A 115,343-nucleotide genomic window follows, 5' to 3' on the forward strand; every position below is an offset into this window, starting at 1 on the left:
ATTATTAGTATTTTTTATTGTTTTTCTGGATACCGTGGTCAAGCCACGGGGTGACACCGAATGCGTTTTTCGATCCACGCAACAAAGCCCACCCGCAATGACAACTCGGTATCCATGCGGGTAATACTAAGACTTATTCTTAGAAAAAATATTATTAGCTTCTTCTAGCTCATTTTTAGTATTAACACCAACAATTAAATCATGATCAGTAGATAATAAATATGAAACTTTTTCACCATGATTTTTACATATTTTTACTATTTCAGTTAAATAAACTTCCTTATTACCGTTAGTATTAGTAGCAAATAAAGGTAAGTATTTATTTAAAATTCCGCTACTGAAAGCCATAATACCTGAATTACAAAGTTTTATGTTTTTCTCTTCTTCATTTGCATTTTTATATTCGATTATCTCTAAAAACTCACCATTTTTATCAGTAGCTATTCTTCCATATTGAGCCGGATTTGCTCTCTCAAAGCTTAAAGTCACTAATGCAGAATTAGTAAGGCTTAAGTAATCTATTAATTCATGCATAAGTTTTGGAGTAATAAGAGGATGATCGCTGTATAAAACTAATATTGTTTTATTTTTATCAATCAAATCTATTGCTGTATAAGTAGCATGAGCTGTACCTTTAGGTTCTTCTTGCAGTACAAAGCAACACATATTTTCATAGGGCGTTAAATGTTTTTTAAGTTCTTCTAAATAAACTATAATTACATCATTTGTGACGTTAAGCGAATTCTTTAATACCGTTTCAAGCATTGGAACTCCGCCGACTTTATGCATTACTTTCGGTAAATCGGACTCCATTCTAGTACCTTTACCGGCTGCTAAAATAATTATTTGATAATTTGTATCGTTATAAGTCATTGTTCTCCTTGTATTATTTCATAAATATCATCAGATAACTCATAATTCCCGAAAACTCTTTGTACATCGTCGCTTTCTTCTAAAACTTCCACAAGCTTTAGTAATTTTTCAGCTTTTTCCTTATCATCTATAATTATTGTATTTAATGGAATCCAGCCTATATAAGAGTCTTCAGGTATACCGTATTTGCCGGTTAAAAATTCTAGAACTTTAGAAAAATTTTCAATATCCGTATAGATTGTATGGGTGGTATCATCAGAGATAATATCATCTACATCTAACTCTATAACTGCTTCTAAAATATTTTCATTCGATGCTATATTGCTTAGATATTGAATAACGCCGCAATGTTTAAATAAATAATTGACACTACCGGTTTCGCCTAAACTTCCACCATATTTAGTAAAACTAGAGCGTACTTCTGCAGCAGTGCGGTTTTTATTATCGGTTAAAGCTTCAACTATTATAGCAATACCATTCGGGGCATAACCTTCATATCTAATTTCCGTATAATTTTCGGTATTAGAAGAATCATTAGCACTATTAATAGCTTTATCTATTCTTTCTTTAGGGAGATTTTGACTACGTGCGGCGGTTAAAGCATTTCTAAGACGTGGATTATTTTCAGGATTACTAGAAGAACCGGTTTTAGCTGCAGTAACTATTTCACGAATTAATTTAGTGAAAACTTTTGCTCTTTTTTTATCTTGAGCCCCTTTACGGTGCTGAATATTTTTGAACTTTGAGTGACCGGCCATATTTATTTCTTTTCTTTCAAAAGTAGTATTATATACTCCGAAGTAAAATGAAGAGTAATATACGAAGATCAACTTGGAAAAGAGCAAGGAGTCTGTAAGCCGAGGAGCAGAGCGTATATTAAACGTTCAGCATCCGAGAACTTACAAAGACGACATATACTCACATGCTTTCAAGTTCATCCGATTAATTAACCTTGTTTTGCTTTAAATCTTTTATTCTTTTTATTTATTATAAAAATTTTGCTTCTTCTTTTAACGATCTGACAATCTTTATCACGTTTTTTTAATGATTTTAATGAGCTAACAACTTTCATAAAATATACTTTTACATTTAATTTGGACTGATAATAAACATTTTTATTTATTCAGTCAATTACCAATTTAAAGCATTTTTAAATAAAAACCATGAAACATGGTATTTTATTGACAATATATTAATAAAATAATATATTATATGTTTATAAAAATTAAGAAATACCATATTTTATGGTTTTTAAATATAAATTTAACCAATAATTACAAAGGGATCAAATTATGAATAAATATTCATTATATAACTTTACTCAAGAAACTATAAATGAAACCAAACAAAATGGAAGAGAATGGAGTTTAGACAAACCATATTATGATGAATTCTTGTTGAATTACCAAAATTAGTTCAAAAATTTGATCTATTTGAAATAATTACAAAAGTAGATTATCCAGGTAAACACGTATCCATATTTATGCAGTAGGGGAGCTAGCATCATATGCTCAAATTGCTAAATGGGCTGAGAACGCTATTAAAGATGAGCAGCAAGGTGAAAATGAAAAAGCTAATAATCAATGGAAAACTATAAAAGCAGTATTAGAGCATGCTAGAACATCAGGTATAGATTATTGTAGTTTAATAAGAGGCTGGAAAAATAATAAAGGGGCAGCACAAGGTGATCAGATACTGAAACTTCTTTTAAACAAAATATTGACTTAAATATAGATGAACTGAAGATAGCTAAAATCATAATAGACGAAGTAGATAAAGGAGAATACGGTTTATACGCTATTCCAAATAATTATAAAAATAATGAAAATGCAAAACATGCAGCTAACGAACATAAAAAATGGTATGAAAGCGTAATTAAAGATGAGGATTTTTCAATGTTACAAGCTTTAAGCTATAGTGCGAATACAAGCTCTATATTGCAAGAAGAAGATCTAATTGATCTATCTGAGGATGATTCTACTTTATCTCCAGAAATGTCAAAGGAACAAAATAATCTTAACGATCAACAACTTGCAGCTTTGGTTCATCAAGCAACTGCTCATGCTAACAGAGAGGAAATACCACATGTACAACCTTCTACTAGTTCTAATAGAGGAGAGAGCGGTACAGAAGATACTATTTTTTTTTAGGTATGCAAGCTAAGGATTTAGTAACATTAATTAATGCCGGAGTGCAAGCTTTAGATGGGACTACTAATCCTCAAGATGCTCAAGGTAGAACTGCTGAAGACTTTGTAACGCAAGTAAGTAATCTTTTGCAAGCGACAGGGGGTGATATTAATAATTTGTTGGTATGGTACCCGATATACTAGGTAATCCTCAAAACACTAATGATGCAGCTTGGGATTTAGATTAAATCTTTACCCCTTAAATGTCATAACTTCTTTTGTTTCGCAAGAGAAGTTATGATAGATTATTTTTATTTCTTAAAAATAATTAATAATTTCTATACACAAACCTTATATTTTATTATATTGACAAAATTTTACAAATTCTATATATTTCCGTTTTCAAAAATTCAGAATCCATATTCCATGGTTTTTGAGATTTTAATTTAAATAAGGATATATTATTTGTGAAAGAGTCTTTAGATTGAAAATTAAAAAAAAGATGTAATGGGTAAACTAGAATCGACAGATTATTTAAGTATACTTACCGAAATCAAAAAGCTTATTGAAACTAATAATACTGACAGTGTAGAATTAAGACAAGGTTTATTGTCCTTAGAGCAGGTTTCAAAAGAAGCAAAAAATAATAATGAAGCTATAAAGGTAAGGACATATTAGAGTTGCTTGCTCAAAATTTACCGGCAACTAAAAGCGATACATTAAAAACAACAATATTTCACATACTACTAAATGATTGTAGTGATTATTATAGAAATAATGAAGATGTTAATAATACATATCAATGGCTTAAAGAAGTTGGCGTAAGATTTAATGCGGTTAGAGCTGCAAATTTAGATGAAGAAACATTAACCTCAGAAAATTTTAACTTTAATAAAAAGTCAGCTGAGTTAGAGCCTGTAGTAATGGAACTTGAACAAATATTAGAAACATTAGGTATTACTAAAGATAATTTTGATGCTAATGATTTATAAGTAATCTTGTTCGCTTCTTATACCATAACTTCCCTTGCTTCATAATATAAGTTATGATAGGCTAGTTTATCTTATTGTAACTCAAGTTTATTTTAGCGTTGCCGGTATGGTTTGGGAATTGTGCCAAATTTTCCTATGTCATTCCCGCGTAGGCGGGAATCCAGTTCTTAAAAAATACAAATATTATAAACGTAGATTATTTTATGTTTTTCTGGATTCCCGCTTTCGCGGGAATGACATAGGGGAGGCAAAGAATAACACAATGACCATACTACTCCTATTATTATCCTTTATCCTCTTCTCTAAGCCGGCTATTGCCGATCCTGAAATAGCTGAATCCTTTAAATGTTCAAAACTTTTTCCTTACTTTGAAAAAAAATTTAATATCCCATCTAATACGTTACATTCAATAGCTTTAAAAGAATCGGGAAAAAAACATACAACCCGTAAAATTAGAGTAGTATGGCCTTGGACGGTAAATGTTGAAGGAACAGGCTATTATTTTAACAGTAAAAGAGAAGCCGTAAGTTTTGTTAGAATAGAGCTTATAAAAGGGCGAGAGAGTATTGATGTCGGATGCATGCAGATTAACTTAAGGCATCATTTAGGGGCTTTTAATTCCCTTGAACAGGCATTTGATCCAAATAATAACATTCGTTACGGTGCAGAATTTTTACGTTCAAAATATGATCAGTTAGGGAGCTGGCACAAAGCGATAGCTCATTATCATTCGGCTACACATTCTTTAGGGTTTAAATATAAGCAAGATGTAGTTAAAATAGCAAGTAATATGGCTCTTTATAAAGCATCCTTACATAGTTATCTAAATAATAATGAAGGGGCTTTAGAAGATACAATTCCGGTAAATAATAACAAAGTTCAAAAAAAATCACTTTTTATTGGCAATAAAAGATACAGAAGTAGTATTATGATACCGGTTCCTGCTAAAATTAATTAATTCTATGAATATTAAATTAATTACATGTTTTTTAATATTAGTAAGTGCGGTAAAAGTAAATACCGATTTTAACAATATTCAAGATAATTTTGAATATCAGGAAGAGCAGCTAACAATAGAATTACCTTGGAGCGACTGCACCGAAATTCATAAATTATTAGAGGAAAAATTATCTTTTTCAGAACAACAAATAAAAAAAGAAAATAAAATTCATGAGAAATATAAGCAATTTTATTTAAAACATAATAATCCTACTAATTTTTCTATGCAATTTCTTGAGAAAAAATCTGAGACTAATGGAGTAGAAACTTTAATATCAGGTTTTTTAAAATTTTGTGAAGATAATTTCCAAACTAGTAAAAGTAAATCTAATTCCCTATATTATATTAAAAAACAACAAGACCAATGGTTTAATGATATAAGAAACGAGAATTACAAAATATATTATAGAAAAAAATACGAAGATAATATCTTTAGAAATAATTAATTTATTTCAATACTTGATTCATATATTGTTTAATTTATATTATTATTGTTGTGTATAAGTAGTTATAAATCTCTAGGAGAATCTAATAAGACAGAGAACAATGTTTCAGCGGTAGAAAGAAAAAAAGTTTCTAGTAATGATAAACAACTAAAACCTGTCTACTTAGAGTATTTGGATCTAACTTCAGATTTAAACCCTTCAGAAAAAAGCCTGTTGAGTTTAGAACCTTTATCGCCTAATAATAAAAATACGAAACCTATAGTTGTAGGTATTCAGGAGAATTTTGAAGGGCTAGATAGAGTTAAAGGGGATGATATTCGCACTGCAAGGCAGAGAGAACTTGTTCAAAATAGTTTGCTAGGAGATTTTTTAGGAGGTTTTATTTCTCGACCGCCACCAACAATTTTAGGAGAGAAAATTCAAGATAGGAGAGGATTATATATTCAACAGACTAAAGCTAAAAAATCACCGAAATAATGCAGTAGCGGGAATAAGTAACAGCTTATTTATCAAGCATGCAGCTAATGATATAATAAGTCGGTTAGAGATGATTGATAAGGATTTTTCGGATATTCTAGAAATATCGACTAAATGCGGTTATCTTACGAGTTTACTAAAAAATGCTTATCGAAGTGCCGATATTACCGTAACAGATATGTCGCCTTTATTGCTTGATTTTTTTGAGCATAATCACAAATTGTTAATCGATGATGAAGATTTAGAATTTCCTCCGAACTCTTTTGATTTAATTATTTATTCATTAGGATTACACTGGATAAACGATGTGCAAAGTTTTCTATCTAATATAAGAACATTTTTAAAGCCTGACGGTATTTTTATCGGTAATTTTGTCGGAGGAAATAGCTTAAAGAATTTACGTAAATCCTTAATAGATGCCGAAATAGCAAGTGGTTTTAAACATTTTCCTCATATTCCTCCTTTTATTCATTTTGATCATGTCCCAATGCTATTATCACAAGCAGGATTTGCTGAAGTAATTGTTGACTATGAAAATATAGAACTAAAATTTGATAATCCTTTAGCTTTAATGAGGGAAATAAAAAATATAGGTGAGTCAAATTCACTAAATGCTAGTCATAATTACGCTGTTTCTAAAAAGATGTTTTCTTTACTACAAAATTATACAAACGGCTTTGAAGATAATATTAATTTAATTAGTTTTATTGCTTCACCGAATAAGAATAGTATAAGATTAAAGTTGTTATAAAGGTGATAGTGGTGTATGGTTGGGTTGGAATGATGATAGAGGTATTGCCGTATGGCAGTCGATGTCATTCCCGCGAAAGTGGGAATCTAGGCTTTTTTGTTGTCACCCCGTAGCTTGACCACAGGGTCCAGTTAAAAATACTAAATTATTAGTATTTTAAGTTGTTTTCTGGATACCGTGGTCAAGCCACGGTATGACAAAGGGAGGATAATATAAGGTAAAAATATGCAAGAATTTGATTTAGTGGTAATAGGTAGCGGTCCGGCCGGTTATACAGGCAGTATTAGGGCTGCTCAGCTTGGTATGAAAGTAGCGTGTATTGAGAAAAACGATACTCTTGGCGGCACTTGTTTAAATATAGGATGCATACCGTCGAAAGCTTTACTTAATTCCTCTGAAAAATATGAAGAAGCTCTAAAGCATTTTGAGAGTATAGGTATTACTGCAGATGTAAAACTAGACTTACAAAAAATGCTAGCTAATAAAGATAAAGTAGTTCTTGATCTTACAAAAGGTATAGAAAGCTTATTTGCTAAGAATAAGGTTACTAGGATAAAAGGCGAAGCTAAAATTATCTCTAGTAATATCGTTGAAGTAAATAAAGAGCAAATTAAAGCCAAAAATATCCTAATTACTACAGGCTCCAGCGTCATAGAAATACCGAACATCAAAATAGACGAAGAATTTATTGTTTCATCTACCGGTGCTTTGAAACTTTCTAAAGTACCTGAGAACTTAATAGTTGTCGGGGGAGGGTATATAGGCTTAGAACTTGGTTCAGTTTGGCGTCGTTTGGGAGCTAAAGTAACAGTTATTGAGTATGCACCGAGCATTGTACCTATGCTTGATAAAGAAATTGCTACGCAATTTATGAAACTACAGCAAAAACAAGGTATAGAGTTTAAACTGAATACTAAAGTGCTATCTGCAGTAAAGTCAGGAAAAGTAAATCTGACAATAGAGGAGGGCGGTAAGAGTTCGGTAGTAACAAGCGATGTTGTGTTGATGGCGGTAGGCAGAAAAGCCTATACGCAAAATCTAGGACTTGAGTCTGTCGGTATTATTACGGATAAGCAAGGTAGAATTGAGATTAATGACCGGTTCCAAACAGCAATTTCAAATATTTACGCAGTCGGTGATGTGGTAAAAGGAGCTATGCTTGCTCATAAAGCCGAGGAAGAGGCTGTAGCTGCCGTGGAAATTATGGCAGGGCAGGCAGGACATGTTAACTATAATTTAATTCCAAGCATAATATATACTTATCCTGAAGTAGCAAGCGTCGGTGAAACGGAAGAACAACTAAAAGAAAAAGGCATTAATTATAAAGTCGGTAAGTTTCCGTTTTTAGCAAATAGTAGAGCAAGAGCAATCGGTAGTACGGAAGGTATGGTTAAGATTCTTGCCGATAGTAAAACCGATAGGGTTTTAGGAGCTCATATTATAGGAGCCGATGCAGGTACATTAATTGCCGAGCTTACCGCTTATATGGAATTCGGAGCAGCTTCAGAAGATATAGCACGAACCTGCCACGCCCATCCAACTTTAAGCGAAGCTATAAAAGAAGCAGCACTTAGTGTGGATAAAAGGACTATTAATATGTAAATGTTCAAATTATCATGCCGTGGCTTGACCACGGCATCCAATTAAAATTATTAGAATGGTAAGTTATTTTTATGGATACCGTGGTCAAGCCACGGTATGACAATGATATGAACAAGCAAGAACTGCGTCTTTATTTCAAAGAACTTTTAATAAAAAACCAAGAAAAAATTACTTCCAACTTAGTCAAAAACTCCCTAATCAATAAAATTAGCCGGTTATTACATGAGTTAAAAGTAAAGACAGTAGGACTTTACTTTCCTCTAAAATACGAAATTAACTTACTTGAAATAACAAACTTACATCCTAAAATAAAATTCTTCTTACCGAAAATTATAAAAAATGAGATAAAATATTGTCCTTATCATTATAACGATCAATTGGCTTTAGGGGCTTTTAAAACCTATGAACCTATAAATAATGATTTTTTTATTCCTGAGTTAGTTATTATCCCAGGACTTGCGTTTAGTAAAGAGGGTTATAGACTTGGATACGGCAAAGGACATTTTGACCGATATCTTAATAATAACCGAAATATATTAACCGCCGGAGTTTGTTTAAAAGAACAATTAATAGATAATTTTCTGGTTGAATCTCATGATCGTAAGCTTAAATTTGTGATTTCGGTATAATAACCTTAATTTTTTTAATTGTATAAAATATTATTACAAAAATCAACTTAGGGTAAAATGGTTGATATAATAAAAAAAATTGTCGTATTGATCGGTGTACCTTTTGCTTTTTTTTTGCACAAGCAGTTGGAGATTGGCTAGAAACAGGACAAGTATCCGGCGATACTCAGACTGGAGATATTTGCTTTCAATTAGCATTGGTAGGAGTAGGGACACTTATCATAGATCAGACATTTTGTAACTTGCCTGATGATGTATACAACGAATATGTCAAAGTAGTACAAGATAGTGAGATACAAGTTACATTAGTTGGCTAATTTTTTCTATTCATATATAGGCTACAAGTTATTTGATTTGTAGCCTTTTTTCTTATAAGTTATTACACAAACTTATTATTTCATCTTTATATTTTTGTTTGTGTAAATATTTGCTTTTTAAATTTAGATTTTTAAAATCCTTGTGATTCAATGGCGGGTATTTACTAAGCTTTATTAAATCTTCATCTAAAATAAAATGCTTACGAGGAATATTTATAGTTTGTGCATTCTCTTCACGATAAGCTGCAAGCATTTGAATTTTGTGGTTAAAACTCTCATCATCACTTCTATATTTTATTTTTTTCCAAGCATCTTTCGGCTCAACCTTATAATTTCTAACATCTAATAAAGAACTAAGAGTAGTTTGATATTTATTAGTTAAATTATTTCTAATAATTATATTATTTAACTCTTTATATATCTTATACAAATACTCCACGTCTAACATTGCATAATTTAACATATCACTAGTGATAGGGCGTTTTAGCCAGTTAGATTTTTGGTAGGTTTTATCGATAGTAATACCGATTAGCTTATAGCAAAGGTCATCATAGCTTAGCTGTTTACCGAATCCGCAAATATTTGCTGCAATTTGTATATCAAAAACATTAGAAGGTAGTATTTTAAATAAATTATAGAAAATCTCTAAATCTTCACGAGGAGCATGAAATATTTTAGTAATATTATTATCTGCAAGCAGCTTATTAAAAATATTCAGATCTAAATTGCTTAATGCATCAATTATTCCGCAATATTCTTCTGCTTTAACTTGAATTATACTAAGCTGAGCATAATAAGTATAGCGACGCTCAAATTCCGTATCTATGCTTAAGCATGCCTTATTTGCTAACCGGTTACAAAATTCTTCTAATGTTTTTTGATTATCGATAATTTGCATAGAAGCTATTTATAAAGCTCCGATAATTTTTAAGAAAAGATTAGTATGAGATAACGACAGGATAACTTCAAGACCGATTAAAATAATAATAATCCACTCAAGTTTGGTAGAATGTTTATAATTAAGGTCATTTGAAAGAATGTCTAAAAGTTCATGAATCATATTAAGACGATGATTCATTATATTTTGCCGTATTTCTATGTCTTGAAACTCTGCTGTCATGAGATATAGAGGCTCATAGCTCGGACGACGCCAAAAGAATTCCGGAGTATCGAATATATCGCTATACAAACTGATTGAATAACGCTCGTTAAATAATATACCTATTTGCTGTAATATCTCCTTTTTAGAAAGCGATACGCTACCGGTTCTAGCTAGTTCCTGTTGTATAGGGGTTGTCTGAACAATCAAGTTACTAACGGATTGCTCAAGAACGCTAAGTTTAACCGATTGTGCAAGAGCATGGGAAATAGAAAGTTTAACAAAAACTGATTTATCGGCTAAGATTATTTTATTCTTTTCTTCATCAATAAATGTTTTCTCGACTTCTGTATTATATTCAAAATAAATATAATCAGACACCGGCTCTTTAAGCTTGTTCACGGTTACTAAATCAGTATCGCTTAAAACTATTTTTTCTTGAATTTCATCGCCGCCCCAAATAGTTACACAGCCAAACGGAAAGAAAAATATCTCTATAAAATCAGAATCTTTATTTATCTCTTTCCGAATATATAAAACATCGTCAAAATGTTGAGGTTCAAGACCAATCTTTTTTAAATTAGTAACTAGATCACTCATCTTATATTCGGAAGAAGTACAGTAAGATGAACATCTCATGATTATTAAGTTTAATTTATATAAATTTAGAGTATAGTAGTTAGGAACCTATAAAGTCAATAATATTATAATTATGTATGAAATATTAAGTAATAGAGAAGTTATCAAAATAATAGGTTTAGATTCCGTAAAGTTCCTACAAAATCTCATTACTAACGACATAAAAAAGAATAATTACTGCTATACTTATTTGCTTAATAATCAAGGAAGATATTTATTTGATTTTTTTGTGTATGTTCCTAACCTTGAGGAAATTTACCTTGATATTGATAAAAGTAATAAAGCTGCTTTGATAGAGCATTTAAACTTTTATAAATTTCGCTCTAAAATACAAATAATAGATTGCAGCGAAGAATATAAAGTTATCTACTCACATCAAAAATTAGATATAGACACGCTAGTTACATCTCGTGATCCTCGCTATACTATGCTCGGTTTTCGTTCTATATATGAGTTCGGTGTCATACCGCAGCTTGACCGCGGTATCCAGAAAACAATTAAACAAGATTGGATCCCGCGATCAAGTCGCGGGATGACAAGAGTGGAATCGGTCCATGCAACAATACCTCCCCGCGAAAGCGGGAATCCAGCTTCTTTTAATGAAAAATTATACCTAGAAGATAAATATAATTTTGCAATAATAGACGGAGTAGAAGATTTAATCACAGATAAATCTATTCCAAATATGTATGGTGCTGAGGAGTTAAATGCAATTAGTTTTGACAAAGGCTGTTATGTTGGTCAGGAAGTTATTTCAAGAGCTAAATATCAAGGTGTTATAAGAAGAAAGATATATAAAATTACAGCAGATGAAGATTTATCCTCATTAGTTAAAGATGAAGAAATACTCGCAGATAACGATAAAATCGGCGTAATATGCTCAAGTTACCGTAATAAAGCAATCGCCTTAATCAGAGAAGAAAAATATCTTGCCGATAAAGAAGCTGATATTACCGTTAAAGGGATTAAAATAAACTTATCTCTCGCACCTTGGTATTAAATTAATTAACAAAATTTAAATTATTAGTAAATAATCCATTGACATTTATTAATACTTTATGTATTTTAATGACACAAGTAAAAACCATGTTTCATGGTAATTTATTACAAAATATAAATTTTGGTTTTTTTATAGAGAGTCTTTTTCAATTGCTAAATTCAAGAAATATACAACAAATACCGTCTATATTAAACGGAACTAATATTAATGAGCTTAATAATTCCAAGCTAAATATTTTTGAAGCTCTTTGCAGTTTAATGCCTCAACAGCAAAGTCAAACTGCTAAAAATGTATTAGAAAGTACTGCAGTACAAGTATTAAATAAAATGATTTCCAACCCAGAAACTGATTGAGATAAAAACGGTAATACCGTTTTTGAATGGGGACTATGGAGTAATAGCACTAAAGTGATAGAAGTATTTCATAATAATTCTCAAATAATGAATAAATTTGTTGCAGCTGAAAAAGCACAAATCCAAAATTTTTGGCGTGTTACTATGGAGACGCATATTTCCGATGAATTTCGTGTCGAGCAAATCGAAAAATTTAAGCTGTTAGGTTTAGATATTAATGATTTTGGTCAAGATAATAATCATGCTGCTTTAATATTCCGTAATAAAGACTTATTTAAATAAATATAAGCTTATTGCTAATAATCCAAATGATACAAATATAAGTGTATATCAAGCTCAAATAGATAAATATTATAAAATAGTTGAGAACTTACTTAAATTTGAAGCTAACCCTTCACTTGAGGCAAATAATATATTAAATTTAGTAGCTAACGGTACTTTACAACAAATACAAAATACAATATCTAAAATATCCGACAAAGGTCGTAAGCATATAGCTCAAGCAGATTTTAAGGCTTTAATAAGAAAAGTAGAAAAATTAGTAGAAAAAACATTAGAAAATTGTGACCTTGAAAATTCTACCGGCGGTAATAATATGATTGCTACACTTGGTAATATAATATGGTCTATTAAACAAAATATTTTCAAAGCCTCAGATCAAGAAAAAAAATTATTACTTATCAATTTGCATGATCTACAAAATTTAGCTAAGCTATAATAGAAAAAATAGTAAAACAAAAAGGCTTTAATGCTGAGATTATTGATCAATTTAAATTCCATGCTATAGCATGGCTTGGTGAATTTGGAACAGAATTCTTAAAAGAATGCATAGAAAATATGAAAACACAAAACCTGATATAAATTTCTGTGATGCCGGTGGTAGAACTACGCTTGATTGGTATAGTGATTATAATGCTAAGAAGGTAGTAGAAACTTTAATCGAAAAAGGTGCTGATGTAAATTCTCGATGTGAACAAGATGATAGTTTATCTTAATGTTATTCTCGCGTCGTCATTGCGAGCAGTCGTAGACTGCGTGGCAATCCAGAAAAATAATAAAAAAATTCTGTAAATCAGAATTTTTTACTGAATTGCTTCGTCAATTACTTACGTAATTTCCTCGCAATGACGGAAAAATAGATCCACACAACAATGCCAAAGCAGGAATGACATACTTTTTTAACTCCACAAAAATATTGTTTGTTTCTTTTTTTATCTTTATTATTATTTGCATAGAAAATCCCTATAACTTAACTCTATGCCAAATATAGATCTCCTCATTTTTACTAGCTTTTTAGCGATTAATTTGCTAGTTGGACTTCTAAATATCAAAAATATAAAAAATATTCGCGAATATGCGATAGGAAAAAGGAATTTTTCTACAGGTACGATAGTTGCAACTCTTATTGCTACTTGGATCGGTACTAGTACTTTTTTAATCGATAATTCAAGAATATATACGGATGGATTATTTTACTTATTACCTAGTATATTCGGTAGCATCGTTAGTTGGTTATTAATTAGTTACTTTATAGCTCCTTGTTTTGAGAATTTTTTGGGCAGCTTATCGGCAGCAGAAATAATAGGGGAGGCGTACGGTAACAAAGTTCGTATTCTTACGTCGATAGTTAGTATATTAATGTCTATAGGTAGAATTGCCATGCAATTCCACGTAGCAAGTTTAATATTACAGCTATTCTTTAATATTTCAAATTTTTATATAGATTTATGTATAGTCACCGTAATAATAAGTTATTCTGCTTTTGGCGGCGTAAAATCGGTTACTTTTACCGAAGCCGTACAGTTTTTTACCTATAGTGCAATTATTCCGGTAATAGGAATTGTCGTATGGAATGTTTTTAGCGATCCGCATATAGTTATAGACTCAAACGTACAAACTCGTCTGACTGATTTACAAGGATTGTTTCACTATACTAGTCCTAAATTTTGGATTTCTTTAAATATTTTTATATATTTTGCGATTCCGTCGCTTGGTCCTTCAATTTTTCAAAGAGTATTGATGGCAAAAGACACAAAGCAAATATCAAAAACTTTTTTTATTTCGACAATTATTTGTCTTTGTTTATCCGTTTTATTTATTTGGATTGTAATATTATTACTATCTCAAGAACCGAGTGTTGACACTAATGAACTGTTTTTACGGATTATTAAAAGTTATATAGGATTTAAGGGGTTAATCGTCGGCGTTATTATGGCAATGATAATCTCAAGTACTAACTCTTATATTAACGTTGCAGCGGTAACTTTTACTAATGACATCATTAAAAAAGCTTCATTAAATTATAATTATATAACCGCAATTACTATAGGATTAATAGGTTTTATTATATCACTCTATACGAAAGATTTAATAAATCTATTTCTATTGTTAACTAGTATCTATTTACCTCTAATCACTTTGCCGTTAATTTTGTTAATATACGGTTTTAAATCAAGTGCCAAAAGTTTTTTTATCGGTATGATTGCTGCAATATTAACTATTATATTGTGGCAAATATTTTCTTTAAGAGCAGTTCTAGGTATTTATCCGATACTACCCGCAACTATCGTAAATTTACTCTTTTTCCTTGGAAGCCATTATATTTTAAAGCAACCCGGAGGGTTTAGTTCTTTAAAAGAGCCGCTAGCCGTTAAAATAATCAGGCAAGAGAGAAAAAGAAAATTTTTGACTTTATTTCGTGATCTTAAGAATTTTAACATCTTTAAATATTGGGAAGGTACCCTACCAAATCAAGAAATTACCTATAGTTATGTCGGTATATTTATTTTAATATCGATGTTCTCATCTTTATATACCACACCGGGTAGCAGAATAATGAACCATTTGGATATATATAATATATATAATATTATTTACCATACCACACTTATAACTGCTGCAATATTAATCACTTATCCTTTATGGTCTTTAAAGTTTAAAAAGAATTATTATATTATATCTTTATCTTGGTTTGTTGCTACTTTTGTTATATTAATATTTTTCGGTAGTTTACTTGTTATATCAAGTAGTTTTGATCAGCTGCAATTAATGTGTTCGATAATTAACTTACTTATAATTGCAACGATATTCAGGTGGCAAGCTACTTTACTTATGACCGTTACGGGCGTGTTTGCTAGTATAGAGTTTTATAAATATTTTATGGATGAGGAGTTATTAATTAGCATAGATAGTTTTCAATTTAAAGTAGTATATTTCCTAACCTTATTTAGCAGCCTTTTAATAGTATTCTTAAAACCAAGGCAGGAGCAAGAGAGATTAGTTAACCTAAAAAATACCCATTTAGGTAATAGAGTTAATTATAGAGAGCAGGAATTAGAGAAGTTACTTGATTTGAAACATGAGTTCTTACGTAATATAAACCATGAAATCAATACGCCGCTAACCGGTATTATTAGCCTTGGTGAAACCTTATGGGCTAATTATGATAAATTTAATGAAGATCAGCGTCGTAATGCCGTAGAGATTATAGCTAAAAGCTCTACTAGATTAAATAGCTTGATAAATAATATTCTAGATTTTTCAAAATTATCTAGTCTTAATTATGAACTAAATAAAGAAGATATAAACTTAAGCGAATTGCTACATGAAAGGATTAAAATATGTAAGAAATTATATCTAAACGGCAAAACCTTAAATTTTATATCTGATATTGAAGAAAATATAATATTTAACTGTGATCCTCATTATATTAAACACACATTCGATAATCTAATAATTAATGCTATTAGCTATTGTAGTGAGGGAATAATAAAAATTGATCTACACATGCAAGAAAATAATATCTTGTTTAGTATAAAAGACGATGGAATAGGAGTACTGAAAGAGGAATTGCAAAGTATATTCGGCGTATTTGTCGTAAGCTCTAAAACACGTACACCGGCAGGAGGTAGAGGAGTAGGGCTTACTCTATGTAAGAAAGTAATAGAACTGCACGCCGGAAAAATTTGGGCAGAAAACGATAAACTGGGGAAGACTACTTTTATTTTTACGATGCCTTATACTCGATGAACTTCAAAAATTGACTACGTCGTCTTATAAGAGCTGCGGTGCTCACGTATTAAGTATACGCTCCGCTCCTCGCCTTATAGACTCTTTGCTCTTTTTGAAGTTGATCTTCGTATAACTATTATGATTTTAATGTCATTCCCGCAAAAGCGGGAATCCAGTACTTTTTGCTGTCATCCCGTGGCTTGGACCACGGCATCCAAAAAACAACTTATAACACGCACTTTTCAACATTTTTATCTAGATACCGTGGTCAAGCCACGGGATGACATTATTATGAAAAAGATTATTTTTAACAAACAACGAGATTTGATATCAATTATAGCACCGGCGTAAGGTTGTCCTGATGCACAGGATAAACTAAAGAAAGCTATTGAAATACTAACTCTACAAGGGTTTAAAACTTTAGTAGATGATAAGATTTTTTCAGGTGATGAATTGCCTTTTTTCGCTGCTCCTAAAGAGGAAAGGCTAAGAACATTTAAAGAAGCTATGGAAAACGAACAGGTTAAAATAATTTGGGCTTTTCGTGGCGGATATGGATGCGGTGAATTTGTGGAAGATTGTTTTAATATAAAGCAAAAAGGCGATAAAATTCTGATAGGCTATAGCGATATTACCGTTTTGCATTTATTACTAAATAACCATTATAATATCCCAACTATTCACGGTTCAGTACTAACCTCGTTACTACCGCCTACTAATCAGGATATTACATCTATAATAAATGTTCTTAAAGGAGAAAAGAGTGAAATACAACTTATACCTATAAAGAAAATTAGTGAGGAAAATATAACCGGTAAAATAACAGGCGGAAGTTTAACGGTTTTTAGCAAATTAATAGGAACTTCTATTAACCTAAAAAAGGTAATATATTACTGCTTGAAGACGTTAATGAAAAAGCCTATGCCGTGCATCGTAATCTAGTTCAATTAAAAAATGCCGGTATATTTGACGATATAGAGGCGATAATTTTCGGTGATTTTACTAAAGGGGATGAGTTTGTAGAACAAGCTATAAAAAGTTTTTGTTTAAATCATATTCCGCATATAGAAGCTTATAAAGCAGTAGGAATAGGGCATGGAGAGGTAAATCATCCGGTTATTATGAATCATGAAGTAATTATAAGCAGTAATGTTTTAAGTTTTACTAGCCCTTTTGAAATAGTAGAAAACAAATGACAAATTCTATCAGAATAGGTACAAGAAAAAGTCCGCTTGCTTTAATACAAACTAATTTAGTTATTCAGCAAATTAAACAATTTTTTCCTGATATTAATTGTGAAATAGTACCAATTATTACTAGCGGGGATTTAATCCAAAATAAACCATTATACGATGTAGGCGGCAAAGCTTTATTTTTAAAGGAAATAGAGCAAGCTTTGCTTGATAAAAAAATTGACTTAGCCGTTCATTCTTTAAAAGACGTACCTGGTAGAATACCCGAAGAGCTAGTAATTGCTGCCGTTTTAGAGCGTGAAGATCCTAGAGATGTTTTTGTATGTTTAAATTATAAATCCATAAAAGAACTGCCGCAAAATGCCGTAATAGGTAGCTCGGCAGTACGAAGAAAAGCATTCATCCAAAAAATAAGACCGGATTTAAAGGTAACGGTTTTTAGAGGGAATGTTGATTCAAGAATAAAAAAGTTAATGACCGGCGAAGTTGATGCGACAATTTTAGCATACGCAGGGCTGAAAAGGTTAGGGGCATTTAATCCAGAATACTGTCATTTGATAGAATATTCACAGATGTTACCGTGTATAGGGCAGGGAGTCATTGCAGTTGAAATACGACAAGATGATAATGCTATGCTTGAGATATGCAACCAAATTAATCATATTCCTACCTTTGAACTAATAAAACCTGAAAGAGCTTTTTTAGAATATCTAGATGCTAATTGCCGTACCCCGATTGCTGCTTACTCTAAATATTTAGATGCGGATCCTAGACATCTTCCCAAACTCGCTTATAGGGAAAAATTTGAAGAAAACACGGAACGCAGCACCGCAACGTACAAATTACCCCTAGAAGTAGAGTTTGGGAAGGTGTCTAATATACAAACCGATTTTATGCTCGGTAACCTTGACGGTAGTAAAATAACTTTCCATACTGAAACCACCAATATAAAAACTTCAAAAGAAGCAGGTATAAAAGCCGCTAAAATGATGTTGGAGCAACTGGATAAATAGATATTTAGGGAATATATTTAAGGATTTTTAACCAATAAAAAAATGACCAGGATTTTACTAGATAAATATACTAAGCACTATAAAGAAAATAAAAGGGCATGATACTATAAACTGAGCTGGCGGATAGGGTGGGATTCGAACCCACGGTACGGTTGCCCGTACGCCAGTTTTCAAGACTAGTGCCTTAAACCGCTCGGCCACCTATCCAAGAAGATTCATACCAAATAATCTTATATATTTCAAGGGAAATCTTGCAATATATAAATTTAAATTACAAATCCGAATTGTTCTTTCACTTCGTTAACCGTTTCAGAAGCTCTAATTATTGCTTTTTCTGCTCCTTTGTGTAGTATTTTTAATAAATATTCTTTATCATTCATTAATTCTAAATATTTATCACGTATCGGTTGTAGATTTGTAATAATAATTTCTGCCAAATCTTCTTTAAATTTTGCAAAACCTTGGTTTTGATAATTATCGATTATTTTTTCTAAGCTTTCTTCGGATAAACTTCTATAAATATCTAATAAATTACTAATTTCCGGTCTTGTTTCTTTATCATAGCTAACAAAGCTTAAATGATCGGTTTTAGCTTTTTTTATTTTTTGATGAATAAGATCGTTATCGTCTTTTAAATTGATACGGGAAAAATCCGAAATATCAGATTTACTCATTTTCTTTAATCCATCCCGTAAACTCATGATTCTTGTACCTGTTTCACTAATTAAAATATCCGGGACTTTTAGAATTTCTTTATCAAATCTCCTATTTATCACACCTGCAATATCTCTTGTTAGCTCTAAATGCTGCTTCTGATCCTCGCCTACAGGCACTATATCAGCTTTATATATTAAGATATCCGCTGCCATAAGTACCGGATAGGAAAATAGCCCAAGGCAAGCCTTTTCTTGATCGCTACCTGCTTTATCTTTAAATTGCGTCATTCGCTTTAACCATCCAAGCGGTGTAACACAATTTAGTAGCCAAGCAAGTTCAGTATGCTCTTTCACCATACTTTGGGCAAAAATCGTTACTTTGTCGGGGTTAAGCCCTGCTGCTAAATAAACAGCAAGCCCCCCCATAATTGAATTATTAAGTTCTGATGGCTTAATATCAACCGTGATAGCATGCAAATCTGCTAAGAAGAAAAAACAATTATATTCTTCCTGTATTTTAACCCAGTTTCTAATTGAACCTAAATAGTTACCGAGATGTAAAGAACCGGTTGCTTGCACACCGGAAAGAACAGTTTTTTTCATTTAATACCTTTTTATTTTACTCATTGTAAAATTATGTTATAAATACCATTTTAATTAATGTAATTATCTTAATAATTATGCTGTGGCGTTTAAGAATTTTATCATTTTACGTATTATTATCGTTATTTACATTTATTTTTTTTCTTATATGTTACATACCCGTAACATTTTTCAATGTCAACTATCAAATAAGATATAGAATTGCCATTATCTTTTCTTATGCTTTTGTATGGCTTGCAAAAATTTGTTGCGGTTTAAAATATGAAGTAGAGGGGCTTGAGAAATTACCGGAAACAATCTCAATAGTCGTATCTAATCACCAATCCTTTTGGGATCAAATGTTTATGCAGTTGATTATTCCTAAACATTCTTGGGTATTAAAGCGTGAATTATTTAATATCCCCTTGCTTGGTTGGGGACTTCGGATGGTTAAACCTATTGCGGTTGACCGTGGTACTAATAGCTCGGTTGCTCAGATTTTAAGAGAAGGTCAGGAAAAAATAAAAGAAGGATTATGGTTAATAATATTTCCGGAATCAACTAAAGTTCCGCCTGATAGAACGGTGAAATTTAAGCCAAGTGCCGTAAAGCTTGCTTCAATTACTAAAGTTCCAATTGTAATGATGGCTCATAATGCCGGTTTATTTTGGCCTAGAGGGTTTTGGTTTAAGCAGCCTGGAACTATAAAGGTAAAGATTATAGGTGTAATAGAAAAAGAAGAAATAGAGCAAACTGACGTACGTATACTTAATGACAAGGTTGAGCAAATTATTAACAGTGAAAAGCAAAAATTATTAAATTAATATTAGGTTTTAAAAATAATTGTATTATCATAAAATTGCAACTTAGTTCTTATGGAGGTATTTATGGTAAGTACAGCACCGTTAAAATTAATTGCAGTTATCGATAGTAAACAAATGATGCTTTATGACGCTCAAGGAGTTAAAATTACTACTAATAAACCTTTAAAATTATCTTTAGATTTAGAGGAACATCACCACCATAGAGAAAAAAGACAAAGCCCTTACCAAAATAAATCTACCCCAGGATCACTTTTTGAGCCGCATACTTCACTAAAAGATATAGAACATAAAGAAGCAGCAAGGAGCGTTATTAAACATTTAGAGAAAGTAACTACTGCTGATCAAGCTAAATATAAGGAGTTGATTATTGTAGCAGAACCGCAAATGCTTGGATGTGTTAGACAAAAACTTAAAAACGGTCTAAAAAAGATGATTACTAAAGAAATTGCTAAGGATTTAGTGCAACATAGCGTAGATGCAGTCGAACGAGCAGTATTTTCTTAGATCATCTTTATATGTCATTCCCGCGAAAGTGGGAATCCAGCAAAACCTATAAAAAACTTGTTTTTTTAGGTTTATTTTGTCAATTGATGCGTAATTTTTGTACTAGTATTAAGGTTATTTTTTTGGATTCCCGCTTTCGCAGGAATGACATAGAAGTCGTACAACAAGGTTTTTAGTCGCTTGCAATGATGATACAAATTAGATGCCTAACTTATTAAACATTTCTTTTGTATTATTTGAGATAGTTAAACCAATTTGCTTATTCTGTATCCTCAAAAGTTTTTATAGTCTTTTCATTAGGAATCTTAATATGTGGTTTGAAAGGCAAACCGCCGCTATTTATACATTGATTTAGGAATATCCTCATGGCTTCCGACATAGTCATCCCCATTTGCTTAAATATTTCTTCTGCTTTTGTCTTTGAAACACGTAATCTAATATCTACCGTATTCATAGCTCCATTCAGTTATTATTATCCGCTATAGTCAAATGATTTGACTACATTTTAGTATATATGGCGGCATGCGTCAATACAATCATATTTTAATTAAGAATAGTTGCACTAATAAGAAAAAGTGGTAAAATATCATATCGAACAAATTAAATATTATGAATAATTATGCCGCAAATTTATTTTAACGGTCCGGAAGGACGAATTGAAGGAAGATATGCAAAAGCTACCTCACCTAATGCTCCTATTGCATTAGTTCTTCATCCTCATCCTTTATATGAGGGTAATATGAATAATAAAGTAGTTTATAATGCCTATAAGATTTTAGCAGATAACGGTTATACCGTCTTACGTATTAATTTTAGAGGAGTAGGGGGATCGCAAGGTAAATTTGATAACGGAGTCGGTGAAGTTGTTGATGCGGGGGCAGCTCTCGACTGGTTACAGCAGAATAACCCAAATGCTCAGTCTAATCTGATATTAGGATTTTCGTTCGGAGCATGGATAGCTATGCAACTTGTAATGCGACGTCCGGAAATAAATCATTTTATTGCTATTTCGCCACCGGTTAATACAATTCATAAATATGATTTTTCATTCCTTTCACCTTGTCCTATCCCAGGATTTATATTACAGGGAGATAATGATAGTATAGTATCGGCAGATGATGTAAAAGACCTAGCAAATAAATTATCTAAGCAACAATCCTATATTAAAGTTGATTATAAAATTATCAATGGGGCTGACCATTTCTTTCGTTATAAAACTGAAGAATTTTCTAAAGCAATAAATGATTATTTAATAACAATCCAATCTAATTATCATCACCATAATAATAATGTAAATGAAGAAATTAGTAAGAGCCAAAAGAAACTATTTTTATATTAGTTTTTGTTGTGTGGTTCGGCTTATCTGTCATTGCGAGCAGCCGTAGGCTGCACGGCAATCTCATGAAATGATAACAAACTCCTGAAATTGCTTCATCAAAATTTTTAATTTTTCCTCGCAATGACGCTAAAACTGATCCATGTCACAACATCTACAATTCTAAATAAGCTTCCATTGCCAAAATTAATATTTCATCTTTTTTAGCATCTAACTCTTGAGTTAATTCTTCGTAAATTTGTCTATCTGATAGAGAAGTGAATTTTTTAAATAGCTGCACTAATTTTAAAGAGGGGATAATACAAAAAGCATCTTTTAATATTTTGATCTTTTTATTAACATTAAGCTTATCATTTAAATTAAAGTAAAATTCTAGTAATTCGTCGTTATAAAAATTTAAATCTACAGCCGTTTCCAAATAATCTATAGCATTAGCCGTATTATTACCTTCTACTTCCTGCTTCGCTGCTAATAAATAATACTCAGCAATTTCCGGCATAGAATCATGTTTATGAAATTTTGCAAGCTTGTTCGTTATAAAAATAAATTTCGTCCATAGAGAAAGTCTAGCATAACAACGCATTAAAGTAATTAAATTGTCACTATCAAGTTCATTGAAATTATAAGCCTTTGTTGCGTAATTTTCTGCTTTCTCATACAAAGATTTATCATAATAAAGTTTTGCTAGGTTTTTGCTACCGTAAAAAACAAATTCTTTAGATGTAATAAGTTTTTGAAAATAGGAAATTTTTCTATCTACATCCTCTTCAGTTACGGCTAAGATTAAATTATGGAATTCTTGTGAATCTTTTAGATCTTCAGAAGATAAATTTTTGCGGGCAATAGAAGCAGATTTAGCTTTATTATTCATAATATATTCGGCAAAAGCTAAAATTAAAGCATATCTATCATGATTAATTTTTCGTTTATTAAAAATATTATGTATTTTAGACGGTAAATCGATAATTAATATTAGAAACCTAATGACAATAAAACAAGAAATTAGTAATAATAATCCTAAAATAAGACTAAAGAACAAAGTAGTCTCAATATTATAATCGTATAAACTAATAAAAACTTTTGAATCAAAGCTCTCTATTAAAGTAAACCCGAAATAAAGCAGTAAAAAAGTAGCACATATTAATAATAACCTAAACATCTTTATTTACAAACTCCTGCATAAATTTTTCTGAATAAAGAAAATCGATTAAATAGTTTAATTTCTCTAAAATTAGAGCTTTATCTTGTTCTTTTACCATCATAGCGGAAGGTTTTTTCTCAATTTTGATAAACTTCTCCAGCCACTTATGGTTGGTAGGAAAAATTACTTCCGTACTACTTGATTTAGAAAAAAGATAATTATTATTATATGCTTCTAAGTTATTTAAAATATCCCTTATATCTTGAGGCAGCAGGCGGGATTTTACTAGTCTTAGTTCTTTACTATAATCCTTATCTTGCATGAAATTATATAATAATAGATTTACATTTAATAAGTAATTAATATAGTCAATTGATCCCCATCCGCCTACATCATCACTCGTCGCTCTCCTATTAGTTATAGGCTTCGCTCCTTGTTCCTTGTATCCGAATGAAGCTGAATTGACTACAGTTTCTAATTTTGGTTCTACTAAATTAGTCAGTGCTTCAGGAAACTTTAAAGAACTTACGTAATTTAAAAGCGACTTGGTAGATAATAGAGGGGCTGCTTCCTTTTCTTCCAGGGTAGTATTTTCTTTATTTTCTACTGCTTGATCAGAAATTTGGCTTAAATCTTTATTTTCACTTTTAAACAGTTTTAAAATATCGGATCTATTATAATAAAGAGTAAAAGAAGATAAGACAAATATTACTATTGCTATAAAAAAGATATTTTTGCTTTTAAATAAACTATCGAATTTTTGCATTTTCAGATAATAACTTGATTACATCGTTAGGGTTCTGATCATCACAATAAACCACATTTTTTATAAAAGGTCTAACTATATTTGCGACTTTCAAACTTATAGCTACAACTAAACTATCTTGTAAGTATTCTAGTAAATTATTTTGAAGTAATAATCTTACAAAAGTCTTAGCACTATTCTGAGAATAAAGAAGTATAAAGTCAATATTGCTTTTAAATTCTTTTATAATAGATAAGGGCAGCTCATTCAAATATTCTACATTATAAATGATATGTCTAGCTATTTTATTAGACAAATCTTTAGTAATTTCATTTGAAGATAAATATATAGTCTGCTCATATAAATCAGGAGGAAAATGCTTAATCAAATCTTCCACGTTTTTAGCAGTATAAATTACTTTCTTGCCTAATAATCGTTTTGACTTACTACCTACTACCCAAACATCTTGTTTTAAGTTATAACTGGCTAAGATATTTGCCGCATATTTACTAGTTATTATTATATTTGAGTAATTATCTAAAATATCGATATTAAAATCTAGAGTTTTATATTTAATTAAAGGACAATGAATATAAAGTAAATCTAAATTATATTTACTTATTTCCTTTATAGTTTCATTATTTTCTTCAATATTTCTAGTTAATAAAACCGATTTCATACAATATTTGTACTCCAATATAAAAAGCAATTGCCCAAATAATAATAGCAGCTATTTTATTAATTATGGTTAAAATCGTACTACTTTTATTTAGCTTTCTGATATTATAACCTGCAACTGCTAAAGAAAAAAACCATATCCAAGATATAAGTATGCAAGTTAAAGTAAATATAATTTTTGCAATACCGTTATACTTTAAAGCACTAGTACCTATTACTATAATCGTATCCATAATTGCATGCGGATTTAATATTGACACCGATATAGCAAATAAAATTTGTTTTTTAGCTGAAAAAGCCCCGGAATTCATCATTGTAAGATCAATAGGAGGCTGATTCCAAGTATTATATCCCATATAAATTAAGAACATAAATCCAATAATAAATATAGATAATTTTAACCAAGAAATTTCAAGAATTAATAAAGATATCCCAAGAACTGCCATACATATAAGAATAGTATCACATATTGAGGCTGCAATTATGCTAGGTAAAGCCTTGCTAAATTTTGGCTGTTTTGCTCCTTGATTAAATATAAAAATATTCTGTACTCCAAGCGGCACTATTAAACCGAGAGCTAAAACGATGCCATGTAAAAAAGCACTTAATATATCATTCATTATTGTAATTTAGTTTTTATTTTTAATAATATTAATAAAGACGGGATAGTTATAATAGTAGTAAATAAAAAGAAATTTTGCCAACCAAAATTTACTACCATATAGCCTGAAATTATAGGAAAAATTGAGCGTGAAATTCCCATCATCGATGAAAGAAAAGAATATTGAGTAGCTCGAAATTTACCTTGACAGAGTGAAGAAATAAAAGCGATATAAGCAGTCATCGTCATACCACCGACAATACTTTCTATTCCTATCGTAATAAATAATAATAAAGAATTTTTACCGTTTATTTCAAGAAAAATAAATAAAATATGTCCTAAAGCATGAATAATACCAAATAAAAATATACTATTTAATATATTTTTATGTTTCATAATAACACCGCCGACAAGTCCACCGATTATAGCTCCTACAACGCCCCAAAACTTTCCAACGCTTGCTATTTCAAAAGCATCATACTCAAGATGAAGCAAAAACGGATTAATCATAACATTAATTAAGTTATCCGGTAATCTATATAATACTAGGAAAATTAATATAAGAGTAATGAAATAAACAGAACCTATAGGTTTTAACGCATTATATATAAAATTTATTATGTTTTTTTTATTTTGATTATTTTTTATATCATTCTTGATTATCTGTATATGTATGTTCTCGTTTAAATAACAATACTTAATTCCTACTATCAATAAAATTAAATAAATAAATACTAAACCGGCAAAGATTTTATATATTTCATTAAATGTTAAATAAATAGATAAATAAATAGCTCCAGAACCGGCTAAAAGCATACCGGCTCGATAACCGAATATATATATTCCTGAAGTAAACCCAAGCGATTCTTTAGGTACTATTTCCATTCTTAAAGCACTTAATATAGTATCTTGGGCGGCACTAAAAAAAGAAATAATTAAAGCCGTGAAAGCAAATAATAATAGATTAGTACTAGGATCTAGAAAGCTGAAAATATATATAAGAAATATCAATGCACTACTAGTTAAGCAAATCCAAGATAATCTATGACCGAATATTTTGTTTAAATATTTAATTTGCACTGCATCAAAAATCGGTGCTAACAAGAAATTAATAGAGTAGGGAAGCGTTATGAATGATAATATACCGATTGTTTGCAATGCTATATCTTCTTTAGCAAGCCAATAATTTAAAGTATTACCGGTAATCATTAGATTGAAACCGCTAATAAGCCCAAACAACCAAATAATACATAAACGAGAGTTATTTAACATGAATTTATATACTTCGAGTAAATGAAGAATTGATAGACGAAGATCAACTTCAAAAAGAGCAAAGAGTCTATAATGCGAGGAGCGGAGCGTATACTTAATACGTGAGCACCGCAGAACTTATGAGACGACTTAGCCAATTTTTGAAGTTCATCGAGTATATATGCCTTTAGCTCTAAGTTCCTATAGGCTTAATATGCAAAAATGTGAGTATTCTGTTTATTTGCAGCATGTAATGTAATTATGTTATTTTAATTTCTCAATATCTTTCTTATCTAATTTTGTTATTTTCATAATAGCTTCTAAAGAAAGTCCTTCTTTTTTCATTTCTTTAGCCATAGTAATTTTCTCTTTTTTTCTACCTTCTTCAATACCTTCTTGTTTCCAGCTATGAGCTAAGCTATTCATAAGTTTTCCTCCTAATTCAGGGTTTAAATGCGATTTAAGCATTTTTTCTATTTCTATTTTATCATTTTCCTTAATCTTATTCAAGGTGTAGGACAAAATTAGCTCTATATAATCTATACCGATATTAACTTTAATAAATTCTGGTAAAAGATCAGCTACTTCTTGCCATCTCTTTAATAAATCTCGTTCGTGGATATGTTTTAAAAAAAACTGCAAGATTCCGGACCAAGCTTTTTCTTTTAATTTTTCATCAGAAATATTTTGAACATTAATTAACTGATAATCATTAATCCATGTATTTTTTACAAGTTCACTATTTTCAAATAACTCCCATAGATTAGTAGGTGCATTATAGTTTTGTATACCATTGTAGAACACACAAGGGTACACAAAAGGAAATTTTTTGTTTCCTGTCGCTTTCCTATGATATTCAGCAATTTTTAACATATATTTAAACAAACGAAAAGCCATATACGGATCAGGAGTGCTTTGGTTTTCCAAAAGTAAAAATAAATATCCATTTTCATTATCAAATTTAGCTGAAAATAAAATATCTACTATAGATTTCTTTAGGCTACGCTCTACAAAACTATCTTTTTCCATTCTAAGAGTTTCAAAGGAAAGTAAAGTTTTAATATGTGGCGGTAGGTAGGTTTCAAAGAACTCTTGAGTAACTATAGGGTTTTCAAATGCAGCTCTTATAACCTCGTCATGTTTTGGCTTGCTATTTTTCTTTTTAGACATAAATAGCAATTACAGAATGCATAAAAATACAAGTTGTATTATGGATATTGGAACTTATAGTTATAAAAAGTTCTATAGTACCATACGTGAAGATCAATTAAATTTTGATTTAGTACTTGAGCAATTAGAAGATAGCGAATCTTTAAGCTCAAAAGATAAAGCAAGGTTAGAAAAATTTTGCTCTTTTCAAGTAGAAGATGGAATGGTGCGTTTAGAGGTAGCAAAGGGTTATGATTGCTTACTACGTCTTTATCTAGACAAAAATGCTACTTTAGTTCAGCAATATAAAGCGATTAAAAACGGTAGTTACGGTTTAGATACTTTATATACTAAAAAAGCTGCAGTTAATTTAGCTAAACTTATTATTTTAGGTCACGAAGGGAAAGTAAAAGAAATATTAGAAAAAAAAATGATGATGATTTCCTAAAATATTATAGCGGTTATACAACGGATGAGGCTCCTTTTTTAAACAGTTTAATCTCTCTTAATATACCGGAACTTACTGCTAGATGTTTTATAGGCTTAGCTTAATTCATTTACTAGGCAGGTCATCTTTTAATGAAAAAACTATACAAACTGATTACAAGCTTGCCATAGAAGAAATACAAAATGTAATTAAACTAACCGGTATAAGGCAAAATAATATACTCGATATAGCATTAACTATTAATGATAAGTTTGCTATTCATGCTGGTGCAGTAATATCCTCTAGTTTACTAAATAGCGATTTAGATAGTTTCTATAGATTTCATATTGTTATGGATTCTAATGACCCTGTTAGTCAAGAATCAATGGGAAAATTAGCTTCCATGAAATATATCAGAGATTATTCTATAGATTTTACTACTTTTCCTGAAAATATATTAAATCAAGCTTTAACCGATAAGAAAATAAAATTTTCGGATAATTGGCCTAGTTTAGTATTGTAGTGCTGCATGATTTGAATTCTCTTAAAAAAATAGATATGAGTGATTATATTGCGGCGGGTAGCATAGATACAGGTATTACATATTGTAATCATAAAGTAACAGAAGAATGTAAAAGAAATATAGCTCATTCTTATTAAAAAATATGCGAGAAAAACAAGATAAAAATATGCTTTTAGAAACTTTACAAAATTCAAAATGTGATTTTTCTTTTCCTGACCAAGATTTATTAAATGTTGCATTTCAGCATTATATTTATCCCTTATCGATAAGATGGAACTTTTTTACATATTTTGAGACTCAAGGCCCTTATTTTTCTTACTTCATTTTACACTATGCAGGACCTAAGCCATGGACTACTGATAAGCAGGAATTATGGAAGACAAATCAGGACAAATTAGATAAGATCACAAAATATTACTGGCGATATGTAGTATAAATTAATTATTTTAATTGACTTTAGCACTTAAGAGATTTAAAAATTAACTTTAATATGTAAGGTTACAATAAAAATGTTACCGCCTAAAATTTTCTTTGAAAAAGTTAAAGAAATAATTTGGCCTATAGAAAGGAAAGAATTAAAGCTATTTATACCTATGGCTTTAATGATGTTATGTATCCTTTTTAATTTTGGGGCTTTAAGATCTATCAAAGATAGTTTAGTAGTACCCTCTATGGGGGCTGAAATTATTAGTTTCTTAAAATTATGGTTAGTATTACCCTCGTGCGTAATTTTTACCGTACTTTATGTTAAGCTTAGTAATAAATTAAATTTTGAATATATTTTCTACATTATAGTCGGCAGCTTTTTACTATTTTTCTTATTATTTGCCTATATTATTTATCCAAATCAAGATATTTATCATCCTAATGATGAAATGATAAATAATTTAATTGCTTCATACCCTAATTTTAAATGGTTCATTAAAATAGGTAGTAAATGGAGTTATGCGCTGATGTATATTTTCTCGGAATTATGGAGTGCAGTAGTCATAAACTTAATGTTTTGGCAGTTTGCCAATCACATTTTTGATACTTCTAAAGCTAAAAGATTCTATCCAGTTCTTGGAATGGTCGGCAATATCGGTCTTATAATAGCAGGCAGCGTACTTGTCTTTTTCTCAAGCGGGCAGAACGTCATTGGTTCAGAATTGTTACCGGATTCTTTTAATTCATCTGCCGGAAATGCTATAATGCTTCAGCCAATCATGTCAATTATTGTTACTGCAGGAATAATTGCTATGCTTCTATTTAGAATAATAAATAGATTTATTTTAACGGATTCCATAAATGTTTTAGGTACAAAAAAAGTTACGGCTAAAACAAAAACAAAACTTTCGGTAATTGAAAGTATCAAATTAGTAATTCACTCAAAATATATAGGTCGTATTGCTTTACTAATAATTTGTTATGGATTATTAATAAATATAGTCGAAGGACCTTGGAAAGCAAAAATAAAAGAATTACATCCGAACACTATAGACTATGTTAACTTTATGGGCAGGTTTAATATTTGGATGGGAATATCATGCGTTACTTTCATGGTAATAGGCAGCAATATTCTTAGAAGACTCGGTTGGCTCATTTCTGCATTATTAACTCCTATTATGTTGTCTATTACCGGCTTGGTGTTTTTTATCTTTATAATTTTTATTGAAGAAATAGGAGCATGTTTCGGTGATTTTAATCTTCTATATGTAGCGATTATTGTTGGAGCAATTCAGAACATACTTAGTAAATCGTCCAAATATTCATTATTCGATTCAACAAAAGAAATGGCGTATATTCCTTTATCTTTAGAGCTTAGAACTAAGGGAAAAGCTGCCGTAGAGGTAATAGGTACTAAATTCGGTAAATCGCTTGGAGCATTTATACAGTCTTTGATATTTATTATTATTCCGACTGCTACCTTTGATTCTATTATAATATATTTATTAGTAATTTTTATAGTTATGATGAGTTTATGGATTTGGAACGTTATAAAATTGAATAAGGAATATATAGAGCTATGTAAGTAGCTAAAGTGTCATACCGTGGCTTGACCACGGTATCTATAACAAATTAAAAACTGGATCCCGCGATCAAGTCGCGGGATGACACTGGAAAAACCGATCCACGCAACAAAGCCGATTTAAAGATGAAAAAAATTCTTAAAATAGTATTATTTATAACTATCTTTATTATACTCGCATATAGTGGGCTGTGGTTTACTATTATGTTCTCTTTATCACACTCTATAAATCAAAAATATGCCGGTACCAACCTTAATATAGAAGAGGCTGATAATAATCCTAATCAGCAATATCTTATTAAATTTTCCAAAGTTCAGCCCTATGGTTTTCCTTTTAAATTAGGTATTTCGGTAATTAATTGGCAAGAAGAGAGTATTAATAGAGCAATTGAATTTACCACACCGATAAATATCGGTTATGATTTACTTAAGCAGAAATTATTTATAAATTTTTCCGGAGAAGCATTCGGGCGATTTAAGCCGGTTGAAAGAGAGTTTGGAGTAAGGTTTTATAATGATAACTGCATATTATCAGCAAAGATACCGTTAAATTTTAAATTATTTGAAATAGTACGATCAAAAAAAGATTTATTTGAAGTTATAAATTTAATAGAAAATATTAAATTTACTTCCGGTAAAACAGAAATTCTTGACTTAGTCGATAATCAAAAATTATATGAAGAAGATCATACTATACTTACTATGTTATTTGACAAAAGTAAGTATTATACAAGTAAACAGGATTTCCTTGATAATATACCGCAAAAATTAGAAATTTATTATGAAACCGAAATAGTAAAAAGTAACCTTGAAGATAGAATAATACCTGCCGGCTTATTATTATATAGACCCGCTTGGAATAATAATTTCAAATTTTCTGGTAATTTCTTGATTAGTACTAGTAGTTTGCATTTTAAAGATATTGCTAAAGATTTAACAATTGAAGTTACTAATGCAAAAATAAATAGTAATAACTTTGAAAATAATATTAATTTATTATATAAAGGTAAGTTAAACGATTTCGGCAATAATAATATTGATCTTTTGGTAGATTCGCAATTTAAGCTAAAACCGGGTTTTATAATAGGTTCATTAGAATTTATAAAGAAATATTACGATAGGCAAACCTATCTGTTTAAACTTTCCGATAATAAGCTATATAAAGATTTTAATAATGAACTAAGCTATATTTTAAATAATAATAAACAATATAATTTTAGTATTTTTGAAGATAGGCAATATAATTTTAATTTAAATATTAATTTAGTTACTGAATTAAATAAATTAACTAGAGCACAGATAAATGCTTTAAGTCTATATTCAAACGCATCGGGATTTAATATAACAAATGAAACTATAGTAAATGCTCTTAAAGATTCTTACAGTAAAGGTACGATAGTAATTAATGATTACTCTAGAATAATAGATGTTTTAAGTCTATATGTATATGGGGTAGGGGATTTTAAAAACTTATCCAAAGAGAGCAAAGAAGTATACGGAGATGCTCTAAAATCATTTTTAAAAACCATTTCCGATCACCCGAATTCATCTAATTTAATTGACGCTAGTATTGAGTATGTATTTGATTTATCCGATTTAAACAAAGCTAAAATAGGTAATATAGATGATATAAATAAACTTATACCTTTATATTATTTGTCTTTATATCAAGCAGCAGTAAAAAAAGTGAAACCGGGAGAAAACGTAAAAGAAAAAATTATGGAATTAATTCCTAATGTTAATAAAAAAATATTAGAGGAATGTATACTCGATGAACTTAGTTAATAGTCATTGCGAGCGACTGCAAGGAGCGTGGCAATCTCAGGATTTTGGCACGAGATTGCTTCGTCAAAATTTTCAATTTTTTCTCGCAATGACGGAAAAATTTATAAAAATACCATGAATATTATAGTAAAAATACAGCAAGATTTAAAAGGTGAAGTAACTAAGTTAAACGATTTAATCATTAGCTGTTTAAAAAGTGATGAAGAGTTAATAGAAAAGGTCGGTAAATATTTACTAGATGCAGGCGGTAAAAGAATTCGTCCGCTTTTAACTATAATAACCGCTAAAATGCTTGATTATAAAGGCGATAATCATATAAAGCTCGCAAGTGCCGTTGAATTCATTCACACCGCCACATTGCTTCATGATGATGTGGTAGACGACAGCACTTTAAGAAGATTCAAACCTACGGCTAACGTTATTTGGGGAAGTAAAACAAGTATTTTAGTGGGTGATTTCCTCTTTAGTCAGTCTTTTAAGTTAATGATAGCTTCCGGTTCTATTAAAGCTATGAATGTTCTAGCTAAAGCTTCAGCGATTATTTCCGAAGGGGAGATAGTACAGCTAGTTAAGCTAAATGAGCGACGCATTATAACTATCGAAGAATATCAGCAAATAGTTAAATCTAAAACCGCCGAACTATTTGGAGCTTCTTGTGAAGTTGGAGCTATTATAGCAGAGCAGGTAGACCATGTTTCTAAAGATATGCAGGACTTTGGGAAATTACTCGGTACGATATTTCAGGTTATAGATGATCTACTTGATTATTGGGGTAATGATAAACAGGTAGGCAAAAATATCGGTGATGATTTCTTAGAAGGAAAAGTTACGTTACCGCTGATTTTTTTATATAATAAGCTAGAGCAAGACACACAGCTTTGGCTCGAAAATATAATTAAATGTGATAAGCGTACTAATGATGAGTTTATGCAAATACGTGACTTAATGGTAAAGCATGAAATCTACAATGAAATAATTAATTATTTGAGTAACTTAGAAAATGAAACAAATAAGTTATTAAATAAAATTCCGGTTCAGAATATTTATAAAGATCATTTGTTTTCTATTATTAGATTTATTTTGGATCGCTCTTATTAATCGTCATATTCTTTACGTTCGCTATTCTTTACGTTCGCTTGCAATGACGAATAACAACATTTGCATTCGTAGCTCAGCTGGATAGAGCGTTGCCCTCCGAAGGCAAAGGTCGTTGGTTCAAATCCAATCGAATGCACCAATCACTAAATTAACTCCATTTTCCATAATATAGATTATAGAACAATTACTTTTTTGCATATTCAGTGTTTCTTTAATTGTAAAAATATTGACGAATGGTTGGGACGGGAGGATTCGAACCTCCGAATGACGATACCAAAAACCGTTGCCTTACCACTTGGCGACGTCCCAATGTAGAAATTAGAAATGTACAGACTTTATACCAATAAATAGCGGAAACGTCAATTACAATAATGATTGTAAAAATAAATTTATTTCATTATTAAGCCAATTCCTCGCTTGCGGAGATAATAAATCATAAATTTTAGCTCTAATTTTGTTATAATATTCCTTGATATAGTTTATTTCATCAATATTGAGTAGTTTCATATCAATCAATTTACTAGCATAAGGCACTAGGCTTAAGGTCTCAAACTCAAGCCATCCATTATTTTCTTTTACATACATTAAATTTTCGATTCTAATTCCGTATTTTCCTGGAATATAAAATCCAGGCTCATTAGATAAGATCATACCTGCTTTAAGTATTGTTTTATTACGAAGATTTATGCTTTGCGGTCCTTCATGAACGCTTAAGAAGCTCCCTACCCCATGACCCGTACCGTGCGGATAATCTAGCATTTCTTGCCATAAATATTGCCGAGCTAGTATATCAAGATTAGCTCCTGTAACGATATTTTTAGGGAATTTGGTTTTAGCTAAAGCAATATGTCCTTTAAGTACTTGCGTATAACGCTTTTTCTGCTCATCATTCGGCGTACCTATCACTATTGTTCGAGTTATATCGGTAGTAGCACCTTGGTACTGACCCCCGGAATCTATTAGTAATATCCCCTGCCCTATAATTTTTTTAGCAGTTTTTTGATCAGCTCTATAATGAATAATGGCACTATTCTCCTGAAATCCACAAATAGCAGGAAAACTATCTGAAACATATCCCTCTTGTTTAGTTCGATATTCTGTAAGCCTTAAACCAAGGGTGTGTTCGGTTATAGTCTTTGTCACCCCGTGGCTTGACCACGGGATCCAGTTAAAAATACTAAAATTATTAGTATTTTTTATTGTTTTTATGGACCCCGTGGTCAAGCCACGGGGTGACACGGTGGATTTTACCGGTCCACGCAACAATGCCTCCTCGATACTTTTATCCAAATCAGCAAAAAACTCACATAAAGCTACTGCATCTTTAATATGAAAATCGATTGCATGCTTAATTTCTACATCGTTCTTACAAGCTTTAAGCATTAAACACGGATCGGTAATTTTTTGTACTTTTTTATCAGCTACTAAGTCCATTATATGAACAGAGGCTATAGTATCATCAATAAAAATATTTTCGCTATCTCTTAAAACATTTTCAAATTCTTCTTCCGGTAAAATCGTTATTTCAGGACGAGCATTAATAATTTCGGCATCGATTCTTGTAGGATTTATAAACAAATATAATTGTGTAGAAGTGAGTATAACTTTTGCAAACATTAAAGGCGTATAAGTAACGTCACTAGCCCGCAAATTTAGTAACCAACATATGGAGGAGCTATCGAGAATAACTAAGGCAGATTGCTCGGTGTCATCCCGCGGCTTGACCGCGGGATCCAAAAAACAATTATTATTAGATCCCGCGGTCAAGCCGCGGGATGACAATGCAATTTCACGACATTTACTTATTTTATCAGTATGACTAACGCCCACAAACTTAATATCATGCAAATAAACTTTAGAGTTTGGCTCTAGCAACTGATTTTGCCAAATCTTATCAACTAAATTTCCGTTAATTTTCTGAAAGTTGAACTTTAAATTTGATATAGCGGGATAAGTAAATAATTCAGAATCGTATCCTATTTTTGCATCTTTACCAAACTTAGATATATCTTTTAAGTCAAAAATCTTAAAAAACTCTAAATCCAGCTCTTTACTTGCTTGCTCTAAATAACGTCCGTCAGTAAAAAATAATGCTGTATCTTTATATATAATAGCTATACCGTTTGAACCAGTAAAACCTGTTATATATTCAAGTCTCTTTGCGTAGCTTGGAACATATTCACTCATATATTTATCGTTAGACGGAATTATATAACCGTCTATATCATATTCTGTGAATAAATTTCTAAGTAGATTAATACGGATTTTTGTCATGTTTATATCTCTTATGTCGTTCTCTTGCCTGCTTGGAGGCTGAGCCGTCATTGCGAGGAAATTACTTAAGTAATTGACGAAGCAATCCAGTTAAAAAATTCTGATTTACAGAATTTTTTTATTATTTTTTCTAGATTGCCACGCTCCTTGCAGTCGCTCGCAATGACGATTAGGTGTCTACGCAACAATGCCTTCTCGCAATGACGGCTCAGCATCCACCTAGGCAACGCTCATAGACGGGAATGACATTTATATACTCCGAGTAAATGAAAAATTGGTAGACGAAGGTCAATTTCAAAAAGAGTAATCGGTCTGTAAGGCGAGGAACGGAAGCCGTTACTTAATACGTGAGTACCGCAGAACTTGCTAGACGACGACGCCAATTTTTGAAATTCACCGAGTATACCATCCATAATATAAAGGAATACCGAGAATAGTAAAGGAGCTAGCTATAATTAGAGTTTTAACAGGTGTTTCATAGATAACCCAAGCACAAAAGATAATCGATATTATGGCTATAAGTAAATAATAATAAGAAAAATTTTCTTTTGAACTAAGAATTACTTTTAAAAATGCTAAGCTACAAATTAAATAGACGAATAAGAATGTTATTGCCGAGAAATCTATTATTTGTGTAATCTGTTTGGCAAAATTATCATTTGCCGTAAAGATTAATAACGGCACAATGCCAAGGCAGCTTACAATAATTCCGTGAGTTGGAGCGTTATTGCTATTTTTCTTAGCAAAAAATTTCGGTAATAACCCGTCTTCTGCAAGTCCTAGAGCAATTTGTCCGCTAGTTAGTACCCAAGCATTGAGTGTACCTATACATATAATCGAGGCTATAACCGTAATTACGCTTGACCATTTACCCCCGAATAATAATGAAGCGGCATCGGCATAAGGAGCTTTAGAACTAATAAGTTCAGAAGCAGGGATTAATCCCATTATACCTACGCTATTGATAATATATAAAACTGCTACGCAGAAAGTTCCAACTATTATGGCTCTTGGAATGGTTTTTGCCGGATCTTTTACCGCTCCTGCTGTAGTAGTTGCACATTCTACTCCGATAAATCCCCAAAAAGTAAGAAGTGCAACTCTTCCCATAATACTCGGAATGCTTAAACTTTCTACTTCTTCAGCTATAGTTATATTATCTATATTAAAATGAGATAATGCACATAAACCTACTACAAGCAGCGGAACAAATTTTAAGAGAGTCAAATAAAACTCTGCTTTTCCTGCTACTTCAGGACCTTTTAAATTTAAAACCGTAATAGCAGCTAATAATATTATCTGTAATGTTAAATCCAAAATCGCTTGTGGTTTAAAAAAAGGTGTTAGATAACCTATTGCAGAGATAACAACTATACTTGTACTGACGAAGGATATAACCCAGTAAGTCCAGCCGATAAAGAAAGCTATCTTATCCCCGAAACTTTCCCGTACATAAACGTGCGGACCGCCTGTTTTAGGAAATTTTGCACAAAGGGTAGAAAATACAAGTGCTATACTCATAGCACCGAATAATGAAAGTACCCAGCCCCAAATGCTGTATATACCGAATGGTGCTAAACTTAACGGCAATATAAAAACGCTAGTACCGATTTGACTGCCGGTTACTAAGGCAAAAACCGCCCAGAAACCTAATTTTTGTGACATATTAATCTAATTTAAAGAAACAGCTTTAAAATAGCTGAAATAATGATTTTTAGCAATAGTTAAAACTACTATAATTATTTTACTCTTTTTAAGCTATCAAAAATAATCTGGGTAATTAATCAAGTGGGATTTGTAATCTACCCCTATCATGAATCCATCAATTTACCTATATATCCAGCTGATTACCTAAAAAACAATTACCATTAGGGTTTTCATAGAATACAATTTCATTATTTTTTGCAAGCTTTCAATGTTAGGTGAAGGATAAGAGAATATTTTATTATAAATCCAGTTAAACATATTTTAAAACCTTTATTGATTTTAAAGTGTTATACGCTAAAAGATTTGCCGCAGCCGCAATTAGCTTTTTCGTTGGGATTGGTGAAAGTGAATTGGGATTTGAATTTAGTCTCTACATAGTCCATTTCAGAACCTAGAATATACATTAATGCTTTAGGGTCGATTAGTATCCGTACGCCCTTTTCTTCAACTATTTCATCGAATTGATTTTTACTATCGGCATATTCAACGTAATAAGTCTGACCAGCACAACCACCTGACTTAACCCCTACCCTAATACCAAAGGTAGGCTTGGCTCGTTTTTCTATTAGCAATTTTACTTGCTTTGCAGCAGAATCGGTTAATGAAATAACATTTTTCATGTTTTTTAAGAGTCTTTTTTCTGTTTGTAATCGGCTATAGCTGCCTTTATTGCATCTTCAGCAAGTAGTGAGCAATGTAATTTTACCGGTGGAAGTGACAATTCTTTTGCTATTTCGGTATTTTTAATAGTCTCGGCATCTTCTACCGATCTTCCTTTAACCCACTCCGTTACTAAAGAACTTGAAGCAATAGCTGAACCGCAGCCGAATGTTTTAAATTTAGCATCTGTAATAATCCCGTCATCATCAACTTCGATTTGTAACTTCATAACGTCACCACAAGCAGGAGCTCCAACTAGTCCCGTCCCGACATTTTTATTTTCTTTATCAAGCGATCCAACATTACGAGGATTTTCATAATAATCTATCACTTTTTTGCTATAAGCCATTGTTATTCTCTAAAATTTGGTTTTGTATGTTATACTTGCGTGAATACCCGAGCCGTCATTGCGAAGAAAAACTACAAGTTTTGACGAAGCAATCTCAGGATATTTGACGAGATTGCCACGCAGCCTACGGCTGCTCGCAATGACGATATTCTCAATGTACAGCCCATTTAATCTTTTTCAAATCAATCCCCTCTTGCATCATTTCCCAAAGAGGGCTTAATTCCCTTAGTTTATCGATTTTTGAGCATATTAAATTTACTGCGTAGTCAACTTCCTGCTCGGTAGTAAATCTACCTATGCCGAACCTGATTGAAGTATGGGAAAGCTCTTCACCGATTCCCATGGAACGTAAAACATATGACGGCTCTAAAGAGGCAGAAGTACAAGCAGAACCGGAGGAAACCGCTAAATCTTTAATGGCAAGGATAATTGATTCTCCTTCAACTCCGGCAAAGCTTAAATTTAAATTACCTTTATATCTTTGATTTTTATCACCGTTTAAATAAACTTCTGAAATTCGGCTATGTATATTATTTAAAAATCTGTCGAATAAGTAATTTACATGCTTAGTATCTTTTTCCATCTCACTATACGCTATTTCAGCAGCCATGCCAAGCCCTACGATTAAAGGAGTCGGTAACGTACCCGAACGCATACCTCTCTCCTGCCCGCCACCGTTTATAAGCGGCGTAACACGCACACGAGGTTTTTTCCTTACATATAAGGCCCCTATTCCTTTCGGACCGTAAATTTTATGTCCTGAGATACTGGCAAGATCAATATTAAACTCGTTAACGTCAATTGGAATTTTACCAAAACCTTGAGCAATATCGGAATGAAAGAAAACGCCTCTTTCACAACAAATTTTCCCGATTTCCTTTAAAGGCTGAACAACACCTATTTCATTATTAACTGCCATAACTGAAACTAACATAGTCTGATCGGTAATAGCTTCTTTTAATATTTCTAAATCGATTATTCCATTTGGTTTAATCGGTAAGTATGTGATTTTTATACCTTCTTGCTCTAAATGCCTGCAAGCGTCAAGTACGCATTTATGTTCACTAACTATAGTAATAATGTGATTCTTTTTATTGCCGTAAAATTTTGCTATTCCCTTTATTGCAAGGTTATTAGATTCGGTTGCACCAGAGGTAAAAATAATTTCTTTAGTATCCGCTCCTATTAACCTTGCTACCCTACTTCTTGCCTCTTCAACGGCGTTTTCTGCTTCCCAGCCGAAAGAATGGCTACGTGAATGAGGATTCCCGAACTTGGTAGTAAAATAGGGCAACATTGCTTCCATTACCCTTGGATCTAGTGGCGTTGTTGCCTGATAATCCATATATATCGGTAAGGTTAAATTGTTTAATTGTGGGTTCATATGGTTACAAATGTTAAATAGTTTGTTTTTCGTCACCCCGTGGCTTGACCACGGGGTTCAGTCTTTTTTTATTTTTTATGGATTCCCGCCTATGCGGGAATGACATCGTAAATCTCCTCAAAAGCTTCTATAAAAGTTTCTATATCACTTACCGTATTAGTATGACTTAAAGATATCCTAATCGAAGATTTTGCTTCTTCTTCATTCATACCCATATTGGTTAATACGTGTGATTTAGATATTTTTCCCGATGAACAAGTAGAGCCGGAACTTACGCAAATATTACGTAAATCAAACCCGATTAATTTCACTTGTGCATCCGTATTCGGTATAGTAATTAAGGTAGTATTAGGTAATCTCGCTACGCTATTACTAACAATATTTACGTTTGGATATTCTTTTAATTTTTTCTCTAAAACTTCCTGTAAGCTTTTGATTTTTATATATTTTTCTGAGATATCTTTTGTTGTTAATTCAGCTGCCAAACCAAGCCCTGCAATAGCTAAAACATTTTCAGTGCCTGAGCGTACTGATTTTTCCTGCCCTCCTCCTATAATCATTGGAGTAACTTGAAAGTCAGAGTTAGAGATTAAAGCAGCACCACCCTGCCCCCCTCCTATTTTATGCCCTGAAATCGTCACAAAATCTAAACCTAACTCCTTGATATTTATGGGTATTCTGCCAAAACTTTGCACTAAATCACTATGAAATCTTGCATCATACTTTTTAGTTATTTCACTTATTTTGGTTATATCTTGCAAAACTCCACTTTCATTATTAGCCATCATTACGGAAACTAGTTTTTTACTAGTATTACTCTGAGATAACAACTCTTCTAGATGTTCTAAATCAACTAGCCCTTGCGTATTAACTCTTATAACTTTAATATTTGGAGCGTAGTTTATACGGTTATAGATCGATAAATGTTCAATAGCTGAAATAAAAATATCGCCGTCATAAAAATTTTTCATTATTAAATTATTACTTTCAGTTCCCGATGACGTAAAGGTAATATCATATTCTCTAGATGATAAGGTTATACCAAGAGCCGCCGCTATTTGCGAACGTGCCGTTTCTATGATATTCTTAGCAAATCTACCTAAACTATGTGCTGATGAAGGGTTAAGCTCCTTGTCCATCAAACTTATTATGAATTCCTTAACTTTAGGGTCGATAGAAGTAGTAGCATTATGGTCTAAATATATCATATATTTAAATAATACTTAGCTCTAAAGCATCCTTAATGGATATATTTTCAAAATAATCTCTAACATGCTTCCCAAGACCTTTCCATAATTTATGCGAATTACATTTTATTGTATCAGGTACGCAAGTTTTAACTGATTTCTTATAGCAGGTAGTCATTATAAAATTTTCGTTAACGGCGTCCATAATATCAGAAATTTTTATTTCTTCTAAGTTACCTATTAAAATATACCCACCTTTCGATCCTCTAATAGCCTTAACTAGATCAGCTTTTTTAAGTTTAGAAAATATCTGCTCTAAATAGTTAAGCGATATATTTTGTTTTACGGAAATTTCATTCAAAGTGACCGGTTCAGCACTTGATTTTAAAGCCATTTCAAGTATTGCCATTACGGCATATCTTCCTTTCGTCGTCAGCATCATATAACCAACCTATTAAAACTTAAAATTGTTTTATATCTACAATACCCAAGTAATTTAGTCAAGTATATAATTATATTATTTAATAAAAAATTAGCTTGTTAATATAAACTATTATAGTTATGACAAAAAACATCTATATTTTAGGCAAATTAAAGATTTTATTTTATTTAATTATTTGTTTTGAATTAACTTCATGTATAATAACTCCTGAATCTCCTCGCTATCATCCAACAGTAATAAGTTTTACACCAGCAAGCGTAGTTATAAATTACTCTTTAAATGATTTACAAGAAGCTACAAACCTTGCTCAGCAATTTTGTAGCACAATAAATAAAGATGCACAATATACAGGAACACAATATATAAAAATTGCTGAAGCTGGATTTTTTTCAAATGAGATTCAAGCTCATCATGCTTTCTTTAATTGTGTAGGGTCTGGGAGAAGTAGAAAAGATGGTCAAAGTATCATAAATAATTTTAAATAAATTCTTCCTTATATATAACTCGACAGGCTCTTGTTAATTTGCCAAATAGCGACAAATACTAAACAAGTTGTAAACATTTGTAGTAGCTGTAATAATATGCTTAATTCCGGTATTAATATAATAATAACCGGTTGTAATATTATCGGGACTCCGCTTGAAAACATTACTAACCTTATAGAAGTTTGTATTGAAGTTTTAGTAGTAAGTAAATTAGCTAAGCTATATACTAACAAAACTATAATACTTCTCTCTAATAAGAATGTTACGAACCAAAATAATATAATAGCCGGCATACCGAAATAAATAAATAAATTTGATGCATATAATAAATTATCAGCAAAATATTTTTTTATTATTTCAGGAGTTAAAATTACTTCATTTTGTTTGAATATCTCAGAATAGTTAGCAGTATTTGGGAAATTTTTCTTAGTATTGGCTACAATTAAATTTATCTTCAGCTTATTCTCTTCAAGTACAAACGGTATTTTGCTTTTTTCTTTATTAGAAACTTGATTTTTTGTATCAATGACGACTATTTTATTGTTATTTTTACTATATAAATATATAGGCTCTACTTCTTCAACTGAAATTTTTGAATTATTATATTTAATTTCCGGTAATTGATTGATAATATATTCAATGTTGTCTGTAACTTTTGATGATTGTATTCCGTTAAAATAATCTTTTAAAGTTATTATGTAATTTAATATAAAAATACAATAAATTATTGACGGAATAAAAGATACGGTAAATAAATATCTTATTCCGTATCCTTGATAGTTTATATATACGTCTTTATAAAACTCTATAGAGCTAATTGATAAACGTAATTGACGGAGTAATGCATTTAATCCTCCTAATATAAATGATACTAAATACATATATGAGTAATTTATTTAAGTTTCTCACCCTCTTCCTTCTTTAATCCGGTTGAGGTAGCTATTAAGTCAGTTTTTTACCGGCTTTGATTAAATTTTTGGCTATATTAATTGTGATTTAAGTATTTTTTCTATTTCTATTATATCATTTTGACCAAATTTGGTCAAAGTGTAGAATAAAATTAACTCTATTTTGTATGCCATTATAAAACACTAAAGGATATATGAAAGGAAATTTTTTGTTTTTTATTACTTTCATATGATATTCATCAATATTTAACATATACCTAAATAACCAAAAAGCCATATAATATAATAGTATATGACACGAGGTTGTATCAAAGAGTTGTTTCCGCTAGGCAGGAAACCATCTATGTCACTAGATGAATCTAAGGGTATGAAAAAGAGCTACCCTGACAATGTGACAAAATACTCTTAAGCATAGGGAAAATCTCATGAAAGCAATTCCTTTTTAATAATCACAATCAGATAAGTTGCTAGATAGCCAATATGATAAAGATATCTGACCCTTAATGAAAGAAGCCCGAGAAGTTATCAAGATGAATATCGCATCAACAACTGTAGAATTAATACGCCAGTTAAACTCTAAGTTTATAAGAAATATTTTGAAAAGCGTGAGCCGACTCAAAAGAAACTCATCACATGTGCATTGGGTTCATAATAAAACACTCCATTGAATGGGAGTAAGGTGACACGCAACCAAATGGGTCTAACAAGGCTTGAGCCGTGTGCGTGGAAACCAGCATACACGATTCTTAGGAGAGTGGCAATTGCTGCTTATTTGATTTTGCATTTATTGGGTGTCAGAAGAGATTAACATTAGACAATATTACTATTTTCACCCTTTTCATCCTGCATGTAAAAATCGTTTTTTTCATTCAATATATCATCACGGTTTGTATATAAAGATTCGATAAATAAAATAGAGTCCTTTAAAGCTAGTTGCACGGCTATATTATCCTTATCATGTCTTGCTATAGCTTTAGGAAGCTCCAATTCTTTAACTACATTACCTAATTTTTTTATATTAGCTCGAAATTTAGTGGAATAAGAATTTGATACAGGTATTTTGGGGGGATTTATTATTTCCTCTCTACGTTCTTGTGTTTTAATAATAGCTATTTTCTTTAAGTTATCGTCTAAATCTTCCATTCCAATTGTATTGCGAATAATATCGTTTATACTAATTGTTTTATTTTCCTATTTTCTTACGCCTTGCTTCGATTATGTTGTAAACCCCATCTAAAAAACTTTTTATTGTTAAATCCAAACTTTTTACAAATATTTTAATTATAGCTTCTTCCTCTATAGTATTATTTTTAAATATTTTAGCCTCAGCAATTTGAAAATCTAGTATAATAGTTCCTGTAGTACAATAGAAAGTGTAATAATAATTGTAAAATAAGATGTTTTAATTTTTCAATTTCTCTAAAGACTTCTGCTTTTTTTGTTCCACTATCTTTTAGTGTTTTATTGTGGCTATCTATCTTAATTTCATGGGTATCTAATCTTTTATTTGCTCCGACATCTAGTAATTTAAAATTACTGGTTTCCAACCTTATTTTCGCATCTTGAATTATTTCGGTTGCAAACTTCAGCTTACTACTATGTTTAAATATTTGTTTTTCTTCTTCAGGATTAAGCTTTTCATTCTTAACAAAGCAATCAAATTGTTCTTGGTATTCTAATTCGTTAAATAGTTGCCCTCTTAGTTCTTTGCTAATTTCTGCCGGATAAATAGTGGCTATTTTCTTTAAATTATCCTCACCAAATTTATATATTAGATGATCACCGAAAATACTTCTTTTTTCTAACAACATTACGAACTTATCTTTATTATCACCTGCATAAGATAAAAGATATTTTTCAGTAGAAAGTTTGGTATTTTCATTTGTAATACTACTTACGTAATTAATATCACTTGCCGCTATTTTAAGAGCTAAACCTTTGTTCAGGAATAAAGGTTTATGCGTTTTATATTGTTCTGCAACGGATCATCTGTTTCCACAAGTAATTTAGTTGCAAACTCCTCTAAACTTACTATTTTGCTTGCTGAATTATCGGTTGTAAATATTTCATAGTTTCTACCTTCAAATATTATCTTACTTTCCATTCCCTGTTCTTTATTAACCGATACCGTAAAAGTAAAATTATATTTCTGTATACAATTTAAAATAAACTTACTCTCTAACTCATTTATCACACCGCTTTTTAATATGCTTTTACATATTTCTTTTAAAAAGATTTGCGTTTCCTTATATTCGGTAATTCGTTAAAACTCGCAGTAAACCATTCTATTACTTTAGGATTCTTACTTTTCTCATATTCTTGAGTAAGATGGTGGGTTATTTTGTGTAGGGTGGTTTTGGCTTCGGTGTATAAATTCTCACCAATTTCTTGATCTTTAGTTAACTTAGCTACTTTAAATAGTTCACTAATCTGTTTATAACTTATTTGATTAAGAGGTATTATATTTGTTATTTCAATTAAACTCCGGGCAAACCTATATTTGATCTCATTATGATACTTAGGATTGTTAAGTATTTCTTTCAATGCTTCAAATACTTCTTCTACTAAATTGAATTTTATTCTTATTATCTCAATTAAACTATCAGCAATGTCAAGCTTAACATGATATGTACCTCTTTCAATATACTAAATATTTCTTCATATAAGCTAGGTTTTATCAATTAAATTCTTAAGAGCTGTATCCTTTTTAAAATATTTTCAGGATCAGGATCTTTAAGCACCTCTTTTATTGCAGTAAATGCTTCTTCTTGGGCATTGCTTTTATTACTTCAGGTAAACTATCAGCAGCTAGGTTCTTAACATAATGATTAGGATCAGCAAATAGCTTTTTCAATTCTTTAAATTGTTCACTTGCTAGATTAGATTTTGCTTTTACTATCTCAATCAGACCATCAGCAATCTGAAATTTTTCAGGATCAAGAAGATCATCTTTAATATCTGCAGTAGGAAGCAATTCTCGAACTCTTTTAAATGCTTGTGGCACTAAACCAGGTAGTGCCTTTACTATACCGACTAAACTTTCAACAATTAAAAGCTTATCATCCAATTTTTTTACATGATTCAATACTTTTTTATTTAAGTCAGGCATAACATTAATTATTTTGATCAATGTTATATTTACATATTCATTTAATACCCAAGTATCCAATAATGATACTATCTCTCCTATGCTTTTTCTTATTACCATCTCATCTATCGTCTCATCTAATATTTGTAGTACTATTTTCTGTAATTGCGTATCATCAACTTTTAATAAACCGATTAATCTTTCATAAACTTTTGTTTTACTACCCCATACATTTTTATTTGTTAAGTCTGTGATTATTTCTATAGCTGCTTTTAATTCTTGAAGTTTAGAGTTTTTCTGTTGTAATTTCTCATTTACTGTTTTAATTATGTCTTCTGATAAATATCCGCTTTCTATTATATGTTGTTCCCAAATTGTAATATCTTTTAATACGGTATCGTCTATTAAATTTTGGATTTGTTTTAAATTCGGTATTCTGTTATCAAATTTCCCATTGATTTTGCTTTGAGTTAGTAGGTGCATTAATAATATAATCTTTCTTTCAATCCCTAGCTCCAATATTCCGTCAACATTACATGTTACGGCTTCCCAAAATATTTCTGTTAATTCTTGATTACTATCATTATTTACTATCCCTGCTAAAAACTTCAGAGTCATTAGATATTTTGGCTTGTTTCTATGCTCCCCGATAAAACTTGCTGTTTTGTATTATTATCTGCTAACTGATTTTTTAAATAACATGCAGCTAGATATTCTTGAAATGTTAAATGAATAAATTGATGATTTAGATTTATTATGCTTTCGCCTGTTTCTTCTGCTTTAAGCAATCCAAGCTTATTTATTTTTTCTATATTAAGAGTTTTGAAATTCTTATCGTCTAACTTTGCTTTTATTAATTGATGTGTTACTAGCTTCCCTGTATTTACCAAAGCTTCAAAAGCTATTTCTTGTAAGAACTGCAATTCAGGTGTAGATAATATTTGTCCGTCGGTAATATTTACTATTCTTTCATTTTCAAATTTCTGAAAATATTTTTTTCCAAGCCATATTACTACTTCATGATATAATTGACTTATATTAAAATCTTCTTGGTTATTTTTTTGAAATTTATCTCGTATGTCTTTATCTTCCCAAACTAAACATATTAATGCCGTATTGATAGGAACTTCACTATCTCTTTTATTTGGTTATTAACTGCTAAAAAGCTTTTTAACTGCACTCCAAACTCTTTATCCTTATCATTCTCAAAATTTTTATTTATATATTTCTCTATTCCCTCCGTATCCCAGCCTGTGCTTTCTACTTTCCGCTCAAACTGACTACTCATCTCCTCTACAACCGCATTAGGTCTAGAACTCATTATTACATTTTTATATTCTGATACTTTATCTATTATGTCTTGAAAATCATTTCTATTAGACATATTTAAATGTGCTACTTCATCATAACCGTCTAGCAACAATAAAACCTTATCTTTTTGTTTTTCCTCAATACTTAATATATCTTTCAGTAGTTGTATTTTTTCTGATTTTGAAAATTTTGCACTATGCGTTAAACAGTAATGAACGAAACAACCGACTTTATCTTGACGTAACTCACTAGGTTCATATTCTCTGCTCCAACTTTCATTTAATAGCTCTTTTAACTTAACTCTAAATACATAATCAAACTTATCATTCCACAACTGCCCTTTCCCCCATTTATAGGATATATTATGCAATAACGTTGTTTTTCCAACTCCTGCACCGCCTAATAATAATATTTTCCCTATATCTGCTTGGATTCTGTTTATTGATTCAATTATATCTTTTATTTCTTCTATATTATTTTTACCTAATTCCTTATGTACTAGATTAATCTTATTATTTTCTTCTTTTTCGGTATTTATTATATCTATGATTCTTTTTATTTTTTCTGAATCATCTTTATCATTCTTATTAGCCGATTCTTTACTAAGTAACTCTTTTATCTTTTTTTCTATATCCACAGCTTTAAAGATATTCTCTATTTCTACTAGTTTCTTTTCTCCCGCAACTTTATCACGTAATGCTGCTTTCCCCGTTTCACCATCTTCATTTAGTAATATCTGTAACTTAACATAGTACTCATCTAAAGATTGGGCTTTAATTTTCTTATCTTCTATTAGCTTTGGTAAAGTATCTTGGGAATTATATAAGACTTTTAACTTTTCAGTTAATGATTTGTTGACTGTTGTATTTTGATTAGGCTCGTTTTTTCCTGTCATAATTAACCTTTATTTTATCAAAAACTCAATTGTTAAAAGAAAATCTAGAGCCTAATTAGATTAAATTAAAACAGTTATCAATAAGTTGTGAAACTTAAAACTTTTTCAAGTAATTTAAAAATTAATTAATAATTTATTTTTTTATTTATTGCAACTATTAATTATTCATGTATAAGAAATTATACACTCAACAAAATTAGCATTTATAGTTATGAAATATAAAAGTATGAAACGAATATCTAAAATATTAGCCATAGGGATTTTAATAACCGGTAATAATATATTTGCACAGGATACGAAGTCTGCTAAAGAATAAGGACATGTAATATGTTATTAAAGAATATTCTACTTTTGGGTAAGAGTCCAAAGCGATTAGTAGAGGAGTATTGTAAGTAGATGAATTAGTCAGTAATATAATTTTACGAAGAAAATAATTTTAATTAGAGGTAGTATTAAAGTTCAATATTATATATAAGTTTGTTGATAAAAAATGATTTATTTACTAATATCTATATTTCCATAAATAATATTAGTTTTATATGCTACTGCTACTTCCTGAAATAACTTTGACTTTAATAGCACTTTTAGGGCAGTTTTTTGCCGTAATTATACCAAATAAAAATAGAATTATTTCTAATATCATTATTTTATTATGCATATTATCAATTTTTCTTACCTTTAAGTACTCAAGCTATGAAGGAGTATGGCACTTATTTGCTACCGAAATAAATATCGGTATTAGTAAAAGCATAGTGCTACTATTCACTATTATCTCCATGATTATATACCGTGATTACTCTATTCTTGTTGCTGAGGAATTAAAGTTTGAATTTATTACTTTAATGTTATTATCGGTCGTAGGTATTTTTGTTGCAATTTCATCACGGAATTTTCTATTATTATTCTGCGGTATGGAGCTTACTGCTTTAACTTCATATGCACTTGCAGGATTCAAATTAAATGATATTAAATCATCGGAAGGTGCTTTAAAATATTTTATCTTAGGTAGTTTAGTTAGTTGTTTATCATTATTCGGTATTTCTTTTATATACGGATTCGGCGGAAGCCTACAATTTGAGGATATCTTATATAAACTAAATGATAATTTTGGGATGGATCTTGGTTTAATAATCGGTATTGTATTATTTTTAAGTAGTATTTTCTTTAAACTCTCAAGCGTTCCACTTCATTTTTGGGTCCCTGACGTATATGAAGGATCACCGATTACTTCGGTTACTTATTTCACCGCTGCCTCAAAAATAGGTATGGTTATTGTTTTATTAAATATCAGCAAATTAATCATAGGTAACTACTACCCTATTAATTATAATTTAATAAAGATAATTGCTATATTATCTATGCTGTTTGGAGCTTTTGGAGCTATTCGTCAAACTTCTCTAAAAAGATTAATGGCTTATAGTACTATTTTAAATATCGGTTATGTATTAATCGGCGTTCTTCTGCATAATCAAGAAGGATATAAAGCAGCTTTACTATATATTCTAATATATGCGGTAGGAAGTATAGGATTTTTTACTTGCTTAATCATGCTGCTCGGTAAAGACACTGATAAAGCTAGTTTTAAAACTATACAAGGAATTGCAGAGAACCATAAAACTATAGCTGCCGTAATTAGCATAGTTATGTTTTCAATGATTGGAATCCCTCCTCTTACAGGATTTTTCGGTAAATATTACCTTTTTTACCAAGCAATTAATCAAGAAGAATTCGCATTAGCTTATTGTGGTATTTTTACCAGCGTAGTTGCTGCTTTTTATTATCTTAAAGTAGTAAAAGCTATGTATTTTTCTAAAAAGATTGAGATAATTAAGCTTCCTATGCAATATGGGCTTTTACTGATTAATTACTTAGTTGTAGGCTTCTTGTTGCTTGGTTCATTTATTATCTTGTTTTAGATGGTGTAGACTTTTTATTAACAACACTAGCCGCAGTAGTTTTAGTAGGCTTCATAACCTTTTCTTTTAGATTCTTTATATGTTTTAGATCTTCTTCATCTAATTTTAATAAATCTTGGTCTTTCTGTTTAGCTTTTTTAGCTAGACCTAATTGACTTGGAGTAACACTAACAATATCATCCGTTCCGACTTCTTTTTTGAATTTTTCTAGAGCGTCTACATATTCTCTGTTTGCGTCTATATTTGTCTTTACTGATTTTTGTTTTGATTCTTTCTTTATTTTATCAGAAGAATCAGCTAAATTTCTTTCATCTTTAATATCTTCATTTAAACTTTTTATTGTCTTTATTAAATGTTTTTTCGCACTATCTCTAATACCAAGTATTTCTAAAATTCTTACAAAATTAGTAGTAACTTTATTTCTTAATTTAAGTTTTTGTCCCCCTTTTTTTCTTTCTTCATAATTAAGAATTTTCTCAAAATAATCAGGATATTCTTTCATTAATGTTTTTAATCCTTGCTCTTTCACTTCGTAATAAGGAAAACTATATTTTTTAGAAATTAAACTATTTACTTTAATTTCTAAGCCGTATTCCTTTAAGGATTCTTGCCTTTTTTTCATTGTATCTATTAAACTAGCCTTAATTTCTTCAGGCGTTATTTCTTTAGATTTTTTATTATTAAATTTCTTTGGCATCACTTGTTTTGCAAATTCTGCAATTGCTTCATTACTATAATATTTAGTTAATTCATCAAAACTTTTATCAACAGTTTTGCTTAAATCAATTTTAGAAACTGCAAGTAAGCTATCGGCAAAATTAGGATTTTTTGTTCTTAAATTAGAAGGAAATTCTCTAAAATGGTTAGTGGGACCGAATCCAGGCAAATGTTTGGCTCTTGAATGCGGATAGATATTATTTGTTAAATTATCAAAACTACCGGCAAAATCAATTCTTACTAATTTAGGTAAAGTTTTTGGATTTTTTTGATCTCTGATAACTCCTATATTTCCAACATGTACATCAAAATCGCCGATCAATAAACTTGCCGGCATAATGTTTTCAAAGTTCTGATACTTAATTTCCTTAAAAGCATTTTCTAAGGTTCTAAATAATTTATTTCTAGCCCCCATAAAAAGTGGTCTACCGCCGTCCTTTCTAAACCAAGAACTCGGTTTAGTTTTAGCAGACATATGTTTATCCATGTCCACATACATATCGCTACTATAATTCTTAAAAAATTCAGATTTGACATATATTTGCGAATCAACAGCTTTAGATTTATTAAAATCATCAGGAGCAATTAAATTAACCTTTGCTCCATTTCCGGGACTTATAGCTTCAAAAATTTGAGATCCTAAAAACTCGGCTATATTTTTTGAGCTTGAAACCTCTTTTTTTATCATCGCCGTAATTTTACCGTCTGAGCTTTGATATACGCCGCCATGCTCTCCTACTTCATTAGCTCCGCCTCCTTTAGACTTTAAAAAATTCCAACCTTTAAATACTGATTTCTTATTTTGAGTCATCCTCGCCTCTTTATAATGATTTACATAAAATTGATAATTTTGATATAATTATAAAATATATTATTTATTTTATATCAAGGATAGAAGCCGTTTTCTACTTAATTTTATTGTTCTTTAATATTTCAGCTACTTCAAGAGCTGCATAGGTAAATATACCTGTTGCACCGGCACGTCTAAAACTAATTAATGACTCCATCAAAGCTCTCTCCCAATCAATCGCCCCCGCTTCTGCTGCAAATTTTAACATTGCATATTCTCCGCTAACCTGATATGCAAAAATTTTAGCATTAAAATTATTTGCCGCTTCACGAATAACATCCAAAAACGGCATACCAGGCTTCACCATAACCATATCGGCTCCCTCTGCTATATCATGCTCAATTTCAAGCATTGCTTCCTTAATATTACGCACATCCATTTGATAGCTTGATTTATCTAAATAATTCTTTTGAGTGCTTCTAACTGCCTCACGAAACGGACCATAAAAGCTTGAAGCATATTTAGCGGCATAAGCAAGAATTCCAACATTTATAAACCCCTCTTTGTCAAGATATTCCCTTATTGCCCCAATTCTTCCATCCATCATATCAGAAGGTGCAACAATATCTGCTCCGGCTTTTGCTAGTACTAATGCTTGATTACACAAGGCTCTTACTGATTTATCATTATCAACTTTCCCGTGATACACAATACCGTCATGACCATGCGTAGTATAAGGATCAAATGCTACATCGCATATTATACCGATATCAATATTAGCGTTTTTGATGCTTCCAATAGTTCTACATATCAAATTATCTAAATTATAAGCCTCGTCGGCATTTTCGCTTTTTAGACTTTGATCAATACTAGGAAATAATGCAATAGCATTAATACCAAGCTCTGCTGCTTCTTTTGCCGTTTCTACTATTTGATCAATCGATAAACGATATATACCGGGCATAGTCTTAATTTCTTGCCTTTCATTATGTCCTTCAACAATAAATAAAGGCAACACTAAATCACTAATTGATAAATTATTTTCAGCTATTAATTCTCTAAGCCAAAAAGCTTTTCTATTTCTTCTAAGTCTAATATGGGGGTACATAAAATTCATATCTCATTTTAGTTAATAACTTGGATTCTAATATATAACCTAACTATCTGTATAGTAAAAATATTGCATTACTACTTGCAATTTATAAAAAATTTAGGCAAACTAACGAAAATAAAAATATGGTTTAATTATGTAAATAAATATAGGAGCTTAATATGGCACAAGATAATATTCCAAAATCAGTAAAAGATAGAATAAAAGAGTGGGAAAAAAATCAAATATGTCAAATAACCCACCAAAAAATACAAAACCGGCTGTTCCTCCAAAACCTACTTCTGAGCAAATAAAGGCATGGAACGAGGCACATAAAAAACAGACTGACTTAACTACACATTCCCAAGCACTTGATATATTTGTCGATACCCCATCTCCGCAAGTTAAAACCCAAAAGCCTATTATTTTTTCAAAACCGGCTCCGGAACAAACAAAAGTACCGGAAGAAACACCTAAAAAACAATCTAATTTAACCGTAAAAGAGAAAATAGAGAAATTCTTTAAAGATCATAATATTGATACCAAAGATGCTTTGATTCCGGAATTTAGCCGCTATATAGAATTAAGCGGTTCTATGGCAGGGAAGCGTCTTGATGTTACTATAAAAGCTTATGAACAATCATTAGGACGGCTAATAAAAAAAGTAGGAGTACCTCAAAAAGAGTTTGTTTCTTTTATAGAAGATGATCTAATAAAGAATCATCCACACAAAGATAAATTTGAGAAAATCAATCAACATTATAAATTACCTGAACCACCTAAATTATCTGACATAATTGATAATCTTAGAGAATTAGTAAACAATGATGATATAATAGCTCATTTGAAACAAAGTAGAAAACACATTGAATTTAAAGAAAAAGTAAATAATATTATTCAGATTTATGATGATAATAAACATAATCCAACTGCTATAGTTAAAGTTGAAGCAAAACTGAAAGAGGTAGGTAAATGGTGTGAAGAAACTACAAAAATGGATAATAATCCTATTTGGAAAAATATTGGTAATTTTATAAAATATTCTTTTACTGGAGATAAAGCTAAAGCTGCTTTTTATAAAGATACTATAAAAAATTCTACTCAAAATACTAAAAAAGCTATAGCAGAAATACAAAAATCTTTTACTAATCCTTCTCTTCATTCATCTAATGTTCCACCGTCGAAGAATAAAGGAGAAAGATATAGAAGCTAATAAAAACTTTTAGGATCGATATCTATTTTTAGATGACAAAAAGAAGGAATTTTTATAAGGCTTAGCCAAAATTTTAAATATTTCTGCAAACTAAATTTCTTATCGGCTATAATGAGTATCCGGTAACGATATTTACCGGCGAGCTTTGACATTAATGAGCTTGCTGGTCCTAAGATTTTCACGTTTGCTTTTGGTGCAATTCGGACCATATCCCTAGCAATTTCTAGAATTTTAGCCTCACTGGAACCTGATAAAATTACCGATGCCGTTTTAGAAAATGGCGGCATATTTGCTAATTTTCTTATTTCAAGTTCATTTGTAAAAAAACTATCTTCATCACCGGCCTTAACATAACTAAAAATTATATTATCAGGATAATAGCTTTGTAAATATACCACACCTTTACTATCTCCCCTACCCGCTCTACCTCCCACTTGATGTAGTAGCTGGAAAGTTCGCTCAGATGCTCTAAGATCGGCGTTATTACTCCCAAGATCGGCATCTATTACACCGACTAAGGTAAGATTCGGAAAATGGTAACCTTTTGTTATTATTTGTGTGCCTATTAAAATATTAATTTCTAAATTTTCCATTTGATGTAGAAGCTGTGCTATTTTTTCAGGACTTTTAGCATGATCTTTACTTATCACCGCAATTTTACTCTCAGGAAAGAGTGCTTTTGCTTCCTCTTCTATTCTCTCTATACCTGGACCACAAATAGTTAATGTTTCATCTTCTAGACATTCAGGACAAGAACTAAAAATTTTACTTTGATAACCACAATGGTGACATTCAAGTTTTTTAGTCGCTTTATGTACTACCATCCAGCTAGAACAATATTTGCAGATAAATCTGTAACCGCAAGCTTTGCAGAGCATTAGCGGAGCATAACCACGCCTATTAAGGAATAATAATACTTGCTTTTTATTATCTAAATTATCTTTAATAGCTTCTATAAGAATCTTAGATAAATATGAATTCTTAGGTAGCTTTTCTTTAGCCATGTCGATTATTTCTATATTCGGCAAATCGACATTTTTGTATCTATTAACCAATGTAACCAATTGATATTTACCTATTTCTATATTATACATCGTTTCAATAGACGGTGTTGCCGAACACAAAACAATTTGTGCTTTATCAAATGTACCTCTTACGATAGCCGTATCCCTAGCATTATATAATATACCGTCATCTTGTTTATAGGAATCGTCATGCTCTTCATCTATAACCACCAAACCGAGATTTTTAAAAGGTAAAAATAAACTACTTCTAGCCCCAATTACTACTTTAACTTTATCACTTAATATGCCTCTTAAAATCATTTTCTTTTGAGCTTTAGTAACGTTTGAGTTCCATATGATAGGTTCAAAACCGAATCGCTCTATAAATCGATTAATAACTTGTGTACTTAAAGCAATTTCAGGCAACATAACCAGCACTTGTTTGCCTTTTGCTAAGTAATCTGCTATTAGATGAAAATATATTTCCGTTTTACCTGACCCCGTAACACCTTTAATAAGCACAGGCTTATTACTTTCATTTAAAATTGTTACTGCTTGTTTCTGCTCTTCTGACAAATCAGGTAGCACAAAGTTATTATTTACTTTCTGCTTTTTAACTTTAATTGGTTTTTCAGCAATATCTATAGGTAATACTAACTTGGCTATGCTCCCAAGTGCTGACATATAGTAGCTACTCATCCATTTAATTAATTCTAAAACTTCTAAAGTAATATTTAAATTTAACGGTACTTTCGCTCTAATAGTTTTTATTTTTTTTGCCTCGGAATTTGAAGCAAGCTCCCATACTATACCAGTTAATTCTTTATTTCTAAAAGGCACTACAACAAGATCGCCGATATTTAGCTCTAAATCTTCAGATATTAAATAATCTAACGGAAATAATTTTGCTACCGGCAATAATATTTTGGCTATTCGCATATATAATGTATTTTATAATTTTTTTTTATTATATACTAATATTATATACTAAATTTAATAGATTGTAGAAATTTAGATGAAAAAAATTATTATAGGAATTTCCGGAGCTTCAGGAGCAATATACGGTATTCGTTTGCTTGAAGTACTAAAGGAGCAAAATATCGAAACTCATTTGATTATTTCAGAGGGAGCAGCTCTTACTATAAAGCTCGAAACTAAATATTCTATAGATGAAGTTAAGCTACTGGCTAATTATTATTATGACGATAAAAATTTAGGTGCTACTATTTCAAGCGGTTCTTTTAAAACTTTGGGAATGATAATAGCCCCTTGTAGTATGAAAACCTTAGCAAGTATTGCTCACTCAATGGAAGATAGTTTAATTAGTAGAGCGGCAGGAGTTGTACTTAAAGACAGACGAAAACTTATTTTAATGACCCGTGAAACTCCACTACATATCGGACACTTAGAAAATATGCTAAAAGTAGCGAGTTACGGCGGTATCATAGCACCACCTGTGCCGGCTTTTTATAATAACCCTGTAAGTATAGATGATATAGTCAATCACTCTATTACTAGAATTTTAGATTTTTTCGATATCGAAACTAATTTAATTAAACGCTGGGGTAGTTATGAGCAATAAAGTATCAACTTTACTATTAAACTTACATTAAAAAAACTCATCGTGCTGTTAGTAAGTATCCCCCATCTAACAATGTTATACCTGAATTTTATGAAATAAATAAAATTACTTAATGTGTGTTCAATATAAACATATAGTTGCTATAATTTATACTATTACCTTATTTTTGGATAGATTAGACCTAACAATTATTAATGTTGCTCTTCCAACTATTGCTGATTATTTTGGAATTTCTGTTATCAATGCAAATTGGATCAGTATAGCTTTTCTCTTAGCACTCTCTATTTCCATTCCAATTAGTAATTGGTTGGGAGATAAATTTTTATGTTTTAATCTTGCTAAGATTCTTACAAGGTATTGGTGGCGGGCTTATACCAGTAGGTATAACTATGCTTTATCGAGTTTATGATAAAGCAGAATATGCAAGTATTACGAGTTTTACTTTCCTTCCATCTCTTATTGCTCCTGCAATTGCTCCTTTTTTAGGAGGCATTTTATTAGATTATTTTGGATGGCACTCTATTTTTTTATTATCAGGTCCAATTTGTTTAATATTAGCATTGTTTTCAATAATAACTTTAAAAGATGATAATTATAGAAAGATAATAGCTTTTGATTGGTTAGGCCTCTTTTTAACTGCCAGCTTATTAATTAATATATTTTTTACGTTATCTTTAATTAGCAAAGGCGAGTCTTTTATTATAATTTTTATAGGACTTATTACATTCCTCATATTATTAATATGTTTCATATTGTGGGGAAAAAAATGTGTCTATCCACTTGTAGATTTAACTTTTTTTTAAAAATCATATCTTTGTAAAAACTAATTTGATTCAAAGTTTGTCATTTTGGAGCAATTTTTTTAGTAAGTATTTATCTTCAAGTCGGTGCTGCTATGTCTGCTGCCAATGCTGGTTTAATTATCGGAACTCAAGCAATCAGGACTATGATAACGAGTAGATATTCTGTGAAACTATTTAATAAATATGGTCCTAAAGTTCCTATTATATTAGTTGATAGGCGTAGCTATATTTAGCCCATGTATAATGATTATACAGCATCCTAATATGGTAAATTTGGATATAATGTTATTTCTTATTAGAGGTATCTTTAGTGGTTTATGCGGTTCACCAATTCAAACGTTAAGTGTTATAGATTTTCCTAAAGAAGAAATAGGACAAGCAAGTAGTATATTTAATGCTTGTCGACAAGTAGCAATTAACTTTGGAGTAGCCTTATCTTCTATATTACTAAAAATAAATAATATAGTAAGCTTAGAGAATATAACGCAAAAACAAGTCTTTAATGTTTTTATTTGGGGGTTTTGGGCAATTCCGGTTATAGCAATAATTGGTATATTAATTACAAGAAAAATATAAATCTAGCAGTTCATTCCCTTCAAAAGTTTGACCTAATAACTCAGTACTATCACTTTGATAAAGAATTTGCAATGGTCATAAAGGATGGGTTATTATTACACCAAATATTCCTCCCATCATACCTGTAATAAAAAACTTGATTGGAGTTATTTAAATTTATTTTTCTTTTAATATAATTATATTTTTTAATTTATTATACGAATAATGACCATTAATATAAAAAATTTGACATGGAAGTATAATTTTTGGTAATTTTTTGTATCAGAGAGTAGAATTAACTAATTGTTGTCTGATGTATTTATAACAAACTCATCGCATAAACTATATTATAGTGGTAAATTATCTTTATAAATGAATAATATAAAATGTTCTGTTTTGAGTTTTATTGCGTGGATCGGTTTTAACGTCATTGCGAGGAAAAACTGTAAATTTTGACGAAGCAATACAGTAAAAAATTCTGATTTACAGAATTTTTTTATTATTCTCCTAGATTGCCACGCAGTCTACGGCTGCTCGCAATGACGACTCGGTATCCACGAAACAATACCTCGTGGGAATGACATAAAGGGCTTCTTTTTTCAAACCATATAATAATTTAACAAACAACAATGGCACGTAATAAAATAAATAATAACAAAAATATAGCTGCTAACGAAGAAGTAGATATTCCTATACCAAGGGTTTTACCTTCCAATATTCAAGCAGAGCAAATGCTACTTGGGGCGATTCTAACCAATAATGAATTACTAAATTACGTATCGGAATTTTTACGTGATGAACATTTTTTTGAGCCTATTCATCAAAAAATCTATGAAGCAATTGAGAAAATTACTGAAAAAGGGCTGATAGCTACACCTATTACTTTACGTAGTATGTTAACTCAAGATGAACTATTTCAAGAAATAGAAGGAGCGGAATATTTAGCAAAATTGATAACTATGTCAATGATGGTAATAAATCCGATTGATTACGGTAAAATAATATATGATTTAGCAATAAAGCGTAATTTAATAAATATCGGTGAAGAAGTAGTAAATAATGCCTATAATTCTTCATTAGAAATTGAAGCAAAGGAACAGATTGAACATGCTGAAGCTAAGCTTTACGATTTAGCTAGCGAAGGCTTAAATGAAAAAAGTTTTACCAAAATCGGTATATCTATTTCAGAATCCCTTGCTAGCATTAATAGAGCTATGAAAAATAACGATCACGTAATCGGTATATCTACCGGTTTGATTGATCTAGATAATAAATTATTCGGCTTTCATAATTCCGATCTTATAATTCTCGCAGGACGTCCGTCGATGGGTAAAACAGCATTCGCTACAAACCTTGCACTTAATGCCTGTAATAATATGCGTCTTAAAAATATTAGAGATAATCAAGAAATTCAGTCGGTAGGTTTTTTCTCTTTAGAAATGTCCTCAGAACAGCTAACCACACGTCTACTTTCAATGTGTGCAGAAATTGATTCTACTTCTCTTCGTACGGGGATTCTAGGTGAAGAAAAATATAACCGTCTTCGCAAGGAAGCAAATACTTTATCGGAATTACAATTTTTTATCGATGATACCCCTGCTCTATCTATTTCCGCTATAAGAACAAGAGCTAGAAGAATGAAACGCAAGCATAATCTCGGTATATTATTTATCGATTATTTACAATTAATTAGAGGAGTAAGTAAATCCGAAAATAGAGTTAGCGAGATTTCAGAAATAACCCAAGGCTTAAAAGCAATAGCAAAAGAGTTAAATATTCCGGTTATTGCGTTATCTCAGCTCTCAAGAGCGGTAGAACTACGTGAGGATAAAAAACCTATGCTATCCGATCTTCGAGAATCAGGAACTATAGAACAGGATGCCGATATAGTAATGTTTATTTACCGTGAAGAATATTATTTAACTAGAAAAGAACCGGCAGCAGGCGATGCTAAACATGCCGAATGGTTAGATAAGCTCAACAAAGTATATAATATTGCCGATATAATTGTTGCAAAACATCGTAACGGACCGGTTGGAAATGTTCCGCTTTATTATGATAGTCAATTTTCTAAATTTGGTAATTTGGAGAAAAGAACTTTTAACTCTAATTAAATCAGAATTGCTTTAACGTTATTGTGAGCAGGCATTACTCATGTGGATACCAAGTCGTCATTGCGAGCGAACGTTAGTGAGCGTGGCAATCTCAGGAATTTTTCCCGAGATTGCTTCGTCGAATTACTGCATAATTCTTCTCGCAATGAAGGAAAAACCTATCCATGCAACAAGGCCAACTTGATTGCGGGATCTAATTTAAAATACTAAAATTATTAGTATTTTAAGTTGTTTTTATGGACCCCGTGGTCAAGCCACGGGGTGACACAGTAGATTTTACCAACCCACACAACAATACCTGTTCACATTTAATAGTTTATTTAGTTATTATATTAACAAGTTCATATCCCATTATAAGCATTCCGGCAATTACGCATATAATAATTAGATATTGTTTTTGCAATTCAGGATAATAAAACTTATTTATCTTTGCTTTATATAACAGATAAACCGGTAATAAAATTGCAATAATTACAAGAATCATACCGGCAAATCCTAAAATTGTAATAAAAGCATTAGGTACTAATACTGCTACAATATAAGCCGGTAATATAGTAACAATAGAAGCGGTCATATTACGAATTACTACATTCGATATCGAATTCATAAACATAGTTTTAAGGGAATCACATAGCCCTACTCCGAGTATCGATGTAGCGATAGCAAGAGTTGAAATTATCCAAACTAATAATTGTACGGACTGCCATTTTGCTATATTACTTAATTCCTTAATTAAATCTCCGACTTCTACATTACTTGTAATCATTTGTTGATAAAATGTTGGATTATTATGATGTACTACAATAAGAATACTACAAGTCCAAATTATATATACTATTGCAGGAATTAAGCTTCCAAATAAAAACGCCGTCTTTAGCATTTTAGCATTTTTGTTACAATAATTAGTTAAGGTATGGAAGATTACTTGGAAACCAAATGAAGTAAAAACTACCGGAGTTACTACACCCCATATAGATATTTCTTTATAATTTGGTGAGAATAAAGGTAAATTATCCCACTGAATCATAGAAACAAGTCCAATAACTAAAATTGCAATTATTATAAGCAATCCGATAAATAGCACTCGATTTATATAATCTACTAACTTTAGAGGTAATAATAATATTAGAATGCTAATAATAACATACCATGCTCCTATATAAGTTATACTTGTATCTAAAGCTAATAACTTCTGTAATATTGAAGAGCCTCCGTATAAAATACTGCAAGTAAAGCATATGAAAGGAGCTTAAGGCTTACCGTACCGATGATTTGAGCAGTATGTCCTGAAAAATATTTTCCCAATGCCCCAAGTGTTAAGCCTTTACCCGCTTGAAGATTAAGCTCTAGGTTAATTAAAGGAAGTATAATACATTATAAACCAAATTATAAACATCAATAACTAGGTATTATACCTAATTTTGCTAATACCATAGGTAGTGCTATCATACCGCTACCTATACAAGTACCTGAAATTAACAGGATTGAACCAATAAATAATTTAATGAAGTTTAGATTAAAGAAAAGGACTTAATTTTTGCTAAAAAGAAAATCAGCTAAAAAAAGAAGATAAGAATTTTTAAAGAATAAAAAGTTTTGATAAGTAAAATTAACATTCGTATAATTTTGTTAAAATATATGTAACGATAAGGTATAATTATATTAATAATTTATGTCAAATTATTAATATTGCTTTTTAAGGGTATTTTTATATATTCTTATTGAAATTTACTATATTTAAAAATGCATAGATTAGCCAAAATAATTAGTAATGCAGGAATCTGTTCTAGGCGTGATGCTGAAAAGCTGATAGCTGAAGGGCAGGTAAAAGTAGACGGCATTATAATTTTATCACCGGCTACAAATGTTGATATTAGTAATCAAATTGAAGTATCAGGCATATTAATCAATCAATCGCAAACACCAAGGCTTTGGATTTATTACAAGCCTGTCGGTTTAATTACCACTCACAAAGATCCCTTATCTCGTAAAACGGTGTTTGAACAGCTAACCGGTTTACCTCGTGTTATTTCAATAGGTAGGCTGGATTTAAATAGTGAAGGTTTGTTATTACTAACTAATAACGGCGATTTAGCTCGTCAGTTTGAGCTACCCTCAAGTAGGTTAAAGCGAGTATATCATGTTAGAGCATATGGGAAGTCTGATATTCTACTAAAAAGCAATTATAAAAATTTAGAAATTGACGGGATATTTTATAATCCTCATTCAATAAAATTACTTAAGCAAAATAAGAGTAATTCTTGGTTTGAAGTAGTTTTATTTGAAGGGAAAAATCGTGAAATTAGAAGAATATTCAAGTATTTTGGACTAAAAGTTAACAAGTTAATTAGGATTCAATATGGTAGTTTTACAATAGGTAATCTAAAACCCGGAGATTATAAAGAAATAAATAATAAGATACTGGAAAAATAATTAGTAATGTGTTAATTATTAACGTATTTTAACTAATCATATAGAAAACATATGACAAATCTTAATATATATAAATGTGAAGAAAAAGACTTAAACGATTATCTTGGTTATATAAAAGATAACCCTAATGTCTCACTAAATGATTTTATCAAAAATAAATATTTCGCTGAAGATAATGATAAAATTATCATTACCAGTTTAGAAAATATGGAAATTAACGCAGATTTAGCAAATGCTAATTTTCAAGGTACAATACTAACAGATGCCGTATTTAATAATTGTGACTTAACAAATACCATATTATGTGATTCAGATTTAACAAATGTAAAATTTAATGATTGTACATTTATCGGTACCGACTTTAGGGGAGCAAATCTTCATTATACAGATTTTAATTATGAAGATAATGATGAGGGCAAAATTCCTAATCTAAAAGATAAAATACGCGATATAAAACTATCTTTTTCAAATCTTGAAAGATTAAATAAATATATAGATAAAGATTTAGAAAAAGAACGTATTAAAGAAATAGTTGTAGATGAAGTTACGAAGAAAAAGAAATATATTCTAGCTACGGAAGACGAAGAAACTTTACATACAGTTAAATCAAGAGAGTTAAAAACTAAGCAAGAAGAGTTAGAAACTCTAAAGCAAAACTTAGATAATCCTGGGATTGCTAATAATCTTTTAAATGCTTTTTGGAATAGCGCAGAAACTATTGCTCAAAACCGACAAAACGAACTAGAAAAAATCAATAAGTTACAGCATGAAGTAACTAAATTAGAAACTGAAGTATATGCTCTAGATAATCTTAGAATGTTCTGCGGTAACGGTCTTGTAGATATTTTTGAGCAGTTAAAAGACGAAAAAATACAAATAAAACTAGATTCTTCATATGTTATAGGTTCGACTGCCAAAGAACGAGATATACCGAAAGAATATATAAAATTAACTTCTCAAGAATTTGATCTATATTTAGCTGAAGCAGCGAAACAATCTAACACAAAATTATCTCTTACCGATTTTGTTAGAAAACAAAAAAATCTTTCAAAAGATACACATATAATCCCTGATCTTTCAGAAATCGATTTATCAGGTAAAACCCTTACTAATCTTAACCTGAAGAATACATTATTTGCTTCAGCTAATTTAGAAAATATTAAAATCTCAAATTGTAATTTAGATTTTACTAATTTTGAAGGAGCTAATTTACAAAATGCCGTTTTTCAAAATGTTACAGCTCGTAACACAGGATTTCTTTTTGCTGATCTTAAAAATAGCAAAATTGAAAATAGTGATATGTCGAGAGCTTACATGCCTAAAGTAGATTTATCTGAAGCAGAGGTAACAAATAGCAAATTTAATGCAGTTATGATGGTTAATGCCGATGCCGAAAAGTTAATTATTAAAGATTCAGAATGGAAAAATTCTAATCTTACCGGTATATCGCTTGCTTATGCAGATATGCAAAGAGTTCAAATTCAGGGAGTAGTTTTAAATAATGCACTTCTAGATCAAGCAAATATCGTTTCTACTGATCTTGAAAATGCTTTTATGAATAAAACACATGCATTAGAAACAAAATTTAAAGAGCAATGTAACATGCAAGGCATAACTGCAAGGAATACCTATTTTAGCGATGCTGAATTTGAGAATATATTATCTTTAAAAGAAGCTGACTTAAGAGAAGCTATAATGCAGCGTGTTAAACTTAAGAACGCTGATTTAACAAAAGCAAAGCTTGATAAAGCAAATCTTGAATATGCCGATCTTACAAACGCTACGCTTACTAATGCAACTGCACAATTTGCTAAGTTAAGTAATGCTACTTTAGAAAAAGCAGAAGCCGAAGGATTAAATATTTCAGATGCTATTGCTAAAAATATTAATGCTAAGGAAGCTAACTTTAAAAATGCAATTATGCAGCGTGCCGATCTTGCTAAAGCCGATTTCACTAAAGCAGTATTGGAAAATGCTGATATGCAAGCAATGGAAGCAGCCGAGGCTATATTTAAAGAAACAAATCTAAAACAAGCGAATCTAAAAGCAGCAAATCTAGCTGAAATTAATAAAGAAGGAGCAGATTTTGATAAAGCAAAAATCGACGATGCTACAAAGATGCATGATACTAAAGGTGAGGCTAAAGGGAATTTATATCATCAAGATAAAGACGGTAAAAAAACATCTGTCAATGTTAACGAACATGCTAAATTACAAGATAAAATTCATGCAAGAGAGAAAAGCGGTTGGTTTCTGAAAACCGGAGTAGGACAGTCTTGTACAAAAATTGCTAAAATTACTACATCAAAAATTAGCAGCGTAACAAATTTCTTAGTAAGTAAAAATTTTTTAGTAGGGCTTGCCGTGGTAGCGGGGCTTGCAGTAACAGCTGCACCTTTCGTAGCAATGCCTGTGTTATTAGTCACCGGCACGGCCCTTGCTACTAAAACTGTCATTCTAGGAGCAGGTATTTTAGCTGGAGGGCTAGTCGCTACCGGAACTTATAAACTTACTCAAAAACTTTTACGCAATCTTCAGAAATCATTTGAAAATTTGACTAGCAGTATAGATAAATATATCTCACCGCCTCCTGAAAATATTGATGAATCAGTAACAGAAAAACAACAAGCAAGACAAAAAGCTGAGACAGAAAAATCTAAAGAAAGGGAAGAAAATTTAAATAATGTAAATAATACTATTGATAAAGCTAAAGAACAAGATATTTTAAAACAAGCACAAAATAATTTAAACCAAGAAACGCCAAAAGTAGAAATAAAAGAAAAGAAAGATAAAACTGTAGAAAAACAACAAACAAAATCTAATACATTCGCAGCAAAATTTAAGCCTAACACTAAAGGCAAAGGATTTGCTGAAAAAATAAAAGTCGAACAAAAAATCAAGGTCAACAAAAGAGCATATAACTAAATAAGTGTTAAAAATAATATCCGGTAAATATAGAAACCAAATTATACCTACCGCTAAAAATATCAAATATCGACCTTCCACCGGTAAGCTCAAAGAGGCAATATTTAGTATATTAACCTCCGGTGAGTTTACCGGTAATAAATTATTTAACGAAAATACCCACATACTTGATTTATTTGCCGGTAGTGGTAGCCTTGCTTTTGAGAGCCTATCAAGAGGAGCAGGTTTTGCTACCTTAATTGATATTGACACATCCTCATTAAAAATAGCAGAAGGATTTGCTAAATCTCTAAACATTGAAAATAATGTTAATTTCGTTAATATTAATGCTTTAAATCTACCGAAAGCCAATAAAGCTTTTGATCTTGTACTTATCGACCCCCCTTATTATAAAGATATAGTGCCTAAAGTAATGAAGTCGCTTATAAACAATAACTGGTTTAAAGACGGTACTATCATAGTTATTGAGATGGCTAAACTAGATGACTATGTTTTAGATGAAAATATTGAAATTTTACGTGAAAAACTATATGGTAAGAGTAAGCTATTGGTTTTAAAGAAACGTCATTGCAAGGAGGCATTGTTGCGTGGATCAATTTCACCTCTGTCACCCCGTGGCTTGACACAGTGGGTTTTACCGGTCCACGCAACAATGCCTTGCGAGGAAAAACTGTAAGTTTCGACGAAACAATCTCAGGAATCCTACTTTATGAGATTGCCACGCTCCTTGTAGTCGCTTGCAATGATGTTCATATATACTCATCATCGAATAAAAACATGACAAAAGACAAAAAGCATTATACATGTTCTAACTGTGGAAATACTAGTCCTAAATGGTCGGGGCAGTGCTTTGATTGCGGTGTATGGGGTAGTATTGTTGAAGAGATAGTAAGTTCAAATAAAGCAATTGTTAAAACAGGTAGCAAACAAGATTTCGATAAGCTTTCAGGTCACGTAGCCGAGCAGTTACGCATCTCTACCCCTATAGGTGAATTAAATAGAGTACTAGGCGGCGGTTTAGTGCTTGGTTCTGCTATATTAATAGGAGGAGACCCTGGCATAGGCAAATCTACTTTGTTACTACAACTAGCAGCAAGTAACTTTGCATCAAAGATGAATTGCTTATATATAACGGGCGAAGAATCGTTAGACCAAATAAAATTAAGAGCCATAAGGCTAAACCTAACTAACTATAATACCGATATTTTAGCAGCTACTAATTTGGAAGATATTATTGCAAGTATAGAAGCAAATAAGAATAATATTGATTTAGTAGTGATTGATTCTATTCAAACAATTACCACAAAAGAATTATCCTCACCTCCAGGTACTGTTTCGCAAATTCGTACATGTGCAAATGAACTCGTTAATTATGCCAAACAAAATAATATAATTATTTTATTAAGCTGTCATGTAACTAAAGACGGACAACTAGCAGGTCCTAAGATACTTGAACATTTAGTTGATACCGTGCTATATTTTGAGGGAGATCATAATAATCATTTCCGTATTTTACGCTCATATAAAAATCGCTTTGGCGGTGTAGGCGAAATAGGAGTATTTGAGATGAGTGGCAGCGGGCTTATTGAAGTAACAAATCCGTCTGAACTATTTTTAATGAAGCGAGAGCAGAACGTTATAGGTACGTCTATTTTTGCAGGAATCGAAGGTTCAAGACCGTTACTTATGGAAGTACAAGCCCTTATAGTACCCTCAAATATGGTAACTCCTAGACGCTCTGCAGTGGGCTGGGATGCTAATAGGTTATCAATGATACTTGCCGTGCTTAGTAGTAGGATAGGACTTAACCTTGCTAATTATGAGGTATATTTAAGCATTGCGGGGGGACTTAAAATTGCCGATCCTGCTTCTGATTTAGCAGTAGCAGCGAGCTTAATATCTGCTGCAACCGGCAAACCCGTACCCGAACATAGCGTCTTTTTCGGCGAAATAAGCTTATCGGGTGAAATAAGAAAAACCGCAAAAGCAGAAACAAGAATAAAAGAAGCCGTAAAACTTGGATTTAATAAGATTATCTGCTCTAAACTTGAAAATTTAACGTATGACTTTATATCTTCCGTCTCACATTTAAAGGACCTAAAAGAGATAATTAAATGAGTATAGTTTATGAAATAAGAAATTTGGAAGAAGCACGTAATTTTTTATCTAGTGTAGAAGAGCAGCTGATATTAACAAATCATGCCTCTAGCGTAAAATATTACGGTATACTAGCAATTGATTACATGTTTAAAACTTTAAGTAAAGAATTTCCGGAAAAAGTTTTAGATCTTACCGTAAATGTAGGAGAGGATCACGCCGCTTTATTTACTGCAATCAAACTAGGGTATAAGAATATAGCATATACAGGGGATTCTGAGGAAGCTAGGGGGTTGTTGTGCGGATATCAAACCGTCATTACGAGCGAACGCTAGTGAGCGTGGCAATCTCAGGAATTTTTCCGAGATTGCGTACGTACAATTACTATTGTAAATTTCCGGCTTTGCTGCACAGATACCGAGTCGTCATTGCGGGCGACTGTAAGGAGCGCAGCAATCCAGAAAATAATTAAAAAAATGCTAAAAATTAGCATTTTTAACTGGATTGCTTCGTCAATTACTCCGTAATTTTCCTCGCAATGACGAAAATTTAATAATAAAAACCATGAATATCAAAGATATAGGGGTAATAATTGCTAAAAAACCTTTAAAAGAAAATACATTTATTATTACGGTTTTTACTAAAAATCATGGTTTATATTCGGGGGTTGTAAAAGAATCTTCTAAAAAAAGCAAATTTATATATCAGGAAGGGAATATTGTAGATTTTCTTTGGCAGGCAAGACTACACGAACATATCGGCATTGCTAAATGTGAACTCATCAAATCTTACACCGGTTATTTTATAATAAATAAAGCTAAATTATATGCCTTTAATTCCGTTATATCTTTAATCAAAGAGTTATTTCATGAAAGAGAAGAACATTCTAATTTTTTTTCATTTCTAATTAACTATTTAGATAATTTATCAAAGAATTTTTGTTTTCGTGATTATATTAATTTTGAGCTAGCTTTACTTGCCGAGACGGGTTATAAGCTTGATCTTACCAAGTGCGGCGTGAGTCATGTTACAACTGATTTAACCTATGTATCACCTAAATCAGGTAGAGCATTATCATATAAAGTAGGGAAACCTTATAAAGATAAATTATTGATTTTACCAAGATTTTTACTATCAGAAAATAGCGAGATTACATTAGAAGAAAAAAAACAAGCTATAACTCTAACAAACTATTTTTTTAATAGATATTTATTTCATAATAATAGACAGGCTGAAGCACGCCAAGCTTTTATGGAGTATATTTTATAGTAAATCAAGTAGTATTAGAGATTCTATATTTTTACTTTTATTTTTCTTATTTAATGATATACTTATTTAAGTAATTACTTAAATAAGTATATCATATGACTAGACTAAGCATAGATATACCAAACGAATTACATCATTTTCTTAAAGTTCATACTGCACATAAAAATGATACTATTATGAATTTTGTAAGAGAAGCGATATACCGTAAAATAGAACAGGAAAAAGAATTAAATACAGAATCAATAAAAATATTAGAAGAATCAGCAAAAGGTTTAAATATTAATAAATATTCTTCATATAAAGAAATGTATAAAAAACTTAATTTAATATGATTCTGCAAACTTCTACTAAACATTTTGAGAAAGAATTACTACTTATGTATAAACGTGGTAAAGACATTAAAAAGCTAATTAAAGTTACAGATTTATTAGTAGAAAATATTAAAGCCGGTATCGCACATCATTTATTACTCCCTACCAAATATTGCTACATAAAATTATTAATATGGAAAATATTTGGGATTGTCATATAGAGCCTGATTGGCTGTTACTTTATTATTTGGATGATGAAGTTTTAAGATTAGAACGTACCGGTACACATAGTGACTTATTCAAATAATAATCTATGAAAATACTAGCATTTGACACAGCCAATAATACTGCATCGGTAGCAATATCCGAAAATGAGAATATCCTTGCATATATAGAAGAATTACGCCCTTCTATGCAAGCAGAAAATCTAATGCCGATGATAGAAGACGTGATGAAAGCAGCTAAATGTTCATATGATGATTTAGATTATTTAGCGGTAACTAACGGACCAGGTAGCTTTACCGGCATTAGAATAGGACTTGCTAGTGCTAAAGGTATATTATTTGCCAAGGAAAATATTAAAGCATTAGCGGTTAGCAATTTTGAATATGCCTACTTTAGAGCCATAACTCAAGTTAAAGATTATGATAAAATATATGTCTTTTTAAACGCTTATCGCTCACAGCTTTATATGCAAGTTTTTCATAAATCAGGAAAAATAGAAGAGCCGTTATTGATAGATTTCGAGTATGCTATAAAACTGCTTACAAATGAGAAAGGGAATATAGTTTGTTGCGGTAGCGGGCTTGAATTTATATATCACCAAATTATACATTTACCGAGTATAATAACCTTGCCACGTTTTGCACGAGTTAAAGCCTGGGTTATTTGTAGATATATTGTTAATAAATTGTCGAGCAATATAAAGTTAAACAGCTCTATCGAACCGCTATACATACGCCCTCCTAATGCTAAAATAGCAATCAATTATGTCATTCCTAGTTAAAAGTAGGAATCCATTTACTGGATTCCTGTGATCAACGAAATGACATAAGAGCTTTATTATACGTATACTACATCATCCTTCATAATTAAATACTCAAAATAATTATAAGATAATTCACCTGATAACTTCATAGTAAAATCACTATTAGAGTGTTCTACTTGATTGTCTGATACTTCTATTTCATCTTCACAATCAGAGAATCCGGAATCACTATCAGATACTTCACCTGATTCTTGCTTTGCACACTTCTTGTCATGTATTAAGGTTATTATTTGCCCAACTAATGATTTCGATAAATCATGATTATCCGAGTCAATAATATCAATGATTCTTACTAGACTTTCATCTGAGGCGTCATTAATTATCTTTGCTAATTTATTATTTGGAATACTACTAACGATTCTTACTAAATTTTTATTTGGAATAATATCAAAATTTTCTGCAAGTTTTTCTTCTCCTGCTAAAATAATTATATTTTCAAGCCATTCATCAGAAATATTCTCATTTGATAATTTTTTTAGTTCCTGCTCTGTAAGTTCCTCTAAAGAAAGATTATTAGGGTTTTCATTAAATAATTTATCCAACTTATCTCGTGTAATTAAATCTATTACTTTTTCAAGATGCCAAGGCATAATATAATTAACTAATTTTTGTGCTTGCTCATCAGAAATATTATTAATTAATTTTGCCAATTTTTTATATGTCATCTTTTCAAAAACTTCATCTAATTCATTTTCAGGCGTGTTTAAAATTTCTTCTACTAACTCATTATCAGAAAGAGTTTCAAGTTGATCTAAGAGATTAAATGTTTCTTCAGCGTTATTATTTAAATAAGAAAAAACTTTATTACTCACAAAATTAAAAGTTTCAGCAACTTTAGAAGAAAGAATACTAGATGTATTTTTTATAATATTAAAACTCTTTACTCCAAAATCATAAACTGTTTTTAATGATGAACTAAATGTACTGAAAAAATTATCAGAAAGAGTTTCAAGTTGATCTAAGAGATTAAATGTTTCTTCAGCGTTATTATTTAAATAAGAAAAAACTTTATTACTCACAAAATTAAAAGTTTCAGCAACTTTAGAAGAAAGAATACTAGATGTATTTTTTATAATATTAAAACTCTTTACTCCAAAATCATAAACTGTTTTTAATGATGAACTAAATGTACTGAAAAAACCTTTACTTTCAGGTGTGTTAGTTATGCTTGCAGGTGTACTATTAAAAATTGATGTTATTGCCATAATTCTTCCTCATTTTTTATTATAATAATCAGCGTTGCATTATAATAGAAATTATGAGGAGGTCAAGATAAAGGCTAATAATTATTAACTTTTTATTATATTTTACTTAAAATTGATTAATTTATCAAAGAGGAATATTCTACTAAATGTCATTCCCGCGAAAGCAGGGCGTTGTTGCGTGGTTCTAACTTTTCGTCATTGCGAGGAAATTACGAAGTAATCTCAGGAGCTTGTTATTATTTCATGAGATTGCCACGCAGTCTACGACTGCTCGCAATGACGATTTAGTAGTATCCATGCAACAACGCCGGAGTACTTGTGATAATGTAGCCAATTTTTGAAGTTCAACGAGTATATTATAATTGTCTTTGTTCTTGAATTAGCTCAAAAACTTCAACTGCGTCTCCTTCTCTAATATCTTCGTAATTTTCAAATGCTATACCACACTCATATCCTTCTCTAACCTCTTTAACTTCATCTTTAAAGCGTTTTAAAGTTTTGAGTTTTCCTTCATGAATGACTACATTATCACGTAATAAGCGTACGCCCGCTCCTTTCTTAATAATCCCTTTAGTTACATAGCTACCGGCGATTTTACCGACTTTGGTAATATTGAATATTTGTCTAATTTCTACGCTTCCGATATACTGCTCTCTAACGATTGGATCAAGCATACCGCTCATAATGGCTTTTACGTCATCAATTAAATTATATATTATACTATAATATCTAATATCGACTTTTTCTTTTTCTGCAGCAGTTAAAGCATTTGCCCCTGCTCTAACGTTAAAGCCGACAATAATAGCCGAAGAAGCATGGGCAAGAGATACATCGGATTCCGTTATCGGACCTACGCCGCTATGAAGTATACGAAGCTTTATTTCATCACTCGGTAATTTTAATAAGCTACCCGAAATAGCTTCAACCGACCCTTGAACATCACCTTTAATAATTAAAGGTAACTCCTTAATTTTACTATTACCGGAAGCTTTTAAAAATAAATCTTCTAAACTTGAACGCGGTGCAATAGATATTTTCTTTTCTTTAGCAAGACGCATTCTATATTCAGCTATATCTTTTGCTTGTTTCTCATTTTGTACTACGTTAAATTTATCGCCGGCAAAAGGTATTTCGTTTAAACCCTGAATTTCTACAGGAACAGACGGAGTTGCTTCCGCTATTTCTAGTCCCTTATCATTGGTCATCTTTTTAACTTTGCCGTAAGAAGAACCGGCTATTATAATATCACCGTTTCTTAAAGTACCTCGCTGAACTAATATAGTGGTTAGCGTTCCTCTTCCTTTTTCAATTTTTGACTCGATTACAACACCAGCAGCTGAACCGAAAGGGCTTGCCTTTAAATCCTGCATTTCTGCAATTAATAAAATTGCTTCTTCAAGTTTATCTAAGTTAATTTTCTTTAGTGCCGAGATAGGAATAACCATAACGTCACCACCTACCTCTTCGCCGATAATTTCGTGGACACATAATTCGTTCTTTACACGCTCAATATCAATATCAAGCTTATCAATCTTATTAATAGCTACAATTATAGGAACGCCCGCTGCTTTCGCATGATTAATTGCCTCAACCGTTTGCGTTTTGATTCCATCATCTGCTGCGACCACTATAATAACTATATCCGTTACTTTAGCACCTCTTGACCGCATTTCCGAAAAAGCTTCATGCCCCGGAGTATCAATAAAAGTAATCGCTCTACCATCTGCAAGAGTTACTCTATAAGCCCCGATATGTTGGGTAATGCCGCCTAGCTCACCTGCAGCAATATCCGTAGATTTAAGAGCGTCAAGCAATGAGGTTTTACCATGATCGACATGCCCCATTACCGTCACAACCGGAGCACGTGTTCTTAAATCTTCAACCTTATCATCACTAATTAAAACATTTTCAACATCTGATTCTTGGACTCTTTTTACCGTATGCCCTAAATTTGTTGCAACTAGTTCTGCCGTATCGGCATCTATTGTTTGGCTAGCATTTGCAAGAATACCGAGTTTCATTAATTCTTTAATTACATCAGCCACTCTTTCAGACATAGCATTTGCAAGATCACCGACTCCGATAACTTCCGGTATCATCACTTCTCTATATACTTTCTCAGGTGCTTGTGATACTAATTTACGCTTTTCTTTTTCTCTAGCTCTTTTTATAGAAGCAAGACTTCTAGTTCTACCGCTGCCGCTTTCGTTGTCTCTAAGCATATTGAAAAGATCGGCTTTTTTGAATTTTTTTGGCTCTTCTAGCTTAATTTTTGGTGCGACTACTTTACTATCTGCTGTTTTATCTAATTCTTTCTCTGATTCTATACCGTAACGTGTTCGCATTCCTACTAAAGGAGACTTTACAAAAGTTTCTTCTTTCTTTTTAGGTATTTGTGACGGTGTATCTTCATCATCTTGAACGATTTTAGCACTAACTTCTACTTTATTTTCTTCGGTATTTTGCTGTTTTTGTTCAACTTCTTTATCAGTTTCTAGCGGTTCTATTTTTGAGTTAGCAGACTGGTTAATACTTGCAAGTTTACTTAAAGTGCTTATTTGTGAAGGGTCATTTAATTTAGATTGCTCAGCAGCTTTTTTAAGAATAGATAAACGTCTGTTAAATTCTTCCTTATTAGCATCAATAACAGTTTGATCTAAGCTATTTCTTTCTTTATTTAATGAAAGGGTAGTACTACCGGTAGAGCTTTTTCTAACTTCTACTAGCGCTTTAGATTTAGCATTAACAAAGCTTTGAGCTCCTGTAAGAGAGTCAAAAGGCTTATTAAGCGATAATTTTGAATTGCCAAGTGTCAACTTTTTGGGTTTGATTTCCTGGTTATCCGTCATATTTAAAACCTTTGTGTTTCTGTTTTTTTCATCTACTACTTATATTATGTCATTCCCGTAGAAATGTTGTTACGTGGATCAGTTTTTTTTCATCATTGTGAGCAGCCGTAGGCTGCGTGGCTCTAAAAATGCGTTCGGTGTCATACCGTGGCTTGTCCACGGTATCCAAAGAAATAACTAAAAATACTAATAATTTTAGTATTTTTAGCTAGATCCCGCGAACAAGTCGCGGGATGACAGCGATGGAATTGATCCATGCAACAATGCCAGCTCACAATGACGGATAAACCCGAGCCATGCAACAATATTGCTTTTAGCTAGGAAATACACCCAACCCACTAACTATCCTTTAATTCACCGTGCTGTCTAGCAGTTTTAATCAGCAATTTAATATTTTCGTCCGTTATATTAGAATTTGGAGCTAAATTTTTAAATTCATTTACGCTCATCTCTCCTAAATCTTCTATGGTCTTTATACCATATTCGGCAAATTTTAATATTAATTCAAGCGGTAATTCTAATATATCTATTAATTCTTGCTCAACTCCTAGATCCTCTAGCTTTTTGATAATCTTTTCATTCTTAAGGTCGACGTAATTAATAGCTCGATTTTTGATCTCTACGGCAAGTTCTTCCTCAAAGCCTTCGATTCTTGTTAAAGTACTAATCTCACTACTAGCAATTTGTTCTACTGAATTAAATCCCGTTACCGATAAAAGCTGACCTATAACTTCTTCAACATCTAAAGCTTCCATAAATAATTCCGTAGAAGTTAAGAATTCTTCATTTCTTCTTTTTGATTCTTGCTCTTCGGTCATTATATCGATATTCCAACCTGTAAGCTTAGAAGCTAAACGAACATTCTGCCCTCCTCTACCTATTGCAATACTTTGATTTTCTTGCGAAACTACTACTTCTACCTTATGCCTATCCTCATCAATCAAAATTTTTGTGATTTCCCCAGGTGCAAGCGGTGCAAGAGCATTAACTATAAACTGTGCAAGATCATTACTCCATAATACTATATCAATTTTCTCTCCGTTTAATTCATTTGTTACGGCTTTTACTCTATTACCTCTAATACCTACGCATGAGCCTACAGGATCTATACTACTATCCGAAACAAATACCGCTATTTTTGCTTTTGAACCGGGATCACGTGCTACTGATTTTATTTGAATAATATCTTCAAGAATTTCAGGTACTTCTAACTTAAATAGCTTAACCAGCATCTGGTTATCTACTCTAGACAAGAAAATCTGCGGTCCTTTTGTTTCTTGCCTTACATCCTGTACATATGCTTTTATACGATCATTAGGTTTAAAATTCTCACCCTTAATTAATTGATCTTTTTTTATTATTGCTTCAGCACGACTCAAGTCAACTATTATATCACCGTATTCTATTCTCTTAACTATCCCGTTTATAATTTCGCCTTTTCTATCTTTAAAGTCATGATATTGTTTTTCACGTTCAGCTTCTATAACACGTTGAGTTATAACTTGTTTTGCAGCTTGAGCCGATACTCTAGCATGATCAATCGGCGGTAAACATTCATATATTTCATCACCAATTTTAGCTTCCGGATTCTTTATTAAAGCTTCTTCAAGTGAGATTTGCGTTAAGTAATCTTCTACATTTTCTACTATTTTTAAGATCCTTAAAAGATTTATCTCACCGGTTTTCCTATTTATCTGAGCTTTAATATTATATTCATTACCGTATTTTTTTCGTCCTGCTACTTGTACCGCTTGTTCAACCGTTGAAATCAAAATTTCTTTTGATATTCCTTTCTCACGGGCTACAGAATCTATAATTTGTAAAATTTCTACATTACCTATATTAGACATACATTATTCTTATTGCTTTAGGTTCTTGCGTACAATTTCTAAAAAGATTTAATTTTGGTTATTTTTTAAAAATACCTCAAAATAGCCAATCAATTAGAAACTTTCACAGAACCTAGTAATTTTTTAAATACTTCTTCAGTTAAAACTAGATTAGCATTTTTAATTAAATCATAATCAATTAGTACTTCTTGTTCTTCACATCTTAAATATATTTTATTATTTTCGGCTTTAATTATTTTACCCTGATAACGAGTTTTGCCGTTCAATAATTCCTTAATTTTGATTTTAACTTCTCTTCCTAAAAATCTATTATAATTTTCAAACTTTACTAACGGACGTTCAAGACCGCTTGATGCTACCTCTAAAGAATATGCATCTTCTATTAAATCTTCAACATCTAGAATAGCGGAGATAGTCCTACTTGCTTTAGTACAATCTTCCACAGATATTTTTTCGCCGTTTAAGCTATCAATCAATATCTCGACTACTTTAGGGTTAACACCTCTAAACTTAACAAGAACTAACTCAAACCCCATATCCGTCAAGGATTCTTCTATTACGTTTGTTATTTGTTGTTCAATAGTTTGCATATTTGATATTTATAACAAAAAAGGTGGGATAAACCCACCTATCTATAATTTTTATAATGCTTATCCGTAACGAAAATACACTAATTAGAATATATAAGCAATATTTAACTTTATATTTTTGTAAAACTACATATTCATAAATGGGCAAATACTCGATAATCCCTCTTGTCCGCTTAGAGATGGATCATAGTCTCCTCCTGATGAACAAAATTCTTCTACATGAATCTGAGTATACATAACCCCCATTTTCTCTTCTAATATATGCTGCACATGATCATTAAAAGAATGAGGACCGCAAATTTCATAGGTTTCACCTTTTAAAATGCCTAATAAAAATTCTTCAGCTATTCTACCGGTATGATCAATGTATATTATCGTTCTCATTAACATTATCATAACTACCTTGAGTATAAAATTTATCATAGTGAATTTCAGTATCGCATATTGCTGCAATATCAGTTAATTTTTTTTATAGCTGCATCTAATTGAAATGTGTCACTGTTTTTATTTTTAGTAGAGTGAATAATGTGAATAACGGCGGGAAGCTTAACATTTTCTTCATTTGTTATACTATTAATTCTAGAAATAGAATGGCTTTCTCCTGACCCGCCGCTGATAAGAACGAGATCTTTATTGTTTTCTATATCCGATTCAATATACGAAGGGTGTACTTTTACTAGCTGATTTTCAGAATCAAATAGATAGTTTGTTATAGTTCTATTAGGATTTTTCTTTATTAGGCATTCATAATAATAACCTTCTTCATCATGACCGGTTTTTATAACTGTAAATTCACTGTATTTTTCTCCTACTTTAACAGTAATGACCTGCCCATGTTTGTGCGGTATTACTTCTTGTTCATTTTGTCTATAAAATTTTATTTTTGCCGTATTTCTATCAGCACTTTCTATTTCGATTTTTATTTTATGACTTTCAAAACTCTCTATATTATATTTTTCTTTTAATTCATCATATTGCTTCTTTTCAGCACTTACAAAATGCTTTCCTACTATATTTAATATTTCCGTTACCAGCGTGTTACCCTCATCTACATTTGATATAAGCTCTTCAGCAACAGGTTGATACAACTCTGAAGGAAAATATTACGCCCTACATGTATACCAACAATTTTTGATACTGCCTTTTTAAATTTATGATCATTCTCTAATGCTGGTTGGATCACTTCTAAAAGATCTACTTCATCTGTTTCGCTATATGAACTTAAAACCTTTAGAATACTACTGCCGGTAAGATTTAAAAAATTTTTCATTGCATTTGGCTGTATTCCTTTCTCAGGTTTTTCAGTATTAAAACTATTACTATTAAAAAATTCATTTACCACTGCTTCATATTTAGTTGCTAAATTTCCATAAAAATTTAAAGATTTAGTAATATCAAAATTCTTAAATAGCTCAGCAGCTTTTCTTATTTCTCTCACTATAGTTGTTCTAGACATGATTACTCCTTTTTTAATAGTATAACTTTTACTATAATATGTATTTAAAATACATATTATAGTAACTAGACTTATATAGACGTTTTTTTGTATATTCAAGGTAAAAATAAATAAAATTTTTATGCAGTTAACAAGTTTTACCGACTACGGATTACGTAGCCTTATATATCTTGCTTCAAAACCGGAAAGAATTTGTAGTGTAAAAGAGATATCAGAGTACTATAATATTTCCCTTAATCATTTGGTAAAAGTGATTCATAGATTAGCACAATTAGGATATATTAATAGTAGTAAAGGAAAAGGAGGGGGAATTAAGCTAGCATTTAGCCCTTCTTCTATGAAGTTGGGAGATATAATAGAAAAATTAGAACCTAATATGGATATAGTAGAATGTTTCAATAAAAATACTAATAGCTGCAGAATTACAAATTCATGCCAATTTAAACATTTTATTAAAGAAGCAAGTGAAGCATTTATAAAAACATTGAATAATTATACATTAGAAGATGCAATGATTACTAAAACAATTCAAATTAAGGATAAGCTATAGAAAAATAACCGTTTTTCTTTTTCCGCATATTAAAAACTCCTTATTCCCCTTAGCACCTAGTATAGGACTTTCTATTATACCAAATATTTTAAAATTATGCTCTTTCTCAAGCCAATCTTTGATTTTATCACATACTTTTTGATGTAAGAGAGAATTTTTAATAATTCCTCCCTGCTCTACTTCATGCTTTTCGACCTCAAACTGCGGTTTTATTAAAGCAATAAGCATGCAATCTTCTTTAACTAAATTTAGTGCAGTCGGTAATATAGTAGTTAAACTAATAAAGCTGGCATCACAGACAATTAAATCAGGAGGGGTAGTTATTTGCTTATCGGTTAAATATCGTGCGTTAGTCTTCTCAAGCACTTTAATTTGTGGATTGTCGCGTAATTTAGGATGAAGTTCGCCATAACCGACATCTACGGCAAAAATTAATTTTGCTTTACGCTCAAGTAATACTTCTGTAAAACCGCCGGTGCTACTACCTATATCAATACAAACTAAATTTTCAGGATCAATTTTAAAATAATCCAAAGCGGCAATTAATTTTAATGCCCCTCTTGAAACATAATTATGCTTCGGTAACTTTACCTTAATGTCGGTGTCATTTATATTAACCTGTATCCCAGACTTAATTAACTGCTCATGCTTATTATGTACTTTACCTTGGATAATCAAGCTTCGTGCTATGGTAATATCTGTTACAAAACCTTTTTGCAGCAAATATTCATCAAGCCTTATTTTAGTCATTACTTTTTAAATTTGAATTTAACTTATGTTATAAGGGTTCATGAGATAGAAAATATACAATTTGTCTAATTGAAAGTTGCAATTTCAATTAGACGTAATATATTTGAGCTATACAATAATGCTGCAACTGAAGGGAGCATGGTAATCTAGAAAAATATTCAAATCCTAACCAATATATGTCTTTTCTTACCGGCAGAGAGCTTTATAACATTTTTATCGAATAAGAAATTAGTATTAATTATCATATTCTCATCTGCAACTAATTCATCATTTATTTTAGCTCCCTTCCCTCTTATAAGCTTGCGTGCTTCCGATTTAGAAGTAGCAAGCCCTGCTTCATGAAATAATTCATATGCACTAATACCTGCTTGTAATACTTCCTGCTCTAAAACAACGGTAGGTAAATTCTCATCGATTTGTCCTTCTTCAAATATCTTTACTGCAGTTTCTAGAGCTGATTTTGCCGCTTGTTCCGAATGACAAAGCTTAGTTAGCTCATAAGCAAGCTGTTTTTTAGCTGCATTAATATCTTCAGCCGCTAAACTCTCAAATTTATTAAGCTTTTCAGAAGTTAGCTCACTATATAATTTAGCAAATCTAATTACGTCGGCATCTTCACAGTTACGCCAATATTGGTAATAATCATACGGGCTTAACAAATCTTCATTAAGCCATACCGCCCCTGCTGCAGTTTTACCCATTTTAGCACCTGAGCTAGTCGTAAGTAGCGGCGTCGTCATACCGAATACTTCTTTACCGCTTATTTTACGAATTAAATCCGCTCCCATTACGATATTGCCCCATTGATCGCTACCGCCAAGCTGCAAACTGCAATTATAATGCTTGCTTAAATAGTAAAAATCATAGGCTTGCAGCAACATATAGTTAAATTCTAAGAAGCTTAAATGCTGCTCACGCTCAAGCCTTAGCCTTACTGAATCCATAGTCAGCATGCGGTTTACCGAGAAATAGCTACCAAAATCCCGTAGGAAATCTAGATAATTGAGCGAATCTAACCACTCTGCGTTATCCAGCATAATAGCATCACTTTTACCGTCACCGAATTTGATAAACTTTGAAAGTGACTTTTTAATACCTTCGGCATTTCTTTTTATATCATCTTTAGTCAAAACTTTACGTGCTTCATCTTTACCTGAAGGATCACCGATTTTACTCGTACCGCCGCCGATAATTACAATAGGCTTATGTCCATACTGCTGAAGCAATCGCAGAATCATTATCTGCATTAAACTACCGATGTGGGGTGATGTAGCAGTACAGTCAAAGCCTATATACGCAGCTATTTTTGTTTCTTTCGTTATAGCAGTTAACCGATCCAAATCGGTACATTGATGGAAATATCCTTTGTTTATAAATTCTTCTATAAAACTCATATATTATTTCTTATTTTTTTAAAAATTCCTTTTTTGCTTTTCTGCTAGGAAATAAAGTGTTAAGGAAAATAGCATCTTTATCACCTTTTATATAAAGTACTGAATATACTTGCTCAATCATTCTAACATATAAAATTTTTTGACCTTTATATTTCTCTTGATTATGATGTAATTTAATATCTAATAAATTACCGTCAGCAATCGACTGTATTATTTCTTCAAAGCCTATATTACGCTCATGCAATAACTTAGCGTTCTTTTCATGATTATATCTAAATTTGATCATTGGTATTTACAATTTAGTAGCATCTGAATGAATTAGCATATTAAGATAGGTTTGATAAGGCAAACCATGCTTAGAAGCTTTAATTTTTATTGCTTCTATGTCATGTTCTGCAATTCTAATAGTAACAGACCGCTTTTTATTAAGATGCGCTTTTGCAGACTTTTGAAATAATGCAATGAGAGCTGGATCATCAATTTTTTGCTGCTTTTCAAAATTATCTTCAATATCTTGTTCGTAAGGATCTAGTTTGATACTCATAATACAACCATTTTCAATGTTATATTTATTATAAATAATGTAAGTACTTTGTCAATACTTGATATATTAGACTATCCTGCGGATAGTTATAAATCTGTACATTGGATTTTGTGAAAGAAATTTAATTTAATCTATTTTTTAGTTCTCTTTGCATCATAGGAAGTAAAATATAAATCAAAACAGGTAATAAAGCAAATTTAAGCAAAAGTGTAAAATTAAATAATATTGTTGAATTTTTTATTATAGGAAAAGTTTTATAAAAAAAGAATAACAGAATGAAACTAATAATTATACCTATAGTTTTTTGAGCATTATTTAAGATCAAATCAGAATTATATTTAAAGCAAATATATACGATACCATAACCCACTAAAGTTCCTATTGGTAATAAAAGCAGTAAGGAAAAAGGACTGTATTTCCATAAAAAGAAACATATACCTATCACAAAAGCCAATATACAATAATAAGATTTAGCCCTATTTTCCCATCTACTTATTTGTGCTTGTATAAAATTACTTCTATAAACTAAAACAATTAACACTCCAAAAATCATACCGCCTATAACATCATATATACTATGTACTCCAAGATATAGGCGTGAAAGCATAATATTAATAATCATTGCGATAGATATTATTTTTAACGTTTTTGAATTAAATGATAAAAATATTATCATAAAGAAAACAGTAGCCACCTGTACATCTCCACTAGGGAAACCAAATGATCCATCATTAATAGGTAACATATGTAATGTACTAGACAGGCGAGGAATAGAAAAAGCCTTTTTAATAATAACATTCAATAATGTTGCAAATGATATAAGCCAGCCTAAATCCAAAAATAATCTATTTCTTGGATTTAACCAGTAGGCAATCGCAATAATTGTAATGTAAAAATAATCACTAGCAAAAAAGGAAATATTTTAAACCAGTTAGTTAACATTTCACTTCTAAAATTTAATAACCATTCAGGATTTATTTTAAATAACATCATTACATATAATATTTTTTAGAATAATATAGACATAACCACATATGAGATAGACTGTCAATGATAGAATATGGTTGTTACTGTAGTAAAAAATTTATTAATTTTTTAAGAAATAATTAATATTCCCTCTTGACATGTGACAGTCTATTAGTGTATAATGCACTTAAGACAAAAAAGGAACTATCAATAACGCATTATAATATTCAGTTAGAATATATTGATTATTACTTTTTTAAGTAAAAATTAAATTTAATCAAAATTTTTAAAGGGGAAAAATTATGTTTAGCTATCTATTTTCAAAAAATACAGTTTCTAATAACATATCACCTGAAAAAGTAGTAAATAATTCGACTACATATGCAGGAGTAAAAGTTTCTGAAGCAACATTTGAGTATTTTGCTAATGCTAAGGCAGCTGCTGTAGGTTGTACAACGTCTGCTGCTACAGCAGTCGGTTACGGTTATAAAGTACTTGGTAGTGCTTTTATGGGCGCTTGTGCTTATGAGAAGTGGTAGCCGGTAAAGTAATGACAGGACACGCTTTTGGATGGGCTATGCCTACATTTGTAAAAGCAACAATATCAACGGCTGCATGGGGATTTTATGCTCATCCTACAGTTGCTATGGGGATTTGTGTTGGAGCAGCTCTTGCATATTCGCCGGAGAACACATTTGAGTTATTAAAAAATACGACTTATACAGGAATAGAAGCAGCAAAATTTGCTTATGAAAATACAGCAGGGATAGTAAACGGAATAGCCGGCTTAGCTCATCTTGTGTATGATAACTTACCAAGCTACAGCGAATCTCCTCAAGTGGATCTAGCTAGTAGCATGGAAATTTCATGGGTAGATGCTGTTGCATAAATCTCTAAAATAGCTAATAACTAAAAAAGCTGATTATGTCATTCCTGCAAAACAGGGTCGTTGTTGCATAAATCGGTGTCATTCCCACGAGGCATTGTTGCGCGGACCAGTAAAATCCACTGTGTCATACCGTGGCTTGGCCACGGTATGACAATGAGAAATCGATCCACACAGGCAATGCCCCACGGGAATGACATAGAATAAAAACTGTCCGGTTACCTTACTGATATCTGTTATATCTTATAATAATAAAATTTTATTTCGTTGTTTTTAAATGCATCTTTTTTATTCCTAAAACCCTTTTTCAAAGAGCTACAGGAAAAATTAATATTACCGGCTTGAGCCGTGTCCGATCCTTCATTTTTTATTTTCTCTATATCCTTACTACTTGGTACTACAACGGCAATATGCCCTGCTCTTTTTGGGTTAGCATTTTTATATACACGGATACAACAAAATATCCTTGATTAGCAAATTTTTGTGCTTGAATAAAACTATCATCACGATTTCCTGCTTTAACAAAATTCCATCCGTTCTTTATTCCGTCTGTTTCAAGCCACTCAGCTTGCTTATTTGATAAAGTAGGTATAAATTCTTTATCGCTTTCAGGATGAGGAAGTAGAGACTTATTTGGAAGCCCCAAGGCTGTACTAGCGCATACGCAAAACAACTACAATGAGTCAAACGCTTTAACTTAGGAGAGTTATATTTTTCCGTTTCTTCTAATAAAGTTTCTCCCAACTTACAATTTATTACATTACCTTTTTGCCACTTTTCCTCAACATTTAAAGAGTTAATTACCTCTAATTTTTTTAGCACTTTCCGATATATTGTCTGCTTGTGCAGTCATATTAATACAAAGTAAGTAAATTATGATTAATTTTATTTTATTCATTTTTTTCTCATGTTAATTTATGAACCTCTATATACAATATATAATACGATAATTCAACTATTAATTACAATTTCTTATATTTTATTATTTAGAAAAATATAAGAACACTCTATGTTTCTTGACAAATGCTATGCTTTTATATATGTTCCTTCGTATGTTAGCAACAAGAAATAAGGCTTAGAAATAAGTACTTCAAGCTTAGCACCCGTAGCTCAATTGGATAGAGTATATGACTACGGATCATAAGGTTAGGGGTTCGACTCCTCTCGGGTGCGCCATTCTTCATTTTTCAGTATTTCTACAAACGTATCAAACGGCGGACACAGTATAAAATCAAGCTTTTTGCCGTTTAACTGAAATATTAAGTGTCTTTCACCAAATCTCTAAACTAAGTAGCTTTTCTCTTTCTTCTAAATAGTAAATTTATCACCTTATAAAAAGAAATATTAATAATTTAATTAACCAACAAGCCTCCTTAATCTCATTTATCTTTAACTGTGGAGGGGGAAAATTCCAAGCATCAACCTTGTGGCAGAAGCTTAACCGAGTTGAATATTTAGCAGCTGTCGATGAGCTATTAAGATGGATGCGTACTAAAGGCGGTGTTAAGCTGCAAGGTTTAGCGACACATTGGCAACATTATAGATTATAATTATTATCATTTATTAACACCTCTTATTATTTCCTCTAATCCTCTATATACTCATAAATCCCTTAAATTAATCCTAATTTATTTATTCATACTTTTAGTTAAATTTCTATTGCTTTCTTAAAGCCCTTTATTATGATTCTGTCTATAAGCTCATTTTTAACAAAATACTAAAATTTATAGAATTTAATAAGGGTAGAGATATGAAAGAATTAATAGAATTTCTAGAAAAAAGAGGATTTACTAGACAAGCAAATAGTTTAAGAAAGGGTGATACAACGCTTAATCTTTCTTATAACGACATAGGCGAGGCTAGAGCAAGAGACTTAACGGCAAGCTTAAAAGTTAATAACTCTTTAACGTCGCTTGATCTTAGATGGAACAAAATAGGCAAGCAAGGAGTAAAGGAATTAGCCTTAATGCTAAAAGATAATTCTACTATTACAGAGCTTAATCTTAGGTATAACAGCATAGGTATTTTTTGGGTTATATAAATAAGGCAACGTTGGACACAATTAACGGATATTTGCAAAGAAGTAAAACTATAGTAGAAAAAAGCAGAAAGCTTAAATGCCGAGGGCAATGATTTATGCAGTCAAGAAAAATAAAACAAATGCAGAAAAGAAATATGAAGAACAAATTTTCTGCAATCCTGCTTCTCTTAATATTTGTTATCAAGAAATAAGTGATGAATTAGCAGAGCTAATAGCTGATAAATTAAAAAGCATTAAAACCACTACTACTGTTAATTTTTCAGGTAACCAACTAAGCGATAAGGGTATAAAGGTTATTGCTAAGGCTCTAAAAACAAGTCTGCATTTAGAAAAACTGGATTTTAGTTACAGTAATTTAGGCGATCAAAAAATATAGTAGCATAGAGCTTGGGGTGTCTTGAGGTGATTGTAATAATGATGATTGAATTCTGCTGCCAAGTGATCGAAAGCGAGAAGAAGTAGGACTTAGAGTTTCTGAAGGAGCTGCCATAATGTTATCATATATATTTGAGTTCTTACTATCTACCCAATTTCTGTGACTTATGACTAGTTCCTCCTCACTGTTACTACTATTATGTGATGAAGTTGAAAGTTTTTGTGGTAAAATTTGTGTATCCTGATTAAATATATTATCACTAGGGGTCGCCATATCTTGGCTAAGTTTTGTATCGGCTTTTAACTGCTCTTTTTTCTTTTCTTCGGTGTTAATTATTTCTTTTATTTCTCCTAGAGAATTGGAATCAACATAGAGTGCTGTCGGTAGCATATCATTAATTATCTTATTTTTTAAGTTATCATTTTCAAAAGCTTTCTTAACCTCCTTAAAATCTTCCTCAGACCAATTAGGTATTTTCTCAATTTCATTAGAAGTAACTGTATAACGTCCTCCTCCAGTAATATCTTCTTTTTTTCTAGGTTAAAATTAGAATTCTGTAGAAATTTTTCTGCAGTTTCTGCATAATTCTTAGGAATAGATATACAATATTCATATTTATACTTCTCCGTTTCTTGTTGTATATTACTGATTTCTAAATATAACTTAGGTTCATTATGATTAACAATTGAAAATGCAGAGTTATAATCCAATATTTCACATCCTGCAATTTCTAGAGTTGGAAGAGATTGCAGTGTCTTATTCAATAAATTATTAATTGATTTAAGTTCTGATTGATGCCTCTGATGAATATATGATTTTACAATATTTTTTAACTCCTGATTAAGTAATTCGTTATATGTACCTATGACATACTTTTCAGCAAACTCATTTTGTCTAGCTTTATCTGATTCTTCACGAGATGAAAATTTGTATTCTTTAAAGTGATTGATAAAGTTTATTACTCTTGCAGGGTCAATAATATTTTTATACATTATTTCAATATTTTTTATGTTTAGATTTTGATCCTCAACAAAAACTTTAAAATTTACTTTCGTTGTATCGATCAGTTGAGAAGCAATTGCTTTTAAATCAGGATGTTGATAAAGATAAGAAAGACTATTTGGCTTACTAATTCTTTGATTATAAGCATTTTTTTATCTTCTGGATTAGGATCATTTTGTAGATCAGGTGTGTCATTCTTTTTCTTATTTAACTGTTGTTTTTCTGAAATAAGAAGTTGAAGAAATTCTACCGATACATCAGGATGTCTTAATAGCTCCCGGTATAACCCATCTGCTGAAAGATTTTTATGGTATTTTCTTGTGCATAAACAAGGTCTGCTTTTGTTTTTTCAAAAGCTAAGTTTTGATTTTTAAGTTGCTTCACTGCATCGTTTTTTTCAGCTTGCAATTTTTTTATTTCCTCTAATGCTGCATCAAGTGTAGTAGGTACATTTGATTGTATTGTAGAAATGATAGGCTGTATTTGTACTGCAGGAAAGGTGGAGCCATAAACTGTAGCAGCAATTATCTGCCTTCACTAGAAGAAGTGTCAGCAGTCAATTTCTTTTGTCTCTGTTTTTTCAAAGGTTCATTTTCTTTATCTTTTCTATGCTTTCTTCGGGTTTATTTTAAGTGGGGTGTCCTTAATCTTTAATTCCCCTTTTCCTATATATCTTACTATACTGTTAATTGCTATTTTCTTCTCCTATTCTGATAAAGCGTTATATTTTTCATATGCTGTTTTACCTAGAAAATCTTCTAACCAGTCAGGATTTTTTCTTATAGCATCTATTAAAGCCCATTCATATCCTACTCCATTTCCTCCTCTAGTAGTAATATTAAGCGGTATTAAGTGTTTTTGTTTATTCTTATCAGTAAAATGAAAATCTACATTTTTCGTTTCTTTATTTATAACTAAATCACAACTAATACAACAAAGTTTAGACAATCCTATGTATATTTCTTCACTTAATTGATTATCACGATCTTGAAGTTGTTCTTTTATATACTGTATTATTCTCATTTCAGCATGAGCTTTATCGCTAAGTGGACCATCTAATACAATTTTATATGGTTGTTTTATAGCTTCAATAATTGAAGGGGCAAATTTTTTACTTGCATCAATAGTATCAGGGTTTAATTCATCTTCTAATTTCATCAAATCTCTTCTAGCTCTAGCTACTACCTTAACTACTTCTGGACTTGCACTGGTTACATTACAGACTTTTTGTTGAACCTCTTGATTATTATTCGGATATTTTTCTAGCTCTTGCAAAATGCGTGGTAATATATCCTTATGGTCACTATTATTTTTATAATTGTGCAGCATCTAGAAGTGGCTCTTTTCGTTGAGTAGATAGATTTTGTTGTTGTAGAAAATTTTTTTGCTCTTCTTTAGGTAAAGCTGTGTAAGTAGCATAATCTTGTAAATATTTAAAAACTTTTGTGGTATGTGTCTCAATTTGTTCAACTTTCTTTGTGTTAACACTAGAATTATGTAATTCATTGAAAGCTACTAAAATTTGCTTACCGTCAAAACATATGGCACTACATTGGCTATTATATTGAATTAACCTACCTAAGGCATCAAAGCGTCTATTTTGTAAAGGAGTATCATTTTCTTTTATAATCTTTGAGTTAAGTCGAGTACGAAAAGCATATGCAAAATTCTGCAGATTTGAGTTGTTGTTGTCATTTAATAGTCCGTGGGTAGGATTCTCTTCAGCAAATCCAACATGAAATGCCATATAAGGAACAAGTTCTTTTGGAATAATCTTTTCTGTTTTACCTGCCAAAACCGCTAGAACTGCTAATTTTTCAAAACTTTCATCAAGTGCTTCACTATTATTTTTGTGTATTTTCTTATGGTGTTCAGTAAGGATTTTTAAGGCAGATATAGATTCGTTTAATATAATACTTTTTAATAAAGCCTCTCTCGATTTTTTATCTCTTATGATATCCTCTACTGTCTGGCTATCTACATATTTAACAAACTCTACTGTTAACCTTTCTTTCTGTGCATTTGTTAGATTTGCCATATAAATATTATTTTATAATTTTAATTATTTTCTCCTAAAACCTCAACGCTTTCCTCAAATATTGAATTATCAATATCATTACCGTCTACTAAAATCGTCATGTTACCTGGAATGCTTTTTAAGCTTTCCGCACCCAAATTGGTTATGTTATTATCTCTTAGATCTAATTCCTTTGTTGTAGGTGATCTTTATGATAAAGAAATACTGTAGCACGATAGGCGGCTCCTAGATCTCCTAATTTAATATTCATAAGAGCTAATTTTTTTAGAGAATTGTTTTTTTGTAGCATGTTCGCTATTGCTTCAAAACCTAGATCTCCTATTTCAATATTATTGCTTATTAGTAAAGTTTCTAACGCTTTATTTTCGATTAATGCAGTAGTAAGTTCTTTTATATTATTATGGGTTAAATTATTGTTATTAAGATTTAGAGTTTTTAACCATGGATTTAATTTTAAAGCAGATGCTATATATTTCATCCCCTAAGTTATTTTTTTTAAATCTAAAGTATCAATGGGGGTTGAGGTTAAAAAGCTTCCAATTACTTCTGCACTTTTTTCGGAGATTCTTGTTTCATTTAATATTAATTCTTTAATATATTGATTAACCATTAAAGCATGAAGTAATTTTATGACATTAATTTTGCACTGCTAATATTATTTGCGATAAAGTCTATCCCTTCGGCAGTAATATTAATTTGTCCTATATCTAAGGATTTTAACGGTAGTTTTGAATGAAACAACTCACTAATAATTGCTGCTCCTTTATTTCCTACTTCACTACTACCTAATGCTAAAGAACTTAAATTAGGGTGGTTTTTAATAGCATCTATTAATATTCTTAAATCCTCTATTTTCAGCGAAATAGAATTTAAAGATAAATATTCAAGGGAGGTATTATCTGCTAAAGCATCGATAAGAATTTTTATTTTTTCACTATCTAAAGAAGTAGAATTCAGGTTTAAATGTGATATTTTATTTAACCTTACAATTTTGCTTAGATTTTTTATATCATCATTACTAAGGTTGCTGCCATATAAATCAATTTTTTTACTACAGTATTTTTCTCTAAAGTTTTAATTACAATTGATAAAAAACTACTATCTTCTTCATAAGGTAGTTCCACACGAACAATTTCAGGATCATTATTCTTAATTTTCTGCAACAATAAATCATTTCGACTGAGGTCAATTTTTTGTCTTTTATTAGACTCTTCTTTATTAATATTATCGAGGGATGTAGTTGTTTTTTCTATAGGACGTTTTAAATTTTCTCTTTTCTTTAACTCTTGTGCCGCTTCTCTCATATTAAACTCTTGTTTTAAATTAATAATATTTTTCTAATTCTGTATTTCTATTTTAGAATCATTAATAAATTTTTAACATTTTTTCAACTTATATTTTATTTTTATGAGATTATACTGATAATCTCTTCTAATTATATTTAAGTAATTAAGTTAGATATGGTTTGAGAATTGTAGGAAATTTTTAATTTTGCAGTGAATGGAAAATATGTTCTAATTAGCAACGTAAATTGATCTTTCATAATAAGACTCCATATTAAGCACTAATAAGCCAAACATAACTATAAATGTTATTGCCATTACAATTATAATTAAATCATAATCTGACAACAAAAATAATAATTTATTCTGACTTTATACTTTACTAGGAAGCTAAGCTAGATGAGTATTTATTTTTAAAATAAATCATAAGATATTTATATAAGTTAACACATAAATTAAATATTCTCAAATGCAATCTAAATAAAAAGTAATATAATTTAATAAACTGTAACTTTTTTAGTTGCAGTTGGTGGTTCCACTTCCAATGATGAAATGCCTTTAATTGGGTAGTGGTACCACCATGTATACTATTATATAAAAGCTTAGTAAATATCGTCTTATCTTGATATTTAAACTGATGAACTATTTTTTTGCTATGCTCATTAAACTTAAATAAGCTGCGAGCAAGCTCATAATTAGGTTTGTTGCTATAACAATTTCCACAAATGCAGTTATCTAAGATTTCTATACTAAATCTTTGTCCACATATACTGCAATAGGGTCTTGCTATAAACTCTAGCTTCTTCCAACAATCGCTACAAAATTCACCACTCCCCCTAGTATCTCCGAACAGCTTAAACATCTCTGCGGCAAGATATAATCTATAAGATAATTATAAGTCTTTATTAACAATTAAAATCCTCTTGAAGATTCATGGTGTTTAGAAGCATTCGGTGTTGATTGTGATGATGGTGAGCTAGCACCATAACGAACCCCCTTGCCGTGTGACAAATTCTCTTGCATATGTTGTGCTTGCTCATGAGCTTTGTTTTGCTCAGGTTTTACTTTATTGCTAACATTTGGAGTTATAAAAGATTGAGATGTTTCTTCCTTTTTACCGTATATTTCTTTTAAATCCCCAAACCCCAAATTGCGATTCAACAAAATAGCCGACTCCTGCTTTTACTACCGATTTAACTTTCTCAAAATTAGTTTTTTCAGGCGGAGGAGCAAATTCTTGACGATCTGCTACCTCTTTTTTATTTTCATTAAATATATGCTGTATTTCTTCTTGAGTTAAACCTTTAAAATTTTCAATATTATTAGGCTGTACAAACTCTTCTAATGCTTTGGTATCTATTTTTGCTTGCCTTTCTTTTTTAAGCAAGTCTTTCTTATTTTCATAATTTCCTATTGATGTTTTTAAACTATTTATTTGATTTATTTTATCTTTGTGTCACTCCATACGCACTAAATTAGCATCTCCTTCACCTATTACATTAGCTCCTCCTCCAATAGCACCTGCTACCAAACCACCTATAATACCGCCTACAGAGCTTGCTTGTGCTACTAAAGATACCGTCTCTAAGGAGTACTCGTATTGCTTTTAAAATCTCTTTAGTTCTAGTTGTATTTAATTTTTCAGGTTCAACTTTTTCTTGGTAAATTTTAGGTAATTGAGTATCCAAGAAATTTTTAAGTTCAGGGCTATCTTTTGCTTTATCTATTTGAGTAGTAACTACTAACTCTGCTTACTTCACATAATTAGCTTTAATATTTTCTAAAGTTTTTTTCTTTCTATCTAAACGCTTATCTTCTTTTACTTCTAAAGTTTCTTTTCCAACATTGTAAGCAACGGCTGATAAAGAAAGTGCAGCAAGCCTAACCCCGACGGGAGTGGGATTAAGGACTAACGATACTGCAACGCCGTCAATTCTAACCGCACGTCTTACTGCTTTACTACCTAATGTTTTATATGTTTTCTCTAGAACATTTACTGCAGTTTCACCACCGGGTAGTGTCCTGATTTTATTTAATGCCTTATCGGCTAAACCGGGACTTGGGGGACCTTTTTCTTTAATTTTTGCACCTTGCTGAAGTTTATCAACCGGATCATAAGCTTTTGCTACTTTTTCTCCGACATTAACTACTCCGTCTGCTATATGAGTAAGATTATGGGTAATGGCAACTTTACTAACTCCCTTTACTACTTCTACAGCTACCCCACCTACAGCAATTCCGGCACGAGCAACTCTAGCACCGTAAAGTGCCGTATCCTCTTTCAGCGTTCTTTTTCCTGCTGGCTTATTTTGCGATTGCCGTTCCTATGGAGGCTCAGAAGCTTTTGTTTGTGCTGCTTCTAAAGGCTCTACTCTTTCAGGGGTATTTATTGAAGATTTAAGCTTATTATCTTCTGCTGCATTTTTTATTCCTTCTTCAGGAGTATTAATAGTTACTGCTTAAATTTTCTTTACTCATGAATGCTCTCTAACTTTTTTAGGTATTAACACTCCTATGTCATACAGTGGCTTGACCACGGTATCTAGAAAAACAACTTATAACGTGTATTCTTTGATGTTTTTACTGGATACCGTGGTCAAGCCACTGTATGACAACAAAAACTAACATCTTATCGTCTTCCCATCGCATAGCTAGTAATCAAGTTTTTTATAGGTTTAAAATTACTTATCGCCTTAAACCCTATTTGTCTTATACATCTTAAATTTTTGGAATAATTTGAGAAAATATTATTTAACTCATCAGTCAACTTATACATAATAAAATTATCGTCTTGCCTTAGCTTTTGATATTCTTGTAATGTACCATTATTACTAACGATTATGCTCAAAGTCTCTATATCTTTTATACCTTGATTAAGCCCTTGTCCGGCGAGCGGATGTACTGTGTGGGCAGTATCTGCAATAAGAACTATACGGTTATGAAAATATCTATTTGCTATACGGGCTTTTAACGGGAAGCTACTAATCTCGCTATCAATAGTAATTTTACCTAAGGAATTACCGGCATTTCTTTGAGTTAAAAACCTGACTTCTTCTATAGGCAAATTAACAATTAAAGCAGCTTGACTAGCAGAAGTTGACCATATTACGGAAGAGCTATATTGATCTTTTAAAGGTAACAAAGCAAAAGGACCAAGCGGCAAAAAATGCTCCATAGCACAATTTTCATGCGGCTTTTCATGCTTAATATTAAATGTAAGAGCTGTTTGATAAGGTTTTTCAATTTCATTAGCGAAATAATGAGATCTTACTTTTGAATTTACTCCGTCACATATAATTAATAAATTACATTTAATTTGTTTATCATCAAATTTTATAATTGAATAATCACTATGACTTATAACTTCTTGATATTCATTATTATCAATTAAGGTTATCAACGGATTATTAGTTACTTTTGACAATAATATTTTTTTAAAATCGCTATTCTTAACCACATATCCAAGTACAGCATCATCATTTCGTAAGTCTAATATCTCTGAAGCCTTATTATCTACTACATATACGTCTTGCATTTCTGCCACAAACTTCTTAAGCTCTTCCCATATATCAATAGAGAATAAGAAATTTTTAGAATGCGGCGTTAAAGCAGTAGTTCTTATATCTTTAAAAAACTCCAGGCTTTTTACCGATTTACTCTCGAATATAGTAGTTTTTATACCCTTTTGTGCAAAAGAAAGTGCCGTTAGCATGCCGCTCAAACCACATCCTAAGATTATCGTATCAATCTGCTTTGTTTTCATTCGATTCATTTATGAAATATTTTAAATAACCGTTTGTGGCTATAAAGCTTAAAAGAAAATAAATAATTGCTATATCTAAATATGAACTATTTCCTGAGTATAAACCTAAACAGCAAATAAATAAACTCGCTAAAGTCGTGAAGCTATTTAAAATCAATAAATTTGTAAAAATATCCGTTTTTCTGATAAATAGGTAGGTTATTAAGCAAATAAATAATGAAATAATAATTAAAAAGATGTTAAGCATAATTTTTTAAATCGGTTTTTCCGTCATTACGAGGAAAAACTGTAAGTTTTGACGAAGCAATCCAGTAAAATGATTTTTCTGGATTGCAACGCTCCCTATGGTCGCTCGCAATGACGATTTCGGTATCAACACACCACTCATTATATATAATCATTTATAACACTACAAACTGCAAATAAAATTAATTAAAATTCCTTAAATAATTTTAATATTATGTAATCTTAGCCAACCTTTACACTATAAATAGCTATTGTGACAAAAATGTTATAAAAAAATGTTGCTTTCTTTTACATTCGGCATTAACGTATATACGTATATATTTAGGTTTTGATTAATATTTTTAAGGTAAATTGTAATGTCACAACTAGATGTTTTAATAGTAGACGATGAAGAGAGTATACGAAATCTCATTGCTGCAAATTTGAAAGATGAAGGTTTTAACCCTAAGGTTGCCGCTAATAGTACTCAAGCCCTTAAAATACTTTCCGAAAAACCGGTCTCTGCAGTTATACTTGATATTTGGCTTCAAGGAAGCGAAATTGATGGGCTTGGGATTTTAGAGATAATTAAAAAACGCTATCCTTTAATGCCGGTAATAATTATTAGCGGTCATGGCACTATAGAAACAGCGGTAAATGCTATAAAAATGGGGGCTTACGATTATATAGAAAAACCGTTTAATAATGATAAATTAGTTATTTTACTTAAAAGAGCTTGTGAAGTAACGAAATTAAAACGTGAAAATATAGATTTAAAATCAAAGGTTATAGATAAAACTGAATTAGTAGGCGGCTGTTCGGTAACTTTAAAATATAAAATGGAAATAGAAAAGGCAGCTAGCTCTAGCAGTCGTATAATGATTCACGGTAAAGTCGGTAGCGGTAAAGAACTTGCCGCAAGGTTAATTCATAAACAATCTAAAAGGGTTAATAATCCGTTCATTATTTTCAGCCCTACCTGTATGACTACAGAAAAAATTAATCAAGAATTATTCGGCGAATCGGAAAAGCAGGAAAATAATAAACGCCCTACTATCTTAGAATTCGCCAATAACGGTACTTTATATATAGATGAGGTCAGTAATGTTCCTATTCCTATCCAGGTAAAATTATTAAAATTCCTTAAAGATCAAACTATTACAAAACCTTGCGGAAAAAATATTAAAGTTGATATAAAAATTATTACCGGCACTTCTAAAAATATCCAAGATGAAGTTAATAACGGCAAATTCCTAGAAGATCTATATTATCGTCTTAATGTATCCTCTCTAAAAGTACCTTCATTATATGAAAGGAAAGAAGACATACCGCTACTCGTTAAATATTTTGTTAAGCAACTTTCAAAATTTTCAGGTTTAAAAGAGCGTAGCTTTGCAGATGAAACTATTGCAGCTCTTCAATCCTATGAATGGCCAGGCAATATTAGACAATTACGTAACGTTGTTGAATGGACTTTAATTATGAATCCGTTAACTACAGGCAATAATGACATTATCAAACCTTATATGATACCTTCGGAAATATTAGCCAATAGTGCTAATCTCACAAAACTTGAAGATAGCTTTGATATGTTATCTATGCCGCTTAGAGAAGCTAGGGAAGTTTTTGAACGTCAATATCTATCGGCACAAATGAGTCGTTTTAATAATAATATTTCAAAAACATCTTCATTTGTCGGTATGGAAAGATCGGCTTTGCATCGTAAATTAAAATTATTAAGCTTACATATACCTCCTACAAATAGAATAAATGAAGAAGAATATGAGGAAGCAAATGCTTAAAGTCGTATCGATAATTACTATTTATTTGTTATTAAGCAGCTGTTCCGAATCTACTCGTGATGCAAATGGATTACTTACAGATAGCCAAAGCACGGTAATTCAAAATTATATAATATCGCAAAATTCTAAAAACCTTAAAGTGAACCTTAAAGAGAAGTTCGGTTCAAATTTAAAAGGAGTAAAATTAATAGGAGTAAAGCTAATAAATGAAGATTTATCAGGAATAGATTTAACTTCCTGCGAAATATTACGTGCTGATTTTGCAGGTAGTAATTTAGAAAAAGCTATACTTACAAATGCTATAATTCAAGAAAGTAATTTTGCAGATTCGGTAATAAAAAATATTTCCGGATATAATTCCGACTTTCAAGGTTCAATTTTTAACAATATAACATTACAAAATACAAATTTCGTTCAATCAAATTTTAGTGATACTGCTTTTAATAAAACTACTATAATAAATGTCAACTTTGAAAATTCTAAATTTAGTCATGTATTATGGAGCAATAATACTATCGACGGTGTTAATTTTCAAAAAGCTAACCTAAAGAATAATAGCTTTAAAAATACTAATATAACAAATTCAATATTTTACGGTACGGACTTAGAAAAAAGTGTAATAAATAATACCAATTTTACTAATAATTATTTTGAATCTAGCGACCTAAGTCAAACTAAATTAACAGCAGTAATAATTAAGGATTCCAACTTCACACAAAGTATTTTTAATGAAGTAAACTTTAATAACGTACAAAGTAATAACTCTTTCTTTTCATACGCTTCCTTTCAAGATTCAACATTACAAAATATTAGCCTTACTAAATGTGATTTACAAAATAGCACAATTAGTAGTTCAGTTTTAAATCATTTTAAAATCGATAATGCTATATTAAATAATATGAGTCTAAACGATAATAAATTTAATAATTTATCAATAAAAAATAGTAATGCTAATTTTGTAAGAATTAATAAAACTAAAGGCTCAAATATTACTTTAGATAATATTAGTTATACTAATATTATTTTTAGCAATAATGATTTTAAACAATTTATAGTGATTAATACTGACTTAAACAGCAGTGAAATAATAAACTCAAATATAACTAACGGGCAATTTAATAATGTAAATTTTTCTAAATCTTTAATACAAAACGTAAATTTTTCAGATATTAAAATTACTTTAGGTAATTTAAACCAAGTAGCTCTAATAAATTCTAATCTAACAAATACTACGGTTATTAACTCCGTCCTTTCTAATTCACAAATAAATAATATTAACTACCAAGCATATTCCGGTTTTATTAATACTAACGTTTCTAATAATATTATTTTAAATAGTGATAATTCGAGTAAAACTCCACCAAATAATATAGTAATAAGTTCGGTAAAAGATTTGCAAAAAATAACTAACTTAACAAATATAAATTTAACAAATCTTGACTTAAGTAGTTTAGTATTTAATGGAGTAGATTTTTCAAATAATATCTTTAAAAATACTAATTTAACAAATACGGTAATAAAAAACTCTATTCTAAAAAAAGCTAATTTTTCTTCTGCAATACTTACTAAAACAGATTTCTCAAACTCAATATTAACAGATAGCATATTTAAATCAGCTAAAATTGATCAGGCGGGCTTTAGTAACTCTGACCTAACAAATGCCGATTTTACCGAAGCAACAATTAAAGATACTTCATTTGATAAAGCTAAGACAAGCGGAATGAAAGGGGTGGATAATCTTTAAATACCTTGATCCCTATACGAACATTCAGTATGTCATTCCCGCATGGATCAATTCCACCGCTGTCATTCCGCGACTTGATCGCGGAATCCAGTTAAAAATACTAATAATTTTAGTATTTTTTATTGTTTTTGGATACCGTGGTCAAGCCACAGTATGACACCGAATCCATTTTTTGATCCACACAAACAATACCCCGCAGGAATGACATAGAATTTACCTTTGGTTGCTCTTTGAAGATTTTCCTTTATTAGTAGGTGTATTAGAGGGTGTAAATGAATTATTATTTATAAAAGCAGTAGGACTTTGCTTCTTCATTCTATTGATAATTTGTTGTTGTTTAAGATTATTTATCTTTTGTTTTCCGGCTATCCTTATAGATTTAGTAATTTTGGCAGTTTCTACAAATATTTCCTTAGGAGTTTGTAGTTGATCAATTCGCTCATAATGTTTTTTAAGAAACTCTTCTTTTATCTTTGGCTTTACTCCTTTCAAATCAACATATGTTTTATATAACTTCTTTAATTTTATTTTAGATTCTTTTATTTGTTGTTTGGAAGATTTTTGAGGAAGTGATTTAATCGAATTAACAAGACTACTACCTATTTCTTTTATAATATTAACTGCAGGCGAAGCTATTTTCTTTATTCCTTCATAAATTTTACCTAACCCACTAGCGATAACATCTAATATTTTAGGCTCATGTTCTTTAGATATAGGGGGTATATCCCTAATAATATCTCTAGCTTCAGTTATATTATTAGCTAAATGAAGTAATGCTTTTTTCTCTTCTAGCTCGGTAGATCGATTAGCATATAAACTAGCTATATCTGCCTGAGCATCTATAGTATCGGTAATTATTGATTTAGTATCATTAAAAGAAAGATCTATAGGTGTCTTTTTTTGCGTTATAGGGCTGTCTTCTCTTAATTTATCTAGCCTATCACGTATTGCTTGGTCTTTTTGATCATTGAGGCTTTTACTTTTTTGTTCTAGTTTAAGCTCAGATTGCATCTGCTCAATTAGATCGTCTACTTCATTACCGGATTTTTTTGTGGGGATATAAGGTCTATCTTGGAGCTTTGCAAACCTTTCTTCTAATTCTTCAAGTGTTGGAGGAGTGCCTTTAAGTTTTGCTAGTCTTTCTTCTAATTCTTTTATTATTTGATCGTCCTGCTTTTTCTTAGACATATATACCTCTATAATAATTCCTAGGTTTTGTGAAGAAAATTAATAAGATTCTTGAGAGGATAGTTGTTCCTATTTCAAAAAAATCTTATGATTTACAGCAAAAAATAGCAAAAATAGACTAATTTAATTTTCCTTCACAGAGCCTAGTTATTAATAACACAAACTACTAAATAAAATAAAGTATTTTTTAATATGAGTTAAGATATAATTACATAATTATTAGTATTTTTTATTGTTTTTATAGACCCCGTGGTCAAGCCACGGGGTGACACAGTGGGTTTTACCGGTCCACGCAACAATGCCTTGCGAGCGACTAAAGGCGTTATTGTATAGCTTGTTTATGTCATTCCCTAACTTCATCAGTAGTATAAGTTCTAAAATCAGGGGCGTTAACTCTTTGTAAAGCAATTTTAGCGTCTTCCATATCTTCTTGCATTTCCTGTAGATAATATTCAATTGCTTTACGTACTATATTACCCTTTTGATCTGTCTAAGTTTTTTGCTGACCATGCTAAACTATTATTTAGTTCGTCCGGAATACTTAAATTAAGTCTTGCCATCTTTTGACCTATATTTAATTGATAACACATCACGACACATAATACTGAAAAAAGCTATAAATACTTATCCAGCACATCCGACATGATTTTTCTAGCTATTGGAGCGGCGGCTTTACTACCCCCTCCGCCATGATCAACAAAGACGGTGACGGAATAACGAGGATCGTGATAAGGAGCAAAGCCTAAGAACAAGGCATGATTACGTCTTTCCCAAGCTATAGAATCACGGCTTAAATCATCTTTAGCATTTAATTTACCTTGTACTTGGGAAGTACCAGTTTTACCGGCGAGCTGCCTATTTTCGCCTAAAATTCTATTATAATACGCCGTACCTCCCGCAACATTAACGGTATTATACAAGCTTTCTTGTATTATTTTGATATTTTCGGGCTTAATATTGACATTATAAAATTCCGGATCATTTTTTAATATTCTAGGAGTATATAGCTTGCCGTTACTTGCAATAGCCGTAATAAACCTTGCAAGCTGCATTGGTGTCACCCCTAGAAATCCCTGTCCGATTGCTAGATTAAAACTATCCCCTATTGACCAAGGAAGCTTTAATTTTTTCTTTTTCCACTCTTTTGACGGTACAAACCCGCTACTTTCAGGAGCTAAATCAATACCGGTTTTTGAGCCGAGGCCAAATTCTCTTGCAACTTCAAGAATTTTATCTGGACCTACTATTCTTGCTAATTCATACATATAAATATTACAAGAATGCTTTAAAGCAGACATCATATCTACCGTCCCGTGTCCGCTATGATTCCAACATCTAAAGTTATTAGTACCAAGAGCAGAGCTACCGTCACAAAAAACGGTTTTATTAGGATTAATGCCTACTTCAAGGGCTGCAAGTACGGTAATTATTTTAAAAACCGAACCTGGGGGATACGAGCTTTGTATTACCTTATTAATTAAAGGCTTATAAGGATCGCTCATTAAACTTTGCCAATAATTTTCCGATAATTTACTGAAATTATTTGATTCAAAACCCGGTGTGGAAGCACAAATTAGTATGTTTCCAGTTCTAGTATCCATAACTATTGCCGAAGAACCTTTAGGATTTAAATATTGCTGTATATTTTTCTGAAGAAACGCATCGATATTTAAATGCATATCTTCGCCTGATTTAGTAGGGGTTCCTGCTATTTCTCTTACCTGCTTACCGTAAGCATTTACTTCAATTTTTTTATAACCGAATTCTCCTCGTAACTTGTTATCGTAATATTTTTCAATACCGGATTTACCGATATTAAAATCACTTAAACTATGTATATTTAACTCTTGCTTCTCTTGCTCATTTATCTGACCGAGATAACCGATTAAATGAGAAGTAGTGCTTGAAAAAGGATAAAACCTTAAATATCCTATATCAATAAATATCGAAGCCAGTTTATGCTTTTGTTCTTCAATCATCGATACTTGCTGCCAATCAAGCTGATCAAGTATTATTAAAGGAGTGTGGCGACTAGATTTTTTAATTTTTTGCTTAATATAATTATATTTTTCCGGAGATAAATTTAAAATATTACTAATTATTTCTAATTCGTCCCTATAATTATTATTAATGCTCCTATCTATTACTAGCTGATAACATGGTTTATTAGTAGCTAAAATATTGCCGTCTAAATCGTAAATTCTTCCTCTACTAGGAGGAAGTACAACAAAATTAATACGATTCTTATCTGATAAAGTCTTATATTCTTCACTTTTAATAAGCTGTAAATAAAACATTCTTATTCCAAGCAGTGATAAAAATCCGAGTTTACCTAATCCGATTATAAAGGCCCTTCGTGAAATTAACTCACCATGTAGTATTTTTTTATTTAGCATACTTTTTTAAAGTAATTCATAGGAGAGTCAAGTATAAGACGAATTATATTATAAGAAAATATAGTTGTTAAAAATTGAAAGAAAATTATTAAATATCCGTCTGCTTCTAGCTTCTTGATTGTTACTAGTAAATATTTAAAATTCAATATAAATAAACAATAAACACAAAAAACAACAAAATTTATCAAATAGTTTTTAGCTATAAAAAATTTTGAAGAGAGTTTATATATTATATATGCCGACAAAAAAACTAACGAATTTGTACCGATAGGCATACCGCTTACTTGATCTATCAATAGACCGAGGAAAAATATGCTAAAAATATTTAAGGAATATAACGACATAAAATAATAAATAAATATAATTTCCATCGCTGGAAAAATTCTGCTTTGAATATTTATTTTATAACTCACCAACGGAAATAATATTATAAAAAAACATAATAAAGCAAACAGCAATTTCAATATTATTTGTAAGCTATTTTTATATATTTCCTGTTTTATCTTTAACATAAATAGTTTTTTGTTATGTGTTTTGTTTGTAGTTGTTATATGGATCAGTTTTTTCGTCATTGCGAGGAACTTACAAAGTAATTGACGAAGCAATCTCAGGAGTTTGTTATTATTTCATGAGATTGTTGCGTGGACCGGTAAAACCCACTGTGTCACCAGTTCGCTTGACCACGGGGTCCATAAAAACAATAAAAAATACTAATAATTTTAGTATTTTTAACTGGATACCGTGGTCAAGCCACGGGATGACAGAGGTGAAATTGATACATGCAACAATACCGATTTGGTATCCACCCAATAACCATATCAACCGTATACAAAATATAAATTAATTTTCTATTTTGTACAGTTTTAAAAAATGAATATGGACTCTACAATAACTCACAACAACTAGGATTACATACTTGTGGTGGAGAAAAATGGCTTGTTTTAATATAATATTATTTCTTGTTATCGTAGGATCAAAAGACTTAAGCCGTGGGATAGGTATATTAGGTTTATCTGTTATATTTTTATTTTTTGACATAAAAACCTCCTTTTTAGCTTATATACTTGTCATTGCGAGGAAAATTAGGCTTTGTTGTACAGACCGTTTTATGTCATTCCCGCGTAGGCGGGAATCCAGTTAAAAATACTAATGATTTTAGTATTTTTTATTGTTTTCCGGATACCGTGGTCAAGCTACGGTAAGTAATATTTTTAATTTTTAACTTTCCTCTTCACTTTGTTCTATCGGCTCTAAACCATATAAAGATATCATACGTTCAAACACTCTACCGGCAGTAGGGGCAGCAGTCCAGCTCGCCGTTGCAAAGCCAAAGCTTTCTTTAGTGGGCTTTGGTTCATCAAATCTAATAAAAATAACATATTGCGGGTTAGATGCAGGTAGCACTCCTAAAAACGATGAAGCTCTACTATTTTTTAGATATTTCTTTTTACCCCCTGCACCTTGTGAAAGTTTTTCTGCCGTACCGGTCTTACCACCGATAAGATAGCCTTTGACCTCTGCTCTTTTACCGTTACCTTCTTTTACTACCGATCTAAATAATTTCTTCATTTGGGTAGAGGTATTTTCACTAAAAACTTTTGTACCTATTACTTTTTCATCCTTTCTTTTTAATAAAGTAAGATCATATAAAGTACCGCCATTAACAACCGGTAACATTGCTCTAACAAAATGCAAAGGACTAATCGAAATGCCGTAGCCGTACGACATAGTAACACTAGTTAACTCATTCCATCTTTTCTCGGAAGGAAATAACGGAGTACCTCGTTCAGGTAATTCTATTTGTAACTGATCTAATAAACCTAATTTTTTTAGATATTTTTTAAAATTGCTTTTACCGATTTCAAGCATAATTTGACTTGTGCCAATATTTGAAGAATATAGAAAAATCTCAGGTACACTATGCCACCCTTGCCTTGGCGTATAATCCTTAAGCTGGAATCCTCCTACTTTCATATAGCTTATATCATAAGCATCATTCATATTTATTGCACCGGTATCAAAACCGACTGCCATAGTTAATGCCTTAAATACCGAACCCATTTCGTAAATGCCGAGACTTGCTATATTAAACAACTCTTCCGGTTTTGCTAAACTCGGATGATGAGGATCGAAATCAGGCTTATTTACTAATGCTAAAATCTCGCCGTTATTTGGATCAGCAATAATACCTACTGCTCCTATAGCCTTAAATTGCTTTAAAGTTTTATCAATCTCTTCACTTAAAATACTTTGTAATCTGATATCAATAGATAATTGAAGTGGTTCTTTCCGATTCTTTGGTTCGTTTAATTCATAATCGGAATTAGTTAAATATTTATCGTAAGCGAGTTCTAAGCCACTAAGCCCTACCGAATCTCTACCTACATAACCGACAACATGCGACAATAAATTAGAAAATGTATAAATTCGTTTCTGCTCTTCTTCAAATTCAAAACCAAGTAACCCAAGGCTAGTTATCTTTTCTTGCTGACTAGGTAATAAATCTCTTTTTACCCATATAAAGCTTTTATTTGACTTAAGTTCTGCAAGTAATTTAGCCTTATTAATATCAGGTAGAATTTCTGCTAGCTTTTTTACGGAAGCTTCAGGATCAAGTACTATTTGTGGATTAGCAAATAATGATGCTGAAGGTAGGTTAACGGCTAATAAATTACCGTTCCGATCAACTATTTCTTTTCTAAATTGATGATTTTTTTTAAAAGAATTTTGGTTTTTATCGTAAACATTTGTAGCAACGATTATTAACCGGTAAGATAAAGTACAAAAAAGAAAAGAAAAGCCACAAATAACTATTAATAATCGGATTTTTGTATTTTTACTACAAACATTCCAAATTATCAGACTTTTAATTGCAGGTTTCCATTTTTCCAAAATTTGTTTCATATGTTATTTATGGTGTTTTAAGTGGGTAGCGATCCCGTCATGAGAGGAGGCATTGTTGCGTGGATCAATTTCACCTCTGTCATCCCGTGGCTTGACCACGGGATCCAGTTAAAAATACTAAAATTATTAGTATTTTTTATTGTTTTTATAGACCCCGTGGTCAAGCCACGAGGTGACCAGTGGGTTTTACCGGTCCACGCAACAATGTCCGCTCGCAATGACGTTTAAGGCTTCGTCCTACTCGAAACAGTCTGTATATACTTATTATTCGTAATTCTTTTGTAACGCCATTTACTACTCTTTGAAATACTAATATTATGATTAAATTTAATATTTTGATCGATATTTGGCCCTAACGGATCTTTTATCATTTGATAAGATTTAACTGTTTCTAATTTTAAATAAGCTGCCGCAAGTTTTTCCAATCTAGCCGGCAAAAGTAGATAAGCTTGCTCTGCTTTTAAAATATGAATATTATTATTCTCACTATTTATCTGTTTTACAACACTACTTAATTGATAATCAAGAGTTGAGACTCGCTCCTTTATGCTGAACAAACTACATATTGCTATAATTGTTATCAATAATGTTAAATAGTGAAACTTTCTTATACTCATAATTAATTACTCATGTATCGCTTTTGCTGCTCGAAGTTTTGCCGATCTCGCTCTAATATTTAGCCCTACTTCTTTATCTGACGGTGCTAGAGCTTTGTTAGTAATAATCTTAAGCCATTTATCTGGATCAATTGCCATATCGTCTTTAGCATATTTTGACCTTGCTACCGGCTTTTCCGAATTTTCTTTAAAGAAATTCTTAACTATCCTGTCTTCTAAAGAGTGAAAAGACACCACAACTAAACGTCCGTCTTTCTTTAATATATTTTTTACATTCGCTAAAAACCGCTCTAACTCCCCAAACTCATCGTTTATATAAATCCTAATAGCTTGAAAGGTTTTAGTGGCAGGATCAATTTTGCCTTTTCTAAATCCTATACTACTTCTAACAATCTCGGCTAACCTGTCCGTGCTATCAATTCTCACCGTTTTTCTATATTCTACGATTCTCCTAGCAATTCTTCGTGAAAAGCTCTCATCTCCGTATTTGTAAATTACGTCAGCTAGCTCTTTTTCCTCTGCCGTATTTACAAACTCCTCGGCATTAAGTCCCTGCCCACTCATACGCATATCAAGCGGTCCGTCATGCAAAAACGAAAATCCTCTATCTGCTATATCTAACTGCATTGATGAAACGCCTAAATCCAGCACTATCCCATCAAATTTTTTTTTCTTAAGTTTTGTAAAGCTATCCGCAAAATTCGTTTCTATAAAATCAAACCTCTCACCGTAATTTTGCTTAATTTCTTCGGCTCTTTTAATCACATTCGGATCACGATCCAAAGCTGTGATATAACAGTCACAGCTTTCTAATATTGCTTTGCTATATCCTCCTGCTCCAAACGTACAATCTAAATAAGACTCACCGTCTTTTGGGCTTAAGGCCTCTAACATTTCATTTAGCATTACAGACACATGAGATTGTATCATTAATGAGCATTCCTTAGAGTTAAACGCTTTTCATGAGCAATTTTTTGAGCGGAATTTAAATATTTCTCAAAATTCTGCGGCTGCCAAATCTCAAAAATCACCCCTTTACCTACAAAACATGCTTGCTCTTCGATTCCTGCATGCTTCATTAAAGATTGCGGCAATATAACTCTTCCCTCACCATCAAAGGAAAGCTGCACTGCTTCCCCGAATATCATAGTCTCAAAGGCATCACGCTCCTCGGAATAAGGATCAAGCGTCTCTATCATCTGCCTTAATTTCTCGATATGCGAAATACCGCATGCTTCAATACAATTATTCCTAATCGACGGATAAGCAATCACACCGTTAAATAATTCTTTCCCTAGTACCGCACGGTAATTCGCCGGCACCGACACCCTACTCTTTTTATCAACACCATTTACATACTTAGATAAAAATACATTCATTGGTATAATTTGGGTTAATTTGGGATTTAATGGAAAATTATAGGATATTATAGGAATATAACGTAGTCAAGCGTTTTTAACAGGTAGGAGTTAAATTATTAACTTGTGTCTTTATTGTCATTACGAACTGGCATTGTTGCATGGATCGGTTCTTCCGTCATTGCGAGGAAATTGCATAGCAATTGACGAAGCAATCTCGTGCCAAAATCCTGAGATTGCCACGCTCCTTGCAAGTCGCTCGCAATGACGATATCATTCTTTATTTTACAATGCCCTAATAACTTAACATTTAAAATCTTGACATATATTTCAAACTGAACTAAACTAAGCTAGTTTAAATCAGTTAAAAAATTAAAGGTTTAAAATGCAAATAGTTAACATTCACAATGCAAAAACTCATTTATCCGAATTAATAAAATTAGCTGCAAACGGCGAAGAAATAATTATATGTAAATCAGGCAAGCCTACCGTCAAACTTATACAATATAATCCTAAGAAACAACGGCGTAAACCCGGCTATTGGGAAGGTAAAGTTGTTGTAAAAGAGGATTTTGATGATTTACCCGATGATTTTATGGATTTTTTTAAGTAATTGTCTCAGATGAAATACCTATTAGATACACATATTTTATTGCAGTGGCTAAATAATGATAAAACCTTGCCGCATAAAATAGCAGAAATTATAGCTAATCCTAATAATATAATTTTCGTAAGCAGTGTAAATACATGGGAGATTACTATTAAAAAATCTTTAGGAAAACTAGAAGCTCCAAATGACCTAGAAAAAGCCATTGAGGCTAATGAATTTCAAAAATTACCGATTTCTATAGCACATAGCACTTATATTGCAAATTTACCTTTATATCATAAAGACCCGTTTGATAGACTATTGATAGCCCAAGCAATAGTAGAAGGTTTAACCTTATTAACTTGCGATACTTACATATCTAAATATTCTGTACATACAATTAAAGCTTAATATACAAAAAATATTGATTTATTAATTTTTATTAATGATTACTCTGTTTTGAACATAAATAAAGGTTAATTATGCCGCAATTTGAATGTATAGCCACGATACTTAGATCACTCGGAAGTTATCAACCAAACTTTCCTTTACCTTATTTGTTTAATATTGGCGACAAGCTATTTACTTCCGTACCCTATCATGCATTTATGAAAGATAATACTACTAATACCCTTATAGATTTTGAAGAATGTGAAGACAACGCAAGTTATAGAATTCATAACTGGGCAAGAATTTTAATGAGAAAATGTCCGAAAGAAGCTAAACATACTATTAACTCTATAATAAAAGATTCAAATATACCGGCTTTTATAGGCTTTAATACTACTGAAGATTGTATTATTAATGCTAACTTTGAAGCCAATTTAAGAAACTTTACTTCATATGCTTTAGGACCAACAATACATACTGCCGGGTTTATGATGTTCGATAAAGAAGATTCAAACATGCCGTCCGGTAATTCTTCAATTACTTCAACATTTTTATCATTCACTAAAGACGGAGTAGTAACAATTTGTTGTGTAATTTTTGCTATATTAGCTATTTTAAAAATACAAGAATATTGTAAAAATAGTAAAAAAAACTTTAGACCAAGATAATGATAACACTTATACGCCAATGGAGCTATTAAGTAAAAAAGAAAATAAGTTTATAGAGCATCAAGATAATATATATAAATATAATCCTGATAAAGATATTCATGAAAAATATAGTACTACCATTTTAGGTTCTGCATCTGAAGTTTAAATTAATTATAGTATATTAAAAAATAATAACCTATAGTGAATGTCATTTAAAAACTTAACCTAATTTATGCTTAAAATACCTATAGATAATGTTATTGTATTCATATATCTAATATCTATTCTACTCATTGGTATATATTACCGAGCTAAACATAGTAGTTTTAAGAACTATGCAAATGTCGAAAGTAAAGCGAAAAATAGTAAGCTGTTATTAATAGCTACGATATTTGCAAGCTCTGTCGGAGGAGCTACCACTTTCGGCATTATGGAAAAGGCTTTTTTGGGACATGAATATTATGCTTACGCTCTTATACTTACAATACCTATAGATATATTAATTGCGATCTATATAGTGCCTTTAATTGCCAAACATTACGGAGCTGAAAGTATCGGCGACATTATGAGTACATATTACGGTAATATCGGTCGTTTTATCGGCGGTGTTAGCTCAGTCATTGTTTCAGTGGGGTTTTTGGCTGCTCAAATAAGCGTAAGCGGCTATATTTTTCAATATATCTTAGAAATAAATTATGTAAATGGGGTAATTTTAAGTTATAGTATAGTACTTATATATACTACAATAGGCGGTTTACAATCTATTGTTTTTACTAATTTACTACAATTTTTGGCGATGATAATCGCTATACCAACCATAACTTTTATCAGTTTAAATAAAGTTAATTTTGTAGATTTTATCGGTAGCTTATCAAGCACGAATTTTGATCAGAGCAACCTACTTTCTTATACGATTGCAGCAGCTTTAAGCTTTAGCGTCATGAATCTATATCCTACATTTATCCAAAGAGCTTTAATTAATAAAAATCCTACGCAAACAACTAAAGCAATATATGCAAAATCTGCTATATATTTTTTCTTCTTGATTTGCATTACTTTAAACGGTTTAATTGCTTATAAGCTTTATCCAAACCAACCGTCAAATTTAGTATTACCTTATTTAATCAACCAAATCATCCCGACCTTAATTCAAGGGATAGTAATGAGCGGCCTCTTAGCTGCCGTTATGTCTACTGCCGATTCTGATTTAAACGTTACTTCTATAGCTCTCGTTAAGGATATAATTAACCCTATACTTAAAGTAAAAAATCAGCAAAAATTATTATTAATTGCTCGAATTATTAACGTTATAATAGGAAGTTTTGCAATAATTGTAGCTTTAAAATTTAGTAATGTAATTGACTTAGTAGTGTTCTTTACCGGTTTTTGGGGACCGGTAATATTAGTACCGTTAATAACAACACTTTTTGGTATCAGAACATCTAAAACCGCAATGGCTTTATCATCACTCGGCGGAGCAGCTACTTTTTTAACGTGGGAATATTATTCTTTATACCTAAAATATTTTAACCTGAAAGGAGTATTTATAGGGACAATGACAAGTCTGATAATATTTATTTTAGGACGAAACGTCATTGCGAGCAGCCATAGGCTGCGTGGCAATCCAGAAAAATAATAAAAAAATGCTATGCATTTTTTTTCTTCCTTGCTTCGTCAATTACTTACGTAATTTCCGATACTACCTGCATAGTCTCTGCGTTAGTACGATATTTTCCTATAGCACCCAAATCTCTTCTACCGTTAGTTAATATTTCATGCCAACTAAACAAACAATCATGACTTAAGGGCTGCTTATACGAATAATACATATCGGCTAGCAATTCGGAAATGCCAATTTCTGCAGGTGAGGCTTTCCTATTATCCGTTGCTATATTAAAGTAACGCTTTATAGAAGATTGGCTCTATTTAGATATTCACCTTCAATTTCAGAACTATTCAATGCTTCGTCACTTGCAAGCATAACAATTAAGTTATTTTGATCTGCTTCTGAAAGATATTTAGTTGCTCCTAAAAGAATACCGCTATTTTTAACAAAATTTTTTTCTAAATCTAATATATGTTTCTGATCATATTCAAAGTTAGGCCAATCCTTACTCTGCCAGTTCCATATCATGAGTTATATATACTTTTTTCTATATAAAGCTGATACCCAAAACAGTTATTGCTATTACGTACATAATATGGTACACTTGAGTATACAACTTTTTTAGAGATAATATTGTGGCTATTTATACAAGCTCGCAAGCACGAGCTAAATTATTCACTCTTATTGATGAGACAAATAAAACTCATGAACCTATTTATATAAAGGGAAAACGTAATAATGCGGTAATCATATCAGAACAAGATTACGAGGGGTTGCAAGAGACTTTATATTTGTACTCTAAACCAGGCTTAGTAGAAAGAATTCTCGAAGCTAGTAAAGAACCGTTAGAAGAATGTATTAGTCATGAAGAAGCATGGAAATGATATATACTATACTGTACACAAAAAAAGCAATTGAATATATACAAAATTTAAAAGCAGCTAAATTAGCCGATAAAGCAGAAAATTTATGTAAATCCTTAACAATAAATTCAATGCCATTAAATAGTAAAAAACTTTATCGTAATTTAGTTGGTAAACGTTCTATAAGAATTAATTTACAACATAGATTAGTTTATGAAATATTAGAAGATAAAAAAATTATAAAAATACTTAGCATGTGGGGACATTATGAGTAATTATTCATCAATCCTTATGCAACGCTCTAAAAATCATCTCGGCAAGTGACCTACTAATGCCGTTTACTTTAGCAAGCTCATCTATGGTTGCATCGCATACTGCTTTGTATGAACCGAAATAATGCAGCAATGCTTTTTTACGAGTTTCACCTACGCCCTCTATATCGTCAAGGCTTGATATTTTTATAGCACGTGATCTACCTAATCTATGATTCTTTATGGCAAAATTATGAGCTTCATCTCGTAAGATTTGTAAATATTTCATAATCGGCAAATTTTTATCCAAAGTAAATACTTCTTTACCTGTCATATGGAATTGTTCAAGACCGGCATTTCTATCTACTCCTTTCGACATACAAACAAAAGGAATATTCATTTTAAATTTATCCATTACCTCTTTAACAATGCCTAAATGCCCTCTGCCGCCGTCTATAATCATTAAGTTTGGCAATTTATGCGGCTCATTCTTAAGTCTAGTTAATCTTCGTGTTAAAACTTGCCGGAGCATTTCATAATCGTCACCTTTAGTCATGTCATCCCCGCAAGGCATTGTTGCGTGGATCAATTTTACCTGTGTCATCCCGTGGTCAAGCCACGGGATCCAGTTAAAAATACTAAAATTATTAGTATTTTTTATTGTTTTTATGGACCCCGTGGTCAAGCCACGGGGTGACACAGTGGATTTTACCGGTCTACGCAACAATGCCTCCCCGCGAAGGCGGGGATCCAGATTGTTTATTAATGTACTGGATCCCGCTACAAGCTCGCGGGAGGACAGTGGGAAAGTGCGGGAGGACAATGAGAAAACCCGATATTCCTTTTTATCAAAACCGGCTTTACCGGCAACTACCATAACACCAACCGCAAACTTACCTTGAATATGGCTATTATCATAAATCTCAATTCTTTCAGGAATTTCAGAAAGACCAAATAGCTCTTTGATTTCAAGCATAATCTCTTGATTTTTTGCAAATTTCTTCAAATATTGCTCTAGAGAGAATAAAGCATTTGTTGCGGCGTTCTGAACTAGCTTGGCTTTACCTCCACTAATAGGTATTATAATATTGAGTTTAGTAATATTATTGATTTTCTTAATCGCCTCTATCACATCCTCTTTATCATTGATTTCATGATTAATTATAATTTCTGCAGGCACTTGTTGTTTTTGATAAAATTGTAATAAAAAATATTCTAATACTTCTTCTTTAGTACTATTTTCGGTAGAAGTAGGAAAATAAGGAATATTACCGCATGCTTGCCCTGCCCTATATAAAAACACTTCTACACAATAATGTTCGTTCTTTTCTACAATAGCAATTATATCTGCGTCTTTAACAATATCTGAAACACCTGCCTTAAGCTGCACATAACTAAGTGCCTTAATACGGTCTCTGATTTCTGCCGCCTCTTCAAAACGCATCTGACTACTTAGCTCTTCCATCTTTTTAGATAAGTTCTCTTGGAGTTCTTTAGTACGACCTTGTAAGAAATCTTTTACCTGCGTTACTAAGTCTCTATAGTCTTCCTTGTTTATTTTACCGACGCAAGGAGCATAACAACGTTTTATTTCATATTGTAAGCAAGGGCGAGTGCGTGAATTAAAGCAATTATCCGTGCAGGAACGTAATTTAAAAATTTTTTGTAGTTCGGTCAAAGTAGTATTAACTTCCGTAGGTGAGGCAAAAGGACCAAAAAATTTTCCGTCATTTAGAGTTTTACCTCGATATTTTAGCAATTGCGGAAAATCATGATCTAAACGTAACTTGATGAAAGGAAAAGACTTGTCGTCCTTAAGAAGAATATTAAATTTCGGCTGAAATTTTTTGATTAGCTGTGCTTCTAAAAGTAGTGCTTCAACTTCGGAATTAGTGATGCTGTACTCTAAAAAACAAGTATTTGCAATCATCCGAAGTGTCTTATTATCTAAATCGCTTTTAATGTAATTAGTAAGGCGTTTCTTTAAATTTTTAGCTTTACCGACATAGATAACTTGCTTGTTAACGTCAAACATTCGATAAACCCCTGAACGTTCAGGAACATCTATAAGTTTAGATTTAATTAACTCACTTCCGGTAATTTCTAGGGTCATGTGTATAGTTTCCTATGTCATTCCCGCGAAGGCGGGAATGACATAGAAGAGTGAACCATGCAACAATAACCTTCAATTCCCCGTTGTATTATACGGATTGTCATTTGCTACTTTAACATCCACTATTTTTCGTGTATTGTCATCAAAGAAAAAAGTTATTTTAAACTCATCTCCTACATTTAAATCTACTTTTGGGTCATAAAGCATAATATGCATGCCACCAGGCTTAAAATCAACGTTAATATTACCGGCAATTGAAAATGGATAATCCACTTTTACCATTTTACTAACCCCTTGATCATTAATTGTTTGATGAATTTCTATTCCACTTATCTTATCTGAAGATATATTCACTAAATTATAACTCTTACTTCTACTATTTATTAATGTAAAATACATAGCAGAATTGCTAACTTTACCTTGCACATTTGTTGTAGGTCTTGCCCAAGGCTGTGCAAAGTTAACGGCTGCCTCTGCAGGTAATAGATCATCGGGCTGATCAGAAGAAGAATTTGTAGAATTAGGATTTTGAGCTGTTTGGTTATCAGCATAGCTTACTGCACAAATTAAAGTTATAAAACCAACTAATAAAGTTTTTAGCATAATAGTACCTATGATAAATTAAAATAGGATATTAGCATAAGTTATTTTTTTTGCAAAATATTCTTACGCACCTCTTCAGGAAATTTCTCTATTGCATAACGTAGCATAGTTCTTGGCATTTGTAATATATAACGCTCCAAAAAATCTATTAACTGCTTTTCATCTTTTTTGCCTGCTTCACGTAGCATCCAACCTATTGCTTTATGCATTAAATCATGTTTATCGTTTAAGAGTAATTTTGCTATTTCAAAAGTCGTATCTAACTCATTATTTTTAATAAAATACCAAGTAGCAACTATAGCTATTCGTCTTTCCCAAAGAATTTCCGATTTTGTTAATGTAAAAAGATAATCCTTTTCTTTATCCCATAAATAAGCTCCAATTATATGATGGGCTGAAGCATCCACTAAATTCCAATTATTTACGTGTTTTATATTGTTTAAATAAAAATTATAAAAAAACTCTTTATCTTGTGCTTTCTGATATTGCATAATCAAAATAGCTAACACTAAAAATCTCTCTTCATTAAATTCTGAAGTAATAAGGCGGCTTAAATCCCCCACATCTAAATTATAATAACTTTTAGCTATTTTACGTAAAGTCGGTACGGTAACCCCAATAAACCGGTCATGCTTTCCATACTCTCCTTTCCTAGTTTTAAAGAACAGCGTTCTACGTTCTAAAGGAATATCTCAAGTAAAATATTTCTAATTTGTTGTAAATTTTCTCTCATGTTCAATAAGCCATTTTTTACGATGTAATCCCCCGCCATATCCTCCAAGTTCGCCATTGCTATTAATAATACGATGACAAGGAACAATTATTGCTAACTGATTCATACCGTTAGCATTTGCAACAGCTCTATAAGAAGTAGGTTTGCCCAAAGCTTTAGCCTGATTTAAATAACTTCGTGTTTCACCGTAAGGTATACTAATTAATTCTTGCCAAGCCATTTTTTGAAATTCGCTTCCTAAAAGATATATAGGCGTATTAAATTTTTGTAAAGTACCGGTAAAGTAAAATTTAAGCTCCTCTTCAATCATTAAAATTGGTTCAGTACTTCCAGGAATAATAGCAGATTTCGTCTTAATTCTTAGTCTTTCAATTTCCAGCTCTAGACCTCTTCTATCAACAAATTCTAATAAATAAAGTAATTTTTCATCGCTAATTGCAATCATAGCACCAAGAGGCGTATCTAACCAAGCTGCTTTTAAAATATTTAAATGCAGGTTAAATTTTGTCGGCGGTCCTCCCATTATTTTAGAGAAAGCATCTCGAAAACCGCTACTTGATTCATAACCCATATCAATTTGTGTATTAATTACCGATTTACTCATGCGAATTTGCTTCATCGCAATACCCATACGCCTTGCTCTTGCATATTCTATAAACGTCATACCGAAACGTTTTTTAAATTGGCAACGTGCTGTAGAAGCATCTACTGATAACTCATCAAAATCACTATTTTTCCATCGTTTAGCAGGATTAAGCTCAATAGCATTAACAAGAGTACAAACTAAATCCGAAACTTCGCAAGGATGTGAAAGAGGCTTGCAACGCTGACAAGGTCTATATGAAGCATGCAAAGCTTCCTTAGCAGTTTTATAAAATTCACAATTTTCAAATTTAGGTTTCCGTGCAGGACAAGTCGGTCTACAAAATACTCCTATTGTTTTAACCGCTACAAAAAAGATATTTTCATACCTGTCATCTTTATTAATTAATGCCTGATAATATTCTTGCCTTTGAAGCTCATTAAACATATTAATTTATCCTATAATATAAATTTATAATTATATTATATAAACTTTTTAAAACCCCTGTAACCGAAATTCAGGTATTGATTTTTTATTTAATAATTCTGTCTCTCATGCTCAATGAGCCATTTTTTACGATCTAGCCCTGAACCGTAACCGCCAAGCTCACCGTTATTATTGATGATGCGGTGACACGGAATAATTATAGCAAATTTATTTGCTCCATTAGCATTTGCAACAGCTCTATAAGATCTTTCCATACCTATTAATTTAGCTTGAGTGAAGTAACTTCTTGTTTCACCGTAAGGTACGTTTGTTAGATCTTGCCATACTAATTTTTGAAATTCGCTTCCTGAA

The 115,343-nt window shown here is 31.2% G+C and carries 133 protein-coding genes, 4 tRNA genes and 13 pseudogenes (1 of these 150 running past the window's edge); 67 read left to right on the forward strand and 83 right to left on the reverse strand.

Features of this window, described 5'->3' with window-relative positions:
• Positions 1-126: 126 nt before the first annotated feature.
• The 3 genes from MB29_RS00980 to ykgO all read right to left on the reverse strand — a co-directional run bounded on the left by MB29_RS00980 (position 127) and on the right by ykgO (position 1,945).
• Positions 127-873: a sugar phosphate nucleotidyltransferase gene (locus tag MB29_RS00980; RefSeq protein WP_032138704.1), complete on the reverse strand. Its 747-nt coding sequence runs from the start codon at positions 871-873 to the stop codon at positions 127-129.
• The gene (locus MB29_RS00985; RefSeq protein WP_032138705.1) at positions 870-1,631 is read right to left on the reverse strand and encodes a YebC/PmpR family DNA-binding transcriptional regulator; all 762 of its coding nucleotides are present in this window, start codon (positions 1,629-1,631) and stop codon (positions 870-872) included. The genes MB29_RS00980 and MB29_RS00985 overlap by 4 nt, the downstream gene beginning before the upstream one ends.
• Before the next feature lie 188 nt (positions 1,632-1,819).
• The gene (gene ykgO / locus MB29_RS00990; RefSeq protein WP_032138706.1) at positions 1,820-1,945 is read right to left on the reverse strand and encodes a type B 50S ribosomal protein L36; all 126 of its coding nucleotides are present in this window, start codon (positions 1,943-1,945) and stop codon (positions 1,820-1,822) included.
• 220 nt (positions 1,946-2,165) lie between these two features.
• On the opposite strand from ykgO, the pseudogene MB29_RS13605 reads away from it, so the two are divergent.
• The 12 genes and pseudogenes from MB29_RS13605 (at position 2,166) to MB29_RS12285 (ending at position 9,214) form a co-directional block, all read left to right on the forward strand.
• Positions 2,166-2,365 (forward strand): annotated as a pseudogene (locus MB29_RS13605) (hypothetical protein).
• A 403-nt stretch (positions 2,366-2,768) separates the two neighbouring features.
• Entirely contained in the window at positions 2,769-3,023 is a 255-nt protein-coding gene (locus MB29_RS13990) for a hypothetical protein (RefSeq protein ID WP_215426165.1), read from the forward strand.
• A 2-nt stretch (positions 3,024-3,025) separates the two neighbouring features.
• Positions 3,026-3,205: a hypothetical protein gene (locus MB29_RS13995; protein WP_215426149.1), complete on the forward strand. Its 180-nt coding sequence runs from the start codon at positions 3,026-3,028 to the stop codon at positions 3,203-3,205.
• Between the two features lie 303 nt (positions 3,206-3,508).
• A complete protein-coding gene (locus MB29_RS12280; protein ID WP_233418826.1) occupies positions 3,509-3,679 on the forward strand; it encodes a hypothetical protein in 171 nt (56 codons plus the stop codon).
• A 2-nt stretch (positions 3,680-3,681) separates the two neighbouring features.
• Positions 3,682-3,993, forward strand: coding sequence for a hypothetical protein (locus MB29_RS07955; RefSeq protein ID WP_233418827.1), 312 nt, complete (start codon positions 3,682-3,684; stop codon positions 3,991-3,993).
• Between the two features lie 262 nt (positions 3,994-4,255).
• On the forward strand, positions 4,256-4,951 hold the full coding sequence (locus tag MB29_RS01005; RefSeq protein WP_407690041.1) for a lytic transglycosylase domain-containing protein: 696 nt from the start codon (positions 4,256-4,258) through the stop codon (positions 4,949-4,951).
• A gap of 4 nt (positions 4,952-4,955) precedes the next feature.
• Positions 4,956-5,438, forward strand: coding sequence for a DUF2532 domain-containing protein (locus MB29_RS01010; protein ID WP_032138707.1), 483 nt, complete (start codon positions 4,956-4,958; stop codon positions 5,436-5,438).
• Positions 5,439-5,474: 36 nt separating this feature from the next.
• The gene (locus MB29_RS01015; protein ID WP_032138708.1) at positions 5,475-5,915 is read left to right on the forward strand and encodes a hypothetical protein; all 441 of its coding nucleotides are present in this window, start codon (positions 5,475-5,477) and stop codon (positions 5,913-5,915) included.
• Between the two features lie 31 nt (positions 5,916-5,946).
• Complete coding sequence (locus MB29_RS01020) at positions 5,947-6,666, forward strand: methyltransferase domain-containing protein (RefSeq protein WP_324607267.1); 720 nt, start codon at positions 5,947-5,949, stop codon at positions 6,664-6,666.
• A 225-nt stretch (positions 6,667-6,891) separates the two neighbouring features.
• On the forward strand, positions 6,892-8,268 hold the full coding sequence (gene lpdA, locus MB29_RS01025; RefSeq protein WP_032138710.1) for a dihydrolipoyl dehydrogenase: 1,377 nt from the start codon (positions 6,892-6,894) through the stop codon (positions 8,266-8,268).
• Between the two features lie 107 nt (positions 8,269-8,375).
• Positions 8,376-8,897 (forward strand): 5-formyltetrahydrofolate cyclo-ligase, encoded by a 522-nt coding sequence (locus MB29_RS01030; RefSeq protein WP_032138711.1) that lies wholly within the window; start codon positions 8,376-8,378, stop codon positions 8,895-8,897.
• Between the two features lie 87 nt (positions 8,898-8,984).
• Positions 8,985-9,214, forward strand: a pseudogene (locus tag MB29_RS12285) (hypothetical protein).
• A 52-nt stretch (positions 9,215-9,266) separates the two neighbouring features.
• Here MB29_RS12285 and MB29_RS01035 read toward each other — a convergent pair.
• Together MB29_RS01035 and MB29_RS01040 are read right to left on the reverse strand one after the other, a co-directional pair.
• Positions 9,267-10,112 (reverse strand): ribonuclease D, encoded by an 846-nt coding sequence (locus MB29_RS01035; protein WP_032138712.1) that lies wholly within the window; start codon positions 10,110-10,112, stop codon positions 9,267-9,269.
• 9 nt (positions 10,113-10,121) lie between these two features.
• Positions 10,122-10,913, reverse strand: coding sequence for an RMD1 family protein (locus MB29_RS01040; RefSeq protein WP_032138713.1), 792 nt, complete (start codon positions 10,911-10,913; stop codon positions 10,122-10,124).
• Between the two features lie 112 nt (positions 10,914-11,025).
• On the opposite strand from MB29_RS01040, the gene ygfZ reads away from it, so the two are divergent.
• From ygfZ to MB29_RS12295, 3 genes are all read left to right on the forward strand, one after another.
• Positions 11,026-11,952: a CAF17-like 4Fe-4S cluster assembly/insertion protein YgfZ gene (ygfZ, locus tag MB29_RS01045; protein ID WP_032138714.1), complete on the forward strand. Its 927-nt coding sequence runs from the start codon at positions 11,026-11,028 to the stop codon at positions 11,950-11,952.
• 86 nt (positions 11,953-12,038) lie between these two features.
• Positions 12,039-12,305 (forward strand): hypothetical protein, encoded by a 267-nt coding sequence (locus MB29_RS12290; protein WP_233418828.1) that lies wholly within the window; start codon positions 12,039-12,041, stop codon positions 12,303-12,305.
• Positions 12,306-12,392: 87 nt separating this feature from the next.
• Entirely contained in the window at positions 12,393-12,587 is a 195-nt protein-coding gene (locus MB29_RS12295; RefSeq protein WP_233418829.1) for a hypothetical protein, read from the forward strand.
• A 216-nt stretch (positions 12,588-12,803) separates the two neighbouring features.
• Here MB29_RS12295 and MB29_RS11145 read toward each other — a convergent pair whose 3' ends face one another.
• Positions 12,804-12,953: a hypothetical protein gene (locus MB29_RS11145; protein ID WP_215426150.1), complete on the reverse strand. Its 150-nt coding sequence runs from the start codon at positions 12,951-12,953 to the stop codon at positions 12,804-12,806.
• A 176-nt stretch (positions 12,954-13,129) separates the two neighbouring features.
• On the opposite strand from MB29_RS11145, the gene MB29_RS11150 reads away from it, so the two are divergent.
• Complete coding sequence (locus tag MB29_RS11150; protein WP_032138715.1) at positions 13,130-13,300, forward strand: ankyrin repeat domain-containing protein; 171 nt, start codon at positions 13,130-13,132, stop codon at positions 13,298-13,300.
• 103 nt (positions 13,301-13,403) lie between these two features.
• Here the strand turns inward: MB29_RS11150 and MB29_RS13340 are convergent, their stop codons facing one another.
• Positions 13,404-13,538: a hypothetical protein gene (locus tag MB29_RS13340; RefSeq protein ID WP_267881712.1), complete on the reverse strand. Its 135-nt coding sequence runs from the start codon at positions 13,536-13,538 to the stop codon at positions 13,404-13,406.
• Positions 13,539-13,562: 24 nt separating this feature from the next.
• On the opposite strand from MB29_RS13340, the gene MB29_RS01065 reads away from it, so the two are divergent.
• The 3 genes and pseudogenes from MB29_RS01065 (at position 13,563) to hemC (ending at position 18,522) form a co-directional block, all read left to right on the forward strand.
• Positions 13,563-16,334, forward strand: a complete 2,772-nt coding sequence (locus MB29_RS01065; protein WP_032138716.1) for a sodium:solute symporter family transporter — start codon at positions 13,563-13,565, stop codon at positions 16,332-16,334.
• A 273-nt stretch (positions 16,335-16,607) separates the two neighbouring features.
• A pseudogene (locus MB29_RS12305) lies at positions 16,608-17,512 on the forward strand (LD-carboxypeptidase).
• Complete coding sequence (gene hemC, locus MB29_RS01075) at positions 17,509-18,522, forward strand: hydroxymethylbilane synthase (protein ID WP_032138717.1); 1,014 nt, start codon at positions 17,509-17,511, stop codon at positions 18,520-18,522. The pseudogene MB29_RS12305 and the gene hemC overlap by 4 nt, the downstream one beginning before the upstream one ends.
• Positions 18,523-18,639: 117 nt before the next feature.
• On the opposite strand, the gene MB29_RS01080 is transcribed toward hemC, so the two are convergent.
• Positions 18,640-18,729 (reverse strand) — tRNA-Ser (locus MB29_RS01080).
• A 59-nt stretch (positions 18,730-18,788) separates the two neighbouring features.
• Complete coding sequence (trpS, locus tag MB29_RS01085) at positions 18,789-19,781, reverse strand: tryptophan--tRNA ligase (protein WP_032138718.1); 993 nt, start codon at positions 19,779-19,781, stop codon at positions 18,789-18,791.
• Positions 19,782-19,858: 77 nt separating this feature from the next.
• On the opposite strand from trpS, the gene MB29_RS01090 reads away from it, so the two are divergent.
• Entirely contained in the window at positions 19,859-20,584 is a 726-nt protein-coding gene (locus tag MB29_RS01090; protein WP_032138719.1) for a lysophospholipid acyltransferase family protein, read from the forward strand.
• A 63-nt stretch (positions 20,585-20,647) separates the two neighbouring features.
• The gene (locus MB29_RS01095; RefSeq protein WP_032138801.1) at positions 20,648-21,088 is read left to right on the forward strand and encodes a host attachment protein; all 441 of its coding nucleotides are present in this window, start codon (positions 20,648-20,650) and stop codon (positions 21,086-21,088) included.
• A 198-nt stretch (positions 21,089-21,286) separates the two neighbouring features.
• On the opposite strand, the pseudogene MB29_RS01100 reads toward MB29_RS01095, so the two are convergent.
• Positions 21,287-21,542, reverse strand: a pseudogene (locus MB29_RS01100) (type II toxin-antitoxin system RelB/DinJ family antitoxin).
• Positions 21,543-21,707: 165 nt separating this feature from the next.
• Between MB29_RS01100 and MB29_RS01105 the strand changes: the two are divergent.
• Complete coding sequence (locus tag MB29_RS01105; RefSeq protein WP_032138720.1) at positions 21,708-22,427, forward strand: alpha/beta hydrolase; 720 nt, start codon at positions 21,708-21,710, stop codon at positions 22,425-22,427.
• Between the two features lie 151 nt (positions 22,428-22,578).
• Here the strand turns inward: MB29_RS01105 and MB29_RS01110 are convergent, their stop codons facing one another.
• The 6 genes from MB29_RS01110 to MB29_RS01135 all read right to left on the reverse strand — a co-directional run bounded on the left by MB29_RS01110 (position 22,579) and on the right by MB29_RS01135 (position 28,010).
• The gene (locus MB29_RS01110; protein ID WP_032138721.1) at positions 22,579-23,583 is read right to left on the reverse strand and encodes a tetratricopeptide repeat protein; all 1,005 of its coding nucleotides are present in this window, start codon (positions 23,581-23,583) and stop codon (positions 22,579-22,581) included.
• The gene (locus MB29_RS01115; protein WP_032138722.1) at positions 23,576-24,331 is read right to left on the reverse strand and encodes a palindromic element RPE2 domain-containing protein; all 756 of its coding nucleotides are present in this window, start codon (positions 24,329-24,331) and stop codon (positions 23,576-23,578) included. The genes MB29_RS01110 and MB29_RS01115 overlap by 8 nt, the downstream gene beginning before the upstream one ends.
• The gene (locus MB29_RS01120; protein WP_032138723.1) at positions 24,315-24,989 is read right to left on the reverse strand and encodes a uroporphyrinogen-III synthase; all 675 of its coding nucleotides are present in this window, start codon (positions 24,987-24,989) and stop codon (positions 24,315-24,317) included. The genes MB29_RS01115 and MB29_RS01120 overlap by 17 nt, the downstream gene beginning before the upstream one ends.
• Positions 24,967-25,611 (reverse strand): LysE/ArgO family amino acid transporter, encoded by a 645-nt coding sequence (locus MB29_RS01125; RefSeq protein ID WP_215426169.1) that lies wholly within the window; start codon positions 25,609-25,611, stop codon positions 24,967-24,969. Before MB29_RS01125 ends, MB29_RS01120 begins: the two co-directional genes overlap by 23 nt.
• Positions 25,608-26,861, reverse strand: coding sequence for an AmpG family muropeptide MFS transporter (locus MB29_RS01130; RefSeq protein WP_032138725.1), 1,254 nt, complete (start codon positions 26,859-26,861; stop codon positions 25,608-25,610). The genes MB29_RS01125 and MB29_RS01130 overlap by 4 nt, the downstream gene beginning before the upstream one ends.
• Positions 26,862-27,104: 243 nt before the next feature.
• Positions 27,105-28,010, reverse strand: coding sequence for an Rpn family recombination-promoting nuclease/putative transposase (locus MB29_RS01135; RefSeq protein ID WP_032138726.1), 906 nt, complete (start codon positions 28,008-28,010; stop codon positions 27,105-27,107).
• 16 nt (positions 28,011-28,026) lie between these two features.
• On the opposite strand from MB29_RS01135, the gene MB29_RS12310 reads away from it, so the two are divergent.
• From MB29_RS12310 to MB29_RS01175, 7 genes are all read left to right on the forward strand, one after another.
• Positions 28,027-28,437, forward strand: a complete 411-nt coding sequence (locus MB29_RS12310; protein ID WP_233418830.1) for a hypothetical protein — start codon at positions 28,027-28,029, stop codon at positions 28,435-28,437.
• A gap of 82 nt (positions 28,438-28,519) precedes the next feature.
• On the forward strand, positions 28,520-28,939 hold the full coding sequence (locus MB29_RS12315; RefSeq protein ID WP_032138728.1) for a glycosyltransferase family 8 protein: 420 nt from the start codon (positions 28,520-28,522) through the stop codon (positions 28,937-28,939).
• A gap of 142 nt (positions 28,940-29,081) precedes the next feature.
• The gene (locus MB29_RS12320) at positions 29,082-29,375 is read left to right on the forward strand and encodes a glycosyltransferase (RefSeq protein WP_233418831.1); all 294 of its coding nucleotides are present in this window, start codon (positions 29,082-29,084) and stop codon (positions 29,373-29,375) included.
• A 73-nt stretch (positions 29,376-29,448) separates the two neighbouring features.
• Positions 29,449-30,954 (forward strand): nucleotide exchange transporter Tlc3, encoded by a 1,506-nt coding sequence (gene tlc3 / locus MB29_RS01155; protein ID WP_032138729.1) that lies wholly within the window; start codon positions 29,449-29,451, stop codon positions 30,952-30,954.
• A gap of 119 nt (positions 30,955-31,073) precedes the next feature.
• Positions 31,074-32,732 (forward strand): hypothetical protein, encoded by a 1,659-nt coding sequence (locus tag MB29_RS01160; protein WP_032138730.1) that lies wholly within the window; start codon positions 31,074-31,076, stop codon positions 32,730-32,732.
• Positions 32,733-32,846: 114 nt separating this feature from the next.
• Positions 32,847-33,830 (forward strand): polyprenyl synthetase family protein, encoded by a 984-nt coding sequence (locus tag MB29_RS01170; protein WP_032138732.1) that lies wholly within the window; start codon positions 32,847-32,849, stop codon positions 33,828-33,830.
• A 62-nt stretch (positions 33,831-33,892) separates the two neighbouring features.
• Positions 33,893-33,969: transfer RNA gene (locus tag MB29_RS01175), tRNA-Arg, on the forward strand.
• 95 nt (positions 33,970-34,064) lie between these two features.
• Here the strand turns inward: MB29_RS01175 and MB29_RS01180 are convergent.
• The 9 genes and pseudogenes from MB29_RS01180 to MB29_RS01215 form a co-directional block, all read right to left on the reverse strand.
• A tRNA-Gln gene (locus MB29_RS01180) sits at positions 34,065-34,139 on the reverse strand.
• Positions 34,140-34,193: 54 nt separating this feature from the next.
• Entirely contained in the window at positions 34,194-36,155 is a 1,962-nt protein-coding gene (locus tag MB29_RS01185) for an aminopeptidase P family protein (RefSeq protein ID WP_032138733.1), read from the reverse strand.
• 13 nt (positions 36,156-36,168) lie between these two features.
• A pseudogene (locus tag MB29_RS11165) lies at positions 36,169-36,257 on the reverse strand (lytic transglycosylase domain-containing protein); the annotation flags it as partial.
• A 240-nt stretch (positions 36,258-36,497) separates the two neighbouring features.
• Positions 36,498-37,769 (reverse strand): APC family permease, encoded by a 1,272-nt coding sequence (locus tag MB29_RS01190; protein WP_032138734.1) that lies wholly within the window; start codon positions 37,767-37,769, stop codon positions 36,498-36,500.
• Between the two features lie 329 nt (positions 37,770-38,098).
• Positions 38,099-38,431, reverse strand: coding sequence for an iron-sulfur cluster assembly accessory protein (locus tag MB29_RS01195; protein ID WP_008579856.1), 333 nt, complete (start codon positions 38,429-38,431; stop codon positions 38,099-38,101).
• A gap of 5 nt (positions 38,432-38,436) precedes the next feature.
• Positions 38,437-38,820 (reverse strand): Fe-S cluster assembly scaffold IscU, encoded by a 384-nt coding sequence (gene iscU / locus MB29_RS01200; RefSeq protein ID WP_032138735.1) that lies wholly within the window; start codon positions 38,818-38,820, stop codon positions 38,437-38,439.
• A gap of 151 nt (positions 38,821-38,971) precedes the next feature.
• Positions 38,972-40,204 (reverse strand): IscS subfamily cysteine desulfurase, encoded by a 1,233-nt coding sequence (locus MB29_RS01205; protein WP_032138736.1) that lies wholly within the window; start codon positions 40,202-40,204, stop codon positions 38,972-38,974.
• An 89-nt stretch (positions 40,205-40,293) separates the two neighbouring features.
• Complete coding sequence (locus MB29_RS01210; RefSeq protein WP_032138737.1) at positions 40,294-41,412, reverse strand: cysteine desulfurase family protein; 1,119 nt, start codon at positions 41,410-41,412, stop codon at positions 40,294-40,296.
• Positions 41,413-41,416: 4 nt separating this feature from the next.
• Entirely contained in the window at positions 41,417-41,833 is a 417-nt protein-coding gene (locus tag MB29_RS01215) for a Fe-S cluster assembly transcription factor (RefSeq protein WP_032138738.1), read from the reverse strand.
• A gap of 119 nt (positions 41,834-41,952) precedes the next feature.
• Between MB29_RS01215 and MB29_RS01220 the strand changes: the two genes are divergently transcribed.
• Entirely contained in the window at positions 41,953-42,318 is a 366-nt protein-coding gene (locus tag MB29_RS01220; RefSeq protein WP_032138739.1) for a hypothetical protein, read from the forward strand.
• Between the two features lie 8 nt (positions 42,319-42,326).
• Here the strand turns inward: MB29_RS01220 and MB29_RS01225 are convergent, their stop codons facing one another.
• The 9 genes from MB29_RS01225 to MB29_RS12330 form a co-directional block, all read right to left on the reverse strand.
• On the reverse strand, positions 42,327-43,199 hold the full coding sequence (locus tag MB29_RS01225) for a DUF1189 family protein (protein ID WP_032138740.1): 873 nt from the start codon (positions 43,197-43,199) through the stop codon (positions 42,327-42,329).
• Positions 43,200-43,341: 142 nt separating this feature from the next.
• The gene (locus MB29_RS11170) at positions 43,342-43,503 is read right to left on the reverse strand and encodes an Rpn family recombination-promoting nuclease/putative transposase (protein WP_256377137.1); all 162 of its coding nucleotides are present in this window, start codon (positions 43,501-43,503) and stop codon (positions 43,342-43,344) included.
• A gap of 533 nt (positions 43,504-44,036) precedes the next feature.
• Positions 44,037-44,369 (reverse strand): hypothetical protein, encoded by a 333-nt coding sequence (locus MB29_RS07975; RefSeq protein ID WP_084686701.1) that lies wholly within the window; start codon positions 44,367-44,369, stop codon positions 44,037-44,039.
• A 182-nt stretch (positions 44,370-44,551) separates the two neighbouring features.
• Positions 44,552-45,037, reverse strand: coding sequence for a hypothetical protein (locus MB29_RS11175; RefSeq protein WP_032138741.1), 486 nt, complete (start codon positions 45,035-45,037; stop codon positions 44,552-44,554).
• Between the two features lie 131 nt (positions 45,038-45,168).
• Positions 45,169-45,420 carry a hypothetical protein gene (locus MB29_RS09000; protein WP_051965274.1) on the reverse strand — a complete coding sequence of 84 codons (252 nt, stop codon included), beginning with the start codon at positions 45,418-45,420 and terminating at the stop codon, positions 45,169-45,171.
• Between the two features lie 32 nt (positions 45,421-45,452).
• Entirely contained in the window at positions 45,453-45,770 is a 318-nt protein-coding gene (locus MB29_RS07980; protein WP_051965275.1) for a hypothetical protein, read from the reverse strand.
• A 202-nt stretch (positions 45,771-45,972) separates the two neighbouring features.
• On the reverse strand, positions 45,973-46,932 hold the full coding sequence (locus MB29_RS12325) for a hypothetical protein (RefSeq protein WP_233418832.1): 960 nt from the start codon (positions 46,930-46,932) through the stop codon (positions 45,973-45,975).
• The gene (locus tag MB29_RS11180; RefSeq protein ID WP_032138742.1) at positions 46,932-47,237 is read right to left on the reverse strand and encodes a hypothetical protein; all 306 of its coding nucleotides are present in this window, start codon (positions 47,235-47,237) and stop codon (positions 46,932-46,934) included. Before MB29_RS11180 ends, MB29_RS12325 begins: the two co-directional genes overlap by 1 nt.
• Before the next feature lie 182 nt (positions 47,238-47,419).
• Positions 47,420-48,520, reverse strand: coding sequence for an NACHT domain-containing protein (locus MB29_RS12330; protein WP_233418833.1), 1,101 nt, complete (start codon positions 48,518-48,520; stop codon positions 47,420-47,422).
• A gap of 539 nt (positions 48,521-49,059) precedes the next feature.
• On the opposite strand from MB29_RS12330, the gene nuoN reads away from it, so the two are divergent.
• A complete protein-coding gene (nuoN, locus tag MB29_RS01275; RefSeq protein WP_032138743.1) occupies positions 49,060-50,436 on the forward strand; it encodes an NADH-quinone oxidoreductase subunit NuoN in 1,377 nt (458 codons plus the stop codon).
• On the opposite strand, the gene MB29_RS01280 is transcribed toward nuoN, so the two are convergent.
• Positions 50,423-51,964, reverse strand: a complete 1,542-nt coding sequence (locus tag MB29_RS01280) for a hypothetical protein (RefSeq protein WP_032138744.1) — start codon at positions 51,962-51,964, stop codon at positions 50,423-50,425. The two genes, nuoN and MB29_RS01280, sit on opposite strands and share 14 nt — an antisense overlap.
• 94 nt (positions 51,965-52,058) lie before the next feature.
• Positions 52,059-53,051 carry a porphobilinogen synthase gene (gene hemB / locus MB29_RS01285; protein WP_032138808.1) on the reverse strand — a complete coding sequence of 331 codons (993 nt, stop codon included), beginning with the start codon at positions 53,049-53,051 and terminating at the stop codon, positions 52,059-52,061.
• 229 nt (positions 53,052-53,280) lie between these two features.
• Between hemB and MB29_RS12335 the strand changes: the two genes are divergently transcribed.
• Positions 53,281-54,246, forward strand: coding sequence for a hypothetical protein (locus MB29_RS12335; protein WP_233418834.1), 966 nt, complete (start codon positions 53,281-53,283; stop codon positions 54,244-54,246).
• Here the strand turns inward: MB29_RS12335 and MB29_RS01295 are convergent.
• Complete coding sequence (locus tag MB29_RS01295; protein ID WP_032138745.1) at positions 54,243-56,189, reverse strand: primosomal protein N'; 1,947 nt, start codon at positions 56,187-56,189, stop codon at positions 54,243-54,245. The genes MB29_RS12335 and MB29_RS01295 overlap by 4 nt on opposite strands.
• A gap of 76 nt (positions 56,190-56,265) precedes the next feature.
• On the opposite strand from MB29_RS01295, the gene MB29_RS01300 reads away from it, so the two are divergent.
• The 4 genes from MB29_RS01300 to MB29_RS01315 all read left to right on the forward strand — a co-directional run bounded on the left by MB29_RS01300 (position 56,266) and on the right by MB29_RS01315 (position 60,304).
• A complete protein-coding gene (locus MB29_RS01300; RefSeq protein WP_032138746.1) occupies positions 56,266-56,832 on the forward strand; it encodes a UbiX family flavin prenyltransferase in 567 nt (188 codons plus the stop codon).
• A gap of 302 nt (positions 56,833-57,134) precedes the next feature.
• Entirely contained in the window at positions 57,135-57,635 is a 501-nt protein-coding gene (locus tag MB29_RS01305) for an MFS transporter (protein ID WP_084686704.1), read from the forward strand.
• A 243-nt stretch (positions 57,636-57,878) separates the two neighbouring features.
• Positions 57,879-58,211, forward strand: coding sequence for an MFS transporter (locus tag MB29_RS01310; RefSeq protein ID WP_032138748.1), 333 nt, complete (start codon positions 57,879-57,881; stop codon positions 58,209-58,211).
• A gap of 608 nt (positions 58,212-58,819) precedes the next feature.
• On the forward strand, positions 58,820-60,304 hold the full coding sequence (locus MB29_RS01315; protein WP_032138749.1) for a replicative DNA helicase: 1,485 nt from the start codon (positions 58,820-58,822) through the stop codon (positions 60,302-60,304).
• Between the two features lie 421 nt (positions 60,305-60,725).
• On the opposite strand, the pseudogene MB29_RS11185 reads toward MB29_RS01315, so the two are convergent.
• Both MB29_RS11185 and MB29_RS13615 read right to left on the reverse strand, forming a co-directional pair.
• A pseudogene (locus tag MB29_RS11185) lies at positions 60,726-61,544 on the reverse strand (aromatic amino acid transport family protein); the annotation flags it as partial.
• A gap of 155 nt (positions 61,545-61,699) precedes the next feature.
• The gene (locus tag MB29_RS13615; RefSeq protein WP_084686741.1) at positions 61,700-61,810 is read right to left on the reverse strand and encodes an aromatic amino acid transport family protein; all 111 of its coding nucleotides are present in this window, start codon (positions 61,808-61,810) and stop codon (positions 61,700-61,702) included.
• Positions 61,811-62,047: 237 nt separating this feature from the next.
• On the opposite strand from MB29_RS13615, the gene MB29_RS01330 reads away from it, so the two are divergent.
• From MB29_RS01330 to tsaB, 10 genes are all read left to right on the forward strand, one after another.
• Positions 62,048-62,737: a pseudouridine synthase gene (locus tag MB29_RS01330; protein WP_032138750.1), complete on the forward strand. Its 690-nt coding sequence runs from the start codon at positions 62,048-62,050 to the stop codon at positions 62,735-62,737.
• A gap of 51 nt (positions 62,738-62,788) precedes the next feature.
• Positions 62,789-65,662, forward strand: a complete 2,874-nt coding sequence (locus tag MB29_RS01335; RefSeq protein WP_032138751.1) for a pentapeptide repeat-containing protein — start codon at positions 62,789-62,791, stop codon at positions 65,660-65,662.
• Positions 65,663-65,666: 4 nt separating this feature from the next.
• Positions 65,667-66,338 carry a 16S rRNA (guanine(966)-N(2))-methyltransferase RsmD gene (rsmD, locus tag MB29_RS01340; protein ID WP_032138752.1) on the forward strand — a complete coding sequence of 224 codons (672 nt, stop codon included), beginning with the start codon at positions 65,667-65,669 and terminating at the stop codon, positions 66,336-66,338.
• A 101-nt stretch (positions 66,339-66,439) separates the two neighbouring features.
• Positions 66,440-67,780 (forward strand): DNA repair protein RadA, encoded by a 1,341-nt coding sequence (gene radA, locus MB29_RS01345; RefSeq protein WP_032138753.1) that lies wholly within the window; start codon positions 66,440-66,442, stop codon positions 67,778-67,780.
• Positions 67,777-68,094 carry a hypothetical protein gene (locus MB29_RS01350; protein ID WP_032138754.1) on the forward strand — a complete coding sequence of 106 codons (318 nt, stop codon included), beginning with the start codon at positions 67,777-67,779 and terminating at the stop codon, positions 68,092-68,094. The genes radA and MB29_RS01350 overlap by 4 nt, the downstream gene beginning before the upstream one ends.
• A gap of 229 nt (positions 68,095-68,323) precedes the next feature.
• Entirely contained in the window at positions 68,324-69,028 is a 705-nt protein-coding gene (gene recO, locus MB29_RS01355; RefSeq protein ID WP_032138755.1) for a DNA repair protein RecO, read from the forward strand.
• 95 nt (positions 69,029-69,123) lie between these two features.
• On the forward strand, positions 69,124-69,360 hold the full coding sequence (locus tag MB29_RS01360; RefSeq protein ID WP_032138756.1) for a hypothetical protein: 237 nt from the start codon (positions 69,124-69,126) through the stop codon (positions 69,358-69,360).
• On the forward strand, positions 69,357-69,560 hold the full coding sequence (locus MB29_RS01365) for a type II toxin-antitoxin system RelE/ParE family toxin (RefSeq protein ID WP_032138757.1): 204 nt from the start codon (positions 69,357-69,359) through the stop codon (positions 69,558-69,560). The genes MB29_RS01360 and MB29_RS01365 overlap by 4 nt, the downstream gene beginning before the upstream one ends.
• A complete protein-coding gene (locus MB29_RS09610) occupies positions 69,533-69,646 on the forward strand; it encodes a type II toxin-antitoxin system mRNA interferase toxin, RelE/StbE family (RefSeq protein ID WP_084686706.1) in 114 nt (37 codons plus the stop codon). The genes MB29_RS01365 and MB29_RS09610 overlap by 28 nt, the downstream gene beginning before the upstream one ends.
• A gap of 6 nt (positions 69,647-69,652) precedes the next feature.
• On the forward strand, positions 69,653-70,345 hold the full coding sequence (tsaB, locus tag MB29_RS01370) for a tRNA (adenosine(37)-N6)-threonylcarbamoyltransferase complex dimerization subunit type 1 TsaB (protein ID WP_032138758.1): 693 nt from the start codon (positions 69,653-69,655) through the stop codon (positions 70,343-70,345).
• A 56-nt stretch (positions 70,346-70,401) separates the two neighbouring features.
• On the opposite strand, the gene MB29_RS09615 is transcribed toward tsaB, so the two are convergent.
• Together MB29_RS09615 and infB are read right to left on the reverse strand one after the other, a co-directional pair.
• Entirely contained in the window at positions 70,402-71,592 is a 1,191-nt protein-coding gene (locus MB29_RS09615; RefSeq protein ID WP_032138759.1) for a hypothetical protein, read from the reverse strand.
• A gap of 356 nt (positions 71,593-71,948) precedes the next feature.
• Positions 71,949-74,441: a translation initiation factor IF-2 gene (infB, locus tag MB29_RS01380; RefSeq protein WP_032138760.1), complete on the reverse strand. Its 2,493-nt coding sequence runs from the start codon at positions 74,439-74,441 to the stop codon at positions 71,949-71,951.
• A 112-nt stretch (positions 74,442-74,553) separates the two neighbouring features.
• Here infB and MB29_RS11195 point away from each other — a divergent pair.
• Positions 74,554-74,650, forward strand: a pseudogene (locus tag MB29_RS11195) (permease); the annotation flags it as partial.
• Positions 74,651-74,779: 129 nt separating this feature from the next.
• Here MB29_RS11195 and nusA read toward each other — a convergent pair.
• The 5 genes from nusA to MB29_RS12350 all read right to left on the reverse strand — a co-directional run bounded on the left by nusA (position 74,780) and on the right by MB29_RS12350 (position 78,337).
• Positions 74,780-76,291, reverse strand: a complete 1,512-nt coding sequence (gene nusA / locus MB29_RS01385; protein WP_032138761.1) for a transcription termination factor NusA — start codon at positions 76,289-76,291, stop codon at positions 74,780-74,782.
• Positions 76,292-76,380: 89 nt separating this feature from the next.
• Positions 76,381-76,881: a ribosome maturation factor RimP gene (gene rimP, locus MB29_RS01390; RefSeq protein ID WP_032138762.1), complete on the reverse strand. Its 501-nt coding sequence runs from the start codon at positions 76,879-76,881 to the stop codon at positions 76,381-76,383.
• A 126-nt stretch (positions 76,882-77,007) separates the two neighbouring features.
• Positions 77,008-77,277, reverse strand: coding sequence for a ferredoxin reductase domain-containing protein (locus MB29_RS07995; protein ID WP_215426151.1), 270 nt, complete (start codon positions 77,275-77,277; stop codon positions 77,008-77,010).
• A 59-nt stretch (positions 77,278-77,336) separates the two neighbouring features.
• Positions 77,337-77,969: a ferredoxin reductase domain-containing protein gene (locus tag MB29_RS12345; protein WP_233418835.1), complete on the reverse strand. Its 633-nt coding sequence runs from the start codon at positions 77,967-77,969 to the stop codon at positions 77,337-77,339.
• Positions 77,930-78,337, reverse strand: a complete 408-nt coding sequence (locus tag MB29_RS12350; RefSeq protein WP_233418836.1) for a hypothetical protein — start codon at positions 78,335-78,337, stop codon at positions 77,930-77,932. Before MB29_RS12350 ends, MB29_RS12345 begins: the two co-directional genes overlap by 40 nt.
• 121 nt (positions 78,338-78,458) lie before the next feature.
• Here MB29_RS12350 and MB29_RS01410 point away from each other — a divergent pair, with 121 nt between their 5' ends.
• Positions 78,459-78,887, forward strand: coding sequence for an Rrf2 family transcriptional regulator (locus MB29_RS01410; protein ID WP_008579452.1), 429 nt, complete (start codon positions 78,459-78,461; stop codon positions 78,885-78,887).
• On the opposite strand, the gene MB29_RS01415 is transcribed toward MB29_RS01410, so the two are convergent.
• From MB29_RS01415 to MB29_RS09625, 5 genes are all read right to left on the reverse strand, one after another.
• On the reverse strand, positions 78,882-79,637 hold the full coding sequence (locus MB29_RS01415) for a TlyA family RNA methyltransferase (protein ID WP_032138763.1): 756 nt from the start codon (positions 79,635-79,637) through the stop codon (positions 78,882-78,884). The two genes, MB29_RS01410 and MB29_RS01415, sit on opposite strands and share 6 nt — an antisense overlap.
• 158 nt (positions 79,638-79,795) lie before the next feature.
• Entirely contained in the window at positions 79,796-81,031 is a 1,236-nt protein-coding gene (tyrS, locus tag MB29_RS01420; RefSeq protein WP_032138764.1) for a tyrosine--tRNA ligase, read from the reverse strand.
• 10 nt (positions 81,032-81,041) lie between these two features.
• Entirely contained in the window at positions 81,042-81,317 is a 276-nt protein-coding gene (locus MB29_RS01425; RefSeq protein ID WP_032138765.1) for a hypothetical protein, read from the reverse strand.
• A gap of 6 nt (positions 81,318-81,323) precedes the next feature.
• Complete coding sequence (locus MB29_RS01430; protein ID WP_032138766.1) at positions 81,324-81,575, reverse strand: CopG family antitoxin; 252 nt, start codon at positions 81,573-81,575, stop codon at positions 81,324-81,326.
• A gap of 121 nt (positions 81,576-81,696) precedes the next feature.
• Entirely contained in the window at positions 81,697-82,377 is a 681-nt protein-coding gene (locus tag MB29_RS09625) for a phosphatase PAP2 family protein (RefSeq protein WP_233418837.1), read from the reverse strand.
• A gap of 466 nt (positions 82,378-82,843) precedes the next feature.
• Between MB29_RS09625 and MB29_RS01445 the strand changes: the two genes are divergently transcribed.
• The 3 genes from MB29_RS01445 to MB29_RS11200 are packed head-to-tail and all read left to right on the forward strand — an operon-like array spanning position 82,844 to position 83,634.
• The gene (locus tag MB29_RS01445; protein ID WP_032138767.1) at positions 82,844-83,080 is read left to right on the forward strand and encodes a hypothetical protein; all 237 of its coding nucleotides are present in this window, start codon (positions 82,844-82,846) and stop codon (positions 83,078-83,080) included.
• Between the two features lie 38 nt (positions 83,081-83,118).
• The gene (locus MB29_RS01450) at positions 83,119-83,430 is read left to right on the forward strand and encodes a hypothetical protein (protein WP_032138813.1); all 312 of its coding nucleotides are present in this window, start codon (positions 83,119-83,121) and stop codon (positions 83,428-83,430) included.
• A gap of 60 nt (positions 83,431-83,490) precedes the next feature.
• Positions 83,491-83,634 (forward strand): hypothetical protein, encoded by a 144-nt coding sequence (locus MB29_RS11200; RefSeq protein ID WP_215426152.1) that lies wholly within the window; start codon positions 83,491-83,493, stop codon positions 83,632-83,634.
• Positions 83,635-83,824: 190 nt separating this feature from the next.
• On the opposite strand, the gene MB29_RS12355 is transcribed toward MB29_RS11200, so the two are convergent.
• Positions 83,825-84,073: a hypothetical protein gene (locus MB29_RS12355; protein ID WP_233418838.1), complete on the reverse strand. Its 249-nt coding sequence runs from the start codon at positions 84,071-84,073 to the stop codon at positions 83,825-83,827.
• 453 nt (positions 84,074-84,526) lie between these two features.
• Between MB29_RS12355 and MB29_RS01460 the strand changes: the two genes are divergently transcribed.
• The 4 genes from MB29_RS01460 (at position 84,527) to MB29_RS09015 (ending at position 85,844) form a co-directional block, all read left to right on the forward strand.
• Positions 84,527-84,603 (forward strand) — tRNA-Arg (locus MB29_RS01460).
• A 209-nt stretch (positions 84,604-84,812) separates the two neighbouring features.
• Positions 84,813-84,977, forward strand: a complete 165-nt coding sequence (locus tag MB29_RS01465; RefSeq protein ID WP_233418853.1) for a glycoside hydrolase family protein — start codon at positions 84,813-84,815, stop codon at positions 84,975-84,977.
• Between the two features lie 200 nt (positions 84,978-85,177).
• Entirely contained in the window at positions 85,178-85,468 is a 291-nt protein-coding gene (locus MB29_RS09010; RefSeq protein ID WP_051965277.1) for a hypothetical protein, read from the forward strand.
• 88 nt (positions 85,469-85,556) lie between these two features.
• Positions 85,557-85,844 (forward strand): hypothetical protein, encoded by a 288-nt coding sequence (locus MB29_RS09015; RefSeq protein ID WP_215426153.1) that lies wholly within the window; start codon positions 85,557-85,559, stop codon positions 85,842-85,844.
• On the opposite strand, the gene MB29_RS01475 is transcribed toward MB29_RS09015, so the two are convergent.
• The 12 genes and pseudogenes from MB29_RS01475 to MB29_RS09645 all read right to left on the reverse strand — a co-directional run bounded on the left by MB29_RS01475 (position 85,824) and on the right by MB29_RS09645 (position 92,645).
• Entirely contained in the window at positions 85,824-86,234 is a 411-nt protein-coding gene (locus MB29_RS01475; protein ID WP_032138769.1) for a hypothetical protein, read from the reverse strand. The two genes, MB29_RS09015 and MB29_RS01475, sit on opposite strands and share 21 nt — an antisense overlap.
• Before the next feature lie 20 nt (positions 86,235-86,254).
• Positions 86,255-86,836 (reverse strand): hypothetical protein, encoded by a 582-nt coding sequence (locus MB29_RS01480; protein WP_032138770.1) that lies wholly within the window; start codon positions 86,834-86,836, stop codon positions 86,255-86,257.
• Between the two features lie 277 nt (positions 86,837-87,113).
• The gene (locus MB29_RS11205; RefSeq protein ID WP_215426154.1) at positions 87,114-87,254 is read right to left on the reverse strand and encodes a hypothetical protein; all 141 of its coding nucleotides are present in this window, start codon (positions 87,252-87,254) and stop codon (positions 87,114-87,116) included.
• Positions 87,255-87,370: 116 nt separating this feature from the next.
• A pseudogene (locus MB29_RS13620) lies at positions 87,371-88,175 on the reverse strand (hypothetical protein).
• Positions 88,159-88,884 carry a hypothetical protein gene (locus MB29_RS12360; protein ID WP_233418839.1) on the reverse strand — a complete coding sequence of 242 codons (726 nt, stop codon included), beginning with the start codon at positions 88,882-88,884 and terminating at the stop codon, positions 88,159-88,161. The pseudogene MB29_RS13620 and the gene MB29_RS12360 overlap by 17 nt, the downstream one beginning before the upstream one ends.
• Positions 88,885-89,047: 163 nt before the next feature.
• A complete protein-coding gene (locus MB29_RS14010) occupies positions 89,048-89,362 on the reverse strand; it encodes a hypothetical protein (protein ID WP_215426155.1) in 315 nt (104 codons plus the stop codon).
• 3 nt (positions 89,363-89,365) lie between these two features.
• A pseudogene (locus MB29_RS08020) lies at positions 89,366-90,107 on the reverse strand (leucine-rich repeat domain-containing protein).
• Positions 90,108-90,549: 442 nt separating this feature from the next.
• A complete protein-coding gene (locus tag MB29_RS12365) occupies positions 90,550-91,029 on the reverse strand; it encodes a double zinc ribbon domain-containing protein (protein WP_233418840.1) in 480 nt (159 codons plus the stop codon).
• 50 nt (positions 91,030-91,079) lie between these two features.
• A complete protein-coding gene (locus MB29_RS12370) occupies positions 91,080-91,316 on the reverse strand; it encodes a hypothetical protein (RefSeq protein ID WP_233418841.1) in 237 nt (78 codons plus the stop codon).
• Complete coding sequence (locus MB29_RS12375) at positions 91,282-91,554, reverse strand: hypothetical protein (RefSeq protein ID WP_233418842.1); 273 nt, start codon at positions 91,552-91,554, stop codon at positions 91,282-91,284. The genes MB29_RS12370 and MB29_RS12375 overlap by 35 nt, the downstream gene beginning before the upstream one ends.
• Positions 91,555-91,918: 364 nt before the next feature.
• Entirely contained in the window at positions 91,919-92,248 is a 330-nt protein-coding gene (locus MB29_RS13630; protein ID WP_324607268.1) for a hypothetical protein, read from the reverse strand.
• A 200-nt stretch (positions 92,249-92,448) separates the two neighbouring features.
• A pseudogene (locus tag MB29_RS09645) lies at positions 92,449-92,645 on the reverse strand (hypothetical protein).
• Between the two features lie 36 nt (positions 92,646-92,681).
• Between MB29_RS09645 and MB29_RS09650 the strand changes: the two are divergent.
• Entirely contained in the window at positions 92,682-92,792 is a 111-nt protein-coding gene (locus MB29_RS09650) for a palindromic element RPE4 domain-containing protein (RefSeq protein WP_084686713.1), read from the forward strand.
• 4 nt (positions 92,793-92,796) lie between these two features.
• Here MB29_RS09650 and ubiH read toward each other — a convergent pair whose 3' ends face one another.
• From ubiH to MB29_RS11220, 3 genes are read right to left on the reverse strand one after another with little or no spacing between them, the layout of a single operon-like run.
• Entirely contained in the window at positions 92,797-93,939 is a 1,143-nt protein-coding gene (gene ubiH, locus MB29_RS01520) for a 2-octaprenyl-6-methoxyphenyl hydroxylase (RefSeq protein WP_032138772.1), read from the reverse strand.
• The gene (locus MB29_RS01525) at positions 93,911-94,177 is read right to left on the reverse strand and encodes a monovalent cation/H+ antiporter complex subunit F (RefSeq protein ID WP_008580390.1); all 267 of its coding nucleotides are present in this window, start codon (positions 94,175-94,177) and stop codon (positions 93,911-93,913) included. Before MB29_RS01525 ends, ubiH begins: the two co-directional genes overlap by 29 nt.
• Positions 94,170-94,331, reverse strand: coding sequence for a hypothetical protein (locus MB29_RS11220; RefSeq protein WP_215426156.1), 162 nt, complete (start codon positions 94,329-94,331; stop codon positions 94,170-94,172). Before MB29_RS11220 ends, MB29_RS01525 begins: the two co-directional genes overlap by 8 nt.
• A 201-nt stretch (positions 94,332-94,532) precedes the next feature.
• On the opposite strand from MB29_RS11220, the gene MB29_RS01530 reads away from it, so the two are divergent.
• Together MB29_RS01530 and MB29_RS01535 are read left to right on the forward strand one after the other, a co-directional pair.
• The gene (locus tag MB29_RS01530; protein WP_032138773.1) at positions 94,533-95,957 is read left to right on the forward strand and encodes a sigma-54-dependent transcriptional regulator; all 1,425 of its coding nucleotides are present in this window, start codon (positions 94,533-94,535) and stop codon (positions 95,955-95,957) included.
• Positions 95,950-97,701, forward strand: a complete 1,752-nt coding sequence (locus MB29_RS01535) for a pentapeptide repeat-containing protein (protein ID WP_032138774.1) — start codon at positions 95,950-95,952, stop codon at positions 97,699-97,701. The genes MB29_RS01530 and MB29_RS01535 overlap by 8 nt, the downstream gene beginning before the upstream one ends.
• A 213-nt stretch (positions 97,702-97,914) precedes the next feature.
• Here the strand turns inward: MB29_RS01535 and MB29_RS01540 are convergent, their stop codons facing one another.
• The 4 genes from MB29_RS01540 to MB29_RS01550 form a co-directional block, all read right to left on the reverse strand.
• On the reverse strand, positions 97,915-98,889 hold the full coding sequence (locus tag MB29_RS01540; RefSeq protein WP_032138775.1) for a hypothetical protein: 975 nt from the start codon (positions 98,887-98,889) through the stop codon (positions 97,915-97,917).
• Positions 98,890-99,086: 197 nt separating this feature from the next.
• Complete coding sequence (locus MB29_RS09660) at positions 99,087-99,188, reverse strand: proline/betaine transporter (protein WP_215426157.1); 102 nt, start codon at positions 99,186-99,188, stop codon at positions 99,087-99,089.
• Between the two features lie 315 nt (positions 99,189-99,503).
• Positions 99,504-101,285 (reverse strand): penicillin-binding protein 2, encoded by a 1,782-nt coding sequence (mrdA, locus tag MB29_RS01545; RefSeq protein ID WP_032138776.1) that lies wholly within the window; start codon positions 101,283-101,285, stop codon positions 99,504-99,506.
• Positions 101,279-101,797 (reverse strand): hypothetical protein, encoded by a 519-nt coding sequence (locus tag MB29_RS01550; protein WP_032138777.1) that lies wholly within the window; start codon positions 101,795-101,797, stop codon positions 101,279-101,281. Before MB29_RS01550 ends, mrdA begins: the two co-directional genes overlap by 7 nt.
• Positions 101,798-101,829: 32 nt before the next feature.
• Here MB29_RS01550 and MB29_RS11225 point away from each other — a divergent pair, with 32 nt between their 5' ends.
• Positions 101,830-102,129, forward strand: a complete 300-nt coding sequence (locus tag MB29_RS11225) for a hypothetical protein (RefSeq protein ID WP_233418843.1) — start codon at positions 101,830-101,832, stop codon at positions 102,127-102,129.
• A gap of 87 nt (positions 102,130-102,216) precedes the next feature.
• On the forward strand, positions 102,217-102,426 hold the full coding sequence (locus MB29_RS11230) for a hypothetical protein (RefSeq protein ID WP_215426158.1): 210 nt from the start codon (positions 102,217-102,219) through the stop codon (positions 102,424-102,426).
• Positions 102,427-102,503: 77 nt separating this feature from the next.
• Here MB29_RS11230 and MB29_RS01555 read toward each other — a convergent pair whose 3' ends face one another.
• The 5 genes and pseudogenes from MB29_RS01555 to mraZ form a co-directional block, all read right to left on the reverse strand.
• A complete protein-coding gene (locus MB29_RS01555) occupies positions 102,504-104,189 on the reverse strand; it encodes a peptidoglycan D,D-transpeptidase FtsI family protein (RefSeq protein ID WP_032138778.1) in 1,686 nt (561 codons plus the stop codon).
• Positions 104,190-104,236: 47 nt separating this feature from the next.
• Positions 104,237-104,403, reverse strand: a pseudogene (locus MB29_RS11235) (tRNA lysidine(34) synthetase TilS); the annotation flags it as partial.
• A gap of 10 nt (positions 104,404-104,413) precedes the next feature.
• Positions 104,414-104,806, reverse strand: coding sequence for a cell division protein FtsL (gene ftsL, locus MB29_RS01565; RefSeq protein ID WP_008580117.1), 393 nt, complete (start codon positions 104,804-104,806; stop codon positions 104,414-104,416).
• A gap of 6 nt (positions 104,807-104,812) precedes the next feature.
• Positions 104,813-105,736, reverse strand: coding sequence for a 16S rRNA (cytosine(1402)-N(4))-methyltransferase RsmH (gene rsmH, locus MB29_RS01570; RefSeq protein WP_032138779.1), 924 nt, complete (start codon positions 105,734-105,736; stop codon positions 104,813-104,815).
• Positions 105,736-106,185 (reverse strand): division/cell wall cluster transcriptional repressor MraZ, encoded by a 450-nt coding sequence (gene mraZ / locus MB29_RS01575; protein WP_008580119.1) that lies wholly within the window; start codon positions 106,183-106,185, stop codon positions 105,736-105,738. The genes rsmH and mraZ overlap by 1 nt, the downstream gene beginning before the upstream one ends.
• Before the next feature lie 364 nt (positions 106,186-106,549).
• On the opposite strand from mraZ, the gene MB29_RS01580 reads away from it, so the two are divergent.
• The 5 genes from MB29_RS01580 (at position 106,550) to MB29_RS01595 (ending at position 109,429) form a co-directional block, all read left to right on the forward strand.
• Positions 106,550-106,777: a type II toxin-antitoxin system Phd/YefM family antitoxin gene (locus tag MB29_RS01580; protein ID WP_023508283.1), complete on the forward strand. Its 228-nt coding sequence runs from the start codon at positions 106,550-106,552 to the stop codon at positions 106,775-106,777.
• Positions 106,778-106,786: 9 nt separating this feature from the next.
• Positions 106,787-107,164, forward strand: a complete 378-nt coding sequence (locus MB29_RS01585) for a type II toxin-antitoxin system VapC family toxin (protein WP_023508284.1) — start codon at positions 106,787-106,789, stop codon at positions 107,162-107,164.
• Between the two features lie 71 nt (positions 107,165-107,235).
• On the forward strand, positions 107,236-107,811 hold the full coding sequence (locus tag MB29_RS01590; RefSeq protein ID WP_032138780.1) for a hypothetical protein: 576 nt from the start codon (positions 107,236-107,238) through the stop codon (positions 107,809-107,811).
• 19 nt (positions 107,812-107,830) lie between these two features.
• Positions 107,831-107,959, forward strand: a complete 129-nt coding sequence (locus tag MB29_RS13345; RefSeq protein ID WP_267881713.1) for a hypothetical protein — start codon at positions 107,831-107,833, stop codon at positions 107,957-107,959.
• Between the two features lie 66 nt (positions 107,960-108,025).
• On the forward strand, positions 108,026-109,429 hold the full coding sequence (locus tag MB29_RS01595; protein WP_032138781.1) for a sodium:solute symporter family protein: 1,404 nt from the start codon (positions 108,026-108,028) through the stop codon (positions 109,427-109,429).
• 270 nt (positions 109,430-109,699) lie between these two features.
• On the opposite strand, the gene MB29_RS12380 is transcribed toward MB29_RS01595, so the two are convergent.
• On the reverse strand, positions 109,700-109,927 hold the full coding sequence (locus MB29_RS12380; protein WP_233418844.1) for a DUF4172 domain-containing protein: 228 nt from the start codon (positions 109,925-109,927) through the stop codon (positions 109,700-109,702).
• 107 nt (positions 109,928-110,034) lie between these two features.
• On the opposite strand from MB29_RS12380, the gene MB29_RS01605 reads away from it, so the two are divergent.
• Both MB29_RS01605 and MB29_RS01610 read left to right on the forward strand, forming a co-directional pair.
• Complete coding sequence (locus MB29_RS01605) at positions 110,035-110,283, forward strand: type II toxin-antitoxin system Phd/YefM family antitoxin (protein WP_023508289.1); 249 nt, start codon at positions 110,035-110,037, stop codon at positions 110,281-110,283.
• Entirely contained in the window at positions 110,280-110,537 is a 258-nt protein-coding gene (locus MB29_RS01610) for a type II toxin-antitoxin system RelE/ParE family toxin (RefSeq protein WP_032138817.1), read from the forward strand. The genes MB29_RS01605 and MB29_RS01610 overlap by 4 nt, the downstream gene beginning before the upstream one ends.
• A gap of 7 nt (positions 110,538-110,544) precedes the next feature.
• Here the strand turns inward: MB29_RS01610 and uvrC are convergent, their stop codons facing one another.
• The 6 genes and pseudogenes from uvrC to MB29_RS08040 form a co-directional block, all read right to left on the reverse strand.
• Complete coding sequence (gene uvrC / locus MB29_RS14015) at positions 110,545-112,626, reverse strand: excinuclease ABC subunit UvrC (protein ID WP_032138782.1); 2,082 nt, start codon at positions 112,624-112,626, stop codon at positions 110,545-110,547.
• A gap of 72 nt (positions 112,627-112,698) precedes the next feature.
• Entirely contained in the window at positions 112,699-113,229 is a 531-nt protein-coding gene (locus MB29_RS01620; protein ID WP_032138783.1) for a copper chaperone PCu(A)C, read from the reverse strand.
• Between the two features lie 41 nt (positions 113,230-113,270).
• On the reverse strand, positions 113,271-113,819 hold the full coding sequence (locus MB29_RS01625) for a DNA alkylation repair protein (protein ID WP_233418854.1): 549 nt from the start codon (positions 113,817-113,819) through the stop codon (positions 113,271-113,273).
• Positions 113,820-113,936: 117 nt separating this feature from the next.
• Complete coding sequence (locus tag MB29_RS12390; protein ID WP_233418855.1) at positions 113,937-114,485, reverse strand: methylated-DNA--[protein]-cysteine S-methyltransferase; 549 nt, start codon at positions 114,483-114,485, stop codon at positions 113,937-113,939.
• Between the two features lie 36 nt (positions 114,486-114,521).
• Positions 114,522-114,992 (reverse strand): annotated as a pseudogene (locus tag MB29_RS12395) (bifunctional transcriptional activator/DNA repair enzyme AdaA); the annotation flags it as partial.
• Positions 114,993-115,081: 89 nt separating this feature from the next.
• Positions 115,082-115,343 (reverse strand): annotated as a pseudogene (locus tag MB29_RS08040) (methylated-DNA--[protein]-cysteine S-methyltransferase); it runs 237 nt beyond the window's last position.

The sequence above is a fragment of the Rickettsia tamurae genome, from assembly GCF_000751075.1.
Taxonomy (GTDB): Bacteria; Pseudomonadota; Alphaproteobacteria; order Rickettsiales; family Rickettsiaceae; genus Rickettsia; species Rickettsia tamurae.

Coding starts and splice junctions, on each gene's coding strand:
- MB29_RS00980 (WP_032138704.1), bottom strand. CDS start 873: ATGACTTATAACGATACAAATTATCAAATAATTATTTTAGCAGCCGGT.
- MB29_RS00985 (WP_032138705.1), bottom strand. CDS start 1,631: ATGGCCGGTCACTCAAAGTTCAAAAATATTCAGCACCGTAAAGGGGCT.
- ykgO (WP_032138706.1), bottom strand. CDS start 1,945: ATGAAAGTTGTTAGCTCATTAAAATCATTAAAAAAACGTGATAAAGAT.
- MB29_RS13990 (WP_215426165.1), top strand. CDS start 2,769: ATGTTACAAGCTTTAAGCTATAGTGCGAATACAAGCTCTATATTGCAA.
- MB29_RS13995 (WP_215426149.1), top strand. CDS start 3,026: ATGCAAGCTAAGGATTTAGTAACATTAATTAATGCCGGAGTGCAAGCT.
- MB29_RS12280 (WP_233418826.1), top strand. CDS start 3,509: ATGGGTAAACTAGAATCGACAGATTATTTAAGTATACTTACCGAAATC.
- MB29_RS01005 (WP_407690041.1), top strand. CDS start 4,256: ATGACCATACTACTCCTATTATTATCCTTTATCCTCTTCTCTAAGCCG.
- MB29_RS01010 (WP_032138707.1), top strand. CDS start 4,956: ATGAATATTAAATTAATTACATGTTTTTTAATATTAGTAAGTGCGGTA.
- lpdA (WP_032138710.1), top strand. CDS start 6,892: ATGCAAGAATTTGATTTAGTGGTAATAGGTAGCGGTCCGGCCGGTTAT.
- MB29_RS01030 (WP_032138711.1), top strand. CDS start 8,376: ATGAACAAGCAAGAACTGCGTCTTTATTTCAAAGAACTTTTAATAAAA.
- MB29_RS01035 (WP_032138712.1), bottom strand. CDS start 10,112: ATGCAAATTATCGATAATCAAAAAACATTAGAAGAATTTTGTAACCGG.
- MB29_RS01040 (WP_032138713.1), bottom strand. CDS start 10,913: ATGAGTGATCTAGTTACTAATTTAAAAAAGATTGGTCTTGAACCTCAA.
- ygfZ (WP_032138714.1), top strand. CDS start 11,026: ATGTATGAAATATTAAGTAATAGAGAAGTTATCAAAATAATAGGTTTA.
- MB29_RS12290 (WP_233418828.1), top strand. CDS start 12,039: ATGTTTCATGGTAATTTATTACAAAATATAAATTTTGGTTTTTTTATA.
- MB29_RS12295 (WP_233418829.1), top strand. CDS start 12,393: ATGAATAAATTTGTTGCAGCTGAAAAAGCACAAATCCAAAATTTTTGG.
- MB29_RS11150 (WP_032138715.1), top strand. CDS start 13,130: ATGCATAGAAAATATGAAAACACAAAACCTGATATAAATTTCTGTGAT.
- MB29_RS13340 (WP_267881712.1), bottom strand. CDS start 13,538: ATGCAAATAATAATAAAGATAAAAAAAGAAACAAACAATATTTTTGTG.
- MB29_RS01065 (WP_032138716.1), top strand. CDS start 13,563: ATGCCAAATATAGATCTCCTCATTTTTACTAGCTTTTTAGCGATTAAT.
- hemC (WP_032138717.1), top strand. CDS start 17,509: ATGACAAATTCTATCAGAATAGGTACAAGAAAAAGTCCGCTTGCTTTA.
- trpS (WP_032138718.1), bottom strand. CDS start 19,781: ATGAAAAAAACTGTTCTTTCCGGTGTGCAAGCAACCGGTTCTTTACAT.
- MB29_RS01090 (WP_032138719.1), top strand. CDS start 19,859: ATGCTGTGGCGTTTAAGAATTTTATCATTTTACGTATTATTATCGTTA.
- MB29_RS01095 (WP_032138801.1), top strand. CDS start 20,648: ATGGTAAGTACAGCACCGTTAAAATTAATTGCAGTTATCGATAGTAAA.
- MB29_RS01105 (WP_032138720.1), top strand. CDS start 21,708: ATGCCGCAAATTTATTTTAACGGTCCGGAAGGACGAATTGAAGGAAGA.
- MB29_RS01110 (WP_032138721.1), bottom strand. CDS start 23,583: ATGTTTAGGTTATTATTAATATGTGCTACTTTTTTACTGCTTTATTTC.
- MB29_RS01115 (WP_032138722.1), bottom strand. CDS start 24,331: ATGCAAAAATTCGATAGTTTATTTAAAAGCAAAAATATCTTTTTTATA.
- MB29_RS01120 (WP_032138723.1), bottom strand. CDS start 24,989: ATGAAATCGGTTTTATTAACTAGAAATATTGAAGAAAATAATGAAACT.
- MB29_RS01130 (WP_032138725.1), bottom strand. CDS start 26,861: ATGTTAAATAACTCTCGTTTATGTATTATTTGGTTGTTTGGGCTTATT.
- MB29_RS01135 (WP_032138726.1), bottom strand. CDS start 28,010: ATGTCTAAAAAGAAAAATAGCAAGCCAAAACATGACGAGGTTATAAGA.
- MB29_RS12310 (WP_233418830.1), top strand. CDS start 28,027: ATGCATAAAAATACAAGTTGTATTATGGATATTGGAACTTATAGTTAT.
- MB29_RS12315 (WP_032138728.1), top strand. CDS start 28,520: ATGTTTTATAGGCTTAGCTTAATTCATTTACTAGGCAGGTCATCTTTT.
- MB29_RS12320 (WP_233418831.1), top strand. CDS start 29,082: ATGCGAGAAAAACAAGATAAAAATATGCTTTTAGAAACTTTACAAAAT.
- tlc3 (WP_032138729.1), top strand. CDS start 29,449: ATGTTACCGCCTAAAATTTTCTTTGAAAAAGTTAAAGAAATAATTTGG.
- MB29_RS01160 (WP_032138730.1), top strand. CDS start 31,074: ATGAAAAAAATTCTTAAAATAGTATTATTTATAACTATCTTTATTATA.
- MB29_RS01170 (WP_032138732.1), top strand. CDS start 32,847: ATGAATATTATAGTAAAAATACAGCAAGATTTAAAAGGTGAAGTAACT.
- MB29_RS01185 (WP_032138733.1), bottom strand. CDS start 36,155: ATGACGGCTCAGCCTCCAAGCAGGCAAGAGAACGACATAAGAGATATA.
- MB29_RS01190 (WP_032138734.1), bottom strand. CDS start 37,769: ATGTCACAAAAATTAGGTTTCTGGGCGGTTTTTGCCTTAGTAACCGGC.
- MB29_RS01195 (WP_008579856.1), bottom strand. CDS start 38,431: ATGAAAAATGTTATTTCATTAACCGATTCTGCTGCAAAGCAAGTAAAA.
- iscU (WP_032138735.1), bottom strand. CDS start 38,820: ATGGCTTATAGCAAAAAAGTGATAGATTATTATGAAAATCCTCGTAAT.
- MB29_RS01205 (WP_032138736.1), bottom strand. CDS start 40,204: ATGAACCCACAATTAAACAATTTAACCTTACCGATATATATGGATTAT.
- MB29_RS01210 (WP_032138737.1), bottom strand. CDS start 41,412: ATGATATATTTAGACCATAATGCTACTACTTCTATCGACCCTAAAGTT.
- MB29_RS01215 (WP_032138738.1), bottom strand. CDS start 41,833: ATGATGCTGACGACGAAAGGAAGATATGCCGTAATGGCAATACTTGAA.
- MB29_RS01220 (WP_032138739.1), top strand. CDS start 41,953: ATGACAAAAAACATCTATATTTTAGGCAAATTAAAGATTTTATTTTAT.
- MB29_RS01225 (WP_032138740.1), bottom strand. CDS start 43,199: ATGTATTTAGTATCATTTATATTAGGAGGATTAAATGCATTACTCCGT.
- MB29_RS11170 (WP_256377137.1), bottom strand. CDS start 43,503: ATGGCTTTTTGGTTATTTAGGTATATGTTAAATATTGATGAATATCAT.
- MB29_RS07975 (WP_084686701.1), bottom strand. CDS start 44,369: ATGGAAGATTTAGACGATAACTTAAAGAAAATAGCTATTATTAAAACA.
- MB29_RS11175 (WP_032138741.1), bottom strand. CDS start 45,037: ATGTTGTTAGAAAAAAGAAGTATTTTCGGTGATCATCTAATATATAAA.
- MB29_RS12325 (WP_233418832.1), bottom strand. CDS start 46,932: ATGACTCTGAAGTTTTTAGCAGGGATAGTAAATAATGATAGTAATCAA.
- MB29_RS12330 (WP_233418833.1), bottom strand. CDS start 48,520: ATGACAGGAAAAAACGAGCCTAATCAAAATACAACAGTCAACAAATCA.
- nuoN (WP_032138743.1), top strand. CDS start 49,060: ATGCTACTGCTACTTCCTGAAATAACTTTGACTTTAATAGCACTTTTA.
- MB29_RS01280 (WP_032138744.1), bottom strand. CDS start 51,964: ATGACTCAAAATAAGAAATCAGTATTTAAAGGTTGGAATTTTTTAAAG.
- hemB (WP_032138808.1), bottom strand. CDS start 53,051: ATGTACCCCCATATTAGACTTAGAAGAAATAGAAAAGCTTTTTGGCTT.
- MB29_RS12335 (WP_233418834.1), top strand. CDS start 53,281: ATGTCAAATAACCCACCAAAAAATACAAAACCGGCTGTTCCTCCAAAA.
- MB29_RS01295 (WP_032138745.1), bottom strand. CDS start 56,189: ATGCGAATAGCCAAAATATTATTGCCGGTAGCAAAATTATTTCCGTTA.
- MB29_RS01300 (WP_032138746.1), top strand. CDS start 56,266: ATGAAAAAAATTATTATAGGAATTTCCGGAGCTTCAGGAGCAATATAC.
- MB29_RS01310 (WP_032138748.1), top strand. CDS start 57,879: ATGATTATACAGCATCCTAATATGGTAAATTTGGATATAATGTTATTT.
- MB29_RS01315 (WP_032138749.1), top strand. CDS start 58,820: ATGGCACGTAATAAAATAAATAATAACAAAAATATAGCTGCTAACGAA.
- MB29_RS01330 (WP_032138750.1), top strand. CDS start 62,048: ATGCATAGATTAGCCAAAATAATTAGTAATGCAGGAATCTGTTCTAGG.
- MB29_RS01335 (WP_032138751.1), top strand. CDS start 62,789: ATGACAAATCTTAATATATATAAATGTGAAGAAAAAGACTTAAACGAT.
- radA (WP_032138753.1), top strand. CDS start 66,440: ATGACAAAAGACAAAAAGCATTATACATGTTCTAACTGTGGAAATACT.
- MB29_RS01350 (WP_032138754.1), top strand. CDS start 67,777: ATGAGTATAGTTTATGAAATAAGAAATTTGGAAGAAGCACGTAATTTT.
- recO (WP_032138755.1), top strand. CDS start 68,324: ATGAATATCAAAGATATAGGGGTAATAATTGCTAAAAAACCTTTAAAA.
- MB29_RS01360 (WP_032138756.1), top strand. CDS start 69,124: ATGACTAGACTAAGCATAGATATACCAAACGAATTACATCATTTTCTT.
- MB29_RS01365 (WP_032138757.1), top strand. CDS start 69,357: ATGATTCTGCAAACTTCTACTAAACATTTTGAGAAAGAATTACTACTT.
- MB29_RS09610 (WP_084686706.1), top strand. CDS start 69,533: ATGGAAAATATTTGGGATTGTCATATAGAGCCTGATTGGCTGTTACTT.
- tsaB (WP_032138758.1), top strand. CDS start 69,653: ATGAAAATACTAGCATTTGACACAGCCAATAATACTGCATCGGTAGCA.
- MB29_RS09615 (WP_032138759.1), bottom strand. CDS start 71,592: ATGGCAATAACATCAATTTTTAATAGTACACCTGCAAGCATAACTAAC.
- infB (WP_032138760.1), bottom strand. CDS start 74,441: ATGACGGATAACCAGGAAATCAAACCCAAAAAGTTGACACTTGGCAAT.
- nusA (WP_032138761.1), bottom strand. CDS start 76,291: ATGTCTAATATAGGTAATGTAGAAATTTTACAAATTATAGATTCTGTA.
- rimP (WP_032138762.1), bottom strand. CDS start 76,881: ATGCAAACTATTGAACAACAAATAACAAACGTAATAGAAGAATCCTTG.
- MB29_RS07995 (WP_215426151.1), bottom strand. CDS start 77,277: ATGATAATGTTAATGAGAACGATAATATACATTGATCATACCGGTAGA.
- MB29_RS12350 (WP_233418836.1), bottom strand. CDS start 78,337: ATGTCTAGAACAACTATAGTGAGAGAAATAAGAAAAGCTGCTGAGCTA.
- MB29_RS01410 (WP_008579452.1), top strand. CDS start 78,459: ATGCAGTTAACAAGTTTTACCGACTACGGATTACGTAGCCTTATATAT.
- MB29_RS01415 (WP_032138763.1), bottom strand. CDS start 79,637: ATGACTAAAATAAGGCTTGATGAATATTTGCTGCAAAAAGGTTTTGTA.
- tyrS (WP_032138764.1), bottom strand. CDS start 81,031: ATGAGTTTTATAGAAGAATTTATAAACAAAGGATATTTCCATCAATGT.
- MB29_RS01425 (WP_032138765.1), bottom strand. CDS start 81,317: ATGATCAAATTTAGATATAATCATGAAAAGAACGCTAAGTTATTGCAT.
- MB29_RS01430 (WP_032138766.1), bottom strand. CDS start 81,575: ATGAGTATCAAACTAGATCCTTACGAACAAGATATTGAAGATAATTTT.
- MB29_RS01445 (WP_032138767.1), top strand. CDS start 82,844: ATGTTTAGCTATCTATTTTCAAAAAATACAGTTTCTAATAACATATCA.
- MB29_RS01450 (WP_032138813.1), top strand. CDS start 83,119: ATGCCTACATTTGTAAAAGCAACAATATCAACGGCTGCATGGGGATTT.
- MB29_RS09010 (WP_051965277.1), top strand. CDS start 85,178: ATGAAAGAATTAATAGAATTTCTAGAAAAAAGAGGATTTACTAGACAA.
- MB29_RS09015 (WP_215426153.1), top strand. CDS start 85,557: ATGATTTATGCAGTCAAGAAAAATAAAACAAATGCAGAAAAGAAATAT.
- MB29_RS01475 (WP_032138769.1), bottom strand. CDS start 86,234: ATGCTACCGACAGCACTCTATGTTGATTCCAATTCTCTAGGAGAAATA.
- MB29_RS01480 (WP_032138770.1), bottom strand. CDS start 86,836: ATGTATAAAAATATTATTGACCCTGCAAGAGTAATAAACTTTATCAAT.
- MB29_RS12360 (WP_233418839.1), bottom strand. CDS start 88,884: ATGGCAAATCTAACAAATGCACAGAAAGAAAGGTTAACAGTAGAGTTT.
- MB29_RS14010 (WP_215426155.1), bottom strand. CDS start 89,362: ATGAAATATATAGCATCTGCTTTAAAATTAAATCCATGGTTAAAAACT.
- MB29_RS12365 (WP_233418840.1), bottom strand. CDS start 91,029: ATGTTTAAGCTGTTCGGAGATACTAGGGGGAGTGGTGAATTTTGTAGC.
- MB29_RS09650 (WP_084686713.1), top strand. CDS start 92,682: ATGTCATACAGTGGCTTGACCACGGTATCTAGAAAAACAACTTATAAC.
- ubiH (WP_032138772.1), bottom strand. CDS start 93,939: ATGAATCGAATGAAAACAAAGCAGATTGATACGATAATCTTAGGATGT.
- MB29_RS01525 (WP_008580390.1), bottom strand. CDS start 94,177: ATGCTTAACATCTTTTTAATTATTATTTCATTATTTATTTGCTTAATA.
- MB29_RS11220 (WP_215426156.1), bottom strand. CDS start 94,331: ATGATTATATATAATGAGTGGTGTGTTGATACCGAAATCGTCATTGCG.
- MB29_RS01530 (WP_032138773.1), top strand. CDS start 94,533: ATGTCACAACTAGATGTTTTAATAGTAGACGATGAAGAGAGTATACGA.
- MB29_RS01535 (WP_032138774.1), top strand. CDS start 95,950: ATGCTTAAAGTCGTATCGATAATTACTATTTATTTGTTATTAAGCAGC.
- MB29_RS01540 (WP_032138775.1), bottom strand. CDS start 98,889: ATGTCTAAGAAAAAGCAGGACGATCAAATAATAAAAGAATTAGAAGAA.
- mrdA (WP_032138776.1), bottom strand. CDS start 101,285: ATGCTAAATAAAAAAATACTACATGGTGAGTTAATTTCACGAAGGGCC.
- MB29_RS01550 (WP_032138777.1), bottom strand. CDS start 101,797: ATGTTAAAGATAAAACAGGAAATATATAAAAATAGCTTACAAATAATA.
- MB29_RS11230 (WP_215426158.1), top strand. CDS start 102,217: ATGGCTTGTTTTAATATAATATTATTTCTTGTTATCGTAGGATCAAAA.
- MB29_RS01555 (WP_032138778.1), bottom strand. CDS start 104,189: ATGAAACAAATTTTGGAAAAATGGAAACCTGCAATTAAAAGTCTGATA.
- ftsL (WP_008580117.1), bottom strand. CDS start 104,806: ATGAGTATAAGAAAGTTTCACTATTTAACATTATTGATAACAATTATA.
- rsmH (WP_032138779.1), bottom strand. CDS start 105,736: ATGATACAATCTCATGTGTCTGTAATGCTAAATGAAATGTTAGAGGCC.
- mraZ (WP_008580119.1), bottom strand. CDS start 106,185: ATGAATGTATTTTTATCTAAGTATGTAAATGGTGTTGATAAAAAGAGT.
- MB29_RS01580 (WP_023508283.1), top strand. CDS start 106,550: ATGCAAATAGTTAACATTCACAATGCAAAAACTCATTTATCCGAATTA.
- MB29_RS01585 (WP_023508284.1), top strand. CDS start 106,787: ATGAAATACCTATTAGATACACATATTTTATTGCAGTGGCTAAATAAT.
- MB29_RS01590 (WP_032138780.1), top strand. CDS start 107,236: ATGCCGCAATTTGAATGTATAGCCACGATACTTAGATCACTCGGAAGT.
- MB29_RS13345 (WP_267881713.1), top strand. CDS start 107,831: ATGGAGCTATTAAGTAAAAAAGAAAATAAGTTTATAGAGCATCAAGAT.
- MB29_RS01595 (WP_032138781.1), top strand. CDS start 108,026: ATGCTTAAAATACCTATAGATAATGTTATTGTATTCATATATCTAATA.
- MB29_RS12380 (WP_233418844.1), bottom strand. CDS start 109,927: ATGATATGGAACTGGCAGAGTAAGGATTGGCCTAACTTTGAATATGAT.
- MB29_RS01610 (WP_032138817.1), top strand. CDS start 110,280: ATGATATATACTATACTGTACACAAAAAAAGCAATTGAATATATACAA.
- uvrC (WP_032138782.1), bottom strand. CDS start 112,626: ATGACCCTAGAAATTACCGGAAGTGAGTTAATTAAATCTAAACTTATA.
- MB29_RS01620 (WP_032138783.1), bottom strand. CDS start 113,229: ATGCTAAAAACTTTATTAGTTGGTTTTATAACTTTAATTTGTGCAGTA.
- MB29_RS12390 (WP_233418855.1), bottom strand. CDS start 114,485: ATGGGAGGACCGCCGACAAAATTTAACCTGCATTTAAATATTTTAAAA.